This is a genomic window from Baaleninema simplex PCC 7105 (assembly GCF_000332355.1).
Classification (GTDB): Bacteria; Cyanobacteriota; Cyanobacteriia; order Cyanobacteriales; family Geitlerinemataceae; genus Baaleninema; species Baaleninema simplex.
On sequence record NZ_KB235958.1, the window covers coordinates 2,101,528 to 2,187,001 of the forward strand.

At 49.5% G+C, this 85,474-nt stretch carries 66 protein-coding genes, 1 tRNA gene, 1 rRNA gene, 1 pseudogene and 1 CRISPR repeat array; of the genes and pseudogenes, 33 read left to right on the top strand and 36 right to left on the bottom strand.

From position 1 onward, the window contains the following. Nucleotides 1-181 precede the first annotated feature (181 nt). Nucleotides 182-412 carry a zinc ribbon domain-containing protein gene (locus GEI7105_RS36005; protein WP_375339035.1) on the top strand — a complete coding sequence of 77 codons (231 nt, stop codon included), beginning with the start codon at nucleotides 182-184 and terminating at the stop codon, nucleotides 410-412. A 622-nt stretch (nucleotides 413-1,034) separates the two neighbouring features. Here the strand turns inward: GEI7105_RS36005 and GEI7105_RS0111440 are convergent. Further along, nucleotides 1,035-2,168 carry a choice-of-anchor A family protein gene (locus GEI7105_RS0111440; protein ID WP_017660597.1) on the bottom strand — a complete coding sequence of 378 codons (1,134 nt, stop codon included), beginning with the start codon at nucleotides 2,166-2,168 and terminating at the stop codon, nucleotides 1,035-1,037. Between the two features lie 1,036 nt (nucleotides 2,169-3,204). Between GEI7105_RS0111440 and GEI7105_RS41030 the strand changes: the two genes are divergently transcribed. Together GEI7105_RS41030 and GEI7105_RS33395 are read left to right on the top strand one after the other, a co-directional pair. Further along, entirely contained in the window at nucleotides 3,205-3,426 is a 222-nt protein-coding gene (locus tag GEI7105_RS41030) for a helix-turn-helix domain-containing protein (RefSeq protein ID WP_071592001.1), read from the top strand. After that, entirely contained in the window at nucleotides 3,411-3,644 is a 234-nt protein-coding gene (locus GEI7105_RS33395) for a transposase (protein ID WP_017660598.1), read from the top strand. The genes GEI7105_RS41030 and GEI7105_RS33395 overlap by 16 nt, the downstream gene beginning before the upstream one ends. Here the strand turns inward: GEI7105_RS33395 and GEI7105_RS34825 are convergent. Beyond that, nucleotides 3,623-4,036: a GFA family protein gene (locus tag GEI7105_RS34825; protein ID WP_071592002.1), complete on the bottom strand. Its 414-nt coding sequence runs from the start codon at nucleotides 4,034-4,036 to the stop codon at nucleotides 3,623-3,625. The two genes, GEI7105_RS33395 and GEI7105_RS34825, sit on opposite strands and share 22 nt — an antisense overlap. 462 nt (nucleotides 4,037-4,498) lie before the next feature. Beyond that, the gene (locus GEI7105_RS0111460) at nucleotides 4,499-5,002 is read right to left on the bottom strand and encodes a bifunctional adenosylcobinamide kinase/adenosylcobinamide-phosphate guanylyltransferase (protein WP_017660600.1); all 504 of its coding nucleotides are present in this window, start codon (nucleotides 5,000-5,002) and stop codon (nucleotides 4,499-4,501) included. A gap of 217 nt (nucleotides 5,003-5,219) precedes the next feature. Here GEI7105_RS0111460 and GEI7105_RS0111465 point away from each other — a divergent pair, with 217 nt between their 5' ends. Together GEI7105_RS0111465 and GEI7105_RS37160 are read left to right on the top strand one after the other, a co-directional pair. Further along, nucleotides 5,220-5,930, top strand: a complete 711-nt coding sequence (locus GEI7105_RS0111465) for an ATP-grasp domain-containing protein (RefSeq protein ID WP_144053764.1) — start codon at nucleotides 5,220-5,222, stop codon at nucleotides 5,928-5,930. Nucleotides 5,931-6,008: 78 nt separating this feature from the next. After that, nucleotides 6,009-6,290, top strand: a complete 282-nt coding sequence (locus GEI7105_RS37160) for a hypothetical protein (RefSeq protein WP_144053765.1) — start codon at nucleotides 6,009-6,011, stop codon at nucleotides 6,288-6,290. Nucleotides 6,291-6,444: 154 nt separating this feature from the next. On the opposite strand, the gene GEI7105_RS30125 is transcribed toward GEI7105_RS37160, so the two are convergent. The 3 genes from GEI7105_RS30125 to cas1 all read right to left on the bottom strand — a co-directional run bounded on the left by GEI7105_RS30125 (nucleotide 6,445) and on the right by cas1 (nucleotide 13,065). Further along, on the bottom strand, nucleotides 6,445-6,999 hold the full coding sequence (locus tag GEI7105_RS30125; protein WP_083862364.1) for a GNAT family N-acetyltransferase: 555 nt from the start codon (nucleotides 6,997-6,999) through the stop codon (nucleotides 6,445-6,447). A 180-nt stretch (nucleotides 7,000-7,179) separates the two neighbouring features. After that, a CRISPR array of direct repeats spans nucleotides 7,180-11,431; the repeat unit is 37 nt; unit sequence GTTTCCGTCCCCTTGCGGGGAAAAAGTAGGGAAAAAC. 328 nt (nucleotides 11,432-11,759) lie between these two features. Beyond that, nucleotides 11,760-12,041 (bottom strand): CRISPR-associated endonuclease Cas2, encoded by a 282-nt coding sequence (cas2, locus tag GEI7105_RS0111475; protein ID WP_017660603.1) that lies wholly within the window; start codon nucleotides 12,039-12,041, stop codon nucleotides 11,760-11,762. A 13-nt stretch (nucleotides 12,042-12,054) separates the two neighbouring features. Further along, nucleotides 12,055-13,065, bottom strand: coding sequence for a CRISPR-associated endonuclease Cas1 (cas1, locus tag GEI7105_RS0111480; protein ID WP_017660604.1), 1,011 nt, complete (start codon nucleotides 13,063-13,065; stop codon nucleotides 12,055-12,057). A gap of 107 nt (nucleotides 13,066-13,172) precedes the next feature. Between cas1 and csx18 the strand changes: the two genes are divergently transcribed. After that, on the top strand, nucleotides 13,173-13,475 hold the full coding sequence (gene csx18 / locus GEI7105_RS30130) for a CRISPR-associated protein Csx18 (RefSeq protein ID WP_144053766.1): 303 nt from the start codon (nucleotides 13,173-13,175) through the stop codon (nucleotides 13,473-13,475). Nucleotides 13,476-13,730: 255 nt separating this feature from the next. Here the strand turns inward: csx18 and GEI7105_RS0111490 are convergent, their stop codons facing one another. Then, nucleotides 13,731-14,489, bottom strand: coding sequence for an arylamine N-acetyltransferase family protein (locus tag GEI7105_RS0111490; protein ID WP_017660606.1), 759 nt, complete (start codon nucleotides 14,487-14,489; stop codon nucleotides 13,731-13,733). A gap of 74 nt (nucleotides 14,490-14,563) precedes the next feature. On the opposite strand from GEI7105_RS0111490, the gene cas6 reads away from it, so the two are divergent. After that, on the top strand, nucleotides 14,564-15,874 hold the full coding sequence (gene cas6 / locus GEI7105_RS30135; RefSeq protein WP_342662822.1) for a CRISPR-associated endoribonuclease Cas6: 1,311 nt from the start codon (nucleotides 14,564-14,566) through the stop codon (nucleotides 15,872-15,874). A 611-nt stretch (nucleotides 15,875-16,485) separates the two neighbouring features. On the opposite strand, the gene GEI7105_RS0111500 is transcribed toward cas6, so the two are convergent. The 3 genes from GEI7105_RS0111500 to GEI7105_RS0111510 all read right to left on the bottom strand — a co-directional run bounded on the left by GEI7105_RS0111500 (nucleotide 16,486) and on the right by GEI7105_RS0111510 (nucleotide 18,382). Beyond that, nucleotides 16,486-16,558: transfer RNA gene (locus GEI7105_RS0111500), tRNA-Ala, on the bottom strand. 74 nt (nucleotides 16,559-16,632) lie between these two features. Then, the gene (locus GEI7105_RS0111505) at nucleotides 16,633-17,358 is read right to left on the bottom strand and encodes an HAD family hydrolase (RefSeq protein WP_017660608.1); all 726 of its coding nucleotides are present in this window, start codon (nucleotides 17,356-17,358) and stop codon (nucleotides 16,633-16,635) included. 160 nt (nucleotides 17,359-17,518) lie between these two features. After that, nucleotides 17,519-18,382: a class I SAM-dependent methyltransferase gene (locus GEI7105_RS0111510; RefSeq protein ID WP_026097596.1), complete on the bottom strand. Its 864-nt coding sequence runs from the start codon at nucleotides 18,380-18,382 to the stop codon at nucleotides 17,519-17,521. 203 nt (nucleotides 18,383-18,585) lie between these two features. Here GEI7105_RS0111510 and pyrG point away from each other — a divergent pair, with 203 nt between their 5' ends. The 9 genes and pseudogenes from pyrG (at nucleotide 18,586) to dtd (ending at nucleotide 28,045) form a co-directional block, all read left to right on the top strand. After that, entirely contained in the window at nucleotides 18,586-20,280 is a 1,695-nt protein-coding gene (gene pyrG / locus GEI7105_RS0111515; protein ID WP_017660610.1) for a CTP synthase, read from the top strand. Nucleotides 20,281-20,307: 27 nt separating this feature from the next. Continuing rightward, nucleotides 20,308-20,526, top strand: coding sequence for a hypothetical protein (locus GEI7105_RS0111520; protein WP_017660611.1), 219 nt, complete (start codon nucleotides 20,308-20,310; stop codon nucleotides 20,524-20,526). 158 nt (nucleotides 20,527-20,684) lie between these two features. Continuing rightward, nucleotides 20,685-21,497 carry a squalene/phytoene synthase family protein gene (locus GEI7105_RS0111525; RefSeq protein WP_017660612.1) on the top strand — a complete coding sequence of 271 codons (813 nt, stop codon included), beginning with the start codon at nucleotides 20,685-20,687 and terminating at the stop codon, nucleotides 21,495-21,497. Between the two features lie 126 nt (nucleotides 21,498-21,623). Further along, nucleotides 21,624-21,764, top strand: a complete 141-nt coding sequence (locus GEI7105_RS38405) for a hypothetical protein (protein WP_158413192.1) — start codon at nucleotides 21,624-21,626, stop codon at nucleotides 21,762-21,764. Nucleotides 21,765-21,810: 46 nt separating this feature from the next. After that, entirely contained in the window at nucleotides 21,811-22,563 is a 753-nt protein-coding gene (locus tag GEI7105_RS0111530; RefSeq protein WP_017660613.1) for a cytochrome c biogenesis protein CcdA, read from the top strand. Nucleotides 22,564-22,768: 205 nt separating this feature from the next. Further along, nucleotides 22,769-24,133 carry a cytochrome c biogenesis protein gene (locus GEI7105_RS0111535; protein WP_017660614.1) on the top strand — a complete coding sequence of 455 codons (1,365 nt, stop codon included), beginning with the start codon at nucleotides 22,769-22,771 and terminating at the stop codon, nucleotides 24,131-24,133. Between the two features lie 758 nt (nucleotides 24,134-24,891). Beyond that, nucleotides 24,892-25,830: pseudogene (locus tag GEI7105_RS30140) on the top strand (ATP-dependent metallopeptidase FtsH/Yme1/Tma family protein); the annotation flags it as partial. Nucleotides 25,831-26,338: 508 nt separating this feature from the next. Beyond that, a complete protein-coding gene (locus GEI7105_RS0111550) occupies nucleotides 26,339-27,469 on the top strand; it encodes a CobW family GTP-binding protein (RefSeq protein ID WP_017660616.1) in 1,131 nt (376 codons plus the stop codon). A 111-nt stretch (nucleotides 27,470-27,580) separates the two neighbouring features. After that, nucleotides 27,581-28,045, top strand: a complete 465-nt coding sequence (gene dtd / locus GEI7105_RS0111555) for a D-aminoacyl-tRNA deacylase (protein WP_017660617.1) — start codon at nucleotides 27,581-27,583, stop codon at nucleotides 28,043-28,045. Between the two features lie 156 nt (nucleotides 28,046-28,201). Here dtd and GEI7105_RS0111560 read toward each other — a convergent pair whose 3' ends face one another. After that, entirely contained in the window at nucleotides 28,202-28,660 is a 459-nt protein-coding gene (locus tag GEI7105_RS0111560) for a hypothetical protein (RefSeq protein ID WP_017660618.1), read from the bottom strand. Nucleotides 28,661-28,893: 233 nt separating this feature from the next. Between GEI7105_RS0111560 and cobS the strand changes: the two genes are divergently transcribed. Further along, complete coding sequence (cobS, locus tag GEI7105_RS0111565; RefSeq protein WP_017660619.1) at nucleotides 28,894-29,703, top strand: adenosylcobinamide-GDP ribazoletransferase; 810 nt, start codon at nucleotides 28,894-28,896, stop codon at nucleotides 29,701-29,703. Between the two features lie 182 nt (nucleotides 29,704-29,885). Here the strand turns inward: cobS and GEI7105_RS0111575 are convergent, their stop codons facing one another. Further along, nucleotides 29,886-30,716: a transglutaminase-like domain-containing protein gene (locus GEI7105_RS0111575; RefSeq protein ID WP_017660621.1), complete on the bottom strand. Its 831-nt coding sequence runs from the start codon at nucleotides 30,714-30,716 to the stop codon at nucleotides 29,886-29,888. 122 nt (nucleotides 30,717-30,838) lie between these two features. Between GEI7105_RS0111575 and GEI7105_RS0111580 the strand changes: the two genes are divergently transcribed. Both GEI7105_RS0111580 and GEI7105_RS0111585 read left to right on the top strand, forming a co-directional pair. Then, nucleotides 30,839-31,810, top strand: coding sequence for an aromatic ring-hydroxylating dioxygenase subunit alpha (locus tag GEI7105_RS0111580; protein WP_017660622.1), 972 nt, complete (start codon nucleotides 30,839-30,841; stop codon nucleotides 31,808-31,810). A 1-nt stretch (nucleotide 31,811) separates the two neighbouring features. Beyond that, nucleotides 31,812-32,696 (top strand): Rpn family recombination-promoting nuclease/putative transposase, encoded by an 885-nt coding sequence (locus GEI7105_RS0111585; RefSeq protein WP_017660623.1) that lies wholly within the window; start codon nucleotides 31,812-31,814, stop codon nucleotides 32,694-32,696. On the opposite strand, the gene GEI7105_RS0111590 is transcribed toward GEI7105_RS0111585, so the two are convergent. From GEI7105_RS0111590 to GEI7105_RS0111600, 3 genes are all read right to left on the bottom strand, one after another. Continuing rightward, complete coding sequence (locus GEI7105_RS0111590) at nucleotides 32,693-33,532, bottom strand: SWIM zinc finger family protein (RefSeq protein ID WP_017660624.1); 840 nt, start codon at nucleotides 33,530-33,532, stop codon at nucleotides 32,693-32,695. The genes GEI7105_RS0111585 and GEI7105_RS0111590 overlap by 4 nt on opposite strands. Nucleotides 33,533-33,667: 135 nt before the next feature. Next, a complete protein-coding gene (locus GEI7105_RS0111595; protein ID WP_017660625.1) occupies nucleotides 33,668-36,808 on the bottom strand; it encodes a DEAD/DEAH box helicase in 3,141 nt (1,046 codons plus the stop codon). Between the two features lie 85 nt (nucleotides 36,809-36,893). Next, nucleotides 36,894-37,094 (bottom strand): hypothetical protein, encoded by a 201-nt coding sequence (locus GEI7105_RS0111600; RefSeq protein ID WP_017660626.1) that lies wholly within the window; start codon nucleotides 37,092-37,094, stop codon nucleotides 36,894-36,896. Nucleotides 37,095-37,368: 274 nt separating this feature from the next. Here GEI7105_RS0111600 and GEI7105_RS0111605 point away from each other — a divergent pair, with 274 nt between their 5' ends. Continuing rightward, nucleotides 37,369-37,512: a CAB/ELIP/HLIP family chlorophyll-binding protein gene (locus GEI7105_RS0111605; RefSeq protein ID WP_017660627.1), complete on the top strand. Its 144-nt coding sequence runs from the start codon at nucleotides 37,369-37,371 to the stop codon at nucleotides 37,510-37,512. A gap of 129 nt (nucleotides 37,513-37,641) precedes the next feature. On the opposite strand, the gene GEI7105_RS0111610 is transcribed toward GEI7105_RS0111605, so the two are convergent. From GEI7105_RS0111610 to GEI7105_RS30145, 4 genes are all read right to left on the bottom strand, one after another. Continuing rightward, entirely contained in the window at nucleotides 37,642-38,631 is a 990-nt protein-coding gene (locus GEI7105_RS0111610; protein ID WP_017660628.1) for an SPFH domain-containing protein, read from the bottom strand. Between the two features lie 77 nt (nucleotides 38,632-38,708). Beyond that, nucleotides 38,709-39,137 carry an NfeD family protein gene (locus tag GEI7105_RS0111615; RefSeq protein ID WP_017660629.1) on the bottom strand — a complete coding sequence of 143 codons (429 nt, stop codon included), beginning with the start codon at nucleotides 39,135-39,137 and terminating at the stop codon, nucleotides 38,709-38,711. A gap of 263 nt (nucleotides 39,138-39,400) precedes the next feature. Continuing rightward, complete coding sequence (locus GEI7105_RS0111620) at nucleotides 39,401-39,601, bottom strand: hypothetical protein (RefSeq protein WP_017660630.1); 201 nt, start codon at nucleotides 39,599-39,601, stop codon at nucleotides 39,401-39,403. 148 nt (nucleotides 39,602-39,749) lie between these two features. After that, nucleotides 39,750-41,153 carry a tetratricopeptide repeat-containing glycosyltransferase family protein gene (locus GEI7105_RS30145; RefSeq protein WP_017660631.1) on the bottom strand — a complete coding sequence of 468 codons (1,404 nt, stop codon included), beginning with the start codon at nucleotides 41,151-41,153 and terminating at the stop codon, nucleotides 39,750-39,752. Nucleotides 41,154-41,653: 500 nt separating this feature from the next. On the opposite strand from GEI7105_RS30145, the gene bchL reads away from it, so the two are divergent. The 3 genes from bchL to GEI7105_RS0111650 all read left to right on the top strand — a co-directional run bounded on the left by bchL (nucleotide 41,654) and on the right by GEI7105_RS0111650 (nucleotide 45,605). Next, a complete protein-coding gene (gene bchL, locus GEI7105_RS0111640) occupies nucleotides 41,654-42,517 on the top strand; it encodes a ferredoxin:protochlorophyllide reductase (ATP-dependent) iron-sulfur ATP-binding protein (RefSeq protein ID WP_017660633.1) in 864 nt (287 codons plus the stop codon). 161 nt (nucleotides 42,518-42,678) lie between these two features. Continuing rightward, nucleotides 42,679-44,148 carry a DUF5331 domain-containing protein gene (locus tag GEI7105_RS39870; RefSeq protein ID WP_017660634.1) on the top strand — a complete coding sequence of 490 codons (1,470 nt, stop codon included), beginning with the start codon at nucleotides 42,679-42,681 and terminating at the stop codon, nucleotides 44,146-44,148. Nucleotides 44,149-44,177: 29 nt separating this feature from the next. Further along, nucleotides 44,178-45,605, top strand: a complete 1,428-nt coding sequence (locus GEI7105_RS0111650; protein ID WP_017660635.1) for a ferredoxin:protochlorophyllide reductase (ATP-dependent) subunit N — start codon at nucleotides 44,178-44,180, stop codon at nucleotides 45,603-45,605. Between the two features lie 512 nt (nucleotides 45,606-46,117). Here GEI7105_RS0111650 and GEI7105_RS30155 read toward each other — a convergent pair. The 7 genes from GEI7105_RS30155 to GEI7105_RS30160 form a co-directional block, all read right to left on the bottom strand. Continuing rightward, nucleotides 46,118-46,978, bottom strand: coding sequence for an alpha/beta fold hydrolase (locus GEI7105_RS30155; RefSeq protein ID WP_017660636.1), 861 nt, complete (start codon nucleotides 46,976-46,978; stop codon nucleotides 46,118-46,120). A 77-nt stretch (nucleotides 46,979-47,055) separates the two neighbouring features. After that, nucleotides 47,056-47,895 (bottom strand): bile acid:sodium symporter family protein, encoded by an 840-nt coding sequence (locus tag GEI7105_RS0111660; RefSeq protein WP_017660637.1) that lies wholly within the window; start codon nucleotides 47,893-47,895, stop codon nucleotides 47,056-47,058. Then, nucleotides 47,889-49,475 carry an acyl-CoA dehydrogenase family protein gene (locus tag GEI7105_RS0111665; protein WP_083862443.1) on the bottom strand — a complete coding sequence of 529 codons (1,587 nt, stop codon included), beginning with the start codon at nucleotides 49,473-49,475 and terminating at the stop codon, nucleotides 47,889-47,891. The genes GEI7105_RS0111660 and GEI7105_RS0111665 overlap by 7 nt, the downstream gene beginning before the upstream one ends. Before the next feature lie 58 nt (nucleotides 49,476-49,533). Then, nucleotides 49,534-50,379, bottom strand: coding sequence for an SDR family oxidoreductase (locus GEI7105_RS0111670; protein ID WP_035492524.1), 846 nt, complete (start codon nucleotides 50,377-50,379; stop codon nucleotides 49,534-49,536). Nucleotides 50,380-50,386: 7 nt separating this feature from the next. Continuing rightward, entirely contained in the window at nucleotides 50,387-50,953 is a 567-nt protein-coding gene (locus GEI7105_RS37170; protein ID WP_158413193.1) for a PEP-CTERM sorting domain-containing protein, read from the bottom strand. Between the two features lie 95 nt (nucleotides 50,954-51,048). Then, a complete protein-coding gene (locus tag GEI7105_RS0111680; RefSeq protein ID WP_083862366.1) occupies nucleotides 51,049-52,161 on the bottom strand; it encodes a sulfotransferase family protein in 1,113 nt (370 codons plus the stop codon). A 32-nt stretch (nucleotides 52,162-52,193) separates the two neighbouring features. Continuing rightward, nucleotides 52,194-55,649 (bottom strand): aminotransferase class I/II-fold pyridoxal phosphate-dependent enzyme, encoded by a 3,456-nt coding sequence (locus GEI7105_RS30160; protein ID WP_017660642.1) that lies wholly within the window; start codon nucleotides 55,647-55,649, stop codon nucleotides 52,194-52,196. 461 nt (nucleotides 55,650-56,110) lie between these two features. Between GEI7105_RS30160 and GEI7105_RS0111690 the strand changes: the two genes are divergently transcribed. Continuing rightward, entirely contained in the window at nucleotides 56,111-56,749 is a 639-nt protein-coding gene (locus GEI7105_RS0111690) for a TetR/AcrR family transcriptional regulator (protein ID WP_026097598.1), read from the top strand. A gap of 128 nt (nucleotides 56,750-56,877) precedes the next feature. On the opposite strand, the gene GEI7105_RS0111695 is transcribed toward GEI7105_RS0111690, so the two are convergent. Together GEI7105_RS0111695 and GEI7105_RS0111700 are read right to left on the bottom strand one after the other, a co-directional pair. Continuing rightward, nucleotides 56,878-58,074, bottom strand: a complete 1,197-nt coding sequence (locus tag GEI7105_RS0111695; protein ID WP_017660281.1) for an IS4 family transposase — start codon at nucleotides 58,072-58,074, stop codon at nucleotides 56,878-56,880. A 291-nt stretch (nucleotides 58,075-58,365) separates the two neighbouring features. Next, complete coding sequence (locus tag GEI7105_RS0111700) at nucleotides 58,366-63,945, bottom strand: trifunctional serine/threonine-protein kinase/ATP-binding protein/sensor histidine kinase (protein WP_017660645.1); 5,580 nt, start codon at nucleotides 63,943-63,945, stop codon at nucleotides 58,366-58,368. Between the two features lie 234 nt (nucleotides 63,946-64,179). Here GEI7105_RS0111700 and argF point away from each other — a divergent pair, with 234 nt between their 5' ends. Both argF and GEI7105_RS0111715 read left to right on the top strand, forming a co-directional pair. Further along, nucleotides 64,180-65,100, top strand: a complete 921-nt coding sequence (argF, locus tag GEI7105_RS0111710; RefSeq protein WP_017660647.1) for an ornithine carbamoyltransferase — start codon at nucleotides 64,180-64,182, stop codon at nucleotides 65,098-65,100. Nucleotides 65,101-65,286: 186 nt separating this feature from the next. Continuing rightward, entirely contained in the window at nucleotides 65,287-66,099 is an 813-nt protein-coding gene (locus GEI7105_RS0111715) for a hypothetical protein (RefSeq protein ID WP_017660648.1), read from the top strand. A gap of 121 nt (nucleotides 66,100-66,220) precedes the next feature. On the opposite strand, the gene GEI7105_RS0111720 is transcribed toward GEI7105_RS0111715, so the two are convergent. Continuing rightward, nucleotides 66,221-67,834 (bottom strand): Ppx/GppA phosphatase family protein, encoded by a 1,614-nt coding sequence (locus GEI7105_RS0111720; protein WP_035492983.1) that lies wholly within the window; start codon nucleotides 67,832-67,834, stop codon nucleotides 66,221-66,223. Nucleotides 67,835-68,336: 502 nt separating this feature from the next. Between GEI7105_RS0111720 and GEI7105_RS33405 the strand changes: the two genes are divergently transcribed. From GEI7105_RS33405 to GEI7105_RS0111740, 3 genes are all read left to right on the top strand, one after another. Continuing rightward, nucleotides 68,337-69,557 (top strand): hypothetical protein, encoded by a 1,221-nt coding sequence (locus tag GEI7105_RS33405; RefSeq protein ID WP_017660651.1) that lies wholly within the window; start codon nucleotides 68,337-68,339, stop codon nucleotides 69,555-69,557. A 344-nt stretch (nucleotides 69,558-69,901) separates the two neighbouring features. After that, nucleotides 69,902-70,825, top strand: a complete 924-nt coding sequence (locus GEI7105_RS0111735) for a pentapeptide repeat-containing protein (RefSeq protein ID WP_017660652.1) — start codon at nucleotides 69,902-69,904, stop codon at nucleotides 70,823-70,825. 115 nt (nucleotides 70,826-70,940) lie between these two features. Next, nucleotides 70,941-71,819: a 4-hydroxybenzoate solanesyltransferase gene (locus GEI7105_RS0111740; RefSeq protein WP_026097600.1), complete on the top strand. Its 879-nt coding sequence runs from the start codon at nucleotides 70,941-70,943 to the stop codon at nucleotides 71,817-71,819. Between the two features lie 17 nt (nucleotides 71,820-71,836). Here the strand turns inward: GEI7105_RS0111740 and GEI7105_RS0111745 are convergent, their stop codons facing one another. The 4 genes from GEI7105_RS0111745 to GEI7105_RS0111765 form a co-directional block, all read right to left on the bottom strand. Then, nucleotides 71,837-74,515, bottom strand: a complete 2,679-nt coding sequence (locus GEI7105_RS0111745) for a P-loop ATPase, Sll1717 family (protein ID WP_017660654.1) — start codon at nucleotides 74,513-74,515, stop codon at nucleotides 71,837-71,839. Nucleotides 74,516-74,572: 57 nt separating this feature from the next. Further along, nucleotides 74,573-74,989 carry a HEPN domain-containing protein gene (locus tag GEI7105_RS0111750; RefSeq protein ID WP_017660655.1) on the bottom strand — a complete coding sequence of 139 codons (417 nt, stop codon included), beginning with the start codon at nucleotides 74,987-74,989 and terminating at the stop codon, nucleotides 74,573-74,575. Between the two features lie 72 nt (nucleotides 74,990-75,061). Beyond that, nucleotides 75,062-76,333, bottom strand: coding sequence for a polysaccharide deacetylase family protein (locus tag GEI7105_RS0111755; protein ID WP_017660656.1), 1,272 nt, complete (start codon nucleotides 76,331-76,333; stop codon nucleotides 75,062-75,064). A gap of 242 nt (nucleotides 76,334-76,575) precedes the next feature. Further along, nucleotides 76,576-77,241 (bottom strand): HAD family hydrolase, encoded by a 666-nt coding sequence (locus tag GEI7105_RS0111765; RefSeq protein WP_017660657.1) that lies wholly within the window; start codon nucleotides 77,239-77,241, stop codon nucleotides 76,576-76,578. A gap of 275 nt (nucleotides 77,242-77,516) precedes the next feature. Here GEI7105_RS0111765 and GEI7105_RS0111770 point away from each other — a divergent pair, with 275 nt between their 5' ends. Further along, nucleotides 77,517-78,554, top strand: a complete 1,038-nt coding sequence (locus tag GEI7105_RS0111770) for a CHAD domain-containing protein (RefSeq protein ID WP_017660658.1) — start codon at nucleotides 77,517-77,519, stop codon at nucleotides 78,552-78,554. Nucleotides 78,555-78,835: 281 nt separating this feature from the next. Further along, nucleotides 78,836-79,573 carry an RNA-guided endonuclease InsQ/TnpB family protein gene (locus GEI7105_RS0111775; protein WP_017660659.1) on the top strand — a complete coding sequence of 246 codons (738 nt, stop codon included), beginning with the start codon at nucleotides 78,836-78,838 and terminating at the stop codon, nucleotides 79,571-79,573. Nucleotides 79,574-80,184: 611 nt separating this feature from the next. On the opposite strand, the gene GEI7105_RS0111785 is transcribed toward GEI7105_RS0111775, so the two are convergent. Together GEI7105_RS0111785 and GEI7105_RS0111790 are read right to left on the bottom strand one after the other, a co-directional pair. Beyond that, nucleotides 80,185-80,640 carry a DUF1622 domain-containing protein gene (locus GEI7105_RS0111785; RefSeq protein ID WP_017660661.1) on the bottom strand — a complete coding sequence of 152 codons (456 nt, stop codon included), beginning with the start codon at nucleotides 80,638-80,640 and terminating at the stop codon, nucleotides 80,185-80,187. A 21-nt stretch (nucleotides 80,641-80,661) separates the two neighbouring features. Continuing rightward, nucleotides 80,662-81,174 carry a GNAT family N-acetyltransferase gene (locus tag GEI7105_RS0111790; protein WP_017660662.1) on the bottom strand — a complete coding sequence of 171 codons (513 nt, stop codon included), beginning with the start codon at nucleotides 81,172-81,174 and terminating at the stop codon, nucleotides 80,662-80,664. A 728-nt stretch (nucleotides 81,175-81,902) separates the two neighbouring features. Here GEI7105_RS0111790 and GEI7105_RS0111800 point away from each other — a divergent pair. Both GEI7105_RS0111800 and GEI7105_RS0111805 read left to right on the top strand, forming a co-directional pair. Beyond that, nucleotides 81,903-84,674, top strand: a complete 2,772-nt coding sequence (locus GEI7105_RS0111800; RefSeq protein ID WP_017660663.1) for a bifunctional acetate--CoA ligase family protein/GNAT family N-acetyltransferase — start codon at nucleotides 81,903-81,905, stop codon at nucleotides 84,672-84,674. Between the two features lie 4 nt (nucleotides 84,675-84,678). After that, nucleotides 84,679-84,909 carry a DUF167 domain-containing protein gene (locus GEI7105_RS0111805; protein WP_017660664.1) on the top strand — a complete coding sequence of 77 codons (231 nt, stop codon included), beginning with the start codon at nucleotides 84,679-84,681 and terminating at the stop codon, nucleotides 84,907-84,909. 251 nt (nucleotides 84,910-85,160) lie between these two features. Here the strand turns inward: GEI7105_RS0111805 and rrf are convergent. Beyond that, nucleotides 85,161-85,277 (bottom strand): 5S ribosomal RNA (rrf, locus tag GEI7105_RS0111810). Between the last annotated feature and the right edge of the window lie 197 nt (nucleotides 85,278-85,474).

Sequence of the window (85,474 nt, forward strand, 5' to 3'; positions counted from 1 at the left end):
CCTCTTCTCTAAAGCCTAGCTGCAAAAATATTGCTTCGCGTTCCCTGACCACGCTTCTCACTCTTACTTTGGGTAAGTTGATTAAGTCTTCTACAAAAAAGTTCAATCTTTAGATCCGCCTGCATTTGTTTTCTATTATACTATTATCACCTCAAACTCCGAAGACCCCAAGTTTGTAGTTATCGGACGTTGGGAACCCACCAGTCAAACCTGTTCTAATTGCGGTTATAGGTGGGGAAAAATTGATTTGTCTGTGCGGTCAGTGATTTGCCTAAATTGCGGTACAGAACACGACCGAGATGATAATGCGTCTAAAAATATAGAAATGGTCGGCATGGGGCATCGGCACGACCTTAAATGTACGTCGAGAGATGGTCAGACTACTTCGGTAGCACAACTCAATGAAGCGTAAAGAATCCCCACGCCTTCAGGCTGGGGAGTATGTCAAAGCGCTCAAGGCATTTCTCAAAGGCGATCGCCCCCACCGAACTACCGGCACCACGGACATCTCCAAAATCAGACATCGACCCAATCCCTCGATCGCCCGACAGAGATTCTCTTGGTTGAGATGCACCCCGTCAGCATCTCCAAAAATAACACGGCATGGGCGATCGTCGCGACGAGCTGAAGTTTTAGCTCCCTCGGCGAGAAGCCCCGCGCTCTACCCGTGCTTGGTGAGCGGCGGCCGGGATAGCCGAGCGGCAAGGTATAATGAACTTAGAAAGTGCCGAGAAAACTCTTCTGCGAATTGGCTCCTTCCGCCGACAACTGGAGTTGACCGACCCGTAGGCAATTGCCGCAAGTCCCCCGTTTCCAAGGTTGAAAGAGAAGATGTGAAAAAGCAAGCCTCCTTTGGGGAGAAGAAACTTAAAAGTGGGGATGGGCGTCTCCTCACTCTAAAACGCTCGAATCCTGCGCTCTCGACACAGAGATCGTTGTAGATGCAGCAGGTGGGAGAAGCCCGCATCGTATGCTTGCATCGATGTCGGGAGTACGTCACAAGTTTTAAACCAGACCCAACTCCAACATAATCCTTAAGACCGCTTGCGACGGACACCCATCAAAGCAACCCCCAGCAAGCCCAACAACAGCGACGGCTCGGGAATCTCCGTCACGTCTCCATTGTCACCGCCGTCTTCGGGAAACATTTCGCTGACATCGAGAACTTCGCCGCCATTGCCCCGATAGTGGAACTCAAAGCCGCTGCGGGCTTGGGCCGATTCCACGATCGATTGTCCGTTGACCGAACCGCCACTGACGCTCAAATTTGCCGTCGGAGCGAGTAACGAACCTTGGTGGTCGAAAGCACTCAAATTAATTGTCTTGGCTTCATAGTAGTTCACCAACATTCGCGTGCTGAAATCTTCGGGATCTCCGCAAATCTTCACCCCCGGAATTCCGGCAAAAGCTGGGTCGAGACAGCCTTCGGAACCGAAGTTAAGCTGACCGCCGGAAATATCAACACGTTCGCCAGCGACGTTGACGATTACTTTGGCACCGTCGGGAACGTCAATGTAGCGCGTTAGACCGGTGCTACCCGCCCAGGTGTCTGCATCGATGTTGAAAACGTTCAAGTCGGAGTTGGTTCCTTTTAAGACCAAACTCCAGGGTGTGGCGGTTACGGCGGTTCCGTCGGTGGTGTCTAGGGTACTCAAAAGATGGGCATCGCGACGCAAATCGGCTTTCAAGTCTGCGAAGTCTACCGGTAGGTTGTTTCCGAGACCGTCGACGATCGTGTTCGGACTCCCTGGAACTGTGGTGATATCGACACCGCTGATGTTACCGCCGATGCGGGCGCTACCGGAATTCATGCCCCAGGCGGCACTGCCGGTGATGTCGCCACCAACGACTAAATCGATACGCGAGCCGTCGATCGATCTTTCGAGAACGTTACCAGGTTTCGAGCAAATAATTGTACCCGAACTGCAATCGCCGACAGAGTAGGAACCGGGCAACTTCAGATTGCCGCCAACGGCTAAACGACCTTCGGTGTCGCCGCTCTCGGCCAGCAAATCGTTAAAGACGATCGCGTTAAAACCTAAGCCGTTGTGGAGTTGAAATGCGTTAGCCTCTTGAGCCAGTCCGGTGACGGCGAGGACGGTTGCACTCCCGAAAATTGGTAGGGAGTGCGAAAGGATTGTTTTTGCTGTGTCAAAGGAAAATAGCATATTGGGAATAGAACGAAAAACACGTAATTAGTTTGATGATAACAGTTATTTTGACTCAGTTAAATCTGGCTTGTTTTCGCTTTATTGAATCTTTAAATTTTGCTTATTGAATCTTTAAATTCTGCTTGCTGAAATTTATTGTTGCTGCACAATTTTCTCGGGGGAGACCCTCGATTTTTCTCGAGTTCGATCGATTTTCATCTGAGGAGGAGGCTCCCAAACGCTTCGTTCGATTCAGAGGGATTGAGAGCTGATTGGCAAAGAGTGCAGCAGGAGAGAGCGCGGTGAGAACTCAGGTGAGGCTTGCTATGACGCCTTTGGAGTTTGGCAGGACTCGATTGGGGTAGGGGTCGCCAGAATTCTGACGGGATCGCTGAGTTAAAAGGAGGGTTAAGGGTTTTTGTCGTTCGTCTGAAACTGATGTTAACGGGAAGGACGAAAGCTGTGCTGTAAAGGTGGAAATTTTCATCGATGGCTCCCTCGCATTCGATCGTTTTTTTTGGGATTCATGCTATTTTTATGATTTAGATTTATAATTTAAAATTTATAATTAATTGAATTGCTTGAATAAATTTGTAGAAAATTACTAATTAAAATTCTTATTTGTAAGTCGAGTCTTTCTCGAGATTTTGAATGTTTTTAAGATAAGAAGGATTTTATTTTTTAGACTCTTCCGATTTTGCTATGCAAAAAAATATTAATTTAACCCCGATGCCGATATTTAAAATTCAAAGCCGAAATTATGTAAAGCTTACAAGTCTTGATATAGAGCGATCGATTGGTGTAGAGTAAATGCAATTATTTAGACTCGATCTATAATTAGAGAACTCAAATGACTTCTAACCCCAAACTCAAACTAATGACAAAACTTCTCAATTTAGACGGAATGAAGGTAAAAGATTATCAATTTATAGAACAAGTATGAATTACCCTTTATATCGAACATGAACCCAGGGCAGTACCCTGTCCCCAATGAGGAAAAAGCACCCGTAAACTTCACTAAAATCATCGATATGTTGTCAGAGATTTGCCTTTGATGGAACAATCAGTTTACCTGCAAGTTAACCGCCGACAAATGAGGTGTCAAAACTGTGGAAAGAAGTTTAGCGAAGATTTAGAAGTCATTCCCAAGAAGCGAACATATACAAAAAGATTCCGCCAGCAAGTTGTGCAAGAAACTTTAGAAGGAACTCTCAGCAAAACTGCTCGAAAATATGGACTAGGCAACGATAAATTGAAACGATGCTCAAAGATTTAGGAAAAGAGCTAATTGAAAAAAAGCCTCAAGGTCTGAAACGATTGGGAATTGATGAAATTGCCGTTGTGAAAGGACAAGGAAATTATTATGCAGTGTTCGTAGATTTGGACACTGGAAATTTAATTGGTTTGTTAGAAAAACGCACAAAAAAAGAGATTGAAGAATATCGCCATCCCGTCAGACGCTTGGGTGTCTGTCAGGCTTCCCAGTCGGCTTGATACTGTTTGGCTCCCTCGATGGGCGCGATAAAGGGAAACCGGCGGGAGACGAAAAGCTCGTATGCAATTGTCAGACCGCTCGGGTCGTCCAGTGTTGCGCTTGAGAAGCTTTGCTGGTCTGGATACTCGGGCGATTCCCATGTCATGGGCGTACCGCACTGCACGCAAAAGCGGCGTACAGCTCGATCGCTGGCACGGGCTTCGCCTGCCGGTTCGGACAGCCAGGTGAAATACTCCACCGGTACGACTGTAAACATCCCAAAGGGCGCACCATGAGTTTTCTGGCAGTGTCGGCAGTGACAGGTACTATGCGTTGCTTCGGTTAGATCTACACGGTAGCGCACGGCACCGCACAGACAACCGCCTTCGCGAATATCTTTTGCATTCGCCATGATATTTTCTTCCTTTTTTAAGGAATCTATTATCTGTATTTTGCCCGATGTCGCGTTTTTTAGTGGGGTGAGTTATAACGACCTCGCCATACGTCCGATACTCGGGACGTTTAAGTGTATTCTTGAAAACAGCTCTATATCGGCATTTCGTTGGGTGCATCTCACTTTCGTAAATACACAAGTTCGGCAATTTGTCAATATTTTCCTCAAGGACTGCTAGAAGGGGATTTACTCCTTTAAGTATTTATACTTATCGCAGAATTGAGATGCACCCATTTCGTTAATGTTCGTTTTCTGGCGAGTTCGAGCTTGAGACCGATCTCAGATATCCAGTTCCATCGGAACACACGTAATCCCGTACCCCAACTAATTTGCTTAATATTTTCCTCAAAGATCCCCGGCATCTCCGAGATGCCGGGGATCTCGCCTCGTCTGCGATACGTGAATTCACCAGACGAACCGCTACTTCACTTTCAGTGGTAAACCCGACACCATGAAAAACACCTCGTCGGCGAGATCGGCGACAAACTGATTCATCCAACCCTGTAAATCCACAAACTTTCGTCCGTTGGCGTTCTCCGCGTGTAAACCCATCCCGATCTCGTTAGAAATCGCAATTAACGTAAAATCCTGCTTTAAAACTTCCAACAGTTCCCGCTTCGTCAACTTCAACGACTCGTCAATATCGCCTTCGGTATCCATAAAAAAATTCGTCAGCCACAGGGTAATACAGTCGAGAACCACCACTTCCCCCACAAACTGATGTTTGGAAATATATTTCTCTTCCTCCACCGTTCGCCAGGTGGCGTCGCGATCGCTCTGGTGGCGTCGAATCCGTTCGAGATAGTTGTCGTCCCAAATCCGCGATGTTGCTAGATAAATCGGCGTGTCGGACAAGCGTTTGGCCAACTGTTGCGCGAATTTGCTTTTACCGGAACGCTGTCCGCCTGTAACGAAGTAAATCACAACGGTTTGAGGGTTTTAAGGTGTGTCATGCTTTTATCAGAGTGGCACGATCGGCGGTAAGATTCAAATTGTTTTGGGCGCTTGTTCTGGGTGTATCGTGTTGTTTCTCAGATCGACAATCCAGCTTGACTCGTCAGGTTAGGGATCTCTAAGCTGCTAGAGTGGCGATGACTTATCGTAATTTCCTAATTACACTACAAACTCTGAGGTTGCGATCGTGTTTTACATCCAGATGGAAAACGGACTTCCCCATCACTTCGACGCGGCTTGTGCGTTGTATGGCTGTCGGGAATTAGAAGAACCCTATCAACTCATCTCTTATGAGGAATTAGTGACAGGTCAATACGACGACGCTCTACGCCGAGGAATCTTCGTGGGGACGGTGGAGTTTATGCGGGAAGTCTGGAACAGATTGAAAATACCCATGCCTCGACTTCCGAGGAACTCCAATCGAGTTTCGCAATGTATGACTTTAGGGGAAGCACTCGAGAAGCGCGAACGAGAAAATAAGCCCTTATTTATTAAGCCGAAAAATATGAAGGTGTTTACGGGTTTCGTTCATGAAGGGTACTCCTATCGCTGTCTTGAGGACGTACCGCTCGATGTTCGGGTTTTAGTGTATCCGGTATTTAGCTCTCCTATTGTCAGTGAATGGAGGGCTTATATTCATCGCTACGAGATATTAGATGTCAGGAATTACTCTGGCGATGTTTTTGTCTTTCCCGATAAGGACTATCTCGATCGGGTCGTTCGAGAGAATAAGTCTGATTTTCCGAGTACTTATTGTATCGATATCGGGGTGCTAGAAAGCCAGGAGCAGGTGGTAATTGAATTTAACGATATGTGGGCGATCGGGAATTATGGCATTCCCAACTGGCTCTATGTGAAAGCTCTCAGGGATAGATATCGAGAGATAATTCGGGGTTAACTGGGTAAACCATCTTGCTTTCTAGCTTTAGCATCGCCGTTTCCATTCCCTTGCAGGGAAAAAGCAGGAAAAAACGCAGTGGCAGAAGATCTAGGGTTTGTTCGGCTTTATGTTTCTGTCCCCTTGCGGGGAAAAGGTAGAAAAAAACAGGTTATGGCAGTTGCCGGGGACACCCCGGTTATCGTTTCCGCCCCCTTGCGGGGAAAAGGTATAAAAAAACTTGACCGCTTCCCATTTTGTAATAGCATATATTGCGGAGCAGAGTATGCGTGTGGTCTTGTTTTACGTAATATTAATGCTAGCGATAGAACAACTCGGAAATTGTATCACTGGTTCCGTGGCGGTAACGCTTTATATTAACGATTATACAAAGGCATCGGTGCTTCCAATAGCGATTTACGATCTTCCACATTTCTTTATAATGATGTATGCGACCTTGAAGTTTGGTATCATAGGTGCAGCGGCTACGACCATGATTGGAATAATTGGCGTTAATTTGTATCAGTATATTTATTCATACTGTAGATGCATTATTTAATAGAACTTCAATATCCGTCCAGCCGTATGATACCTCCTTTAATCTATGTATTCCTCTCGTTTCGACCCTAGTATCGATGATAACTCCCTTTTTATTTTCATAGAATCGTCGTGCTCTGACATTCTGTTCCAGAACCCACAATGAAACTGCTTTATGTTCTTTCGATATGAACATTCTAGCGACTTCATTCATCAGTCCGGATCCTATTCCCGCGTTATGGTAGGCACTCAGGACGTATATTGAAGTTATTTCCGCCGTAAAACCCATTCTCAGTAGCGGTTCTGTGCGCTGCGAACTTCCGTGTACGAAACCAACTACTGAGTTATCGTATTCAGCAACATATGCAGCGTCCATAGATGTGTTGCTGTTTGTCAGTATGCGTTCCCAACCTTCGCTTCGTTTTTTTAAAGATAAGTTTTCGAGTAATTCCGAGGGAAGTATATTGTGGTATGTCTCCTGCCATGATGTTACATGCACAGTTGCGATGGCATTTGCGTCGGCTTTACACGCCGTTCGATAATAAACGGACATATACCATTCTCCTTTGTTTCTCTCTTTTTCCGCTTTACTTAAGCGATGCGAACTCGTCGATCGAGCTTTCGTCAATGACCAAGAATAATGGGATACAAGCCCCGCCCTTCTAGGGCGGCTTTTTCTGGTTTTCGATGTATTAATGAGCCTAGTTTTTCCAATCCCGATTCATTTTATAAAGTTTCCGTCCCCTTGCGGGGAAAAAGTAGGGAAAAACATCGGGATTGCGTTCTTCATGTATAGCGTGGGGTGTGTCCAGTTTCCGTCCCCTTGCGGGGAAAAAGTAGGGAAAAACTTCAAATCCAAGCTGGGGCATTACTTACTTACTTAGTTTCCGTCCCCTTGCGGGGAAAAAGTAGGGAAAAACTTATCAACTCAAGGATAAGTGAAGAGATTAGAATGATGTTTCCGTCCCCTTGCGGGGAAAAAGTAGGGAAAAACGTTGACGTTCACGACGGAAGCTTTCGGCTTTTCAGCCGTTTCCGTCCCCTTGCGGGGAAAAAGTAGGGAAAAACTTATCTATATCAGTTTTTTCTGAAACAAATTGATTATGTTTCCGTCCCCTTGCGGGGAAAAAGTAGGGAAAAACTTTCCTGCTGCAATCTTACCAGTATTGAGCAAGTAGGTTTCCGTCCCCTTGCGGGGAAAAAGTAGGGAAAAACTTAACGCAACAATCTTGACAGCAACCGCCTTCATTCTCTAGTTTCCGTCCCCTTGCGGGGAAAAAGTAGGGAAAAACGAGGTAGACAGGTTTAAGATACCTAAGACTACTTGCTGGTCATGTTTCCGTCCCCTTGCGGGGAAAAAGTAGGGAAAAACTCTCAGGAGCTAGGGTTAGAGGTCTCAGAGGTGTGGGAGGTTTCCGTCCCCTTGCGGGGAAAAAGTAGGGAAAAACGTTGGTGTCGTCCACTTCCTTGTCATGGGGAGGTAATCAGGCAGGGTTTCCGTCCCCTTGCGGGGAAAAAGTAGGGAAAAACGTAGGAGGACAATGTACATGTGATATAGGAAAAATATCTTATAAGTTTCCGTCCCCTTGCGGGGAAAAAGTAGGGAAAAACTGCATAGCAAAAAAAAGGTCTGTCTTTAGCTCCGATAGTTTCCGTCCCCTTGCGGGGAAAAAGTAGGGAAAAACACGTGCTGGCTTATCTGATTCTTCGCCAAACCAGCTAACGTAGCGTTTCCGTCCCCTTGCGGGGAAAAAGTAGGGAAAAACTTTTCCTGTAAAAGCTCACAATGCTCGCAACCATATGGTTTCCGTCCCCTTGCGGGGAAAAAGTAGGGAAAAACTTTGAAAATCTTGAGTTGACTGAATTCAACCGACTCAAAGGGTTTCCGTCCCCTTGCGGGGAAAAAGTAGGGAAAAACTTCACCTGAGAACTGCGACGAGAAGACAAAAACAAAAGTTTCCGTCCCCTTGCGGGGAAAAAGTAGGGAAAAACTCTGCTGATGCACATCTGGGCGTTCTTTAACGAGGGGGATTGTTTCCGTCCCCTTGCGGGGAAAAAGTAGGGAAAAACGAAGTAGCAGCTAAGCGTAGTCGTGAAGGCTACGATAAGGTTTCCGTCCCCTTGCGGGGAAAAAGTAGGGAAAAACAGCAAAAGAGGAAGAAAGACGAAGAGAAGAAGAAAGAGGATACACAGTTTCCGTCCCCTTGCGGGGAAAAAGTAGGGAAAAACGATCAGTATACATTAAAGCCTGATGGCTCTAAGAGCCAGTTTCCGTCCCCTTGCGGGGAAAAAGTAGGGAAAAACTTTTCAACGTTTAGGGACTCTAAGCAAACTTAATGAGAAAAATGTTTCCGTCCCCTTGCGGGGAAAAAGTAGGGAAAAACGGGGGAGCTCCCCAAGGTAGGGTGGTCCATTCACGATGACCGCCTCCGCGTTTCCGTCCCCTTGCGGGGAAAAAGTAGGGAAAAACAATGGATTCTCAAACCACCCTAATGGCTCAAAGTCTTTTTGGAGTTTCCGTCCCCTTGCGGGGAAAAAGTAGGGAAAAACATTAATCTAACGGATCTTACTTCCTTTCAATAATTTGTTTCCGTCCCCTTGCGGGGAAAAAGTAGGGAAAAACATTAAGAGGAGTCATTTAAAGGTAGACTCCTCTATTAGTTTCCGTCCCCTTGCGGGGAAAAAGTAGGGAAAAACGTTAATGCCGATTGCGAAACCGACCTGATCCTCAAACAGGTTTCCGTCCCCTTGCGGGGAAAAAGTAGGGAAAAACGTAGACCTATCCCGACCTCGGTCAATGGCACTCCTCTGAGTCGTTTCCGTCCCCTTGCGGGGAAAAAGTAGGGAAAAACACCATATGACAGGGGAAAGTCTCGTCATTAAAATTAGTTTCCGTCCCCTTGCGGGGAAAAAGTAGGGAAAAACACGCGCGGTGTCGGCGGCGCTGCCAAGCAGCGTCAGCAGCAACGTTTCCGTCCCCTTGCGGGGAAAAAGTAGGGAAAAACTCGAGAGCCTCCGGGTTCAGGTGGAGCTTATGCTCCCATTGTGTTTCCGTCCCCTTGCGGGGAAAAAGTAGGGAAAAACTTGGGGGTAAGATCCGTAACTGCTCCCACATACCTATCCTCAAGTTTCCGTCCCCTTGCGGGGAAAAAGTAGGGAAAAACCTCAGTTCGTGGAAACCCTTCTGGCCTTCGAGGCCAACGGGGTGTTTCCGTCCCCTTGCGGGGAAAAAGTAGGGAAAAACTTCCCCTTCAGGATAGCTCCAACCGAAATCAATGACGTTTCCGTCCCCTTGCGGGGAAAAAGTAGGGAAAAACATAGTCTATCAAGACTATTACGATGAGGAAGGCTATCCTGTTTCCGTCCCCTTGCGGGGAAAAAGTAGGGAAAAACGAGCGGTTTGTCGGACTCGGCAAAAACAAGAAGGTCTCTTTTGTTTCCGTCCCCTTGCGGGGAAAAAGTAGGGAAAAACGGAATCCCCAACCCGCCCGGAAGGAGGAGGTCGGTCGCGTTTCCGTCCCCTTGCGGGGAAAAAGTAGGGAAAAACCGAAGAGGTGGAAGCGGAAACGCTCAAGCCTAAACTGTTTCCGTCCCCTTGCGGGGAAAAAGTAGGGAAAAACCCTTTGCAATAATTCCCAACGTCTAGAAATTGCCGTGGGTTTCCGTCCCCTTGCGGGGAAAAAGTAGGGAAAAACAGTAATCACCTCCTTTTCTTTTCCTTTGACTTCCACTAAAGTTTCCGTCCCCTTGCGGGGAAAAAGTAGGGAAAAACTTAGGACTCACCCGGAAGGAGATGGAGAAACAAGGGCGTTTCCGTCCCCTTGCGGGGAAAAAGTAGGGAAAAACATTCCTCTCCGGTGAGCTTCTCAGCCTGTTGACTGAGTTTCCGTCCCCTTGCGGGGAAAAAGTAGGGAAAAACGTGAAAGACCTCCAGTCGGAGTACCCCGTCACGGAGGAGCAGGTTTCCGTCCCCTTGCGGGGAAAAAGTAGGGAAAAACATCTTCAAAAGTTTGTAGAAAGAAGGTTAACAGCGGAAGTTTCCGTCCCCTTGCGGGGAAAAAGTAGGGAAAAACCAGCGTCAACACGGTCTGCTTACTTGACCAAGCCCGCTTAGTTTCCGTCCCCTTGCGGGGAAAAAGTAGGGAAAAACGTTTCTTATTCATTAAACCCTCAATTACATAGACCTTAAGTTTCCGTCCCCTTGCGGGGAAAAAGTAGGGAAAAACAGAGGACGGGTGGTACTACTTTCACCGTACTTCCATTGTTTCCGTCCCCTTGCGGGGAAAAAGTAGGGAAAAACTCGGCGGCCTGTCCATCGTCAGCGTGTATCTCAACAACGTTTCCGTCCCCTTGCGGGGAAAAAGTAGGGAAAAACGAAGACCGTCAAATTCAATACCAAAAAATTCGGATGAGTTTCCGTCCCCTTGCGGGGAAAAAGTAGGGAAAAACCTAAAGCCTGTACCCAACCTTTCCTAGAATCGCCGATAACTAGGTTTCCGTCCCCTTGCGGGGAAAAAGTAGGGAAAAACGAAGTAAGTATAATGGGAGTTTATATGGAATCCCGACTGTTTCCGTCCCCTTGCGGGGAAAAAGTAGGGAAAAACAGATCCGTGGCAGATCCAAATCTTTAACAACTTAGATGTTTCCGTCCCCTTGCGGGGAAAAAGTAGGGAAAAACGGGATTATGTAGCAGAATCTTTTCATCATGCCCAAAAACAGTTTCCGTCCCCTTGCGGGGAAAAAGTAGGGAAAAACGGGCCGGTTCGACTGGCGGGTGTCTCAGAAGTTCGCTGAGGTTTCCGTCCCCTTGCGGGGAAAAAGTAGGGAAAAACCATTAGTTTGTTTCACTCAACTTGTAAGGTTAAGCAACCCTTGTTTCCGTCCCCTTGCGGGGAAAAAGTAGGGAAAAACAATCTAAAGAAATAATGCTTAAAAGAGGGCCACTATAGTTTCCGTCCCCTTGCGGGGAAAAAGTAGGGAAAAACCCTATAGCTTTAGAAACCTTGTGCTATTTAGTTTTCAAGGTGCAGTTCCGCGAAGCTGATTCACACTCTGTTACAACCTCGATCGCTTAAAAGGTTTCAAAAGAAAATCTTTTGAATTTGAAGCTGTACTAACTTTATCGAAAACGCGAGACGCTGTCAACTCAAAATTCGTAAAATTGCAAAACTTTACATTTTTTCAGGAAATTTTAAATTTACTTTAGCTTTCCGCGAAGATAAAACCACATTTTACAAAAAAAAACACACTCAAAACCTCCATCTCAAAAGACAGAAAGCCATAAAACTTCCAAACTTAAACCCCAAAAAACAGTTACAAAATCAAAAAATCCGGCGGTTCGTAAGGCGGCGGCGACCCAAACACCCGCGTTTCCCGTTTCGCCCGTTCGTCCAACGGATACACCCGCAAACTGTCTTCGGGTAACTCCAACACCCGCAACCACCGCTTCAACAACCGCTCCAACATCTCCTCGTCGCAAGGACACTCAAACACCGAATACTGAACCCGCTCGCATCGCTGCTCGATTAACTTCGCTAACTTCCTCCGGCGGCGATCGCACCGCACGTCATAACACACCAACCACAACCGACTCATCCTCACCACCTCCTCACCGCACCGTAAACGCCCGATAGTCCGAGCGCAACTCCACACAACAGCGTCCCAACCACCGCGCCTGTTCCAACAAAATCTGACTCAACGTCAACTGGCGGTTTTGCGGCTCGTAAAAAAACCGCGTCTGAAACCGACGTTCCAACTGCGCCAAAAATAACTTCTTCGCCGTCGTTCCCAACCAAACCCCTTCCCCATCCGGCGACGGCTCGAAATCCAACGGATCGAGTAAATCCGACTCCAACATTCCCCACACCGTTCGATCGATCGCCACCGGACGAAACTCCTCCATCACGTCCAACGCCAAATTGGGACGATAGGGTTCCGTGGCGTGGAAAAACCCCAAATAGGGATCGAATCCCGCCCGAACGCACGCCGAAAACACCCTCGACAACAACACCCCATACCCCCAACTCAACAGCGCATTTCCGGGATCTCGCGGCGGACGGCGGTTGCGCCCGGAAAAATTCCAGCGAGGGGGCAACACCTGCGCCAAAGCCTGATAATACGTTCGGGCGCAAATCCCCTCAATTCCCATCAACTGCGATCGCTCCAGCGGCGACTCCAACCCCTGCAACTGTCGTATATACGTCCCCATCGTCTCCACCGCCTCCGCCAACACCGCCACTCGTCCCTGTACCTCGCGGTTGCGCCGCTGCAACAACACCCGTTGATTGCGAATTTTCCCCAACACCAACATCTGCGCCAACGCCATCCCGAACGTCGTATCCACCACCCGATACTGCGCCAACCGCAGCGTCGGATTCGTCTGAAACTGTCCCTGCAACCGTCCGCGAAACCGTCCGTCTCCCCGTAAAAACAACGTTTCCACTCCACGATCGAGCAAGGCGGCGATCGCCTGCGCCGTCAACTGCACCCCCGGTAACACCACCAGCAACCGCAACTCCGCCAACCGACAGCGGCGTTTCTCCTCCCCTCGCTTCACCGTCAAACTCTCGTTTCCATATCCCACCACTGTTCCCGGTTCGGTTAAATAAAGTGTCGTCATACCCGTTGCGATCGCTCGACTCTTTTATTTAACTCCCTACATGGAAGCTGCACCTTCCATATGGATGTCATAATAGCCACGTTCGCAACCTCTACCCTCAAACTTTCATGATGTCTCGCACCCTTGCCAAACAACTCACCCGCTACCGCAGCGTTCTCGTCGCCCTCGCCAACGCTGGAATCACCTGGATAATCCTCATCATTGCCCCTCTGGGCTTATTCTCTGTAATTCTCTGCACCGGGCTAGTTTTTACCAGCAGTCTCGCCCTCAGTTGGCTGGGCGACAAAGCCCTAATTTCCCTTCTCCGACAAGGCGGTTACGACGTCATGTTCGCCACTCGCGCCCCCTATCCCCTCGATCGCACCTACGATCGCCCTCTATCGCCCCCAGACGAAGAAACCAGAGATTGAAACGATCGCCGTAACAGTATCGACACAGGCGCGATCGCTGGTTTTTTAGGGTCTTCGGGAATTGCGGTGTAATTTGTTATTTTGAATGCAAAATTGGGCGGGGGCGCATTGCCGTGACGCCCCTACAATAAGGGTTTTACTTATTATGAAATAAACTTGTCACCTTAAATCGAAAAGACCCATCCAAGCCAGGTGTTTCGCACCTTATCGTTGAACCGTCTTTAACAACTCCAATTTAGCGGGCGATCGTCGCACCTAAAAATCCAGCGTCACACCAAAATACTCCTTCAGCTTAGACTCGAACATGGCTTCGTTCTCGAGTTCGATTTCCTCAACCCGATCGCTTTCCGAGATTTTCAACTTATTTCCTGCGATCGTCACGCGACCGTTTTTCCTCGCCAAACTAATCAAACGCTGTCGCGTAAAAAACGACTCAGGATGAGTTTGATGGTATCGACACATTTCCTGAAATTCACTCAACTCTCTTTCCTTTAACGTAAATAAATATTGAGGCTCGACCTCTCCATTTTCTATCTTATCCACACGATAAACATCTCCCTCGTGTTTTTCAATAATGAAATTCCCTCTGGGATCTTGTTGTACGATTCCCGGTTTTATCGTTAACGGATGCAATGTAAACTCACCAAATCCCACATCCAATAAAAAATCTCGGTCGTCAAGACGAGCGATCGTTACCAAATGGTCGAATTCCCGTTCGGAACCTTGGTTACGGGCAAAAATTCGCGCCGAAATTCGCTTAACTTGAAAGCCCAAACCTTTCAAAAGCTCGTAAAAAAGTCCGTTTAGCTCATAACAAAATCCACCTCTTTGACTTAAAACAACTTTTTTGTAAATGCGATCGAGATCCAGTTCGATCGCCCGTCCATAGTGAACGTCGAGATTTTCAAACGGAACCGTTAACAAATGAGATTCTTGTAACGCCCGCAAAACCTCTACACTCAAATTTAGATCGCCAGAATACCGAATTCGCTCGAGATAGTGGTTGATATTCATTGTGGGTTGCTGTCCAATCCAATGTAAGGGTTTTCAGAATTGTCTGTTAACCCAAAAAACGCGATCGCTCACTTATGCAACGCGGCGGGGTGAGTTCGCCCCAACCGATCGCCCTCAACGTTCAGAAGAGCGATCGTAACAATTGTATGGGAAAGATAGCAATACGCCCTCAGCCTCATCAACAGGTCGATCGCCGGACAGTTGACGGTTCCCCATCAAAAGCTGGACACTATAAAAAGTCGTCTACTTTAACAATTTCCTCGATCGCCCCAATGCCCTCACTCCCCACCTGGACAGACGACACCGAACTCGTCGGCCTTCGCTTCGAGTTGCAACCCCATTACAGCAGCACTCTCTTTCCCCAATACAGCATCGGATTGCACGCCTGGTTTCTCGACTGCGTGCGCCAAAGCAATCCCGAACTCTCCACCTACCTCCACGACGGCGAATCCGAAAAACCCTTTTCCCTCTCCCTTCTCGACGGCGAACTTCCCCTAGTCGGACGCCAACTGCAAGTCTCGGGCGATCGCACCTACGGCTGGACGTTAAACCTCCTCACCGCCGAGCTAGTCAAGTGGGCGAAAACCTGGCTAGAAACCCCACCCCAAACCCTCAACCTGCGAGCTGCAACCTTCGACATCAAGGCGATCGAAGTCGATCCTCCACCAACGACCTATCAAACCCTCTTCGACACCGCCGACGCCGCCAGCGTTCGACTGAGTTTCCTCAGTCCCACTAGCTTTCGCCATCGCGGCCATCACGTCCCCCTTCCCGTTCCCACGAACCTCTTTCACAGCTACCTGCGCCGTTGGAACGACTTCTCAGGACTTCCCGTCGAGACAGAAGACTTCCTCGATTGGGTCGATTCCCACGTCGTTTTACGCCGCCACGACATCCGCTCCCACAAAGTCGCCGCCGGAAAGCGGGGGGCTGTCACCGGCTTTACCGGATCGATCGAGCTGTCCGTTTCCGCCACCGCTCGCCGTCAAAACCCCGACTACGCCAAACTGTTCGCCGCTCTGGCCCGTTTCGCCCCCTACTGCGGAACCGGCCACAAAACCCCTTTCGGCTTAGGACGAACCTGCGTGGGGTGGACTGAAGCCACCGCCGAACCCAACAGCGAGCAAGCGCGCCTCGCCGAACGCATTGATGATTTAAACGAGCTGTTGCTGACGCGCCAAAAACGCCCCGAGAGCGATCGCGCCCGTAAAATCTGCCAAACCCGCGCCACCATTCTCGCCCGTCGCGAACTCGGCGAATCTCTCCAGGCGATCGCCGACGATTTAGAAATGCCCTACGATACCGTTAAAACCTACGTCAAACTCACCCGTCGCACCTTGCGCGACCTGGAGTCTAACCCACAACAACAATTATCGATCGACTAATTAAAAGGGGTGCATCTCACTTTTGCACCCGGAACCCCACCCATCTTCCCCTTACTAGGGGGAGGTGCTGAAGGGGGAGGGGTCGTTCTACGAAATTGAGATGCACCCAAACGACTGAGCGATCGCATTCATGCTAGCCTTCCCAAAGGACGGGACTTGACCAAAGATTGAGGGTTTCAAGCCCCGCCCTAGAAGGGCGGCATTTGAATGCTAAACTGAAGTCAGTCCAGTGCAGGGTGATTCGTCGGTAGCCCAGCTCGTAAAGGGTTTTAACGACCATTGCGACATCGGTGCCGAGGTGCGAGAGACCTCTTTAAAAACGCAAGCACTCAAAAGAGTCGCGAGACCAGAAAAGTCGAGCATTTGCTCAAATGGTTTCCAACGTACCGTGGGGCGCACGGAAATGTAAAAAAGCCTGGGGAGATTAGCCCTCTGGGGTCTTCAGCCATTGTCTCACAACAATCCAGTCGGAGAGTTGAAGGAGAGTGGGTTCGAGTCAGCGAGTTGGCTTGGCGGAGATTTAAAGGTGGATCGACGAACCCGGAATCCCCCTGCCAATTGGCGGGGGAGAACGTCAAAACAACGACAAATAATGTGTCAATCGAAACTAATGGAGAATAGGGGATTCGAACCCCTGACCTCTGCGGTGCGATCGCAGCGCTCTACCAACTGAGCTAATTCCCCGATTCGCAATTACCCATCATATCACAAAACTGAAAAAAACGGACGATCGCCAAAAAAAAAATTACTTACGCCCGTCAATCGGAACTCGAAGCCTCTGGAGACGCCCCCAACCGCGCGGGAACTTCCGTTTCAAACGCCTCCCGCACGCGATCGAGTTCCAATTCCGAGAGGTAATCCACCACCCAATCCGCCTGACGCTGCAACATATGAACCGGGTAAGTGTTCGCCACTCCCACCGCTTGCAACCCCGCCCGTTGCGCCGCCTCGATTCCCGCTGGCGCATCCTCGATCGCCAAACATTCCGACGGTTTCAACCCCAACTTTTCCACCGCGAGCAGATACCCGTCCGGTTCCGGTTTGCTAGTGGCGATGTCGTCCCCCGCGACGATGATGGGAAACTGTTCGGTTAACCCCAGGCGATCGAGTACCGTTTCGATTTCCACGCGCAACGCCCCACTGACTAAAGCTAACTGCAAGTTTTCCAGCCGCAGCTTCAAAATAAAATCCGTCAACCCCTCGTAACTCGGGAGCGTTTCCATCTGGCTCAACTCCTCCAAGTACATCTGCGACTTGCGGCGCATCAACTCCCCCAAATACTCCTCCGTCACGCAGCGGCCGCGACGCTCGAATAACATCTTCAACGCCACGCGATCGCTGCGTCCCAAACACACCGCCTGAAAATCCTTTGGATTGGGGCGTAAATTTTCCTCGAGCAATAATTGTGAAATCAAACGCTCGTGAATGGGTTCGTCGTTAATCACAACCCCGTTAAAATCAAAAATAACTGCCTTCAGTCCCATGTACTTGAATTGAGAGTTTGCATTTCAATCGAACGTTTTCCGATCGACCTCCTATAGGAATTGAAGTAACCCTCCTCAATCCCCGCTAGCAAAAGGGAGCAACTCGTTCCCTCCCCTGAAAACGGGGAGAGTTGGGGTGGGATCAAAAATATTCATCTCCCTAAGCCAAGGCCATCGAACCGCCTTCAAAGGACACTTCCTCTAAAGGCTGTGTCCGAGAGGAAACCGCCAACGGCTTCACCCCTCGCGTCACCTGATGAATCCACCAATGTTCGCGACCCTCGATCGCTTCAAATCCCGCCCGTCGCATCCACTGCACCACATCGCCCTCCGCATAATCGCGAATGTAGGGTTCCTCGAACACCTCCATCAACCAAGGCGTTTGACGGAGCGTCGCTTGATTCCCATCGAGAACCACCACCTCGCCCCCAGTTGTTAACAAACGAAAACACTCCTGCAATACCTGTTGCGAGATCTCTGGCGGGAGTTCGTGAAACAGCAGCGACACCGACACCACATCGAAAGACGCATCGGGAAACCCAGTCCGTTCGGCTAACCCGTGTTTCCAAGCGATATCCAACCCGGCTCGCGCCGCCTTGTAAGCCGCCACGACGAGCATCTGAGGGGACAAATCCAACCCGATAACCTCCGCCTCGGGGAAAACCTGCTTCAACATCAACGTCGTCGAACCCGTCCCACAGCCGAGATCGAGAATGCGTCGGGGCTGCGATCGCACCGCCGAGATCGCCCCTTCGCGCACCCAAGTCTCATTAGGCGGTAAAACGTACTGCGTAATCGGATCGTAAGAGACTGCCGCCCCCGACGTCAGATATCCCCCTTTCACGCCGTGGAAGTTCTGCGTTTGGTAATAGTCAGGATAAACCAGAGTGCGATCGCAGCGTCGCGCCACCTCCGTTTCCCAATCGATCCGCTCGGACAAGCGAAGCATCGCCTCCTCGTCCACGAGCGATCGCACGACGGGCGATAAAAACCGCTCCCACAACGTAGTCTGACGAGTTGTCACCCGAACCCCCTCGCCCTAGCGGGCTACTGACATCAGTTCTCTCATCATTTTTACATTAATTAATACTTTTGAAATCCGCACTGAAACAGACTCCTCCCGCGTCGCGACGATTTACCAAATTCCCGCCAACCCGGTCGTGTCCTATGGCAAAATGAACCCAGGGCAAACACGAACCCATCGGTTACACCGCTCGCTCGAATTCCATGACCAAATTCATTTTTATTACAGGTGGCGTCGTTTCCAGTATCGGCAAAGGAATCGTCGCCGCTAGCTTGGGACGGCTTCTCAAATCCCGCAATTACTCAGTTTCGATTCTCAAACTCGACCCTTATATTAACGTCGATCCCGGCACGATGAGTCCGTTTCAGCACGGCGAAGTTTTCGTGACCCAAGACGGTGCCGAAACGGATTTGGACTTAGGACACTACGAGCGCTTCACCGACACGTCCATGTCCCGCCTCAACAGTGTCACCACAGGTTCGATTTACCAAGCGGTCATCAATAAAGAACGCAGAGGGGACTATCAAGGGGGAACCGTGCAAGTGATTCCCCACATTACCGGAGAAATTCGATCGCGCATTCTGCGAGTCGCTCGCAACACCTCCCCCGACGTGGCCATCGTCGAAATTGGCGGAACCGTCGGCGATATCGAATCCCTGCCGTTTCTCGAAGCCATTCGTCAGTTCCGAAAAGACGTAGGACGCGAAAACCTCATGTACGTCCACGTAACCCTGATGCCCTGGCTTCCAGCGGCCGGGGAAATGAAAACCAAACCCACCCAACATTCTGTCAAAGAACTGCGATCGATCGGGATTCAACCGGATATGTTGGTGTGTCGGTGCGATCGCCCCCTGCCCTCCCATCTCAAAGAAAAACTCTCGGAATTCTGCGACGTTCCGGTCGAGCGAGTCATCACCTCCCCCGACGCCAGTAGCATTTACGAAGTCCCGTTGGTTCTCGAACAAGAAGGCTTAGCCCAAGCCGTTCTCAATTGCATCGGACTCGAACAGCGAGAGCCAGATCTCGAACACTGGCGCACCCTCATCGAACGGATGCACCATCCCGATCGCGAAGTAGAAATCGCCATCGTCGGCAAATACGTCCAACTCTCCGACGCCTACCTCTCCGTCGTCGAAGCCCTGCGTCACGCCACTATCGACTGTGGCAGCCAACTCAAACTACGCTGGGTCAACTCCGAAGATGTCGAACGAGACGGCGCAGAAACCCACCTCAGCGGTGTCCAAGGCATTGTCGTCCCCGGTGGGTTCGGCAGTCGCGGCATCGACGGTAAAATCGCCGCCATTCGCTACGCCCGCGAAAACCGCATTCCCTTCATGGGCTTGTGTTTGGGGATGCAATGCGCCGTCATCGAATGGGCCCGCAACGTCGCTCGCCTAGACCGTGCCAACAGTTCCGAATTCGATCCCGAGGCTGCCAATCCGGTGATCAGCCTGTTACCCGAACAAGAAGACGTGGTGGATTTGGGGGGAACCATGCGCTTGGGACTCTATCCCTGTCGCTTGAATCCCGAAACGACCACCTTTAGCCTGTACCGTCAAGAAGTGGTTTACGAACGCCACCGCCATCGCTACGAGTTCAACAACGCCTATCGCAGTCTGTTCCTCGAAACGGGCTACGCCGTGAGCGGAACCTCTCCCGACGGACGACTCGTCGAAATTATCGAACTCCTCGACCATCCCTTCTTTGTGGCGACTCAGTTCCACCCAGAATTCGAGTCGCGCCCCAACCACCCTCACCCTCTCGTGAAAGGGTTCGTCCGAGCTTCCTTGGGTATGACTCCAGCAAGCGATGAAAACGAAACCATCAGCGAGAGCGAGGCCGCTACGGAGTTCGATCGAGTCGATCCTTCCACAAATTTCCCGGCTGAAGTCTCATAATCTCGGCTGGAGACTGGAGGGCATCCTGTGGCGTATTGGATTAAAATCAACTACGAGCGGGATAAACAGGTATACATAATCGATCTCGATCGGATCGTTGCTTTTTCGCTCTCTTGGAACAGCCGTTTGACGTTATATTTGACCGAAGGCGATCGCCCGATCGTCTTAACCGAGCAAAGCGAACCCGAAGCCTATCAAAAAGTCATCGATTATATCGAAAAAACGACGGGCTATTCCCTCGAATAAGGAAAAGCGATCGCCTTAACACAACGCCCTACCCCACAAGACCGTTCCAGAAAACGAGGGGGTGGGGCGTTCGACTTTTCTGACCGTCACTTCACCCGATGACCGAGAGCGAATAGAAGTATATGCTAGATGACGAGTTGATGTGAGGAGTCGAACGGATGAATTCCCAAAAAGACGCGCTACAGGTGCTAAAAGAGACCAGTCGGACGTTTTACATTCCGATTAGCCTTTTACCCACTGACTTGAAAGAGGCGGTGGCGTCCGCCTACTTATGTATGCGCGCGATCGACGAAATTGAAGACCACGAGGATCTCGATAACGCCACGAAAGCCCAGCTACTGCGAGGAATCTCTCTGAGCTTGCAAACGGGAACCGGCGGTCACGGCGATCGCTTCGGGGCTGACTGGGGAAAATCTCGCGATCGACTTCCCGAAGTTACCCTGCGCGTGGACGACTGGGCCAAACTCGCCCCTCGCTCGATCGCGCCCCGCATTTGGGACGCCACCGCCGCCATGGCCGATCGCATGGCCTACTGGGCGGAGTGCAACTGGACGATTCGCACCGTCGCCGACCTCGATCGCTATACGTTTAGCGTCGCCGGTGCAGTGGGTCTACTACTATCAGATTTATGGGCCTGGTACGATAACACCCAAACCAACCGTACCGACGCCATCGGCTTCGGACGGGGACTGCAAACCGTCAACATCCTCCGCAACGCCCGCGAAGATCGATCTCGGGGCGTGGACTTTTTCCCAGACGGATGGACGGCGGTGGAAATGCAGGCTTACGCGCGACACAACCTGGAAATGGCCGATCGCTATACAGAATCTCTCCCGCCCGGCCCGGCCTTGGACTTCTGTAAAATTCCCTTAGTCTTAGCCCACGGAACCCTCAAAACCCTAGCTTTGGGAAAAGAAAAGCTCACCCGCGACGACGTGATGCAACTCATCGGTCAAGTCACAGGACGCTAAACCGGGTGAGGTGATGATGAGATGATGAGGTGATGTGAGGGGGATTTGTCGATGAGTTGTAGGGTGCGTGACTCGAACAATCGGGTGTGAATCGTTAAACCGGTCGATCGTCACGTACCGCCAACAATGACGTTGACTTCAGATCGATCTGATGTTTCCACGTCAGACACCGACCCCGATCGTGCGACGCACAGCTTCCGCGATCGCACCGTCTCCTCCTCTCCTCACCCCCTCATCTCCTCATCTCTCTCGAGTCAGTTCGGTTAAGACCGTTACAATTGTCAAAGCAGCACTTGATTGTTAAGCATCGTTCATGGACGCCACTGGCTCGATCGAATTCCTACAAACGACTCTCTATCATCTTCAACAGTTCGCCGATCGCCTCGTTAGCAGCCAACTGACTCACCTAAGCGCAACGAGCGTGTTGGTGGTTTTCGGTGCTGGACTGCTGACCAGCCTCACCCCTTGTATGCTGTCGATGCTTCCCATTACCTTGGGTTACATCGGCGGTTACGAAGCTCAAAATCGAGGTCGCGCCGCCCTACAGTCGGTGTGGTTCTCCTTGGGACTGGCTACCACCCTCGCCGCCTTGGGACTCGCGGCGGCGTCGTTCGGTCGCGTTTACGGCCAAGTCGGGGCGGGACTTCCCATCCTCGTCGCCGTCATCGCCATTCTCATGGGGTTGAATCTCCTCGAAGCCTTACCCCTACAACTTCCCTCCTTCGATGGGATGGGTTGGATTTCTGACGACCTCCCCCGAGGGGTGCGATCGTATCTCCTCGGCCTCACCTTTGGCTTCGTGGCGTCTCCCTGTAGTACCCCCGTCCTCGCCACGTTGCTGGCGTGGGTGTCTGCAACCGGAAACCCTCTTCTCGGAAGCGCTCTGCTTCTGTCCTACACCAGCGGTTACGTCGCCCCCCTCATCTTAGCCGGAACCTTCGCCGCCACGATGGAAAAGCTCCTGTCTGTCCGCCGTTGGTCGGGTTGGATTACCCCCACCAGCGGCGCGTTACTTGTCGGCTTCGGCGTCTTTACACTGCTATTCCGTTTCTTTCCCACAGTTTAGCGTCGGTGCGTGACGATGTATCGGTAAGCACGATTTCAACCCCGTTCTCCAAGTCACACACCCTTGTACATGGTGACAACGAAGACACTGTTAACTGAAAACTGTCTTCACTGCTCACTGCTCACTGCTCACTGTTGACTGTTCACTGAAAAACGCGCACCCTACGACTTTTTATCAACTATCAATTATCTATCAATTTTTCAAAATGTCCGATTCTGCTCGAACGTCTAATTTTTCCATTACCGCTTGGTTTCGTCGGGAACTTCTGCCGCTTTTAGCCGATTTACGGTTGGCGATCGTGTTACTGCTCGTCATTGCAGTAGCGAGTACCGTAGGAACCGTTATCGAACAGGGAGAAACTCTCGAGTTTTACCGCGCGAACTATCCTGAAGATCCCGCGTTGTTCGGCTTTCTCAGTTGGAAAGTTCTGTTGACGCTAGGACTCGATCGCGTCTATAAAACTTGGTGGTTTTTGGCGTTATTGATTCTCTTTGGAAGTAGCCTCACCGCTTGCACGTTTACACGACAACTTCCGGCGTTGAAAGCGGCGCGACAGTGGAAGTTTTATACAAAACCCCGTCAATTTCAAAAATTAGCGTTGAGTACGGAACTCGAGAGTGGAGACATTTCACAGTTAGAAACTTTACTCCAGAAACAAAACTATAAGGTATTTAAAGAAGGGGAATCGCTTTACGCTCGCAAAGGCATTATCGGACGCATCGGCCCGATTATCGTTCACGCCAGTATGTTGTTGATTCTCGCGGGTGCCATTTTGGGAACCATGACCGGGGTAATGGCTCAAGAAATGATTCCCAGCGGAACCACAACCCCCGTTGGAAACTTTATCGATGTAGGCGGTTGGGCGTCGCTCGATCGCTTTCGCGGTTGGCAGTTACAAGTCAATCGTTTTTGGATCGACTATACCCCAGACGGCGCGATCGATCAGTTTTATTCCGATTTATCGGTCGTCGATGAAAACAATGAAGAGATCGATCGCAAAACCATTTTTGTAAACGAACCGCTTCGCTATAACGGTGTAGTTTTCTATCAAACGGATTGGAGTATTTCTAACGTCAAAATTCGTCTCAACAACAGCCCTATTTTTCAACTTCCGATGGCGAAGTTAGACACTGGTGGAAACGGGCGAATTTGGGGAACTTGGATTCCTACAAAACCGGATTTGAGCGAAGGGGTTTCGCTGTTGGCGCGGGATTTACAGGGAACGGCGTTAGTTTACGATACTCAGGGACAGTTGGTTTCTTCGGTTCGTGTCGGTGGTGAAACGGAAGTTAACGGCGTCACGTTGAAACTCATAGATATCACTGGTGCGACGGGATTGCAAATTAAATCCGATCCGGGGATTCCGCTTGTTTATTCAGGTTTTGGCTTGTTAATGGTGAGTGCGTTAATGAGTTATGCTTCTCACTCGCAGGTTTGGGCGTTAAAACAAGATGGAAAGCTATATGTGGGCGGACGAACCAATCGCGCTCAGGTAGCATTTGAACGGGAATTGCTAGAGGCGATCGAACAATTACAACCTGAAAGAAAAACAGAAGTTGTTATGTCCTGATATCTGTTTTTTAAGTTGTAGGGTGAGCATCGCCCACCTGTCCAAAACTTATCGAATTTGATATCGCTGAAAGTAGTAGCCCACCTGTCCAAAAAATAAAAAAATTTCAAGTTTGATATTGCTGAAAGCAAACTTGCTCGCGGGTGCATCTCAAAAATGTAAATTTATACGAGAGAATAAGGATTTCAGCCTCCAATTCTCATATTTTTGCAAAACTGAGATGCACCCTTGCTCGCAAACCACCTTAAAAGGTCTAGGTGGGCATTACCTACCCGACAAGAAAAACTTGAATTGGCGAAGTCAATAGAAAAACGTTGAGAATTGGCATAGAAACCACAGAAATACAGAGAACACGGAGAACGCAATCTGAGATGAGTTCGTTTTTTTCGACCGGCGCGATCGCCTATATTTTAAAATTAGTATGCGATAATACAGACAAAAATAGTTTTTTATAGACGTTACGTCAAATTCACCCCAAAAGGGTTTTAAAATTTTCCCGACCGATCGCGCTCAGCTCTCTAACTCAACTATATTGAGGTTTGCCCAATGAGTGTTAAAGACAATCCCCAACCGTCTCGATCGCGACTCATCGGTACGATTTTACTGTGGGTCTCCGGTGGGTTCCTACTCTTAAATCTCCTGGGTGCATCTCAAAAATGTAAATCTATACGAGAGAATAAGGATTTCAGCCTCCAATTCTCATGTTTTTGCCAAACTGAGATGCACCCAATCTCCTCTTCCCGCAACTGTTCGCGCCGAAAATTCCCCGCGTTCCCTACAGCCTGTTTATCGACCAAGTTGAAGACGGGCGGGTGGCGCGAGTGTCCGTCGGACAAGACGAAATTCGCTATCAACTCAAAGGAGAAGAGGACGAAGCCGGACAAATTTTTTCGACCACGCCAATTTTCGACTTAGAACTCCCAAACCGCCTCGAATCGAAGGGTATCGAATTCTCCGCCCAACCGCCGCAGAAAACCGGTTGGTTTGGTAATATTTTAAGCTGGGTGATTCCGCCGCTGATTTTCGTCGCGATTTGGCAGTTCTTCCTCGGACGGGCGGCGAACAACCCCCAAGGTGCGTTGTCGATTAGCAAAAGTAAAGCAAAGGTATACGTCGAAGACGAAGCCACTAAAGTTACGTTTGACGACGTGGCGGGTGTCGAAGAAGCGAAAGCCGAACTCGAAGAAGTCGTCGAGTTTCTCAGAAATTCCGATCGCTTCACCCGTATCGGCGCGCGCATTCCCAAAGGCGTGTTGCTTGTGGGGCCGCCGGGAACCGGAAAAACCTTGTTGGCGAAAGCGGTAGCGGGAGAAGCCAGCGTTCCCTTTTTCAGCATCTCGGGATCGGAGTTCGTGGAGCTGTTCGTCGGTGCGGGAGCGGCACGAGTGCGCGATTTGTTCGAGCAGGCGAAGAAAAAATCTCCCTGCATCATCTTTATCGACGAACTCGACGCCATTGGTAAATCTCGCGCGTCGGGGGGGATGTTCTCGGGTAACGACGAACGGGAACAAACCCTCAACCAGTTACTTACTGAAATGGACGGGTTCGCTGCGGGCGACAATACGGTTATCGTGTTGGCGGCGACGAACCGCCCGGAATCCCTCGATCCGGCTCTGTTGCGCCCCGGACGCTTCGATCGCCAGGTTTTGGTCGATCGCCCGGATTTGCCGGGACGGTTGAAAATTCTCGAAATCTACCAAGATTCGTCGCAGCGCTCCAACCATAGCCAATAGGCTTGGTTGGTGGTGAAGCGGCGGTGAGTTTCGGTGCATCCCCCGAACAATGCGATAGCGAGAGAAGGGGATAGCGCCGAAACGAACAAACTGGTAAAATTGCCTTACCGGAAACGGTCTTTAAGATCCTAAGGGTATGGTTCGCAGCACCCGAAAAACCCGTGGTGGAGGTAAACCACAAAATCGCCAGTTGGTGTGGCCAAGAGAATTTGATTCTCGCTTAGGTCTGCGGTGGGGCGCATCGTGGACGTTAAACAAACAGCCTGTGAAGGCGTTCTGACCGGGGGTATTCGGGCTGGCTCGTTTATCTAGGCATGAGCCAGTGAAACAGGAATCTCCGACCATACCCGCTAGGGTTGGGGGGAGAGCGTCAAACTAACAACATGGCAGTTGCCCGTAAATGGAACTCATTCTCAGACCGACGGGCGAGAGACTGCTGCCACATCCAGCTTACGGACTCTGAGACGACGCTATGCAAACCGCAGACAAACAAGACCGAATCATGGAAGCTCCCAAACTGGGACTTCCCGTCACCATCATCACCGGATTCCTCGGAAGCGGTAAAACCACCCTCCTCAACCACATTCTCAGCAACCAAGAAGGTCTGAAAACAGCCGTTCTCGTGAACGAATTCGGTGAAATCGGCATCGATAACGAACTCATCGTCTCCACCGAAGACAATATGGTGGAACTGAGTAACGGGTGCATCTGTTGCACCATTAACAACGACTTACTCGAAGCCGTTTACAAGGTTCTCGAACGTCCCGATAACGTCGATTATCTGGTGGTAGAAACCACGGGACTGGCCGACCCGCTTCCGGTGGCGTTGACGTTTTTGGGGACGGAACTGCGGGACTTAACGCGCCTCGATTCGATCGTCACCGTCGTAGACTGTGAAAACTTCAGTCTCGACCTGTTCAACAGCGAAGCCGCTTACAGTCAGATTGCTTACGGCGACACCATTTTACTGAACAAGGTGGATTTGGTAGACGAAGCGGACGTCGATGCCTTAGAAGTGCGAATTCGCGACATTAAAAAAGACGCACGCCTTTTACGCACGACTCGTTCTCAAGTTGCGCTTCCCTTGATTTTGAGCGTGGGACTGTTCGAGTCCGACCAGTATTTCGAGACCGCCGAGTCGAAAGAAGACCATCATCACCACGACCACGACCATCATCACCATCACGATGGAGAGGCGTGCGACCACCCCGACCACCATCACGACCACCATCACGACCACCATCACGACCACCATCACGACCACCATCATTCAAATCACTTAGAAAATGATGGCTTCGTCTCCGTATCTTTTCAGAGCGATCGCCCCTTCTCTATTCGGAAGTTTCAGTATTTTCTCGATAACCAACTGCCCTCGACCATTTTCCGGGCTAAGGGTATTCTCTGGTTTGACGAAAGCCCCGAGCGTCATATTTTCCATCTCAGCGGTAAGCGGTTCACTATCGAAGACGACGAGTGGAAAAACGAACCTCAGACGCAACTGGTTCTCATCGGCCAGAATCTCGATCGCGAGACGTTACTCTCTCAACTGCAAAGCTGCTTGACGACGCCATCGAGCAACAGCGGTAAAGGTTTCGGTTTCTAGCAAAGCTTCTTCAGTAGTAAAAGGTGCGTGACGAGTTGGCCGGTAAGACCCGATATTTCTCCGGTCTTCACGTTACGCACCTACCCCGGTGCTGTTCGCGGTTCACTGTAAATGCGTGTTGTCGTACAACGAGTCAAATCGTCTCAGGTCACCGTTTCGAGGCGTGTAGTCGGGAAGATCGATCGCGGACTCAACCTGTTGGTGGGGATCGCCGACACCGACACCGAAGCCGAACTCGATTGGATGGCCAAAAAATGCTTGGGGTTGCGTCTGTTTCCCCATTCCGACGGCGAAGAAAACAGCCGTTGGGACAAATCCGTCACCGATATCGGCGGCGAGTTATTGGTCGTTAGTCAGTTCACCCTTTACGGTGACTGTCGCAAGGGGCGTCGTCCCTCCTTCGATAAATCCGCCGAACCTACCGCCGCGCAAGCTCTGTACGAGCAGTTCGTCGAGAAACTAAAACAAAGCGGTTTGCGGGTCGAAACGGGAGAGTTTGGGGCGATGATGGAGGTGGCGATCGAAAACGACGGGCCGGTTACGCTGCTGCTAGAACGAGAAGCATCCTCGAGGTGAGGTGAGGGGGAGAGGGGGAGAAACTGTCAACTGTGGAGTCGGTGCGTGACGAGTTGGCCGGTTGCGCGGCCTATTTCTCGTGTCTTTAGGTCACGCACCCTACGACTATCAACTGTCAACTGTCTTCCCTCTTCCCTCTAAACTCTTGACTGTTTATCACTCTTCCCGATAAAAGTCGTCTAAGTCGTCGATTTGGGCGTCGAGTTTAGCGGAAATGACTTGCGCTAAGACTGATTCGAGAGTATCGTCGCTGAAGTCCGAACTCACCCGATCGATCGGTGGAGACGTGACGGGAATTAGCCGCAGTTGTCGGCTTTCTTGAACGAGATCGAAATAGGTATTTCTTCTTTCGTCTTGTTTGAGTTCTAAATAATCGAAACTACAAACATTGAGATAGAGCGATCGATCGGCCAAAATGGTCGATTGTTGGGTATCGGCAAATACTTCAACCACGTACGCTTCGCCCCGACTGTAGGGTTTACCGTCTTGTAGGTAAAGGTAGCGTATCTGATGGAGATCGCCGAGGACGCGCTGCATATCGCGTTTGTTGACAATTAGTCCGGTTTCGATGATGCAGGGGGCGGGGATTCGGATGTCGGATGAGCGGTCAAGCATGGAACTGATTGGGTTGGGTGGACGATTTCCCTTCGCGAGCGTCGAGAGTTGTGAGCAAAGTGGTTAAATTAGATTTTGATATTTAGAACTTTATATTGCGATCGTGCTGCGACCGAGACGACAGGATGTCTCGAGACTGGGATTGAAAGCGATCGCGATCGATGTCTCGATACAATCTTGGCATAGATAACTCGGTTCGGAAATCCGTCAAATAACTGAATTTGCAATTTTATATGAGCGATCGTCTATTTTCGTGGTTTCGCGTGCGTTTTTGGGTTCGCCAAACTCAAGTTGCTCTTGCCGCGATCGCGTTTTATACCTGTCTACCGATTCCGCCGACGTGGAAGCTCGACTTTAATGGAATCGCCCGTTTGGCCCCTTTTGTGGGACTCTTTATCGGCGGGCTTTTAGGTGCGATCGATGGGATTTTAGGTGGCTTGGGCGTTCCCGATTTAACGAGAAGCGTTGTTGTTGTTTTGGCGGGGATTGCCGTAACCGGCGGTCTCCACTTTGATGGTGTCATGGATACGGCCGACGGCCTTGCAGTGCCTGACCCCCAACGTCGGCTAGCGGTGATGCAAGACAGCGTTGTCGGGGCGTTTGGTGTGATGGCCGGGATCGCGATCGTGCTTCTGAAAACTGCCGCGTTAGCCGATTTGTCTGTCGATCGCACCTTCGCGTTAATGGCAGCCTTTGGCTGGGGGCGTTGGGGACAAGTGGTAGCGATCGTGCGCTATCCCTATCTCAAACCTTCTGGGAAAGGTGCGATTCACCACGCTTCGATTCGATCGGCGATCGATTTGATCCCTGGCGGTTTAGCCTTACTCGGGTTGAGCCTTCTTCAACTCCTCTTAAACCCCGATCGCTGGTTGTTCGGTATCGGTATGGTTTTAGGGGGTAGCGCGATCGCTATTTTAACGGGCGCTTGGCTTAACGCCAAACTCGGCGGTCATACGGGAGATACTTACGGTGCCGTGGTGGAATGGACTGAAGCCGGGTTACTCTGTCTGTTAACAGCCTTAGCTGCCGCCAGTTCGGGCTGAACCGATGGCGAAATCGGTTGCGCGTCTTCCTTTTCCCTGACATGGGGAGCGATCGAACAGGGTCTCTCTCGGTCCGATCGTACTGTTGTGAGCCAAAGTGGTAAATTTGGCCGAACTGGCGTCCGTCTTCGTCGAACCCGTCTCGATCGCCTCGAATACCGAGTCTTATCAGTTGGGCAAACTTAACTGAAGCCGCCGACGATCGCGTCGGTCGAAAAACTCGGACGCTCGCCTTCTGCAACCTCCACGAATAACGCCATGTTTTCCATTTGAGCCGAACCAAAAATGGTGGCAAACGAAACATCCGCTGCATCTCGTCCGATCCCAATGCGAATTAATCCTTTTCTCGCAACCAGTCGCGTGGCGTCGAATACATACCAGCGATCGCCTAAATAGGCTTCAAAGCGAGCATGAAAATCGGGCGGTTCTAACCCAAACGCATACCCACTCACAAAACGAGCGGGAATATTTAACGCTCGACAAAAGGCAATTCCTAAGTGGGCGAAATCTCGACAAACTCCCGCGCGTTCGGTGGCTGTGTCGTAAGCTGATGTATGGGGATTCGTACTGCCAAATAAATAGATGACGTTGTCGTAAATCCAGTTACAAATGGCAGTAACACGGGAATATCCTGATGATAGTTCGCCAAATTCTTGTTGTACAAAGCGAATTAAGCGATCGGATTCGCAATATCGCGAAGGATATAAATACGGTAACACTTCTAGCGGTAATTTATCGATGGGAACTTCAGGAATGAGGTTTGGATTGTCTTCAATATAGCTGACCTCAGCGGTAGCTCGATAAGAAACCTTTAATTGTCCGGCAGGGGCAGTCAAACGCAGGTAGCGAGTTCGTTGTGGAGATCGATATTCTTCAATTTTAAGGGGTGGATCGATCGAAATTTCTTCGGACTCAATTTTTTGAGTGGAGGTTTCAGCGGCAGTGATATTAAATATGAAAGTGCTAGGGTCTTCAATGCTATAGTTGAGTTGACAGCCAAGATCGAATTTCATGCTTGTCTGATGTAAGATATATATGTATAATTTTAACAGATATTAAATTTAGAAAACGTATTCAAAACTGCATTTTAAGATTTTTAATGCGAAGTTAAGTTGCGTTTCGTTAAAGTATTCCGATGACGAACTGTTCGCTCTTTCACGATTGGCATCCCGTTCTCGAATCTGACGAACTCCCCCCAGAAACGGTGCGATCGATCCGACTGTTGGGACGGGATCTCGTTCTGTGGCGATCGCGCGATCGCGTCTCTGCTTGGAGCGATCGCTGTCCCCATCGTAGCGTGAAACTCTCTGGGGGAACCGTCAAAAACGGCCTTCTCGTTTGCCCCTATCACGGTCTACAGTTCGATGAAACCGGACGTTGTGTCGAGGTTCCCGGTTGTCCCGACTGGACGCCACCGCCACAACTGGCGATGTCGGGATACGCGATCGCCGTCCGTTATGGGTTAATTTGGGTCTCCTTGCAGCCAGATACCGACACTTCTCAAATTCCAGAATTTCCCGAATGGGAGGATTCCCAATATCGCAAGTTTTTGTGCGGAAAATACCGGGTGCGATCGAGCGGTCTTCGGGTTATGGAAAATTTTCTCGACGTTTCCCATTTTCCCTTCGTTCACGATGGTTTTCTTGGCGATCGCACTCGTCCAAAAGTGGAACCCTACGAAGTAGAACTCAGCGATCGTGGGCTTTCTTTAAACAACGTTCGCGTGTGGCAACCCGACCCCGACGGAACGGGAGTCGGTGCAAAAGTCACCTACAATTACCATCTATCTCAACCCCTTGTCGCCTCCTTTGAAAAGCTGTCTTCCTCCGGTCGCCTAACGATTTTCTTTGCCGTTTGTCCCCTCGACGTCGAAGACAGTCTCGGCTGGATGTGGATTTCCATGAACTACGGTGAGGACATCCCCGAAGCTGAATTACAGCAGTTTCAGGACACGGTCGTTCGTCAAGACATTCCCATCGTCGAATCTCAACAACCGAAACAACTCCCTCTCAATTTATCGGCAGAAGTCCATCTTCCGTTCGATCGCTCCTCGATTCGGTATCGTCAATGGTTGAAACAACGCGGCGTCACATTTGGAGTCGTTTAGGATGAAAACCGACAGCATTTTCTACCGCATTTTTCAGCAATATCCTCGCAGTTTCTTCGACCTCCTGAATTGTCCTCCCAGTGACGCCGAAAACTATCAATTTTCCTCTGTCGAAGTCAAACAACTATCTTTTCGCCTCGACGGAATCTTTCTCCCCACCGACGACACTGCCGAACGACCCTTTTACCTGGTTGAAGTGCAATTTCAACCGGATGACAGCCTCTATTTCCGCATTTTTGCCGAACTGTTCGTCTATCTCCGGCAATATCAACCGCCTCATCCGTGGCGAGTAGCGGTAATTTATCCCACCCGCAACATCGAACGGGAACATCCCCACCAGTTTCGCGAACTTCTCGCCTCCAATCGTGTATTTCGTCTCTACCTCGACGAATTAGACACCTGCGAGGATCGCTTGGGCGTGGAAATTGTTAAACTGGTGGTGGTCTCGGAAGATCGAGCGATCGAAGCAGCTCGACGCCTACTTGCAGAGACTCAACAAACCCTTCCCACCTCTTCACTACAAAGAGAACTCCTCGATCTGATTGAAACTATTGTCATTTACAAGTTACCGCAATTGAGCCGAGAGGAAATTGCCACAATGTTAGGACTCGACGATCTCAAACAAACTCGGTTTTATCAAGAAGCCTTTGAAGACGGCATTCGACAAGGCATCGAACAAGGCATCGAACAAGGTATCGAACAAGGCATCGAACAAGGCATCGAACAAGGCATCGAACAAGGCATCGAAGATGGAACTCGTCGAACTCAGCGAGAAAGCGTACAAAACCTCGCTGAGGCTGGAATAGAAGCCGAAGAGATTTCGCGATTGCTGAAGTTACCGCTTGAATTCATTCGGGAGGTTCTGAACGATTCTGGAAGTTCCTAAAACACCCCTTTATTTTTCGTTCTCACGCGGTCGTAAACCTCTTCCATTGCCGTTAAAAACGAACTGTCTTTCGTCCAAAACGGGGGATAGTCGCCGCCTTTTTTCACTACAATACCGGGAACTACTGCCGGGGTGACGGCTTCCGCTTGTTGCGGTAGGCGTTTTGGAGGCGACCAAAAGTCTTTTAACGCGGGAACGTTGCCAACTTCGACGGTTTGCGGTTGCGTGTAGTAAGAGGCTGCGGGTTCGATGTTTGCTTCATCCTCGTCTAACGCGGAGGATAAAACGCGACCGAGGGAGGTTCGCGATAGTTCTTTTTGCAGTTGCGATCGCGGCATTCCTCGCAGTTCGAACAGTAAAAAAGGATCGCGATCGAACTCCGACGCTAACAGATAGCAAACCCCAGCAATATGTTTGCAGGGGTTCGACCAATCGGGACAGGAACATTCGGTGTGAAAGTCTTTGCGGCTGTGGGGAAGTAAATGTAAATTCAACGCAGCAAAGGCATCTTCGATGTTTTCTGGAACTTCTCCGACGAGGAGTTTCGCTACTAAACTCGCTTTCGATCCTAAATAATCGATCGCCTTCGACCAGTCTTTTTGAGAAATCGGAGGAATTTCGACGGTGGTGGTATAGAGGGGTTCTTTGTACACGCCGAAATAGGGATTGATGGAACCGCGAACGAAGGCAGTGATACAACCATCTTCGATAACGTAGTCTTTGATTTTGTTATTGCGAGCGTAGGAACGACCCCGACCTAAGCGATTGCTTTCGGTAAAGGATTCGATCGCCTCGATGAATTTTTGCCCCCACCAAGTCTTACTAAATTTTACCATGTTTGTCTCCGTTTAAAGGTTACGTTTTTTGTGATATGAGGTTTTAGGGGTAGCTTGGGTCGAACGCAGTAAAGCCTAAAAGAGAGCGGCTTAGATGTTAGGTTTCATTTCTCGACCCAAACTACATTTTTTGAGTTACAAGACAGCGGTTTGCCAGTTCAACGTAATCAGTTTTTTGAAACTCTCGTTGTCGAGTTCTGTCAGCCAGGATTCGTCGTTTCCCACGATCGCACTGGCCACTTTTTCTTTTTCTTCTAAAGTGCGATCGATCTGTTCTTCTACCGTTCCCACCGTCACGAACTTATGAACGAAAACGTTCTTGGTTTGACCGATGCGGAACGCGCGATCGGTGGCTTGATTTTCCACCGCCGGATTCCACCAGCGATCGAAGTGAAAAACATGATTGGCTTTCGTTAGCGTAATTCCCACGCCGCCAGCTTTCAGCGACAGAATAAACGCTGAAGGTTCGGTATCGGGATGTTGAAATTCTTCGATCGCGCGTTCTCGTTTCTTGGCGGAGGTTCCCCCGTGGATGTAGTAGGTATTCAACCGGAGATCCTGCTTCAAATAACGCTGCAAGGCGTCGCCAATTTCCGTAAACTGCGTGAAAATCAACAGACTTTCACCTTCTGATTGAATCTCTTCAATCATCTCACCCAATCGCTTTAACTTATGCGATCGCCCCGTCGTAAACTCGCTGTTATCTTTCAAAAACTGGCGGGGATGGTTGCAAATCTGCTTGAGTTTCATCAACGTTGAGAAAATCAAGCCACTACGTTGGATTCCCTCGGCTTCGTCCAGTTGTTCGGTGACATCTTTCACCACCGCTTCGTACAACGACGCCTGTTCTTTCGTCAAGTTACAGTATTGCTTGTGTTCGACTTTATCCGGTAAATCTTGGATGATGTTGCGATCGGTTTTTACCCGCCGCAATACGAACGGCTGCACTAGGGTTTTCAAAACCTGCGACTTGGCGCGATCGTTCTCCTTTTGAATGGGAAGTTCAAACGCCTTGCGAAACTGAGTTTGCTTCCCTAAATACCCCGGATTCAGGAAGTTGAAAATCGACCACAAATCCATCAAACGGTTTTCGACTGGAGTTCCCGTCAATGCCAAACGTGCGTTCGCCTCGAGTTTGAGAATCGCCTTCGTTTGCGCCGCCTTGGGATTTTTGATATTTTGCGCTTCGTCAATTACGATACGCTGCCAAGTCGCATTTTGAAAAATCTTTTGGTCTTTTCGGGCTAGCGTAAACGACGTAATAATGACATCGTAGTTCGCAATAACGTCTAAAAATGCCTTTTCCTCCTGCACGCGGTTCGTTCCGTGATGCACCATCACCGTTAAATTCGGCGCAAACTTTTCGATTTCTTTCCGCCAGTTAGATACGACCGAAGTGGGGGCAATTAACAGCGTTGGCGGAACCGTTTCTTGGCTTTCTCGTTCTAACAGTAGTTTGGCGATGACCTGAATCGATTTCCCCAACCCCATATCGTCCGCCAAACAGCCGTTTAACCCCAATTGTTCGAGGTACTGAATCCAGGCGACGCCGCGTTTTTGATAGTCTCGCAACTGTCCCTGTAACTGTTGTGGGTTGTCGATCGGTTGCAGGCAACTCGGATCGCGCAACTTTTGCATCATTGCAGTTAACGTTTCGTCCGGTTCGACTTCGATTTCCCCGTCTGCCTCCGCTGCTTTCTGTATGAACTCTAAAACGTTCACTTCCGGCACACTGTTGCGGTTCTCTTGCCAGAATTCCAGCATTTGCTGCATTTTCGATCGATCCAACTCGATCCATTCTCCGCGAAACTGTACCAGCGACGTTTTCGCGTTAACTAACTGTTGCCATTCTTCTGGACTCACCACTTCGCCGCCGATAGACAGTTCGTATTGGTAGCGAATGAGATTTCGCAGTTGAAACGCTCCCGTTCCCACAGAAGCGGGTTGAGAATTCGCAGAGGCTTTGATGCGAAGTTTTGGTTTCGATCGCCGCATCCACCACGCAGGAACGATAACTTTATACCCCGCATCTTCTAACACCCAAGCACTTTCTTTCAGGAAGTCCAACGCTTCGGAAAGGGTCAGAGTACAGCCGGTCGGTTTGTCAGTTTCTAAGGCTTGCCACAACTTCGGATAAATACGAGCGGCGGCCCCTAAATTCATCAGTAAATCTCGCTCGAACGTCTTGCCGAAATGCTTTAAAATTGCCTTTTTCGGTTGTCCTTCTAAATCCCAATACTCATCGAGATGGAGTTTGAACGACGGATCGTCTTTGGCAGAAACGAGTAAATTTAACACCCAGTCGTTGGGAAACTGTGCGGAGGCTTCTCGAAGTTGGAAACAAATGTAAAATCCCGCTCCCGTGCGATCGCCTGCAATTTTTTGTTTCCATCCCTGCCATTGTTTGTAACGTTCTAACGCTGTTTCTCCCGTGGCGATAAAATCACTGTCCGAACGCTGGAAACATCCCGATAGCAACCAAGAACCCGCGAGGGTTTTCTCAAAAGTTTTCGGAACGGGGGTTTCCGTGACGATTTGATTGAGAAGACATTCGGAAAAATGCCGCAGTAGCGATTCGCGATCGAACAATTTTAAGGAGTCTTCCATCGAACTGACTCCCGCCGCACAAGCCAACGGCATTCGATCGACATAATCCCTCAACTGTGACTCGTAAGCCTCCGATACGATCTCCCAAATTGGGGAAATTTCAAAAGATTTCTGCTTCGTTTTGCGTTTGCCTTTTTTGACTGTTTCGATTTCCCGATATTTCAACCCAGGTGCGTACTGGTCTTTAACAATAACTTGCTTAAAAAACTGTGTATAGTAATACCAAAATAGCAGATCGCTTCCGAGTTGCACGCTTGCCAGATCGTAAGTACATAAAAAGTGAATCTGATTGAGAGCGTGAATCGGCGATCGCAGGGTATAGCAGTCTACCGCCCAAGCGTTCCACTGCGAGGGTTCGGGGGGTTCAGTTTCCAAATAGCGGGCGATTTCTAGCGACGGTAACGGTTCCTCCTCCGTACTCGGGAGAATAAAATATCGCGTCGAAATTTCGCGATCGATCGGACCTCGGTTCAATACCGCCGTCGCAAACTCCGTGGCGATAAAATCCGCCAGCTCTGTTCCCGCTAACTGTCTCGGATGAACGTTTCCACTACGTTTTCGCCGTCCTCGAGGCTGTGCGTCCGTTTCCACCCACAGATAAAACGTTCCCTTCTGTACGAATTCCGATGCGATCGCTTCTGGAATCCAAGTTCCGTGAAGAATTTTCATCAAACACCCCCGATGTAGCCCCTCATATCTACCTCGTTACCGTTCAATGTACTACCTCGCCCCGCCACAACACATCTGTAGCCATCTAGATTTCGTGAGATTCTTTGGGTTGCATCAACACCGCCACCACCAAACTGGGAGTTCCGCCAATTAACCCGAATATCAGCCACCATCCCAAAGCGTAGCCTTTACGAGTGGCGACAACTGCTGCTGCCGTTCCCACCATGCAATGAGCGACGAACAGTCCGCCAACCGTGACGGGGGACAGGTTGTTGAAATCTAGCATAGAACGTATCGCCATGAAATATGCTAACAGCCTACCGCTTAGAGGAGGAGAGGGGGAGAACGGTAGTGTTCTTGGATGCAAGGATACTTCCTTTTATATAGCTAAATAACTATTAGTAGATTTTAAAAAATCTTTAGAATTACCGTTGACGAAAAGAAATTTATTTGTATAATGCACAGTCTCTGTCAACTATTTTTAACAAAACGTTGCATCTTCTAGAAGCTTGTGTTAACTTTTGAAAAGAAGCACATCCTCACGAAAAGGAGTAACGATCGTGGAAACTCAAGAAACAAAATTCGGTTTTACTCAATTTGCTGAAACCTGGAACGGTCGTCTGGCGATGCTGGGCTTCGTCATCGGAATTGCAACCGAACTGCTGACCGGTCAAGGAATTCTGTCTCAAATCGGCTTGATGTAATCGAGTCGTGCCATTATTCCAAATACAACATTTTTCAAAAATCGAGGCTGGAGTAGGGTTTCGCCCATGCTCCAGCCTCGATTGACGTTGAACCTTCCTCAGAATTCGCACTCAAAGAATTCTGGCGTCTCAAGCCTCAAAATCTTTCAGCTCGATCGCCTCTTGCTCCGAAGATTGACTTATCATCGTCTTCATTCCTTCAAGCGTTGCGGGAATGCTTTTCGGATCCATGAACATCACTTTACTGCTGTCGCTCGACCCGATTTCTAAGCCCATTTCCAGATAGCGTTGCGCCAGTAAAAACTGTAACGCTTCTGACATTTTCGGATGCACCTTCAGGGTTTTCGCCAAAATTTGCATGGCCTCCGACGTCGCTTGTGCCTTCATCACCTGTTCTTGACGTTGGGCTTCTGCTTTCAACAAAATTGCCTGTTTTTCGGCTTCCGCTTCTAAAATGGCCGCCCGTTGTTGCGCTTCAGCTTCCAAAACCTGGGCTTCCGCTCGTCCTCGGGCTGAGTTCACCGCCGATTCTCGCTCCCCTTCCGAGGTGAGAACGGCTGCCCGCTTGCGACGTTCGGCGGACATTTGCAATTCCATCGAATCTTGAACCGCTTTCGAGGGAACGATATCCCGCAATTCTACCCGCGTCACTTTCACGCCCCAAGGATCTGTCGCGATGTCGAGTTCTCGTAACAGGACTTCGTTAACTTCTGCTCGGGCGGTAAAAGTTTGGTCGAGTTCCAGTTTTCCCATCTCCGATCGAATTTGGGTCAAGACCAAGTTTTGCATGGCACTGCGGAGATTTTCGACCTTATAATAGGCTTTCTCCATGTCCATAATCCGCCAATACACGACTGCATCGACGGAAATCGAAACGTTATCGCTGGTGATACAAGGTTGAGCGGGAATATCTAAAACTTTTTCTCGAGTGGTTTCTTTGAAAACAATGTTGTCGAGAAAGGGGATGATAAAATTCAACCCCGGCTGTAGTTTTTTTCCGCTGTATTTTCCCAAGGTTTCCACGAGGGCTTCGTTGCCTTGGTTGACGATCTTCACGGAACTACTCGCCGCAGCACCGCCAAAGACAACCAATACGATAAACGTCCAAAAGGCTTCCATTTTGAGTTTCCTCTCGTGTTTTTTCTAAAATTTTCAAATATTCACGTCTAGGATAGGCGATCGCCCCCAACCTCTCCTTAAGATTGCGTAAAATCTTCAGGAACCACGAGCAACGTATTGCCTTTGCGACCGACGACGATCGCCGTCCGGTTCGCTGGAATCGTCCAATCGCCTTCACAGCGAGCTTGCCAGGAATTCCCCTCAAACAGCACTCGTCCCGGTTGTCCTGGCGCGATTTCCGTTAGCGTCGTGGCTTCGGTAGACTCGGCGATGGCGTAATGGGTTTTCTTGGGTAACAGACGCTTGACGAGCCAAATCAGTAGCAGCGAGAACACCATCCACAAGAAGATTTGTACGGACAACTGAGGCACGACCAGCGACACGACTGCCACGAGCAACGCCGCCGTTCCCATTGCCAATTCTACAAACGCTGTGGGAACGAATAGTTCCATCAGACACAACGCTCCGCCGATAACGAGCCAGATTAGCGTGTATTTCAGAACCATAGTCTTTTTTTAGGCTTTTTTCGCCTTTTTAAAAATCGATCCGCCTGTATCCGGCGAGGGTCTTGTCTTTATCTTATCTCTTCTAGAAAAGACGATCGCCCCTGGACAGTCGCAGCTAGAAAACGAAAAAACGCACTACACAGAGTGCGTTGGGTAAGGTTTTGGGGAAGATACGAGGAACGCGAAATCGCCTAGGAGAAGAAGTCGAGAGAGAGAAAGGATAACAACGTACGAGCTGAAAAAACGGTATCGAGCCGAAACAACTAATCGAGCAGTTTCAGCCAACCTCGACGGACTGCGTGGAAGATGCGATCGAGGACTTCCCGATCGCGATCGCTGATGGCGCTACTCAACACAACGGACATCAAGGTCTTGCGTTGGTCGCGCGTCAGATAGCCCTCTGTCCACACGCAAGCAAACATTTCATCGAGGGTTGCAGGTTGAGATAAAACTTGGGTAGTCATGGCGGCAGTGACGCGAGCGACGTGAGACCTGGCGGGCTTCGATGTTGCCTCCAGTATCTTCAGGACGTTCGCATTCGGCTGCGATCGTGCTTACTCAAGTCATGCGATCGCAAACATCATAGAGATGCGATCGCCGTCACAGACAAACTCAAAAGATTATGGGGTATCTGGTTTCGGCGTTCTGCGACGATCTCCCCCAACTCGACCGCCACTGACGTAAGGCGCGATCGAGGTCTGCCAACACCGTCTCCCACTCTCCCCGTCGCCGTTGTCGGAACAGCCGCATCGTGGGATACCAAGGTGTCGTTTCCCCCGTCAACCCCCACCGCCAATCGGGAACGTTCGCCAACAACAGCCACACGGGTTTTCCCATCGCCCCCGCCAAATGTGCCACCGAGGTATCTACCGTCACCACCAAATCGAGAAACGCGATCGCAGCGGCGGTATCCGCAAAATCCCGACAGTTCGACACGAGATCTCTCAGTCGCCATTCTGTCGCTAAAATTTTCGCATCTTCCGGTCGCGGGTCTTTCTGGACACTGTAAAACTCGATCTCGGGAATCTCGAGCAACTGTTGCAGGCGATCGAACGCGATCGAACGCTCCTTATCCTTACGATGAGTCGCTCTCCCCGACCAAACTAAGCCGACTTTGGGAAAGGGAGAGGGGGAGAGGGGGAGAGGGGGAGAGGGGGAGAGGGCGGAAGTTGGAGGGTTAAGGTAGGGAACGGCACTCGCAACGGTGTTTTGATGGGTTTCTAGTAAAAAGGGCAAACTCATGAGAAGGGCGTGAGCGTCCCAGTGGGGAAGGGGATCTTCTGTCGAGAGAACGCGATCGCACCCCGGTACGGTTTGTAACAGACGCACCAGCGGCGGACGACAGCGTACCCACACTTGCGCCCCTCGCTGTGCCAACATCGGCACGTAACGCACGAACTGAATGGCATCGCCGAATCCCTGTTCGCACAGTAATAACAGCCGTTTTCCGGCAATTTCGGAACCGTCCCAAATTCGCTCGGGATGGGGGAAGGTTTGGGAGAGGCGATCGCGTACCGGACGCCCTTCGTATTCGGCAAATCCCCGTTTCCACTGTCCCTGTAACAGCAACACCAACGCTAAATGACCGCGAATGTCGGGGAAATTTACCTCGAGTTGCATCGTCGTCTCGAACTGGGCGATCGCCTCCTCGAGTCGTCCGAGATCCCAGTACAGATGACCGAGATTGTAGTGCCATTCGGGGTTCTGGGGGGCGATCGCCAACGCCCTTTGGTAATGGGGTACGGCCTCTTCGAGGCGATCGAGTTCCTGCAACGTGCGGCCTAGATTGGCGTGTCCCACGCCACAGCCAGGATACAGCCGCACGATCGTTTTATAACACCGCAGGGCGTCGTGCCAGCGTTGTTGTTGGTACGCGATACCGCCGAGGAGGTTCAACCCGTCGAGGCGATGGGGGTTCTGTTGTAAAAGCTGTTGACAGAGAGTTTTCGCTTCCTCGAGGTCGCCGCGTTGGTAGCGATCGAGGGCGCGATCGAAGTCGGGAGCGATCGAAGACATCAGTACAAGCTCGGTTCTCGCGCATCGACTGTAGCGCAAAGGGGGTCTCAAGGGTGCGATCGCCACCTCAACCCCCTGATTTTGGAAAAATTTATCATTTGTTATAAAACGCCCCATCTCCCGACGGCGATCGTATCGCGCCTCGGAAACCCCGACGCCTCGTAACCCATACAGCTTCAAAGGACGCCAAATTTCTTTTTTTGTATTTTGTAACCATTTATATTTAAATTAGAACATAAAATCAAAATAAAAGCAATATAAATTGTTCTAAAACTTTAAAACAGAATCGAATATCAAATCAGTTGAAATAAAAATTTAGACTCTAGATTGCGACGAATTTCAAAACTTGCCCCCCTTCAAAAACGCGATCGGACTCGCCATAATGCAAACAACGCCAAGAAAGAAGCGCGCGATCGTCACAGCCTTCCCATTCCCAACCCACTCGATTCGGGCTGTGACGTTCCAACCCACCAAACCTCACGTTTAAGGAGAACATTCGGGTGAAACTCGCAGTTTACGGAAAAGGTGGCATCGGCAAATCCACCACCAGTTGCAACATCTCCGTTGCCCTCGCTCGTCGCGGCAAAAAAGTCCTACAAATCGGCTGCGACCCCAAACACGACAGCACCTTCACCCTGACCGGATATCTCATCCCCACCATCATCGACACCCTGCAAGAAAAAGACTTCCACTACGAAGACATCTGGCCCGAAGACGTCATTTACAAAGGCTACGGCGGTGTCGATTGCGTCGAAGCAGGCGGTCCCCCAGCCGGAGCCGGATGCGGTGGGTACGTCGTCGGCGAAACCGTCAAACTCCTCAAAGAACTCAACGCCTTCGACGAATACGACGTCATTCTCTTCGATGTCCTCGGAGACGTGGTCTGCGGAGGCTTCGCCGCCCCCCTCAACTACGCCGACTATTGCCTCATCGTCACCGACAACGGCTTCGACGCCCTGTTTGCTGCCAACCGTATCGCCGCCTCCGTTCGCGAAAAAGCCCGGACGCACCCCCTGCGTCTAGCAGGACTCATCGGCAACCGCACCTCCAAACGGGATCTCATCGAAAAATACGTCGAAACCGTTCCCATGCCGATTTTAGAAGTACTGCCGCTGATTGAAGACATCCGCGTTTCTCGGGTCAAAGGCAAAACCCTCTTCGAGATGGCAGAGGGCGACAATTCCTTAAATTTTGTTTGCGACTATTACCTCAACATCGCCGACCAAATCCTGGCATTACCCGAAGGTGTCGTTCCCAACGACGCGCCCGATCGCGATTTGTTCGCCCTGCTATCGGACTTCTACCTCAACCCCCAAACCCCGCCGCCTAGCGTCGAAGAAGAACTCGACCTAATGATGGTGTAACCCCAGACAGACCCCATCTCGAGGATCGACCCAGTTGAAGACCGCGCGAGTTGCTAAGTTTGCCTAGTATTATTCAGTACAGACTCGAGGTTTACGCCGTCTGGTGTCAGAGGCGGATAGACTAGAAGCGAAATTAGAAGCAACTCCGGGGATAGATAACCATGGCTTTTTTCGACAGCTTCACCAGCGCCCTTAAAGAAAAATGGTTGCAGTATTACAAAGCAAACTACGAATGGCTGAACTTGCACATGCAAGTCGCTGCCGTCAAAACCCCTGACGGTGGGCGTCGTCCGCCCTCCTACTTCATCCTGGGATCGCTCAACGGCATCGAACCCAAACTCGCCCAGCTCATGCTACCCTTCTCGCGGCTCAATCCCGATCCCGACACCCTCATCGAAGTGCTGGGGTTGAACTTCGACCCCGACATCGCCCTCGGCTTAGAACCCGAAGCCGGACTCGAAGACACCGAGTATAGCGATGTTGCTTCTGCTGCCGCGACCGCCGCCGCTTCTGAAACTGACGAGTTCGCAGCGGAGTCTGACGAAGTCCCTTTTGGTGAGGCAGACGCTGAAGCCGCCGCGGCCGGCGTCGCTGCCGAAACCCTAGTGTCCGAAGAATCTGAAGAACTTTCTGAAGAACCGGTTGGAGAACCCTTTGTCACCGAAACTGTCGAACCCGAAATCGAGGATTTGGGCGGATTCGTTGAGGAAGAGGAAGAAGACACCTCAGTCGCGGAATTCGACGAACTCGCCGGACTCGAAGACTCTTCAGAGGAAGCTGAAGAACCCGACGACTTCTCTGAAGAAGCGGTTATCGCTGCCGGGGTTGCTGGGGCGGCGGCTGCCACAGCTGCGGCAGAAGTGCTAGAAGACGAAGACGATTTCAGCATCTTAGAAGACGAAGGATCTGAAGAAGAAGCTGAAGATTTCGGACTCGAAGCCTTCGGTGAAGAGACTTCAGAAGAAGATGTCGATCTGAGCTTGCTTGACGAAGCAGAAACTTCCGATGAAGAGATGGAATTAGAAGGGTTTGGTGGAGAGGAAGACACCTCTGATGAAGAGGTCGATCTTTCCGCCTTTGGTGAGGAAGAAGACTCTTCCGACGATATGGACTTAGACGCCTTCGGCGGAGAGGAAGACTCTTCCGACGATATGGACTTAGACGCCTTCGGCGGAGAAGAAGACTCTTCCGACGATATGGACTTAGACGCCTTCGGTGAGGAAGAAGACTCTTCCGACGATATGGACTTAGACGCCTTTGGTGGAGAGGAAGACTCTTCCGATGAAGAGGTCGATCTCTCGGCTTTCGGCGCAGAAGAGGAAACCTCTGACGATATCGATCTGGGGGCTTTTGGCGGCGAAGAGGAAACCTCTGACGATATGGACTTAGACGCCTTCGGCGGTGCAGATTTATCCGACGACGAGGACGAGGTCGATCTCTCGGCTTTCGGCGATGACGAAGACGACGAGGACGACATGGATTTAGCTGCGTTCGGTGACGACGAAGGATTGGAGGGTTTGGCGGACGACGAAGATGACGAAGATGCTTTTGGATTGAATTTTCCCAAAGATGAAGACGACGACGACGAGGAAGACCCAGAAATTTCCAACTTGTTGTCGGATCTCGAATAACGATCGATAAAAAAAAGGAGATTTCGCTCATGACTGTTGCTGCTCGACCGGACGCCTTGAACTTTGAGTGCGAAACAGGCAACTACCACACCTTTTGTCCGATTAGCTGCGTGGCGTGGCTGTACCAGAAAATTGAAGACAGCTTTTTTCTGGTCATCGGGACGAAAACCTGTGGGTATTTCTTGCAAAACGCTATGGGCGTGATGATTTTTGCAGAACCTCGCTACGCGATGGCTGAGTTAGAAGAGGGCGACATCTCCGCTCAACTGAACGACTACGAAGAACTCAAGCGTCTGTGTCTGCAAATCAAGCGCGATCGCAACCCCAGCGTCATCGTATGGATCGGTACTTGCACCACCGAAATCATCAAAATGGATTTGGAAGGTCTCGCACCGAAACTCGAAGCCGAAATCGGGATTCCTATCGTGACAGCGAGGGCAAACGGTCTCGACTACGCCTTTACTCAAGGGGAAGATACCGTGTTGGCAGCAATGGCACAGCGTTGTCCGACCGAAGCCCCGGTATCGGCGATCGCTGACGGCGAGAAAGAAGAGCGTCACGGACTGCGCCGCTTCCTCGATTTCGGCCGTCATAAGGACAGTCAAGAAGACGGCGGCGGACAAACCGTAGAAAGCGAATATATCGACCACCCGCCACTGGTCTTGTTCGGTTCGCTCCCCGATCCAGTGGCCACGCAGTTAACCTTGGAACTGAAGAAGCAAGGCATCAAAGTCTCCGGTTGGCTGCCCTCGCGACATTACACCGAACTCCCCGTTCTCGCCGAGGGGTCTTACGTCTGCGGCGTCAATCCGTTTTTAAGTCGGACGGCGACGACCTTGATGCGCCGTCGCAAGTGCAAACTCATCGGTGCGCCGTTTCCCATCGGCCCCGACGGGACTCGCGCCTGGGTCGAAAAAATCTGCTCGGTGTTCGGCATCGAACCGAAGGGGTTAGACGAGCGAGAGCAGACGATTTGGAACAGCGTCGAGGAGTACGCGGCTCTGCTGCGAGGGAAATCGATATTTTTGATGGGTGACAACCTCCTCGAAATTTCTTTGGCTCGCTTTTTCGTGCGCTGCGGTGCTACGGTACAAGAAATCGGCATTCCCTACATGGACAAACGCTATCAAAAAGCAGAGTTGGATTTCTTAACGAAAACCTGCGACGAGATGGGCGTTCCTTATCCCCGAATTGTCGAGAAACCTGACAATTACAATCAAATTCAGCGCATTCGCCAACAGAATCCCGACCTCGTGATTACGGGGATGGCACACGCGAATCCCCTAGAAGCTCGTGGAATTACAACGAAGTGGTCGGTCGAGTTTACGTTCGCACAAATTCACGGCTTTACCAACGCTCGCGATTTGTTAGAACTGGCAACTCGTCCTCTACGTCGCAATAACAACTTGAAAGATTTAGGTTGGGATAAGTTGGTTAAAGAAGACGCACCTGTGTAACGAGTTTTTTTTGAATCCCTTCCGATCGGTCTGCGATGGGAAGTGGGTTAGTCGGCTAATCTGCTCGGGCGATTTCGATGAGAAGTCGCCTTTTTTTGTTAGGTTGAATAAACGTGAAACGCAAGTATAGTCTGAAAATTTCCATCTAAGCTAGGTTTCAATAAGTCTCCACCACATCCCCCCTTAGCCCCCCTTTGAAAGGGGGGTTGGGGGGATAGAGGGACTTGTCGGTTTGGTAAAAACCTGTATTTGAGATTTGGATTTCGTATGATACGTTGAATTCCTGAAGAGAAGAACAGCCAAAGCAATCGGGTACATCTCAATGGATGTAAAAATAGGAGTTTGAGGTAGGTTGGACTTCGGCAACGCTGCCGTCCAGGGGTGGAGCGATCGCAAAACCCAACAACAGCTCAATTCAGTGCAGAGACTCCAATCTGATAAATTTACATTTTTGAGATGCACCCAAGTAATCTAGATAAAATTGGCTGTTTTTTTAAACAGAGAAAACTGCGTTAGTAAACTGCTGAGGAAGAGTGCTTGTCGAGCCACGTTAGTAACAGCTCGTTAAACTCTTTAGGCTTTTCGAGCTGAAGCCAGTGATTGCAGTTTGGTATTTTGATATACTGCCATTCGGATTGAATTAAAGCACCAGATTGTTCGATCTGCGCTTCAGCCATAAAGCTGTCTTGAGAACTCCAAACGCCCAAAGTCGGAACTTTAATCGGATTCGGCTTCGATTTTTTATCGAGAAACGCTGAAGCGATGACAGGAATTACTGGATTGGCTTTTTCCCAAACTTGAATGTAAAAGGGGTTGCGATCGCGCAGAAACTTTTTAACGATAACGTCTCGATTGGGATGACTTCGTAGTACCCATTTAAAGAAAAGTCCGTCCATAGCTCGGTAGAGAGGGATCGATATGGGTAAAGGATTAAACAGCAGATACCAACTTTTAACCAGCGATTCGAGCGATAAATTTTGCACTAATACCCAAGGATGTCCTACGGAAAGTGCTGTGTAAGACAGTAAATATTCTGGATACTTTTCAACGAATTCCCAGGCTACCACTGCACCGTAGTCGTGAGCAACGCAATGTACTTTTTTAAGTCCGAGAAAATCGATCAATGTAGCGATATCTTTGGATAAAGCAGACAACGTATATTTACTTACGTCTTCAGTCTTTTCACTTTTTCCGTGACCCAGCCAGTCAATGCAAATAACACGATAGCCAGCGTCGATGAGAGCGGAACTCTGGTATTTCCATAAGGAACCGTCGTCCGGCCATCCATGAAGTAACAGAACGCTGCTGTGTCCAGTTTGTGAATCGCGAACGTAATAACTACAGTTGTTGATTTTTAAATGCGTTTCTTTCATTGCAAACACTCAAATAAAGTTGTTGGGGCATTGTCATTACAAGAAAACATTTTAATTTCTTGTGATGACAAATTTATTTAATGCTTTGGTTTAAACGTACATCGAAAATAGAGAACAGCTAATAACGTAAATATCAATTCAATAACACCAAAGACTAAAATATAAGCTTCTATGCTGGTGTTGGGAAAGCTACTTACTGCGATAACCAACACTAATGCTAAGTTACGAGAATTCGTTGTAACTGCTAAAGTTTTGCGATCGCGAACGCTCGTTCCTGCAATTAACCAACCTCCTATTAAAGTTAAGCTATTAAATAAAAATATTGCTGCAAGCGATGAGTGTTTGATATCAAAAAACACGTTGAAGCTATTTGATAAAACTACTAATAACAAAACGAGAAAAAGAAAATCTGAAGCGATTTTTATAATTGGGGCAAATTTTGTAGCGAGTTCTGTATAGCAGTGGTTAAAAAACAAGCCGAAGGTTAAAGGTAATAACTGAAGTAAAATTAAATCTATAACAATTGGCAGAACTTCGACAAAGATATTTTCTTGAGCAGTAGAATATAAAAAAAAGACCATTGAAGGGGCAATAACAATTGCCAAACTTGATAAAACGAACGTCAATCCAATTGCTAAGGCTAAATCACCTCCAGCAAGAGTCGCTAACTTGGGTGCAAGAGGTGCGCCGGGAGCGATCGATACGAGAAGAAGAGTATAGATCGTATTTTGAGGAAGCATAAACCCTTGCATAATTAGTAAAGTTATTGTGGGTATAATTAAAAAATTCAACAAAATAGAACGCACGACCAAGTGCGTTTTATCAAATATCGTAAAAATATCTCGAGGCTTCAATTCAAAGCTGAATGACAGCATCAAAAAAACGACGAGCAATTTTGACAAAAATACGATTAACATGATGGATATAACATTTCATCTAAATCGTGAAGTTCCCCAGATAAAGTCTGTTCGATTTCTCCGACTTCATCAGAATAGCTCGATATTATTTCATCTAAAATATCGGCTTTGTTAATCGCGATATTTGCTGGAAAGCCCGACAAAACCACTTTAAGCTTTTGTTCGAAATGAAGCTTACTCCAAATTGCAGTACGATATAGTCTCTGGGATCCAGATTGTTTATACAGTCCCTCGACAGCAGCCCATAACGTTCCTAGTGTTACAATTTCACCGATACAGATATTCAGCCATCGATTAGAGCTGTTTTTGTTTAAAAAATAAGATTCTGTATTGTAAAAATCTCTGATTTCGTTGACTGCAAACTTTAAAGCATCTGCAACTTTAGGGGCGTTTAACTCCTCACAAATAAATTCATAAAATTCTTCTGCTCTATGGTTTATTTTAGAACCCAGAAACATATTTAAAGTTTCTGTGGGCCCTTCATAAATCCGAAGCACTCTAGAATCGCGAAGAAACTGAGGTGCAATATTTGTCTCGATATAACCACGACCGCCTAAAATTTGAATGAGATTATCTGCGGCTTTCCAAAAAAATTCGGGAGCAGAAATTTTACAAACGGCATAAGCTTCTATTGGAATAGACTGACCGCTATCGAGTAACGTTGCGATGCGATCGATTAAGCTTTCCAAAGCTACAATACTCTCAGTGAGGTCAGTTAGCTTCACTAACGTCACGGGATTGTCTACTAATCGACCTGTTGAGATATTTCGACGTTTTGCATAACGAAGCATCAGTTGGGCGCAACGTTTCATGCCTCCAAGACTGACCGCTGAAATGCACAATCGACCGTGCATCATGGCGTCTTGAGCGGCTTTCATTCCCGTTCCCACTTTACCTAAGAGGTATTCTGAGCCGACACGAACGTTGTCTAAATACACAGTATTTTGAACCATGCCACGCAAACCCATCGTCAAGGATTCGGGCCCTTGTCTCAATCCCGTACCGTCTTGATGGATTGCAAAGCCACTGATGCCTAAATACTGGCCTTTATCGTCAAACGTTTTCACGAAGGTATTAATGACACTCGCCCAAGCTGCTGAACCGATCCAAATTTTCGTACCGCTTAACTGCCATTGTGTTTCTCGATCGGGCATCGCTCGGGCAGATATCGCTTGGGGATTCGAACCAGCACCTGGTTCTGTTAACGCAAACGCGGCAAGTTTTCGACCCGTTGCGATCGAGGGCAACAGTTCTTCTTTGACAGCTTCAGACGCATAATTCGCGATCGGACGCGTGCCTAAAACGTTATGAACGCCGACAAACGATGCTAAGGTTGGGTCGATGGCTCCCAACTGCTGCAAAACTCTTAGCATATCTCGATTGTTTAAATTAATACCACCATATTGAGGTGATACTTGCATTCCTAAAAGTCCGTGATTCCCCAGATCGAGTACGATATAGGGAGGAATACAACGACGCTCATCAATTAATCGAGAGTTAATACGAGTTTTAGAATAATCACGAAGCCATTCTAATAAGTCCTTGACGTCAGTTTTATTATTTTGAGTGTTAAATTCCATGATTTGCATTTGATGTTTTGAAAAAAATTGTTAATTTGTATTATTAATTTGTATTATTTTATAATCCCAAATATAACATAATGATACGATCTAAAAGGCGATCTGGAACGAACTTTGACATCAAAATATTGAGTCGTGAATCTAAACCGACAATATATCGGGCTTTTGGTTTTTTGGCTTCAAGTATTTTCGCAACGACTTTAGCGACAGATTCAGGAGGAAGGCCATTTTTTCCTAACTCTCCAGCTTTATCTTTAACGGCCTGCAACATAGAAGAATATAGTTTTTTAGATTCGTCTGTAAAGTTGTCCCAAATTTTTTCGTTCGATCGAATAGATTTGTCCCAGATTGGTGTGTTAATCGTTCCTATTTCGACAATAGAAACTGAAATTCCCCATGCTTTGACTTCCATACGAAGTGAATCTGTCAAAGCTTTCAAGGCAAATTTAGAAGCACAATAAGGTCCGAGAATAGGACTGGCGACTCTTCCATAATCCGAACCAATGTTAACGATCCGTCCTTGGGTACGTCGTAAGAGTGGTAAAAAGGCTTGTGTTAACGAAAGTTGTCCGATAACGTTAACTTCCAATTGCTGTCTGAATTCACTGATTGGAATACATTCAAGCGGCCCGGCGACGACAATACCGGCATTATTGATCGCTCCAACTAAAGGACAAGATTCAGATAAATGTTGAGTCGTTTTAGCTGCTTCTCGAATTGAATTTTCGTCCGTTAGGTCTAAAAAAATAGGAATAATTTCATTCCCACTCTCGTACTTAAGTTTTTCCGCATCGTCTTGCTTCCGAACTCCTGCAAAGACTTGATAGCCCATTTCGCTTAAGTAGATAGCACACGTTCGCCCTATCCCACTCGATGCTCCACTAATGAAAACTGATTTTTTCATAGCTCGATTATTGTACTTCTCGATGCTTTTTCAGGTATAAACTTGCAGTCAATAGTAAACCCAAAGTTGAAATTCCCAATAATGAAGATGGTTCGGGAGTACTAGCAAGAGTAACAAATAGTGTAGAGTCCGCTTCTGGCATTGTGGTAAAGTCAGCAAAAAAAACTTCGTTAATTGAAATAACTCCACTCGTAAACGACAATTTTTGACCGTCATCAGATATGGCAATTTTGCCGAAAATCGTTGAAGTTCCTCCAGAAAAAAAGGCTGGACCTTGCGGTCGATTTTTCGGCAGTCTCGCAAAAATTCCGACGATAGGAAATCCTGTATCGTTAATATACGGTTGTGGTGGAGTAGGAATGTTTGGATTCGTGTCTGGTACTATGCTTTCCACACCGGCACTGCAAATTTTAACAAACGAACAGACTCCTATTGGTTCGTCAGTAAATACGGAGGGTGGTTTGTTAAAAGACAAGCTGAAATCTGTCCCTTTAAGGCTAGCTGCATTCGCTACACCAGACATTCCCAGAAAAATCGAGATAAATTCTAAAGCTGTCAAAAATTTTGTTTTCATCTTATACATCCCTATTTGCAAAATTAATAAAGTACAAAATCATCAAAACAAAATCATCAAAATTTTAATCTTTAAATCAGAGTCCTCGAACTCAATTATTTAAGAACTGGTGGTTGATATCCCCATCGTTCGATCCATTTGTCCCAATTTCGATCGACTATATCTACAGTTTCTGGATGGTATTGGTAGTTATTTTGTTTGTATTGTTTTTGGCTGTCTAAGTACTTTTCAAACAACGGCAAAGCATTTTGAAATCCAGAAATATTTAGGCGATCGTAAATACTTTCCAGAGCTTTTAATGGTTCGTGTTTGATTTGCTCGAAACTGATTTCAATGAGTCGATCTTCAGGAACTAACTGACTTTGGGCATCATAAGCTTCCATCATCATAACATATCGTTTTAAAATTCCTCGATACAATTCTTCTAAAGGAAATAGATTTTGTAATCGCATATTTTGGGTATGTATTTGAATCATTTTGACATTCGATTCAAACACTTCATAAGGATTTCGATAGATATGTATAAAACGTGCTTTCGGAAAAAGTTCAATTAATGTAGAAATTCTACAAGTATTCACAGGGTTTTTCAAAAGCAAAGGGCGATCGTCGAACGCCAAGCTTATTTTTTTCAAAAACCACATATAATCTTTCTTCCAGGCATCAATTTCCGTTTGAGTTAAATTGTTAAGTAGGGCATAGCGATCGAAAAATTCATTAGCAATTCTCGGGAAAATAACAGCATGATAAAATGAGGATTTGGAGTAAGATAGTAGTGCTTCTTCTTCTTCCTCTGGAACGTCAATACCCACTTTGACTTTGTCAAAGCCGCGTTCCTCGGGTAGTGTTTTCGATAACAGACTTTTGAATGCTTCAAATGTAAAAAAAGTCTTGGGATAGAAGACTTGCATATGACTGGGAGTTCCCCACTGCAAATCTTGGCTGAGTATATTGTGTAAGTATGTAGTACCGCTTCGCCAATAACCTATCACAAAGATAGGACTATCATTAATTTTTGTATTTTCAATTTGAGTGCGATATGCAAAGTCTTCATATATGGAAAAAGGAAATTCGATCGCAGTACCTAAGAGAAACAAACACGCACGGCCGAAGTAAGGGAGATCGATACCATACTTGGTTATAAAATACAAAAGGGTAGACAATGAGTTTTGTCGGAAAGGATTTTGATACATTGTTTTCGTTGTACTCATGGCGATCGCTCCTTCAATGTTACTGTTACAAGCTACAGATTTTTTAATAGCTTTGCAATAGTCTGGACGGTGTATTTAATTTGCTCTTCAGTATGCAAACACGAAACAAAGAATCGCAATCGAGCTTCGTTAAATTCTACGGCTGGATATCCGATCGCAAAAACATTGATTCCTTCCTGAAAAGCTAAGTCTGCTAGTTTTGCTGCGCGATCTGAATCTCCTACAATAATTGGAATTACGCTTGAATCTTGACTGTTTCCCGTATTTAAGCCTTCTTGTTTGGCTAACGATAAGAACAGATTAGAATTGTTTTGAAGCTGTCGTACAGACCGGGAATCAGTTTGGACTTTTTGAATTGCTGCAAGTCCGGCTGCTACATTAGCAGGAGAGGCTCCAGTACTAAACAAAAATCCTGGGGAACAATGTTTTAAGTAATCAATTAAAGGTTGACATCCCGCAATATATCCTCCACTACTTCCTAACGCTTTACTAATCGTTCCCATCCAGACATCAACGTCACTCGAATCGACTCCGAAATATTCTCCTACACCGCGTCCCGTCTTTCCTATGACACCAATTGAATGAGCTTCATCGATAAACAACCAAGATTTGTAGCGTTTTTTAATTTCAATGAGTTTTGGCAAGTTTGCTAAAACATCACCATCCATACTATAAACGCCCTCGACTAAAATCAGAGTTCGCTGATAGCTCAATCGTTGCTCTTTTAGGGTTGATTCTAACGCCTCTAAATCGTTGTGAGGGAATGCAACCATCGTAGCACCAGATAATTTACCACCCATAAGGGCGCTATTGTGCATACATTTATCATACAAAATTAAATCGTTCTGTCCGACAATGGAGCTGATTGCATATACGTTAGTTGCATGACCGTGACCAAAAACGATCGCGTCTTCCGTCCCTGTCCAGCTTGCAATCGATCGTTCTAATTGCTGGTGTAGAGAAATTTCTCCAGATACAATCCGACTGGCACTCACAGAAGTACCATATTCTCCAATAGCTGATTTGGCAGCTTGACAAACATCAGGATCGATCGACATTCCTAAATAGTCAAAGCTCGAAAAATCAATAAGTTCTCGCCCTCGAACTACAATATTTGCTCCTGCCGACTTCTTCTTAGCCTTAAAGTAAGGATAGTCTAAGTTGTTCGCTTCAAAAACTGAAAATCTTTCTTTGAAGTCTATATATTCAGGAAGTGAGTCAAAGCGATAGTATTCTTTTGAGATCGTTTCTAAAGACTGAAATTGAGTGTCGGTGAAAGCAGTATTAGATATTGTTGTTTTGATATCTTTAACATCAACTTGATGGAGAGAATTTAAAACCTTTAACTTTTCAGGTAACCGCTCGGAATCGTTGCTTAGCCGATAGAGAATATGTTGACTTAATTCTCGAATCGTCGGATAAACAAAGATAGTTCCCTCAGCAAGCCGAACGTCTAGAAGTTTTTCTAGTTCAGAGGCAAAGTCAATTGATTGTACTGAATCTAATCCATAATCTACAAACTGAGAGTCTGAAGGAATATCTTCAACCGTCATTTGAGAATTAGTTTTTTGGACGATCCATTGCTTCATCCAGCTTTCTAGATTTTCGAGCAATTTGGGATCTTCGAGTACGTTAATACTATTCATTCGATTCTCAGATAATTTTTCAGGACTCGATTCAATTTCTTGTTGCTGTTCTGAATTCGACTTAGTTTGTATTTCGCTTAATTCGCTTGCTAAATATTTTTGTTTGCACAGAGAACGCTGGATTTTTCCACTCGAAGTTTTGGCAATTGAGGCTGTTTTAATTAGAACGATGTCATAAACTTGTATTTCATGTTCTGTTGAAACTGCTCTGCGAATATGCCGTTTTACTTCATCGATCTTGATTTTACGAATGTATTCCCGCTTGACTTCTTGAACGACAATTAATTTTTCTTCTCCGTCAATTTCTACGGCAAAAGCTGCTCCTGAATTTTCACGGAGCGATGCGTGACATTTTTCAACCGTAAATTCGATATCTTGAGGATAATAGTTGCGTCCTCGAATGACAATTAAGTCTTTGATACGTCCTGTAATAAACAGTTCGTTAAATTTGATAAATCCTAAATCTCCAGTTCTTAAAAACGGACCTTCCTTCGTATCTTGTAGATAAGCTTCAAACGTTTCTTTTGTTTTTTCTGGCTGATTCCAATAACCTCGAGCCACACTAGGGCTTTTAACCCAAATTTCACCGATACGATCGCTAGAAACTTGTTCGAGCGTTTCGGGATCGACGATAGCTATTTGCGTATCTAACCAAGCACGACCACACCCAACGAAATGACTGGTATTCGTAAAGTTAGTAGAATTCGCCGGAGTAATGACCACTCGATTTTGTTTTAAGTCATCGTTTTGCAAGGTAACACAAGGCGGACGATCTCGAACCAAACCGCCAGAAACCATTAACGTAGTTTCTGCCATCCCATAGCAAGGATAAAAGAATTCAAATTTAAAATTGCAAGGTTTGAAAAACTCAGCAAAACGTTTTAAAACTTCAAATCGTATGGGTTCGGCACCATTGTACGCTGTCACCCAAGATCCTAAGTCGAGGGAATCTCTTTCGTCTGAACTAATTTTTTCGAGACAAAGTGCATATCCAAAATTGGGACTTCCGCAATGTGTTGCTCGGTATTTTGAAATCGCTTTTAGCCAACAAATAGGTTTACTGACAAAAGTTTCAGGAGACATCAAAACTCCATGAAACCCTGCATAAATAGGCTCTAAAATACCATCAATCAAGCCCATATCGTGAAAGACAGGAAGCCAAGAAACTGAAACAGTTTCAGAATTTAATTGAAAAGCTGTTTGAATATAATTTAAATTGTGCAGTAAGTTTGCATGGTCGACTACGACACCTTTAGGATTTCCCGTAGAGCCAGAAGTGTATTGAAGAAAAGCAATTGTCGATGAATCGATCTCTGGACTCTTCCAGCTTAAAACTTCTTCATTTTTAATCGTGTTGGTTGCAATACAAGCAATTTGATTTAATTTTGGGCTTTTATCGAAATGCTTTTGAATCGATCCAATTCGAGATTCTAGAGTAAGTACGACCTTCGCGTCTGAATCGTCAATAATCGCCTCTAGCCTCGACATTTTCTGGTTTCTTTTGGGAGGATAGACTGGAATGGCAATTACTTTTGCATACAGACAGCCTAAAAATGCTTCGATGAATTCTAAGCCAGAAGGATACAGTAGCAAGGCTCGTTCTCCAGGGGAAGCGTATTTTTGTAACTGAGCTGCGATCGCCTTTGCTCGTAAGCTCAATTCCTCATAGTCGATTGTATTGACGTCCTCTTCTCCATCGACTAAAAAAGTGAAAGCTGTTTGTTTCGGCTGTTGTCTAGCTCTAAATTCTAAGACTTCAAGCAGCGTCTTGAATTCGAGATCTCGATTTGACAAAAACGCACTATTATCCTCTAGTTGATACGCATCGTTGTAAATAGCCATATTAAACCCTCTGCGATATTAACGCAATAAATTATGTTAGCGATCGAAATTCTAGATAAACTGAAGACTGCACTACAGCGGCAGTGAGAAGATCGTTTCAACGATAGCCTTGTTCTGTAGAAAATCCAGTTCCAAAAATTGTCTTGAATCTAAACTGGTACTCTCTCACCAAAATTCAGAAAGAGCAAAAAGGACGTATCAAAACGATTGACGAGCTGTAAACGTTTGGATGTGAGTGGAGTCTTCAAGGTGCGAGTATTATTCACACTGAGATATGATAGATGAGAGACGCAACAGAAAAGTACATCGTAGAGAGCTGTGTGCCAGGAGGTACTTCTCTGAAAGCTGAGGATTTCTCACCTTTGCTCAACACGATAATGCTGATGACCTGTCGCTGTCAACCGTCATTGCATAATTAAAAGCTATTATAGTGTTAATTTTTGTTAAGCAAAAATTATAATATGAAAGAAAATAAGCCATTTCGCCGTTTACCTCAGCAAACTCGCAGCTATCAGCGATTTAACCAGATCGTCGATGCCGCAGCTCAAGTTTTTGAGGAAGTGGGTTACGAAGCTGCTTCAACAGAACTCATTGCAGAGAGAGCAAATACTTCAATTGGTTCGCTTTATCGTTTTTTTCCCGATAAAGCGGCGATCGCATATGCGTTGGCAGAACGATATGCAGAGCAAATGAAAAGCCTTTTTGCCACTTACTTTAATTCCTCAACCGTACTTTATTCTCTCGAGGAAGTGGTTAGCGAGACGGTTAATGCATTTGATAAATTTTACACGAGTCAGCCTGGATGTCGCGAAATCATGTTACAGTCGCTGATTTCACCGGATATACAAGCTGTCAACAAACAAGCAGACAATCAAATTATAGAACAACTCGATAATTTCTTTGCACTCCGAAACCCTACCCTCGATCCCGATCGACGTCGATTAGCTACTTTAGTTACTCTCGAAATTACGAACGCCCTACAACTCTGGTCTTTACAGGAAAGTGATGAATTTAGGGAGCAAATTATTACGGAAACAAAATTTGTTTTGATTCGCTATCTCACGCCACTTTTTGGAGATATTAACGACGCAAAAAATTGATGATTTTAATATTTTAAATCGAGCAAAAATCAATATAGTATAGTAATTTTAAATCAGTTGTGTAACAAAATCGGGAACAGGGAATCGAATTTTTTTGGTGTTTTATCGCTGAGAGGGTGACAACATAGCTAGACCCCCTGCCTCACAAGGGATAGAGCCTCTAGCCCTCGTTGAAAATGGAGAGATTTGTGAGGCTTCAACGCCATGAGCGCCAACATCCAATCTCTCCAGAGCAGCAGGGATTGACTCCAAGCATAACCGGATAATCCGAGGGAAAAAACACTATGATGAGGAAAACCTTGAGGGGTCAGGTCTGAACGACCTAAATAGGATTGGACGTGAGATTCAAGGAGACGCTGACCCGAACGAGTTGCTAACCAATAGGCTAAAGTCATGAGCAAAATGAGCGCCAAAAGTCGCGGAGGACTGACTCGAGTTGACTCAAGATTGTAGCCGCCACTTTTGCAGTCTCGGAACATCATTTCAATGCCCCAACGCGCTCTGTAAATTTGGCGAACTAATTGAGCATCTGAGAGAGTGGTCAGCAATAACCAAGGTTCTTTCCCTCCTTTCCCTCGATAACGACGTTTCCAATAAACGCCGAGATTAAGAGCGCGAACTGGTTCTTCTTTGTTGACATTAACGTTTTCAAAGAAGTGATACTGTCCCGGTTGAAAGCCTCGGTGTTTTAAGGCTTGGCATCGAGTCTTGGCATCCGCCACATAGGTACTTTTCTTCTGTCGCAATACAGCGTCCGCACCTCGCTTCCTGAGCCAGTCTGCCAGTTTAGCACTCTGAAATTCTCGGTCGCCTACTACCACCACTGGATAAGGTTTTAATAGCTTCAATACCGGCGCTAATATTTTTTGCTGTTGCCTCAAGGAACTGCTGCCTAATTGGGGTAATAACTCCCAATAGACCGGTAAAGCATGAGTCCCCCAAATTAGAGACACCATGAACAAATTCCGGTCTCTCCATTGAGTTCGGTCAAGGACGACCACCAAATATTTTCGAGACTTTAAGGTGAGTTGAGGACGCGCTCGTCGCTGTTCCCGATTGAGGTGGTTGCCGCGATATTCAGCTTTCAGCCACCTCTTGATAAGGGGAAACCATAACAACTTGGCACTCAACTGAGGCAACTTCAGAAATCGTTGCAAGCTGGTGACGCGACTGTCGTATTTTATCGGTTGAGGAAAGAACTGCGCTAACGTCGATAATTTGACTTGCCGATGCATTTGCAGTATCCAGACCAGCCACTTTAAGATCCCAATTTGCTTCTCATTGAGATGGATGCGCAGAAAATCTTGGTAGAATGTCGGTAGCATTTTTTTGTTGGGGTGGCCGCAAACGCCACCCTCTTTTTTGGGACTCCTCTATTCTCTCAAACAATTGTCCCGTCTGGCTTCCGTCTACCTTGTCACCCTCTCAGGTTTTATCGACGACTCTTTTGATACTGCTATCTATGATAGAAAATCATCTGATTTCGATTTTTTACGGGCTTAAGCAACAAGCGATCGCCAAATCTAGAAGGAATAACTGCACGATAATCACAGTCATTCATGCGAGTTGAAGCTTCCCGATTTAAAACACTCAGTTCTACTGGCGATCGCCCCAAACTATTGAGACGTTCGATCGCTTGCTTTCTGCTCTCTTGGGAGTTCCATCTCAAACGTCGTTCCTTTCCCTAACTCAGAGTGACAGGCGATCGCCCCCCCATGTTTCTCAACAATAATTTGTCGAGAAATCGACAGTCCTAAGCCCGTTCCTTTCCCCACCGGTTTCGTCGTAAACTGCCGCTCGAACATATTCGATCGCACCTCTTCAGACATTCCAATCCCGTTATCGGCGATGCGAACGAACACCCGTTCTCCATCTTCCGACAGTTCAGTTTCGATCGCGATCCAATGGGGAGATTCTTTTAACTCCTGATAGCTGCGATTCTGACAGGCTTCTTCGATCGCGTCGATGGCGTTGGCGATGAGGTTCGTAAATACCTGGTTCAGTTGTCCGGCGTAACATTCAACTTCGGGAATCTCTCCATACCGTTCGATCGCCTGAATCTCGGGACGAGCATCGTTAGCTTTCAACCGATGTTTGAGAATCAACAGCGCGCTTCTGAGGTTGTCGTGTAAATTCGTACGAACGGGTTTGTCTGTATCTGTACGAGAAAACGTTCGCAACGCTTTACTAATCTGGCGAATGCGATCGATCCCCATCTGCATCGACGACATCAACTTCGGCGCGTCTTCTAAAAGATACTCCAAATCGATTTCTTCGGCGCGATCTTCAAACTCTTGTCCCGGATCGGGAAAGCGATCGCGATACAATTGTAAATAGTCGCTCAAATCCTTAATATAGTTGTCCGCCAGGGTCAAATTTCCCACAATAAACCCGATCGGATTGTTAATTTCGTGAGCGATTCCCGCCACCAACTGGCCTAACGCCGACATTTTCTCACCCTGAATCAATTGAAGCTGGGCGCGATCGAGTTCCCGAACCAACTGTTCGAGTTCCTGGCTGCGTTCCCGCTCTCGCCGTTCTGAGTTTTTCAAATTACGATAGAGCGTCGCGTTTTCGATCGAAATCGCAGCTTGCGAACACAACAACCCTAACAAATCCAAGCGATCGCGCGTAAACGCCCCCACCGTCAAATTATTTTCCAAATACAACACTCCCACCAACTTTCCTTGACGTTCGATGGGATAACACAACAGCGATCGCGGTTTGAACTGCCGAATATACGGATCGTTGGCGAACGTAGACGCCTCCGCCGCATCGTTGAGAACCACACTTTCCCGTCGTCGCGCCACATAGTAAATCACCGATTTCGGCAACGACTCGCACGCCTCCACAGCGATCGACTGACGAACCGTCACCTGTTCCGTCGTCACCGTTCCCGAAGCTTCCACCATCAACCGGGCCACGTCTGTCGTGCTGTCCGTCTCCAACTCCGGCGAGTCGTAGCGCTCGGCGAGAATGAGAAACCCCGTTTGAGCGCCCGCGTTTTTCAGCACGACGTTCATCAGTTTCTTCAGCAACGACTCGAGAACGATTTCGCTCGATAACACGTGCGTCGCTTCGATGGCCGTCGCGCGAAAGAATTCCGTCCCGCTGGCCCGAACCAGCGTGTCCGTCGGACGGGTCAAGGCCGTTTCCCAAATTTGGCCCGTTCGATCGGCATTTAACGTTAACGTGCGATCGAACTGCCATTCCGAACCGGCCGTCATCCCCGCTAGCAAATTCGGATAGCGATCGCCCAACGCCCGCACCTTCGCCGTCGCTCCCCAGACCCGGTAACTGCGATAGGCTTCCGCCAAATACAAACCCGCGATGGACTCGCGACCCCAATCGAAATAAAACCGCGCCGCTCGTTCGTTCGCCAACGCCACCTCTCGCACGTGACCGTACTGTTTCGCCGTGGCGATGGCGCGATCGAACCGATCCATCGTATTGAGATAGTCTCCCGCCACCCGATAGGTTTCCGCCTCCACCAACTCGAGAAGATGTTGGAAATTTTGGGGCATCCGTTTCGCCCAACGCCGTAACTGTCCGAGATCGGCTTCGACGTCCTCCGCCACATTCTCCGTCACCCTCTCCGACGTTGCCAATCGTGCCAACAGTCCGTAAGCAACTTGATAGGCGCGATCGACCGTTCCCACCGCGATCGCCTTCAAGTCCTCAGCGGCCGTCGCCGACACCACCGCTCGGTCGAAGTCCGATAACAGCACCCACAACACCGTTTGCGCCACCTCCATACAGTACAGTGCCGCCCGTTGCTGGCGTTCGTGCAGTTGCGGGTACTGAGTCGCGATCGCGTAATGCTCGCCGTCGAGCTGCCAGGGATCGGCCGCGTGTCCTTGCAAGTTCGCCGAGAGCTGACGCCAGACCAACACGCAGGCCAAGGCCGCGTTCTGCTCGATTTCCCGTAACAGGGCGATCGCCATATCTTGGAGTCGCACCGCTGCCGACAGCGTCGCTTCCGACCAAAACGCCCCCGAACAGTAGACCGTCGCAGCATGACCGCATCCCGCCAAATCGCCCACCTCTCGGGCGTGTTGCAACCCCTCCCGCAATCGCGGTAACAACGATTTCAGCGGACGATACCAGGGTTCGACGCGACCGGCCGTCACCGCGACCACTAACCCTTCGAGTCGCCGGTCTTCATCACTGTTGAGGAGTTGCTGGGCGATATCTGCCGCGTCCCGTCCGGCATTAGGGTCGTCGGCCAAGCCGCACAACAGCGCCCCGTACCACGCATAGGCGGCCGCCGAATCGCCAGCGTGGCCTTGTTGCCAACTCAGTTTCAGTTGAGTCAACACCGCCTGTCGCAAGATCGCCGCATCCGTAAAGGCCGCCGTCGTCGCCACAGCACTCAACAACGTCATAGCCAAACGGTCGTAAGCACTCTCAGCCCTAGGGAGGAGAGCGAGGCGATCGCGCGGGGGAAGGAGCGCCCGAGGATCGCGCGGGATCGGCGTGTCTTCCCAGGGAACGCCGAGCATTTCGACCGCTGCTTTGCCCATACCCAACGAGCGAGCGATCTGATTTTGGATGCCGTAAACCAACGCTTGTAACTGGTAGGCTTTGGCTTTATCGAGGCGGTTGTTGGCGTGGCTTAGAACCGTTCGAGCTAGCACTTCGGCGCGATCGAAATGAGTATTGACCGCCGCCACCTCGATCGCTTCGAGATGCAGAGACACCGTCAGGTCGTACTCCCGTTCCCATCCCCACTCCGCCATCGCGTTCAGTCCCACCTCGAGATAGTCCTGAGCCGTTTGAGAGGCTGCGGCCGCCTTCGCTTTACGAGCCGCGATCGAATTGAGCTGAGCCAGTTGCCGTTTTTCCTCCGGGCGCACCATCAAGGCCGCCCCAGCGTTTAACTGGTTGACGATCTCGAAAATCCCTTCCTCCAGAGCTTCCGGCGGCGTACTTTTCAACAGCAACTTTCCGATTTGCAGCCGAACGTCCTGCTGGATTTCCGGCGAAATCAACGAGTAGGCCGCTTGCTGGACGCGATCGTGCAGAAATTTATAGGCGATATGAGAGCGATCGAGATCGGCATTGCGATCCTCATCGGCGTCCGGGTCGAGGGCGAGGGGAATTTTGTACGCATCGCTGAGGGGAACGATCGTCCCTTCGCGAACCGCCGGCCAGAGATCCGTGGCAGTACGCTGTTGCGATCGCTCGTTGACCACCGACAACACCCCCAAATCGAAGCGGTTGCCGATACAGGAGGCGAGCATCAACAAATTTTGCGTTTCCAACGGGAGCGTCCGCAACTTACGAACCGTCAGTTCGATCGCGTTTTCAGAAATATCGAGCGTTTCCAATTGCGCCACGTCCCACTGCCAGCGTCCCGTTTCGGGGTCGAGGGTCAGCAAGTTTTCTCGCTCGAGAGACAGCAACAATTGCGTCAAGAAAAAGGGATTTCCATCCGTTTTGCGGTAGAGCAAACCCGCCAGCGATCGCACCTCTTCTCGAGGCAACCGTACCGTATCGGCCACCAGTTCCTCGACACAGTCGCGATCGAGATCGTTCAGGGTAATGGTGTCCCACGCGATCCCGCGATGGTGCAAATCTTCCAACAGCAGCATGAGCGGATGGGTGGGAGTGACTTCGTTATCCCGATACGCTCCGACCACCAACAGCGATCCAGCGGGACGGAGTCCTTTCGCGGGTTCGCTCAACAAAACGTTCAACAACTTCAACGACGCCGAATCGGCCCATTGCAAATCGTCGAGAAACAACACCAACGGATGCGTCTCCCGAGCGAACACGCTCAACAGCTTTTGAAACACGTCGTTGAGGCGATTTTGCGCGTCTAGCGATCCCAAAACGGGCGCAGCCGGTTGAGGTCCTAAAATTGGCAGCAATTCGGGGAGAATTTCCACCGCCACCGCCGCGTTCGCCCCTAACGCCCGAGAGAGCGTTTGTTTCCACTGCACGACCCGAGCGGGACTTTCAGCGAGGAGTTGTTCGGCCAGCCCCGACAATCCCTGTAAAAACGCAAAATACGGAACGTTCCGTTTCAGACGCTCGAACTTACCGCTGGCGAAATAGCCGCGACATTGGGCTACAGGTTTGTGAATTTCGCGAACCAGCACCGATTTTCCGACTCCCGAATATCCCGCCACCATCAGAAACGCCACCCCACCCGACGACCTCGGTGCAGACTCCGCTCCGCTGATGCGCTCGAACGCTTCCATCAACCGTCGGACTTCCGCGTCCCGTCCGTAGAGTTTCGAGGGAATTTGTAACTCGATCGCCACATCGTGACGTCCGAGAGGAAACGGTTGGATGCTGTCTCCGCGTTCCAACTGTCGCCGACAGTCTTGTAGGTCGGCAATTAAGCCAAAGGCACTTTGATAGCGATCTTCGGCCGTTTTCGAGAGCAACTTCATCACCAAATCCGACAGCATACGAGGAATCGTCGGATCGATCGATTCCGGCGGCGTGGGAATCTTGGCAATGTGATAGTGAACCAGTTCCAGAGCGTCGTCGCTGCGAAACGGCAGTTGTCCCGTCAGCAGTTCGTATAGCGTCACGCCAAAAGAGTAAAAATCGCTTTTGAAGTCGAGGGGACGGTTCGTGCGCCCCGTTTGTTCGGGAGACAGATATGCCAACGTTCCTTCAAGGGTGTTGACGGGGTTGAGATTGGGGCGTTCCTGAGACAAACGCGACGCGATCCCGAAATCGATCAGTTGGACGCGGCCGCTGTCGCGATTGTAAATAACGTTCTGCGGTTTGATATCCTTGTGAACGATTTTGGCCAGATGCAGGTCTCGCAGCGCTTGCGAGAGTTGCACGGCAATGTCGAGACACTCGAGAAGCGACAGGCGTTGATGGCGGGCGATCGCCTCGAGAGACTGACCGCCGATATCTTCATAAACGGCCGCCAGGTGGTGATTGCGGTACGAAACGAGTCCGTAAGCTTTGACGAGATAGGGACTGTCGAGGGATTTGGCGATCTCGTGTTCGTGGCGAATGCGGGCGAGATCGACCAGGTCGGGATAGTCCGCGCGGGGTGTTTTGAGAATTACCGGCCGTCGGTCGTGCTGGCGGTAGCCGCGATACACAACGGTTTTAGCACTTCGATCGATTTCTTCGACGATCTGGTAGCCAGAAATAGAAATCATCGCTTCATCGAGAGCAGGGGAATCGTTGGGCGGGGCGACCGTCGCGCGGACTGGTTGCAAACCAAATCCTAATCAAGAGCCTATGGTATATTCTATCAATCTTGCTATCTCGCCATCTCGCATTCGAGAGCGAAAGATAGGGTTACGATACGGTGGAGAAACGATGCTGTAACCGGGTCGCGTTCTGAGGCGATCGCACGTGTCGCACGTGCAGGACGCAATTCTCGAGCAAGGGTTACGGTCGGTTCTTCGCGGTTTGCGATCGAACGTTAAGTATCAATTTATCGATTTAATATGACTGGACTGATAGGACGCGATTTTCTGAGTCTAGCAGACCTCAGCCCAGAGGAGGTGAGGGGACTGCTGCACCTGGCCGCCGAAATGAAGGCGGGAAGGGTCACGCCACAGTGTCGTAAGGTATTGGGATTAGTGTTTTACAAGGCATCGACCCGCACTCGCGTCAGCTTTTCTGTCGCGATGTTCCAACTCGGCGGCCAGGCGATCGATCTCAACCCCAGCGTTACCCAAGTCAGTCGCGGCGAACCCCTGGCCGATACAGCCCGCGTCCTCGATCGCTATCTCGACGCAGTCGCCGTTCGCACCTTCGATCGAGCCGATCTCGAAACCTTCGCACACTACGCTGAGATTCCCGTAATTAACGCGCTGACCGATTTCGCACACCCTTGTCAGGCATTGGCGGATTTGCTGACCGTACAGGAACAGTTCGGCCGCCTCGACGGAACGACCTTAACCTACGTCGGAGATGGAAACAACGTCGCCCACTCCCTTTTACTCGGCTGTGCGATGGTGGGGGCAAACGTGCGCGTGGCGACCCCGGAAGGCTTCGAGCCGAAACCGGAAATCGTCGAACGCGCCCAAGCCATCGCCAACGGACGCAGCGAAGTGACGGTCACGCACGATCCCGTCGCGGCGGTCAAAGACGCTAACGCCCTCTATACGGACGTGTGGGCGAGCATGGGACAGGAATCCGAAGCCAGCGATCGCCTTCCCCACTTCCAACCCTATCAAATCAACGATGACTTATTGGCGAAAGCCGACCGCGAGGCGATCGTCCTGCACTGTCTCCCCGCCCATCGCGGCGAAGAAATTACGGAATCGGTTCTCGAAGGATCTCAATCTCGCGTTTGGGATCAAGCCGAAAACCGAATGCACGTCCAGAAAGCCCTATTAGCCAGTCTCTTAGGCGCAGCATAAGTCAGGGAGCCAGGGAACAGTGGAGAAACTGTCAACTGTCTCCACTGTTCCCTGGCTCCCCCTCTCCCCCTCTCCCCCTCTCCCTGGCTCCCCCTCTCCCCCTCTCCCCCTCTCCCCCTCTCTTCCCTGTTCCCTATTCCCTGTTCCCTGTAAGATAGAGTCGGTTCGAGACCACGCAAAGCTGTTATGTCGCAAACTCCACCGCCGTCTGACGATCGCCCGGAAAATTCTGCATCTCCTGGGATCGTTCGATCGCTCCTCGTGCGCGTCCTGCGCGGGACGTCTTCGGTATTGAATCGCTGGGCCGATCGCCTCGAGACCGAACCGACTGCAACCGAAGTTCGATCGCCTTTAACCAGTCCTTTAGTCTGGATTGGTGCGATCGCAGCGGTGGTTATCGTGGCGATCGGTGTCGTTCCCCTATTCTCCTCTCCCTCGGAACCGGCCGCCCCAGAAGTGGCCGTTCGCGAAGGCGAACCCACGCCAGAAATCACCGTCCGCGAAGGCGAACCCCTACCCGAACCAGCCGCAGAAGTCCCTCCCGCAGATGTGGTGGAACCGGAACTCGAACCGGAACTCGAACCGGAACTCGAACCGGAACCCAAAGCCGAACCGGGTATTCCTTCAGATTTATCCTCTCCCGATTTAGCCACCCCTCTCGAACTCGCTCAGCCAAAGTTGACCCCAGAACAGCAACTCGTAGCCGCCGTGCGCCGACAAATCGTCCAAGTCGCGAAACCTTACGAAGATAACGAGTTCGTTACGGCGGTCAGTGCAAATTTTGAAGCAGACTTGCTGCGGGTAAAACTAACCTCACAGTGGTACGACCTCACTCCTCCCGCTCAAGACGAACTCGCAAACGACCTGTGGTCGAAAGCGCAATCGCTAGATTTTACTCACGTTGAAATTGCAGACGAAGGCGGAACCTTAGTCGCCCGAAATCCCGTCGTCGGCGATCGCGCGATCGTCGTTCAACGAACCCGAGATGTATTGATGTGATGAGAGGGGGAGCAAGGGAGCAGGGGGGATAAGGGGACAAGGAAGAAACTGTTAACTGTCCATTGTCTTCACTGGTGACTGGTGACTGGTGACTGGTGACTGGTGACTGTAAAAAGCCTCATTATCTCTCCACTGCGGCCAAAGTGGCGAAGAGTTTGACGCCGAATTCGTCTTCAAACACGCCTTTTTTGTAATCGAGACTCCAGCGTTCTAACTCACAGGGATCGTTGGGATCGACGGGATACAGATATAAATCGAGCTGTTTGGCATCCCGTTTGTATCGAGTGCGAACTTTCTCGATCGCGCCGATTTGACGGCGATCGAGGGCGATGGCCAACCGCATTAAGCCGCTTAGCTGTCGCACGAGCTGGCGATCGCGGCTCGATAGGTTCGCGTAAGCATCGTGTTTCTTTTTCGGGGCGCTTTTACGGTGGTATCGCGCGAGATTGGCGATCAGTTCGATTTCGAGTTCGGTATATCCGAGGAGTTCGCCGTTGCGAATCAGATAGTACGAGTGTTTGTGATGCGCCGAGTGACTGATATAAATTCCGCAGTTATGCAAAATCGCCGCCGCCCACAGTAACTCCCGTTCGCTGTCGCCCCAATCGTGGAGTTCTCCCTGAGTACTGTCGAACAAACTCAACGCGAAATCGGCGATGCGTTCGCTATATTCGAGATCGACGCGGTACTTTTTTGCAATTTTCAAGGTACTGCGTTCGCGCACGGAGCTTTGATAGCACAGTTTATCTTCGATCAAGCCCCGTTTGAGCATCCAATCGACGATAACCCCTTCACGCAACGCCCGTTCGCAGACGATGAGTTCTTCGGTTCCCAGCATCGACATGGCTTCTTGGAGAATCGTCGCCCCCGCGAGGATGATTTCGGCGCGACGTTCGACCATTCCCGGAATGTCGAGACGTTCTTTGTAATCGCTTTTACGGAGTTTTTTGACCCACTTTTGCAGGTTTTTCAAACTCAGATGATAGCCGTTGAGAGGGGTCGGCGTCGAACCGAGTTCTTCGATCGCGTCCATCGTCGCCAGGGCTTCGATAGTTCCCGAGGTTCCCACGAGACGGGGCGTTTCGCCGGGTTTGAGACGAGCTTGCAATTCTTCGACGGGTCGCTCGAGCATTCCCCGCACGTACCCCTGTAGGGCAGTGTATTCAGTACTATCGATGGGGTCGGTGGTCACGAATTCCCCCGTCAGACGCACCGCACCGATTTTGGTACTGCTGAGGGTTCGCGGTTCCTGACCGTCCCCGAGGATCAGTTCGGTCGAACCGCCGCCGATATCGATGACGATGTGGGGTTGGCGATCGAGCTCCATTCCCGACAAGACACCAAGATAGATGCGCCGGGCTTCTTCTGGCCCCGAAATCAGATCGATCGACAGGTCGAGTTCGTCTTTGACCCGTTGGATGAAGGCGCGACCGTTGGGAGCTTCCCGCGTCGCACTGGTGGCGACGGCGACGATGGCTTCGGCGTGGAGACTGGTGGCGATTTCTTTGCAGCGGCGTAAAGCCCCCAGAGAGCGTTCGATCGCATCGGCTTTGAGGTTTCCCGTTTTGGGATCGCGATCGCCCAAACGTACGGTTTCTTTTTCGCGGGTAATGATGGTAAATGCCGGAAGTTCGGGTTGAATGTTAACGACCACCATGTGAATGGAGTTCGTCCCGATATCGATCGCCGCGAGGACAGTATTCGACGGCACCGACACACCTCGAGATCGAGCCATTCGGATATGATTTGTTTGTGTAATATCTACCATCTTTGAGAAACCTCGGGCGATCGTGAAAGGGGACGTTCGGTTTTGTGAGGTTTGATGCCGATTCCCCTTGGCGACAAACCGTTTCGATTTTATCGCGATCGCGTCGGGATCTACCTAATTCATCAAGCGAGTTTGCAACGGGAGAACGTCTTGACGGCATCGAATTGTTAGAGCTACAACAGCGGCATTAGTGGGGTTACAGATAGTATCGATCTCGCGATCGCCCGACTGTTGTGTGCGAAGTCAGTCCTCATCTGACTTCGACCGACACCAGCAGCGTTCTCCACCGGGGTAGAATTTCGCTGTCCGACAGCTCGAGCGATACTGAAGGGGTTTCGAGACCCTGCGTAAAACTGTCAAACACGCTATCCTCAACAGCGAGGTCGATCGCTAACTCGTTATCGCAAGATTTTATCAACAGACCCGTTACGCGGCTTCTCGCTTTCCTAGCTCAATCCGGTGTGCCACCATGTTCGACGCTGATGACATTACGGGAACTAAAATTCAAGGTCCTCAAGATTTGTTCGATATTCGAGGAACGCTGTTACAAAAAACCAATCCTTTACGAACAAAAATTTTGATTTTTTCCACCATTTATAGACAATTTGATTTTAGCGATCGTGATTGGTTGACACTTAAAACTCAAGATCTCGATAGTTTATTGCGTCATTTGTTTGAAGCTTGCCCGACCTTAAACGAACTCGAAGAACGACTCAATATTGCTGCGCGAGAACTCGAAGGAGCTGATGAAAACATCCGTTCAGTTCGGGTTTTAGTTCGCTGTTTCGCATCTTTTTACCAACCTAACCAACCGAGAGAAACATTCGACGCTCTCTCGCCTTCCGAGTCTTCAGCGAACGCGTCTGCGACCTCGTCTTCTAATTTCTCTTCAAATGTGGCTGAAGAAGTCGAAGACATCGAAGCAAAGAGGTCACTCGAGGAACCCCCCACACCAATCGAAGAGGAGGACGAAGAACCTGATGAAGAACACTCTTGCGTGTTGTGGGAAGACTCGTCGCTCGAACCGTCTGTGAATTTAGAAAACTCCTCTCCCGAAGCCGAAGCCGATCGCTCCTACTGGCGCGATTTTTCGCCTTCCCCTTCCCCGCGTCTGGCCGATCGCCTCCTGCAACATCTAGCGACTAACGATCGGGTTCGAGAACTGGTGCGCCTTCGTTCCCGCGATCTCACCGACACCATCGCTCAAGGAATCGCCGACTTAGAAGGTCAACTCGATGACGAACCTGCGTTCCTCGACGCTGAAGAACAAATTCACGTCAAACACGATGCGGTCAAATATCTCCTCGACGACCTGCGAGCCAATCTCGATCGCATGGGACGTATACTCGAGCGACAAATTGCCGTTCACCTGTTGCACGTGACGCCCTCTCCCGCAGCCGATCCAGATTTAGCCTTTAAAGACCAAGCCCGTCGGGGTTCTCCCAAGGCGATCGCCGATTGGCTCGACCGACGTTTCAAGCATCAAGGGATTACCGTTTTAGCCACTCAAAAAGAACGCTGTCTGCACGTCTTTTTAGAACTCTCCGATATCTCCGATCCCGCAGAACTTTCAGCTACGATCCGACAAAATATCTTAGAATTAAACTTAACTACAGTCGATCGTATCGAAATTCACGGACGGAAACCAGGTCTAAATACTGTTGAATGGACGAGAACTATCGAAATTTAATCATCGATCGAGCCTAAAACGCATTTCGTTTTGAAACGATCGTGGAGTTTGTCAAGCTGTTTTGCAAAATATTTTTTTCTCTCACTATAGCAGTTCCAAATGGATCGTCAAAAATTAAAACACCCGAAAAAATCTGATTCCCCGTTCCCCGTTCCCCGTTCCCGATTCGGCTCTTCGGAGTTTAGGGTGACAGAAAAACTAACTTCACGAGATTTCAAGGGTTTTGGCTCTCGAATCTTCAATTTTTTGTATCATGCTATACATTTATAACCACAAACTCCGAAGACCCCCGATTCCCTTTTTGTCTCAATTTTGTTACACAACTGATTTAGGGTTGCTATACAATGGACGCGCGTGAAGTTTTAGACTGCTATAACACTGGAAAAACAGATTTTAAAAGCGTCAATTTATGCAACGCCAATCTTAGCTGCGCGGAGTTGATGGGAATTCATTTGAGCGGAGCGAACTTACAAGGCGTTAACTTTGCGTTTGCTTACCTCAGTCGCAGTAAATTCGACGGAGCCAACCTCATTCAAAGCAAACTGGCTGGAGCCAACCTCAAACAAGCCGATCTTCGTAACGCTCACCTGCGAGACGCCGACCTTCACGGAGCGATCTTACAACGGGCTGACTTGCGGCGAGCCGATCTCAGCCTCACCGTTCTCTTAGATGCGAATTTGTGTGGGGCGGATTTACGAAACGCCAACCTCAGCGGTGCCGATCTGCGCGGAGCTTGTTTGCGGGGGGCAAACCTGCGTTACGAACGTCGAATGTACGATCCGGTTAACCTGCGCGGGGCGAACCTGCGTTATGCGGATTTGCGAGATATCGACCTGAGCTACGCTGATTTGACGCGGGCGGATTTAATGGGAGCGAACCTAGCGCGAACGAACCTGCGGGGTGTAAAACTCACCCAAGCGCGTCTGAAATGGACGAATCTGAGCTTTGCAACCCTGGTCAACGTAGAATTAAACGAAGCGGACTTGCGGGGGGCGGATCTATCGAGCGCGACAATTTCGAGCGCCCGCCTCTCTCAAGCTAGACTTCAGAAAGCAAAACTGTCTCGGGCAAATTTATCCCGAACGGATTTGAGTCGCGCCGACTTGCGGGGGGCAGATTTACGGGAAGCGAACTTACTCGAAGCGAACCTCGTCAAAGCGAACTTGATGGAAGCTAAGCTCAACAACGCCAACCTGTTCGACGCCGATTTGAGTTTAGCGAAAACCCAAGGGGCAGACTTCACGGGAGCCACGCGCAACGACGAATAATCGAGACCTCCGATCGAATTCTGTTATTTTGAATAAAAAGGCGATCGAGTTGGAACGCCCGTTTCGACAAGATTTCCCCGTTCCGTTCGCGACGTTCTCGGCGATATCCTCAGCTATGCTGACACAACCGCAATCCGAACCCACTTGGAAAATTATTTTGCGTCTGCTGCGGTGGGACAAACCTGCCGGACGCCTGATTTTGATGCTTCCCGCACTCTGGGCGGTGGTTTTGGCAGCGCGGGGAACGCCTCCTATTCCCCTGATTGGCGTTATCGTTTTGGGAACGCTGGCCACCAGCGGCGCTGGATGTGTCGCCAACGACCTCTGGGATCGCGATATCGACCCGCAAGTCGAACGCACGAAAAGCCGTCCTCTGGCCTCTCGCGCCTTGTCAGTCAAGACAGGCATCGCGGTAGGAGTTTTGACGCTATTCTGTGCGGCGGGACTGGCGTGGTATCTCAATCCGTTTACCTTCGCATTGTGCGTGGCCGCCGTTCCGGTCATTTTGCTGTATCCGGCGGCGAAACGGGTGTTTCCGGTGCCTCAGTTGGTTCTGTCCATCGCCTGGGGATTTGCGGTGTTGATTAGCTGGAGTGCGGTCACGGGAAATTTGCAACCGGCGACGTGGTGGTTGTGGGGGGCGACGGTGTTGTGGACGCTGGGCTTCGATACGATTTATGCGATGTCCGATCGCGAGGACGATCGCAAGATTGGTATTAATTCGAGCGCCCTGTTTTTTGGGGATGCTGTGGTAGGGGCGATCGCTGTCTTTTTTGCGGGAACGGTCGCTTGTTTGGCCGCTGTCGGCGTCGCGATGGGTTTGGGATGGAGTTTCTGGGTAGCGTTAGCGGCGGCGTTTGGCGGTTGGACTTGGCAGGTGTGGCGGTTGCGACACGACGATTTACCCCGTTCGGCTTACGGGGAACTCTTCGGACAGAACGTCTGGATTGGGTTTCTGTTGCTGTTGGGGATGACGTTGGGCTGTTGGGTTTAGCGGTTGGGGGCGATCGATTACGCTTGTCCCGATCTCGTCATCCTAAGCCCAAGACGGTATAAATCGGGAACTTTATATCGCTGAACTCGACCGTCAATTTCTTCGTAGACTGACAGTAAACCGACTTCGCGGGCTAAATTCACTTGTTCTTCTAAATCCTTCAATTCTCCGGCTTCGACGGGCGATCGACCGATCGATTTGAGGCGATCGGTTAACGGTTCGAGTTCCGTGAATTCTTCTTGAATTAACGCACTCAGCGCGGCTTCTGATACTTTGGGTAACGATTCGCTCAAAGCACGGGGACGAATGAGGGTTTTATGATTCGGTTCTTTGGACTGATTTTGAGATTCTTGGGTATATTCTCTAGTTTCCCATTCTTTGGCTTCTTGGAAAAGACGCAGTAAAAAACGAGGGCTGCGCTCTTCGTTAGCATCCGTTAAGCGATTCCAAACCCAGTTTTGAGTAAATGCCGATTTCCCGCCTCGCATCCGTTCGCCAACCAAAAGATTCCAAACCTGTTTGACTTGTTCTTCTGACCAATAGTCGATATTTTCAAGAGAAGTGTTCGTGAAAATTGAGGTATCTTCGAGCGTCGATCGCACGAGATTTTTAAATGTATTCGATCGCACGGCTTGTTTGATGGCAATTTTGAAAAAGTCGGTACGATTCGACCAGGTTAAAACAATCGAACGCCCGAAAAAATGACTTTTATTGCCAAACTTTAATTGTCGCCAAATATCTTCTCGCAGTAATATTTTAAACCGTAAATTTTGCAGGCTGTCACCAAATTCAATGACGAGAGAAAGTAAGGCTTCGATCGCCTGAGTTCGTCGTTTTCTGGCGGCGTCTCCATTGCCAAAGCTGGTGTCTAACCCATCAAACAACAGTAGAGTATTGTTACTCAGTTGACAATCGAGTTTTTGAAGCCAGTCTTGAGCCAACAATCCCAGGCGATCGAGGGATAGCAACTCGGAGACGTATTGAATGAAATCTAATTCACTAAAAACAGTTTCTTGTGGCAATTTATTGAGGCGATCTCCCAAAATACTTTGTCTGTTTTTCTTCAGAAAATTATTGAGGCTTGAATAACAAGAAATGCAAATTTCAAGCAGCCAGAAATCTCGCCAGCTTTTAGAGAGTTTTTGAAGGTCGCGATCGATTTCTTTAAATCCTTCTGGCGTAAGAATCCAAAACCGATCGTCTTTCAGGGGATTGGGAGACATCACTACAACGCGGGAGCGTCGATCGTCTTCTGTAATTCGACGAAAAATCGCTGTTTTCCCACTCCCTTTACGACCACGAATTAACGGAATTTCAGGACGCAGGGCGCGGTTGATAATGTCAGTCGGAACAAAGGTTTCTAGAAAATTTTGTTGATGTTCGGCCGTTCCGCTTGAAAAATTTAACTCTTCGAGAATTTGCGGTTTGAGCTGGGGTAAGTTTAACTGTTTCGACAGACGTGCGAGCTGTTGTTCGCTGCGAGTTGGCAAGAAAAACTCGATCCACTCGGCGATCGCTTCGTAATCCTTCCAAAGATCGCGATCTCCCGAAACGCCGTCGGAGGTGGCGATAACATCGCGATAGGAGACAAAGTGGGTAATTTCGGTTTCGTCGATCGCGGGAGCATCCGGCCGTTGTTCGGTAAGGCGATCGAGCCATTGGCTAATCCATTCGATCGCTCGGTGTTGATACCGTTCGACCACTTCCGGCGCTTTGCTGGCGGGAATGGGTGATACGATAAAACGCGGTTCGGGAGCCAAATTCCCAGTACGGCGGGTTCGCGAGGCGAGTAAGGCGCGAACGAGGGCTTCTGTACCCGTTTGGGCTTGAGGATGGGGAAAAAAAGTGACGATCGCCACGTCGGCGAGGTCGAACAATAACGGCGCGTTTAGCGGTGTAATTCCAGTTCGCGCGTCGAAGAGGACGATTTCGGGTTTGAACGACAAACTCGAACTGAGGCGATCGAGCAGTTCCCGTAAAGGGTTGCTGTCTTCGCGATACCACGCCGCCGGATCGATGAAATTCAACAAGCGAGCGTAATTGGCATCGGGTTTTCCCGCCGGGAGACAATATAACTCGTCTAATTCCGACAGACGCAAAATTTGAGATTGCAGATCGGGATCTTCGCCGCGATCGAGCGCCACCAAAGACGGTAACACCCCCTGTCCCGGTTGAATTTCGGCTTCTCGTCCGAACAACGCCGCTAAACCCGGCGCTTCTAAATCGAGATCGACACAGAGAACGGTGCGACCCCGCCGCGCTAAAATTTGCGCGGTGTAGGCTAAAGCCGTCGATCGACCGACGCCCCCCCGCAACGAGTAAAACGTGGCAACGATGGGAGGTTCGAGATCGTCGTCGAGATCGGAGGGGAAGACGACGGTTTTGGGAATGTTTTGACCTCGCGCTAAGGCTTCGGGCCACAGGGGTAAATCCTCGAGATCGCTGTCCGTGGGCAGTTTACCCGCCCACTCTCGCTCTTCTGGCGTTAGTACGTCGAGCCATTCGATTTCCAGGGTTTCGAGTCCTTTTAAGGCAATTTGACGACGCTCGATATTGGAGCGATCGGCAAAGTTGGGAGAAATCACGACAATTCGCCAACCGGAAAACGGATCGGGTTGCACGCGAATCTCCTCGATCGCGCAATTGGCCGCCTCGAGATTGGCTTTAAGACGAGTTTTAATGTCATCTCGATTCATACCGTCGGAATCTTCTGCTGGATACCCATCTATCTCAAACCTTCGATCGCTGTGAGATTATTTCCTTCGCGAACCTTTTCGACGCATCTGGGTTTGAAGAAAGCTGCAAAGGCTTTTCGCACCTTGTATCAAACCCTCTGTTTTTAATCCTAAATGTTGCGGGAGTTCGGTTTCATAGCGCAAACTCGTATCCCAAACATCAATATAAAACGTGCGATCGCCCCGAGAATCTCGCAAATCGTTTAACTGAAACCCACAAGCTCGCCATAAATTCCGAAGATTGTGTCCGGCTGAACCGTTGCTGGGAAAAGGCTTTCTCTGTTTTTGCAGTAACGCTTTGAGCGTACATTCAACAGCGTAGCCCGCTAAATAAACGCTGGCAACAGAGTACGGGCGATTGTGTTGCAGGCGATCGGCATCGACAAGCCTTTCTCTTGCGACGTTTAACCAATCGTCGGAGGTATGGGGACTCATGGGAACGGGCGATCGAGTTGCCTTTGGATTCAGCCAAATTCAACCCTATTCGGACTCAATCGTTCAGATTGTCTATCTTAACCCAACTTCGCGCGGCTGTAGCTGTTTTAGACGCCCTCGCAATTTCCCCAAAAACAGATCGGCTTGCTCGAACCAAAATTCGGCGTTCCAATACACGAAACAACTGGTTTCGCACACCAACAACAATCGCTGAATTTCCTCGAGTTCTGAAGTCTCTAACTCCGACGAGTCTAACGCCGCCACCTGTTGGCTGAGTTCGTCGATTTCTCGTAAAATTCCCTGACGGCGATCGCCCTCGTTCCAACTTTGATGGCCGCCAATCCACGATCCCCCTGTCGGTTTCAAACGAACTGGCGTAGCATTGTCCGGGGGATATTTCGTAATATATTCGCTGACTGTTGCCATCTCAATGTCGGGAAGTGCGGACACTTGATGCACTAAAGGAACGAAGGTATTTCGGAAATACTCGAACATCATCACGTTTCCGTTTTCACCGTCAGAAGTCGGAACGATTAACGGTGAGGTTAAAATTCCTTTTTCAGAAAACACGTGCGATCGATAGCGAATGTCGTTCAAACAGCCATCAGCGTTATGTCCGCTTTGTTGGCGAATTCCCATTTCGGTATCTCTGACAACGCACAGTATCCGTTCGGTTTCGCCGTCGGCGGTAATTTCTAACTCATGAACGCGGTTTTCGAGTTCCGGTGTCGTCCATCCCTCGGGCATTTCTAAGGCGGAAGTGGGGAGAATCAGCCACTCGTAACCGCAGCGTTTGAGGGTTCGCACCAATTTTATCGCCTGTTGCGGCTCTCCAGTCATGCCCATTTCGGGCAGCCAAAAGCCTTTGACGTGCTTCAACGCCGCTTCGCCGAACAAATTGCCAAAAATCTGTTTCCAAGCCAGGATTTGCGCTTCCCAATCCCGTTCGGGAGTGGCGGGAAAGTAACAATGGCTGTAGGCGGTTCCTGCAAATTCGATCGCCTCGGGATAGTCTTCTAAAACCTGACGCCACAACTCGATAACGTCTCCGATGGGTTCGCCATCGACGTGAAGGTTGGCAAAGGTTCCGTTATCCGACAAGTACGCCAGTTCTTCTAACAACACGCCGGAATAGTCCACCATCATTCGCGGGCGATATCCGTCTTGACTGAGTTGTTTGGCGTATCGAGCTGGATTTTTATAGGCTTGGGCAAACCATTGGGCGTTCCAGCCTTCTTCGGAATTGCGATCGCCGCTTAGCATTTTTTCGAGATTTCCCATTTGGCAGTTGTCGTACCAAATGGGCGGTTGGTGCATATGAAGCCAGGGAACGAAGTAAGCCATTGTTTGTTGATATTGCGTTTTTCTTAGGTTGAGGAACTTAAAAATATTAAGCCCTATCTCTCTAAGGTAACACTCGAATGAATTCGTCGCTGTAAAACTCCGTTTTTTTAAAGAAATCGACAGGTTTTTTAGATCGAAAAATTAACACGAGCCGCGTTCGCTCGCTGAAGTCGATCCAAAAAAAGTTAAAACCGACAGAATTTATCCCAAAAATCGTTGAAGTTCAGTTAAGTTTCTAGAATTCAAGACGCGATCGCCTCGAAGTTTTCTGCTAGCCAATCCCACAACCGAGACTCGCTAAAATCTGCGATCGCGAACGCCGCACCGACATCGATTAAACCTTGAAGATCGTGGGTAGTTGCCATTCCGACGGTCGTTAAACCGGCAGCGACTGCACTGCGGATTCCCGAAGGGGTATCTTCAAAGACGATCGCCTCGTTAGGGGATAGCGAAAGCCGCTCTAAGGCAAGCTGATAGGGAGCGGGATCGGGTTTTCCAAACGCGGCGTCTTCGGCGAGAACCACAGTATCGAAACGGTTGCTGAGATTTAACGCAGCCAACATAAACTCGGCGTTGGAACGCGGTGCGTTAGTAACGACGGCAGTGACGAGCGATCGCGCTTCGATCCACTCTAGCAGGCGATCGAGTCCCGGCAGGCGATCGAGCGTGACGCCATCCTCACGAAATCGCGCTTCTTTGGCTTCTGCAATTTTCAACCCTTCTTCAAATGGAAGTCTTGCTAGAACATCGCGCACGATCGCTTGATTTTCGCGGCCGCTGATGCGAGTTTGATAGAATTCACGATCGATCTCGATGCCCAATTCTCGCAAGATATCTTGCCAAATAGCAAAATGGCGAACGTCAGTATCGACCAAAGTTCCGTCTAAATCGAACAAAATCGCTTTCATCGGCGATCGCTCCTCTCCTCTCTGTTTTTATCGGTCAGATCGCGTCACTTAACGTTGACGGAGATCGATTGCATCCGTCAAGCCTTTGGGGGGTCTCTTCCTTAAACTTATAAACTCGTCCCCTGCGATCGTCGAACCACGCGACGAACGAGGTGTGAGGTTAACAAAAAGTTAAGAGATTCGTTAAACTGAAGATCTATCTGTCAAGATCGAGATGTTAACCATTGGGTGCGACATCTCCACAACACCCTAACGATTGGAGGTGGTAGCAATACATGACCGCACAGCAGCCAGACTTACAACAACTTTTAGGCGATCGCGCCTACGATGCAGTTAAAAAGCACGTCCAACGAACGCTCAAATACGAATCTGACGTTCTCAAAGATCGCGATCCCGAAGCCTTACACCAGATGCGCGTGGGAATGCGACGGTTGCGATCGGACGTGACGGGTTTCGAGGCCGCCATCGAACTCCCAAAAGCCGCACAAAATAAACCGATCGGTAAAATTTCTCGGACGCTGGGAAAACTGCGAGATATCGATGTAATGCAGGAAGCGTTAGTCGAACGATACCAGCCAAATTTACCGAAGAAAGAGCGATCGAAAATCGAACCGGCGATCGCGACCCTAACCGAACAGCGAAAAGCTGCTTTAGCGGAAGTGCGCGAACTCCTCAAGGGGAAAAAGTATCAAAAATTCAAGAAAGCCGTCACTAAATGGCTCGATCGACCTCAGTACCGCGTCTATTCTCAAATGGCGGTCGGCGACGTTCTCCCCGATATTTTACTTCCCAGTATCAGCCGTGTTCTTCTCGATCCGGGGTGGTGGGTTGGTTTCTCAAAAACCCCGGACAACGGCCGTCGTCCGACCTTAAGTAGTGCAGAAGTCGAAGCCATTATTGCCAACGAAGGTTACATTTTACACGAGCTTCGCAAGCAAGCCAAACGAGTTCGCTATTTGATGAATTCCTTCGCCGACCTTTACGGCCCCACCTATCAAACCTATCTTGAAGACATGAGGGAACTTCAGGAGGTGCTGGGTAACATTCAAGATAGTTGCGTGATGGGTGAGTTTCTCAGCAAAGTTTTTCACTGCGATTTGAAGCGAGAAACGCCGAAATTTGCAGAATTGCTCGAACAAACCCGTTTCGAGTCTTGGCAACGGTGGCAAGTGTTGCAAGGACGCTATTTAAACCCTCAAATTCGCCAGAATTTCCATCGCGAAATTTTACGAGGTATCGAACGTATTGCGATCGCCTCTACTGAAGTCGAACCGAACGAAAAAAATCCGGTTTCAGCTCAAAGTTTGGGTTAAAACGTTAGTTTTGACCCATGATTTTGGGTCTAAAGCCCCGCCCCTTCGACTTAGCTCAGGGCAAGCCTTCTAGGGCGGCTTTTCTTTAGTTTGCGAATCAACTCTCGCAATACATCGTTTTGAGTCCTGCTTGTTTTTTTCGCAGTGTTCAACAAGCCAATCGTACTCGTCCTCAGAGCATCTAACTGTCAGTTTTTTATGCCGTCATTTTGCCGTCACTCGTGTTGAAATACTAACATGAAGACGCTAAAGTTCAAGTTCTACAACCACAAGGCGACCGGGTGTATCAGTTCGGGAAGTCCAGAGATATTGAGGGCAAGGTGAAAACCGTGACCATCAAACACACACCCCTGGGGGAGATGTTCATGTTCGTCACGGTGGAAACCGCTTCTGAGTCAGTCATTAAAGTCGAGACGGGTAAGACCGCTGGCTTTGATTTTGGACTGAAGCAATTCCTCTCCACATCTGAAGGCTTCAACATTGATGCACCGTTGTTCTTCAAGCAGTCTCTCAACGAGATTCAGAAGGCTAACCGGGAACTGTCCAGGAAACAGAAGGGGTCGAACAACCGGGAACGTGCCCGAAAGAATCTGGCCCGCCGCCATGAGGACATCTCCCACAAGCGAGAAGACTGGTTCTGGAAATTGGCTCATCGGTTGACTGACCAGTTTGATGTTCTCTATTTTGAGACGTTGAACCTGAAAGGGATGCAACGGCTATGGGGGAGGAAGGTATCAGACCTGGGGTTCCGAACATTTCTGTCGATTCTGGAATGGGTGGCGCAGAAGAAGGGGAAGTCGGTCTTTTATATCGATCGATGGTTCCCCTCCAGTAAAACCTGTTCCTGCTGTGGTCATGTCCTGGATGAGTTGGATTTAAGTGTCCGACGGTGGCGGTGTCCCTCTTGCGGGTCAGAGAATGACCGGGATGAAAATGCTGCTATCAATATCAAACAGGTTGGGGCATCAACCTGTGGGTTAGGCGATGTAAGACGGGCTACGCCTGCTGTTGCTGCTTGACCCCAGAATCCCCGTCGCGTGACTCGCGGGGAGTATGTCAATCGGCGAACGCTCCCATCACCAAGCCGTCGAGGAACAACAGCAGATGTTGGAGCAACAAGATCGAGAAGAAGCTGCCGATCGAGAAGGTGAAAAGCCCCGAGAGAACGGCTGAGCTGAAACACGGTCAGCTCGAGTCAAAAACCTTTTCGGTTTTCCCGAGAAAGCTGGGCTGAAAATACCAAACTTCCCTTGGCACTTCTCGATCGCCCGCAAACGACAGACGCCAAACCCTCGACGGTAACGTTGGCAAAAATGGTAGGAGAACAGTAGCGATCGCCATCGATCTCGTCGGGGTTGGATTGCGCGATCGTTGTTTAATCTTTTTTTAATCTTATCTTTAACAACGTTCCTGTGGAAACTGTGGAAAACCTCTCAAACCTCTGTTCGATTGAGGGTTTCTTCATCCACATCCCCTGTGGAAAAACTGTGGAAAAACGGGGTGAGTTATCCACAGACTCGCGGCGATCGAACGGTATACCTTCGATTTTCTCTGACTCGATCTCGCCAGAACGGTTCGGAAGATCGGACGTTCGGTCGTGCAAACGAGCTGATATCGTTGAGTCCGACGTTCAGGTTTCGCTCGCCCCTCCCTCGGAGGGCTGTTTCCGTTTAGCTTGGCGGTCGGCTTCGGCTTCGAGTTCTTGGTTGAGAAAATAGTTTAGAAACGTCCGAATGACAGCGATCGCCCCGAGTCTCCCCAAAGCTTCAAAGGATGGAGCGACGGTCGTGGCCAGAATGTCAGCCCCGAGTTGAAACTCTAACGCCATCGCCAACCAAGACCCGAAGCACAATCGAGTTTTCAAAAATAGAACGTCATAAACCTGCTGTCGATACCGAAAGAACAACCGCAATGTTGCGATGAATCCTAACAAAACGCACAGTACGGAAACAGCTTCTAACGCCAGCCTCGACAGGTTGACGATTTCTAACAGTCCCTGTTCGATGGCTTCCATCGCTCGTATTTCGCGTAATACTCGATCTCGATAGTAAGGCAAATCTGGCGCGATCGCGAACTCTCGAACCATTTATAGAATGGCGATCGTCGGTCAAAGTCGTTTTCCCAAAATTACCAAATCCCGCAATACGCCATCGAGTTCGGCGACACAGGGAAGATAGCCCCACTCGCCAAACCCGAACTGCTCGAACAAGCGCAGGCTCGGCGTGTTGTGGGCGAAAACAAATGCTAAAACAGTTTTTAAGTGGAGTTTGGGGCCTTCGCGAACGGCTAAATCGAGCAATTGCGAGCCGATTCCTTGATGTTGGTAGTCTGGATCGACATAAATTCCAAGTTCGGCGGTGGCGGCGTAAGCCGGACGGCCGTAAAAACGGCGAACGCTCAACCAGGCGACGACGCGACGGTCTCGTTCGGTGACCCACAACGGATAGCGGTTGGGAACGTGGCTGCGAAACCAAGGACGGCGACTTTCGACCGATACGGGTTCGAGGTCGGCGGTCGCTTTCCGGCCGGGGATGGCGGCGTTATAAATCGCGACGATCGCGTTGAGATCGCGTTCTCGAGCGTGGCGAATAGAGAGGATCGGGCGATCGTGACGAGTCACGGCGTTGTATGGGGAAACGACAGCAAGACCCGGTTAATTTCGGGCTAATCTCAATTTAACTTAGAGAAGCTTCAACTCGTGTATTCTGGATACACTTTGGCACTCTCCCAAAAATCCCACTCTGGCTTCAACAACTCGACCCGTCCGACCGTATCCACCTCATCAATGCCATTCGTCAGAAACTTTCGATCGAGTCAATCGGACGATCGTCGAGTCAAAACGGCAAAACTGCTTGCCAAAAATATAATAAATTTAGAGAAATGCACGGGTTATCTTCAAGTGCGATCGCCGTGTTTAGTTAAGCGATACAACTTGTCTGCAATCGGACATCGTGTCAATCTTTCAGCTAATGCACTCTCAGATTGAATATGAAAGAGAGATTGTACGAGCCTCGATGAAGCTACAACAACATTTTTCCTCAAACGAGGATCGAACATATAGTGAAAAGCTGCTCCACTTGCAAACGTGACACTATTGAAGTTTAACCCCAAACCCATGCCACAAGTGCTGCAATATTATTGTTAGCTCTATCACAAATTCGTTAATTTTGGGTTAAAAAAAGTTTTTTTTTAGACAGCGATCGCTTGAAATGGTTTTCAAGAAAAGCTGATTTTCGATATTACAGTTAGCGAAGGTAAAGCTAAGTTGAAATTTACCTCGATCGAGAGGCGGGCAACGATACACTGTAGCTAACCCCCTAGCAGTCTTAAATTTTGAAGGAGCGGTCGATGATTCGAGCAACCCCACCAAAAGCCGACCCAGCTCACGACGTACTTCATTACAGACCCGATCCCCTGAGTGCGATTTTTTCGCCCAAAACCGTCGCCGTCATCGGCGCGACCGAAAAACCTAACAGCGTCGGACGCACGGTCTTGTGGAACCTCGTCAGCCATCCTTTTGGCGGGACAGTCTTTCCCGTAAACCCCAAGCGTCCGAGCGTTCTGGGAATTAAAGCTTATCCCGAAATCGGATCGGTTCCCGAAGCCGTCGATCTCGCCGTCATCGCCATTCCTGCCCCCGGCGTTCCCAACGTCGTTCGCCAATGCGTCGAAGCGGGTGTTAAAGGAGCCATTATTCTCTCAGCAGGTTTTAAAGAAATCGGCCCCGAAGGGGTCGAACTCGAACGACAAATCCTCGAAGCCAGCCGAGGCAAAATGCGGATTATCGGTCCCAATTGTTTGGGCGTGATGAGTCCGCTGACGGGGATTAACGCTACCTTTGCCGGAACGATGGCGCGTCCGGGGAACGTGGGCTTTATCAGTCAAAGCGGCGCGCTCTGTACCTCGATTCTCGACTGGAGTTTTCAGGCGAACGTGGGCTTTAGTGCCTTTGTCTCCATCGGCTCGATGCTGGATGTAGACTGGGGCGACCTCATTTACTATCTCGGCGACGATCCCCGTACTGAAAGCATCGTCATGTACATGGAATCGATCGGCGATCCGCGATCGTTCCTTTCCGCAGCCCGAGAAGTCGCTCTGACCAAACCTATCGTCGTCATTAAAGCCGGACGCACTGAAGCCGCTGCCCAAGCCGCCGCCTCCCACACCGGGGCGTTAGCGGGTAGCGACGAAGTCCTCGACGCCTCCTTCCGGCGATCGGGGGTGTTGCGGGTGTATCACCTGGCGCACCTGTTTTACATGGCGGGATTGCTGGCCAAGCAGCCCCGTCCCAAAGGCCAGCGTTTGACAATTCTCACCAACGCCGGAGGTCCGGGGGTTCTCACCACCGATACGTTGATTACAGAAGGCGGACAACTGGCCGAACTGTCGCCAGAGACGATAAAGGCGTTAGACGAGATTTTGCCGTCCCAGTGGAGCCACGGCAACCCCATCGATATTTTGGGAGATGCCGACCCAGAACGTTACGCCCAGTCGTTAGACGTGGCGGCTAAAGACCCCAACAGTGACGGGTTGTTGATAATGCTGACGCCGCAAGCCATGACCGACCCGACGCGCACCGCCGAACAGTTGAAACCTCACGGCCTCGAACGCACCTACAAGAAACCGATTTTTGCCAGTTGGATGGGTGGAGCGGAAGTGGCCACCGGGGCGAACATTCTCAATCAGGCGAACATTCCCACGTTTCCTTATCCAGATACGGCGGTGCGGATGTTTAACTATATGTGGCAGTACAGCCGCAACTTGAAGAGTCTCTACGAAACACCAGCTTTGACTGGGGACGAGGACGAGGAAATAGCGACGAAGCGCGATCGCGTCAAGGAATTTATCGACGCCGCTCACGCTCACGATCGATCGCTGCTGACGGAGTACGAGTCGAAGCAACTACTGGCCAGTTACGGCATTCCCACGGTAGACACGCGCATGGCGAAAACCGTTGAAGAGGCGATCGCAGCGGCGGAGGATATCGGCTATCCGGTCGTGTTGAAGCTGCTTTCGGAAACGATTACCCATAAAAGCGATGTGGGTGGGGTGCAGTTAAACCTCAACGACGCCGAAGCCGTAGAAAAAGCGTTCGATCGCATTTATACCCGTGTCAGCGAACTGCACTCGTCTGACGACTTCCAAGGGGTGACGGTTCAGCCGATGTTGAAACTCGACGGGTACGAGTTGATTATCGGCAGTAGTTTAGACGCGCAGTTCGGCCCGGTGTTGTTGTTCGGGACGGGGGGTCAACTCGTGGAAGTGTTCCGCGATCGAGCTTTAGGACTTCCGCCGTTGAACACCACCTTGGCGCGGCGGTTGATGGAAAACACGAAGATTTACAAAGCCCTCAAAGGCATTCGCGGCCGCGACCCGGTAGATTTGGAAGCGTTGCAACAGTTACTCGTGCGCTTCTCCCATTTGGTGGTCGAGCAACCCTGGATTAAGGAAATCGACATCAACCCGCTGCTAGTGAACTCTCAAAGGATTGTCGCCCTCGACGCCCGTGTGGTACTGCATCCGCCGGATACAGACATTGACACGCTGCCGAAACCGGCCATTCGTCCTTATCCGATGCAGTACGTCGAACCCTGGACGACGCAAAAAGGCATTCCTTTAACGATTCGTCCGATTCGCCCAGAAGACGAGCCGATGGTGGCGAAGTATCACGAGGAGATTTCGGACGAAAGCGTGTATTTGCGCTACGCTCATATGTTTAAGTTGAGTCGGCGCGTCGCTCACGAGCGACTGTCTCGCTTGTGTTTTATCGATTACGATCGCGACATGGCACTGGTGGCGGATTATAAAGATCCGAAAACTAAAGAGCATCATATTGTGGCGATCGCCCGTCTGACCGCCCGCAAGAAACGCATTCGCGAAGCAGAGTTTTCGATGTTAGTGGTCGATCGATTCCAATATCAAGGATTGGGAACAGAGTTATTGCGCCGCCTCATCGAAATCGGACGGGCCGAAGGGTTCAAGCTCATCTTTGCAGAAATCCTCTCGGACAACGGCGCAATGCAACGCATTTGCGAGCGGTTAGGATTCCACATCGAACGAATTTTAGGCGAGTCGATGGTTCGCGCCGAACTCCCACTCAATCCTCCTAGTAACGAGTAATCTCATGATTGTGACCGTTAAAGTCAAACCCAATTCTAAGCAACAGTCGATTATCGTTGAAGATGACGGTAGTTTTACGGTTCGCTTACAATCGCCTCCAATCGACGGGAAAGCGAATAAGGAATTGGTGAAGTTGTTGGCGAAGCGGTTTGGGGTTCGTAAGTCTCAGGTGACGATTCGATCGGGAGAAACTTCGCGTATCAAACGCATTGAAATCCCCGAAATTCCCAATTAATGAAAATAATGAACAACCGGGCTTCTTGGGAGAAATCTCTCAAAGAAACCCGGTTGTTTGTTCAAAAAGTGAAGTGCCGACGATTGAATCATACAGAATCCGATACTGGTTTTGCCTAAGGTTTTGCCTAACCCGACAAGTCTCTCCAAGTCTCTCTCTGTGTCCTCAGTGTCTCTGGGCGTGAAGAGTGCTTGAAACCGAACCAAAAAGAAACCCCCTCAAGGTCTGAGGAGGTTTCTTGTAAAAAATTAACCTGGCACTGAGCTATCTTCCCAGGGGGCAACCCCCCAAGTATTTTCGCCGCTGAAGCGTTTCACAACCGAGTTCGGGATGGGTCGGAGTGGGTCCACTTCGCTCGAAGCACCAGGAAAGTGCTGAAAAACCTTCAAGACTGCACAGTCATCTCAATAAAGCTCGAGAGAGTCGAAACCTCAAACGAGGTCAAGTGCTCGGTCTGTTAGTACGCCTCGGCTTCATACATTACTGCACTTCCACCTAACGCCTATTAACGGATGTTCTTTCCGTGACCTTACTGGGTTAACCCCATCAGAGAACTCATCTTGAG

What these genes read in the sequence shown, in the direction of transcription:
- GEI7105_RS33405 (WP_017660651.1), top strand. Translation starts at nt 68,337, where the DNA reads ATGTTCGACGCTGATGACATTACGGGAACTAAAATTCAAGGTCCTCAA.
- GEI7105_RS0111755 (WP_017660656.1), bottom strand. Translation starts at nt 76,333, where the DNA reads ATGGCTTACTTCGTTCCCTGGCTTCATATGCACCAACCGCCCATTTGG.
- GEI7105_RS38405 (WP_158413192.1), top strand. Translation starts at nt 21,624, where the DNA reads ATGACGTTGACTTCAGATCGATCTGATGTTTCCACGTCAGACACCGAC.
- GEI7105_RS0111670 (WP_035492524.1), bottom strand. Translation starts at nt 50,379, where the DNA reads ATGAAAAAATCAGTTTTCATTAGTGGAGCATCGAGTGGGATAGGGCGA.
- GEI7105_RS0111595 (WP_017660625.1), bottom strand. Translation starts at nt 36,808, where the DNA reads ATGAAAATTCTTCACGGAACTTGGATTCCAGAAGCGATCGCATCGGAA.
- GEI7105_RS0111590 (WP_017660624.1), bottom strand. Translation starts at nt 33,532, where the DNA reads ATGGTAAAATTTAGTAAGACTTGGTGGGGGCAAAAATTCATCGAGGCG.
- cobS (WP_017660619.1), top strand. Translation starts at nt 28,894, where the DNA reads ATGAGCGATCGTCTATTTTCGTGGTTTCGCGTGCGTTTTTGGGTTCGC.
- GEI7105_RS41030 (WP_071592001.1), top strand. Translation starts at nt 3,205, where the DNA reads ATGGAACAATCAGTTTACCTGCAAGTTAACCGCCGACAAATGAGGTGT.
- GEI7105_RS0111740 (WP_026097600.1), top strand. Translation starts at nt 70,941, where the DNA reads ATGCTGACACAACCGCAATCCGAACCCACTTGGAAAATTATTTTGCGT.
- GEI7105_RS0111680 (WP_083862366.1), bottom strand. Translation starts at nt 52,161, where the DNA reads ATGAGTACAACGAAAACAATGTATCAAAATCCTTTCCGACAAAACTCA.
- GEI7105_RS0111695 (WP_017660281.1), bottom strand. Translation starts at nt 58,074, where the DNA reads ATGCTACCGACATTCTACCAAGATTTTCTGCGCATCCATCTCAATGAG.
- GEI7105_RS30145 (WP_017660631.1), bottom strand. Translation starts at nt 41,153, where the DNA reads ATGTCTTCGATCGCTCCCGACTTCGATCGCGCCCTCGATCGCTACCAA.
- GEI7105_RS0111800 (WP_017660663.1), top strand. Translation starts at nt 81,903, where the DNA reads ATGATTCGAGCAACCCCACCAAAAGCCGACCCAGCTCACGACGTACTT.
- GEI7105_RS0111770 (WP_017660658.1), top strand. Translation starts at nt 77,517, where the DNA reads ATGACCGCACAGCAGCCAGACTTACAACAACTTTTAGGCGATCGCGCC.
- GEI7105_RS30155 (WP_017660636.1), bottom strand. Translation starts at nt 46,978, where the DNA reads ATGAAAGAAACGCATTTAAAAATCAACAACTGTAGTTATTACGTTCGC.
- GEI7105_RS0111765 (WP_017660657.1), bottom strand. Translation starts at nt 77,241, where the DNA reads ATGAAAGCGATTTTGTTCGATTTAGACGGAACTTTGGTCGATACTGAC.
- GEI7105_RS0111550 (WP_017660616.1), top strand. Translation starts at nt 26,339, where the DNA reads ATGCAAACCGCAGACAAACAAGACCGAATCATGGAAGCTCCCAAACTG.
- GEI7105_RS0111490 (WP_017660606.1), bottom strand. Translation starts at nt 14,489, where the DNA reads ATGAATATCAACCACTATCTCGAGCGAATTCGGTATTCTGGCGATCTA.
- GEI7105_RS30125 (WP_083862364.1), bottom strand. Translation starts at nt 6,999, where the DNA reads ATGTCCGTTTATTATCGAACGGCGTGTAAAGCCGACGCAAATGCCATC.
- GEI7105_RS0111785 (WP_017660661.1), bottom strand. Translation starts at nt 80,640, where the DNA reads ATGGTTCGAGAGTTCGCGATCGCGCCAGATTTGCCTTACTATCGAGAT.
- GEI7105_RS37170 (WP_158413193.1), bottom strand. Translation starts at nt 50,953, where the DNA reads ATGAAAACAAAATTTTTGACAGCTTTAGAATTTATCTCGATTTTTCTG.
- csx18 (WP_144053766.1), top strand. Translation starts at nt 13,173, where the DNA reads ATGATGTCTCGCACCCTTGCCAAACAACTCACCCGCTACCGCAGCGTT.
- GEI7105_RS30160 (WP_017660642.1), bottom strand. Translation starts at nt 55,649, where the DNA reads ATGGCTATTTACAACGATGCGTATCAACTAGAGGATAATAGTGCGTTT.
- GEI7105_RS0111615 (WP_017660629.1), bottom strand. Translation starts at nt 39,137, where the DNA reads ATGGTTCTGAAATACACGCTAATCTGGCTCGTTATCGGCGGAGCGTTG.
- cas2 (WP_017660603.1), bottom strand. Translation starts at nt 12,041, where the DNA reads ATGAGTCGGTTGTGGTTGGTGTGTTATGACGTGCGGTGCGATCGCCGC.
- GEI7105_RS0111505 (WP_017660608.1), bottom strand. Translation starts at nt 17,358, where the DNA reads ATGGGACTGAAGGCAGTTATTTTTGATTTTAACGGGGTTGTGATTAAC.
- GEI7105_RS33395 (WP_017660598.1), top strand. Translation starts at nt 3,411, where the DNA reads ATGCTCAAAGATTTAGGAAAAGAGCTAATTGAAAAAAAGCCTCAAGGT.
- pyrG (WP_017660610.1), top strand. Translation starts at nt 18,586, where the DNA reads ATGACCAAATTCATTTTTATTACAGGTGGCGTCGTTTCCAGTATCGGC.
- GEI7105_RS39870 (WP_017660634.1), top strand. Translation starts at nt 42,679, where the DNA reads ATGGCTTTTTTCGACAGCTTCACCAGCGCCCTTAAAGAAAAATGGTTG.
- GEI7105_RS0111620 (WP_017660630.1), bottom strand. Translation starts at nt 39,601, where the DNA reads ATGACTACCCAAGTTTTATCTCAACCTGCAACCCTCGATGAAATGTTT.
- GEI7105_RS0111715 (WP_017660648.1), top strand. Translation starts at nt 65,287, where the DNA reads ATGTCGCAAACTCCACCGCCGTCTGACGATCGCCCGGAAAATTCTGCA.
- GEI7105_RS0111440 (WP_017660597.1), bottom strand. Translation starts at nt 2,168, where the DNA reads ATGCTATTTTCCTTTGACACAGCAAAAACAATCCTTTCGCACTCCCTA.
- GEI7105_RS0111745 (WP_017660654.1), bottom strand. Translation starts at nt 74,515, where the DNA reads ATGAATCGAGATGACATTAAAACTCGTCTTAAAGCCAATCTCGAGGCG.
- argF (WP_017660647.1), top strand. Translation starts at nt 64,180, where the DNA reads ATGACTGGACTGATAGGACGCGATTTTCTGAGTCTAGCAGACCTCAGC.
- GEI7105_RS0111575 (WP_017660621.1), bottom strand. Translation starts at nt 30,716, where the DNA reads ATGAAATTCGATCTTGGCTGTCAACTCAACTATAGCATTGAAGACCCT.
- GEI7105_RS0111665 (WP_083862443.1), bottom strand. Translation starts at nt 49,475, where the DNA reads ATGGAATTTAACACTCAAAATAATAAAACTGACGTCAAGGACTTATTA.
- GEI7105_RS0111560 (WP_017660618.1), bottom strand. Translation starts at nt 28,660, where the DNA reads ATGCTTGACCGCTCATCCGACATCCGAATCCCCGCCCCCTGCATCATC.
- GEI7105_RS0111735 (WP_017660652.1), top strand. Translation starts at nt 69,902, where the DNA reads ATGGACGCGCGTGAAGTTTTAGACTGCTATAACACTGGAAAAACAGAT.
- GEI7105_RS0111600 (WP_017660626.1), bottom strand. Translation starts at nt 37,094, where the DNA reads ATGCTAGATTTCAACAACCTGTCCCCCGTCACGGTTGGCGGACTGTTC.
- GEI7105_RS0111720 (WP_035492983.1), bottom strand. Translation starts at nt 67,834, where the DNA reads ATGGCTCGATCTCGAGGTGTGTCGGTGCCGTCGAATACTGTCCTCGCG.
- GEI7105_RS0111525 (WP_017660612.1), top strand. Translation starts at nt 20,685, where the DNA reads ATGAATTCCCAAAAAGACGCGCTACAGGTGCTAAAAGAGACCAGTCGG.
- GEI7105_RS0111585 (WP_017660623.1), top strand. Translation starts at nt 31,812, where the DNA reads ATGAAAACCGACAGCATTTTCTACCGCATTTTTCAGCAATATCCTCGC.
- GEI7105_RS0111535 (WP_017660614.1), top strand. Translation starts at nt 22,769, where the DNA reads ATGTCCGATTCTGCTCGAACGTCTAATTTTTCCATTACCGCTTGGTTT.
- GEI7105_RS0111610 (WP_017660628.1), bottom strand. Translation starts at nt 38,631, where the DNA reads ATGGAAGCCTTTTGGACGTTTATCGTATTGGTTGTCTTTGGCGGTGCT.
- GEI7105_RS0111650 (WP_017660635.1), top strand. Translation starts at nt 44,178, where the DNA reads ATGACTGTTGCTGCTCGACCGGACGCCTTGAACTTTGAGTGCGAAACA.
- cas1 (WP_017660604.1), bottom strand. Translation starts at nt 13,065, where the DNA reads ATGACGACACTTTATTTAACCGAACCGGGAACAGTGGTGGGATATGGA.
- GEI7105_RS0111580 (WP_017660622.1), top strand. Translation starts at nt 30,839, where the DNA reads ATGACGAACTGTTCGCTCTTTCACGATTGGCATCCCGTTCTCGAATCT.
- dtd (WP_017660617.1), top strand. Translation starts at nt 27,581, where the DNA reads ATGCGTGTTGTCGTACAACGAGTCAAATCGTCTCAGGTCACCGTTTCG.
- GEI7105_RS34825 (WP_071592002.1), bottom strand. Translation starts at nt 4,036, where the DNA reads ATGGCGAATGCAAAAGATATTCGCGAAGGCGGTTGTCTGTGCGGTGCC.
- GEI7105_RS0111530 (WP_017660613.1), top strand. Translation starts at nt 21,811, where the DNA reads ATGGACGCCACTGGCTCGATCGAATTCCTACAAACGACTCTCTATCAT.
- GEI7105_RS0111750 (WP_017660655.1), bottom strand. Translation starts at nt 74,989, where the DNA reads ATGAGTCCCCATACCTCCGACGATTGGTTAAACGTCGCAAGAGAAAGG.
- cas6 (WP_342662822.1), top strand. Translation starts at nt 14,564, where the DNA reads ATGCAACGCGGCGGGGTGAGTTCGCCCCAACCGATCGCCCTCAACGTT.
- GEI7105_RS0111805 (WP_017660664.1), top strand. Translation starts at nt 84,679, where the DNA reads ATGATTGTGACCGTTAAAGTCAAACCCAATTCTAAGCAACAGTCGATT.
- GEI7105_RS0111660 (WP_017660637.1), bottom strand. Translation starts at nt 47,895, where the DNA reads ATGTTAATCGTATTTTTGTCAAAATTGCTCGTCGTTTTTTTGATGCTG.
- GEI7105_RS0111690 (WP_026097598.1), top strand. Translation starts at nt 56,111, where the DNA reads ATGAAAGAAAATAAGCCATTTCGCCGTTTACCTCAGCAAACTCGCAGC.